Origin of the sequence: Mycobacterium sp. ACS1612 (assembly GCF_001667505.1) — a bacterium.
Classification (GTDB): domain Bacteria; phylum Actinomycetota; class Actinomycetes; order Mycobacteriales; family Mycobacteriaceae; genus Mycobacterium.
Genome location: NZ_LZHZ01000067.1, coordinates 173,015 through 288,357, shown reverse-complemented (window position 1 = coordinate 288,357; position 115,343 = coordinate 173,015). Strand labels below are relative to the sequence as shown.

The window sequence follows — 115,343 nt, the reverse complement described above, 5'->3', positions numbered from 1 at the left end:
GAGTTCACCGATACCATCCCCAAGTCCGCGGCAGGCAAGATTCTTCGCAAGAATCTCAGGGCGCACTAATCGCGCTCAGGAACGGATCCGCGCCGTGACAGGAAAGCCGGACACGGTCTATGCGCGAAGTGGGGATGTGCACCTGGCCTATCAGGTCGTCGGCGACCGTGGACCTGATCTGCTCTTCATCCCGACTGCGTGCCATCCGATCGACCTACTCTGGGACGAACCCACCGTCGCCGCCTACTTGGGACGGCTGGCCTCCTTCAGCCGTCTGATCGTGACGGATCTCCTCGGCGTCGGTAGTTCCGACGCAGTGCCGACCAAGGATCTTCCCGCAATGCAATCCTGGACCGACGGCCTGATTGCAGTGCTCGACGCTGTGGATAGTGAGAACGCATCGGTCTTCGCCACAGCCGAATCGGCGCTTCCGACAATGTTGTTGACCGCAAGCCATCCAGAGCGCGTCCGTTCCCTGATCCTGTGGAGCGCCTTCGCCCGCTTTTCCCGCGGGCCCGGCTATCCCTACGGTCTGCGTGAGTGCGCACTGGGCAAGTACGTGGATGCCACCGCCGAGGCCTTCGGCACCGGCGCCATCGCGGACGTACTGGCACCAAGCTGGATCGATGACGGACCGAGGCGCCGATGGTGGTCACGCAGTGAGCGGCTCGCGGGTGGCCCGGGATACTTCAAGCAGATATACGACCTGTACATGCGCAGCGATGTGCGCCCGGTACTCGAAAGCATCCGAGCGCCAACGCTTCTCCTGCACCGAAAGGGCGATCGCCACATTTCGACTGACCATGGCCGTTATCTTGCCGAACGTATCCCCAACGCACGCCTTGTACCACTGGATGGGGAGGATCACGCATGGTTCGCCGGCGACGCCGAAGTTGCGCTCGGCGAGATAGAGGCCTTCGTCACCGGAAACCGAGCAGCACCCACCAATGACCGCGTCCTTGTGACCGTGCTGTTCACCGACATAGTCGAATCAACCACGCTCGCAGCAAGCCTTGGCGATGAAGCCTGGAGCGCAGCGCTGAGCGAACACAACCGCATCGTCGAGGCACATGTCACCAGCACGAGGGGAAACATCATCAAGTTCACCGGCGACGGTGTCTTTGCCACGTTCGATGGACCGGCCCGCGCGATTTCGTGTGCCCGAGCGATTCGCGACGCTTTGGGAGAACTCGGACTCGTCATACGTATCGGCATGCACACCGGTGAGGTGGCGATGGTCGGACAAGACGCACACGGTATTGCCGTGCACATCGCCGCGCGGATCATGGCCGTCGCCGACCCGGGAGAGATCCTGGTGTCCGAAGCTGTTCCGCCGCTAGTGCTCGGATCTGGGATCGCATTCACCGACCGCGGATGGCACGAACTCAAAGGCGTGCCCGGCCGCTGGAATGTGCTTGCCGTGAACGACGAGCGCTGATCCCCTGAATTGCGAACTTGCTGCCGCTTCGATGACTAGGTCCTGTGAGGCGCTGCCCAACTCATGGCAACAGACTTAAAATAATTATCGCTATCCCAAACTTCTCCTGCTGGCGCCCACGTTCGCAGGAGTCGAGCGGCCCGAGCCTTCTTACCCTCTTCGGCTCGGGCCGCGCTAGGGAACCGTCGGGGTGTACATCAATCGCCTTCTCAGGAAGCTTGGCCTCCCGCGCTCCGATGACGATCACCGCCGGGTTCGCGCCGCGATCACCTACCTCGACGCCGGTAAGACCGCCGTCGCCTGGCCACGGCCCGAGCGGTAGGACGCGACACACCCCACGCCTGCCAGAACGGCGAACACACCGAACAACAGCGAACTCGCCGCCGCATCGGTCGCGGCCCGCAGGTTGACCACGACGCCGGCCAGGCCCGCGCCGACCGCACCGCAGATCAGTTGGACGGTGTTGATGGCCGCGGCCGCCGCGGGCCCTTCGGCAGGGTCGTCGACGCGACTCATCGCCCATGCCGACAGGTGCGGCCACGCGATGCCCACGCCGACCCCCGTGATCAACAGCGCCACCGCCCATGTCGCGACCAGCGCGGTCGAGGCGTCGTCGTATTGCGTCAGCGCGGCCAGCGCAAGCCCGGTCGCCATCACCAGCGGTGCGACCGCCACCGTCCGGACGATCACCCGGTTGTTTCGCAGTGACGCGCTGCTGATTTCGCCGACGGTCCATCCGACCGCGAGGCCGGCCCCGAGGAACCCCGCCGCCACCGGCGTGAGTTGCGCGAGGTGCTGACCGAACAGCGGCACGTACATGTCGGCCATCGTCGCCGCCATCAACAATCCGAGCGTCAGGTAGATCCATTTCAACGGCCCGGAACTGAAGGTGCTCGGAGGCAGCACCGCCGCGGATGCCCGCCGATCGACGTAGACGAAGATGACCACCAGCACGGCGCCGAGAGCCAGGAGCGCCGCCGTCGCGCGCCAATCGTGCGGGATGCCTGCGACGCTGACGGCCAGTGCGGCGGCGCCAAGCAGAAGCAGAGACCACACCGGAATCGGGGTGCGCGCCCGTTCCACTTCGGCGCTGGCCCGAGCGGGCAGCGCGATGGGAACCAGCACCGCCATTGCAGCGGTGAGCACCACCAGCATGCCGAAAGCCCAACGCCAGGAACTGAACTGGGAGAACAGACCACCGGCTGCAGGACCGACCAGGGTTCCGACGCCCCACATCGCCGACACCAGCGCCGACGCCTTGGTCCACAGCGAACTCGGCAGCGCGGTGTTGATGACCGCGTAGCCGAGGCCCGCCAACAGGCCGCCCGCAGCGCCCTGGACCCCGCGGCCCGCGAGCAGTATCTCCATGGTGGGAGCCGCCGCGCATGCAAGGCTGCCCGCGCCGAACACGCTGAGCCCCAACAGGTATGCCCACCGCGGGCCCAGCCGCAGCAGTAGTGAATGCACGGTGGTGGCGGCCACCACCGAGGCGACCAGATACACCGTCGTCACCCACGCGTAGTAACGGTGACCACCGATGTCGGCGACCGCGCTGGGCATCAGGCTGATGGTGAGGAACTCGTTGGTGGCGTACAGCGCCACCCCACCGGCCAGCACGGTGGACGCACCGAGGTTCCTCGGGCCGAGCAGCGCACGCCAGGACCCCGTGGCGCCCAAGACGGGATGCGCGGTGTCAGTCACCCCGCTCACGTTAGGAGCTCAACCGCTGTTGAGGTCAACTTATTTGAGACCCGCGGCGTCCATCCCGCGCAGTTCCTTCTTCAAGTCGGCGATCTCATCCCGGAAGCGGGCGGCCAACTCGAACTGCAGGTCCCGCGCGGCGGCCATCATCTGCTCGGTCAGGTCCTTGATCAGGTCGGCCAGCTCAGCCCGCGGCATGTTCGAAGTGTCGCGGCCCTCGACGATGCCCGCGCTGACCGCCCGGCCCGGCTCCCCCTGCGCGCGACGGCCGCGCGAAGCGTTACGGCCGGAGCCGCCCACCTCGACATCGTCGGCCTCGCGGTACACCTGGTCGAGAATGTCGGCGATCTTCTTGCGCAACGGCTTCGGATCGATGCCGTGCTCCTCGTTGTACGCGATCTGCTTGGCGCGGCGGCGCTCCGTCTCATCGATGGCCTCGCGCATCGACTCGGTGACGTTGTCGGCGTACATGTGCACCTCGCCCGATACGTTGCGGGCGGCGCGACCGATGGTCTGGATCAGGCTGCGGGTCGACCGCAGGAACCCTTCCTTGTCGGCGTCGAGGATCGCCACCAGCGACACCTCGGGCAGGTCGAGACCTTCACGCAGCAGGTTGATGCCGACCAGCACGTCGTAGTCACCGAGCCGCAGCTGACGCAGCAACTCGACGCGGCGCAACGTGTCCACTTCCGAATGCAGATACCGCACCCGGATGCCCATCTCGAGCAGGTAGTCGGTCAGGTCTTCGGCCATCTTCTTGGTCAGCGTGGTGACCAGCACCCGCTCGTCGGCGTCGGCGCGCTTGCGGATCTCGCCGATCAGGTCGTCGATCTGGCCCTTGGTCGGTTTGACGACCACCTTCGGGTCGACTAGGCCGGTCGGGCGGATCACCTGCTCGACGAACTCGCCGCCGGCCTGGCTCAGCTCGTACGGCCCTGGCGTCGCCGACAAGTACACGGTCTGCCCGATCCGGTCGGCGAACTCCTCCCACGTCAGCGGGCGGTTGTCGATGGCCGACGGCAGCCGGAAACCGAAGTCCACGAGGTTGCGCTTGCGCGAGATGTCGCCTTCGTACATGCCGCCGATCTGAGGCACGGTCACGTGCGACTCGTCGATGACGAGCAGGAAGTCCTCGGGGAAATAGTCCAGCAGGGTGGCAGGGGCGGAACCCGCCGGCCTGCCGTCGATGTGGCGCGAGTAGTTCTCGATGCCCGAGCAGAAGCCGACTTGGCGCATCATCTCGATGTCATAGTTGGTGCGCATCCGCAGCCGCTGCGCCTCGAGCAGCTTGCCCTGACCTTCGAGTTCGGCCAACCGCTCTTCGAGTTCGGTCTCGATGGTGGAGATCGCCTGCGCCATCCGCTCGGGACCCGCCACGTAGTGGGTGGCCGGGAAAATCCGCAGCGATTCGACCTTGCGGACGATGTCGCCGGTCAGCGGGTGCAGGTAGTACAGCGCCTCGACCTCGTCACCGAAGAACTCGATGCGGACCGCGAGCTCTTCGTAGGACGGGATGATCTCGACGGTGTCGCCCCGGACGCGGAAAGAACCGCGGGTGAACGCCATGTCGTTGCGGGTGTACTGGACGTCGACGAGCAGGCGCAGCAGCGCGTCGCGGGGCACCTCCTGCCCAACTTGCAGTTCGACCGAGCGGTCGAGGTATGACTGCGGGGTACCGAGGCCGTAGATGCACGACACCGATGCGACCACGACCACGTCGCGGCGAGACAGCAGGCTCGACGTCGCCGAGTGCCGGAGCCGCTCGACGTCGTCGTTGATCGAGCTGTCCTTTTCGATGTATGTGTCGGTCTGCGCGATGTATGCCTCGGGCTGGTAGTAGTCGTAGTAGGAGACGAAGTACTCGACAGCGTTGTGTGGCAACATCTCTCGCAGTTCGTTGGCGAGCTGCGCGGCCAGCGTCTTGTTCGGCGCCATCACCAGGGTGGGCCGCTGCAGCCGCTCGATCAGCCACGCCGTGGTGGCCGACTTGCCGGTACCGGTGGCGCCCAGCAGCACCACGTCACGCTCCCCCGCCTTGATCCGGCGCTCCAGGTCGTCGATGGCCGCCGGCTGATCACCCGCGGGTGCATACTGGCTGACCACCTCGAAGCGACCGCCGGTCCGCACGATCTCGTCGACGGCGCGATACTCCGAGTGCGCAAGCACGGGATGTTCGGTAGCGAAGGCCATGTTCACAGGGTAGAACCAGGGACCGACATCGGATGTTCCCGCCGATCAGGCCCCCACGAACCGCGGTTGACGTCGCTCGATGAAGGCCTGCACGCCCTCTGCGCCGTCGGCGGTCCCCAACAGCGCGAGCACATCTTCGGTGAGGCGGTCTTCGGCCGCCTGCTCGCCCTCCCGGTTGGCGCGCTGCGCGGCGGCGAGCGTGGTGCGCACCGCCAGCGGCGCCGACCGCGAGGCGATCCGTCCGGCGAGTTCAACCGCACGGTCGACCTGCTCGCCGGGGGCGACGACTTCCTGCACCAGGCCGATCCGCAGGGCCTCGGCGGCGTCGAATTCGTCTCCGGTCAGCAACCAGCGCATCGCATTGCCCCAGCCGGCATCGCGGGGCAGCCGGGTGGTGGCGCCGCCGAACGGATAGATACCGCGCTGAACCTCGAGTTGGGCGAAGCGGGCGTCGGTGGCCGCGATGCGGATGTCGGCCGCCAGGAGCAGTTCGATACCGAGGGTCATGCACCAGCCGTGCGCGGCGGCCACCACCGGCTTCGCCCACGGCCGGCCGTCGTTGCGCCATGGGTTGCGCGCGTCTTCGGGCCAGTCCAGTGACCCGTTCATCAGGCGGGGCGCCACGTCGGCGAGATCGAGGCCTGCGGTGAAGTTGTCCCCTTCGGCGTACAGCACCCCCGCGCGTAGGTCGTCGTCGCGTTCGAGGCGTTCGTAGGCGCGTCCGAGATCCTCCAACATCTCGACGTTGAATGCGTTTCGCTTTGCCGGCCGGTTCAGCCCCATGTGCAGAACATGGTCTCGGGGTTCGACTATGACAGTTGGCATAGAGCTGACGGTAGACTATGATGATCGTCATATCCAGTGACAGTCGAACCCGAATGATCCACAGTGCCGCTTTGCTGTTCCGAGAGAACGGCTACAGCGGCACGGGTTTTCGAGACGTCATCGAGCACAGCGGCGCGCCGCGCGGCTCGATCTATCACCACTTCCCCGGTGGCAAAGAGCAGTTGGCCGCCGACACGGTGGACTGGGCATCCGGCGTCATCGAGCGCCGAATCGCCCGTGCGGTCGAGCAGGGTGACCCCGTCGTCACGCTCGGCATCTTCGTGGACACGTGGCGAGAGGTGCTCGAGCAGAGCAACTTTCGGGCCGGATGTCCGGTTGTTGCTGTCGCCGCCGAGGCCGACGCGGGGACGACGGCGACGGCGGCGGCTGCTGCGGCGTTCGCGCGTTGGCAGGATCTGATCGCCCACGCGCTGCTCGGCGCGGGCGTCGGCCGCACCGACGCCCGACGGTTAGCCACGCTCGTCGTCGCGGGCATCGAAGGCGCCATCCTGATGTGCCGGGCCCGCCACGACATCCGGCCGCTGCGCGACGTGCATCGCGCGTTGGAGGCGACTCTGCGCACCGCGATCTCCTGGCACGATCGCTGACTCCGTAGCGGCCTATGCTGACCCTATTCACGCACCCAAGCACGAGACATTCGATCTAGCCGCCCGCACCAACACCGATCCGAAGGGCATCGTGCGGGCAGTCGACGTCTACACCGTCGAGCCATGGGGTCTGTACATGGCGCGGCCGACGCCTGGCCGCGCGCAGTTCCACTACATGGAGTCATGGCTGCTGCCGTCGCTGAACCTGCGCGCGACGGTGTTCCACTTCAACCCCGGCTACGAACTCGACCAGGACTACTACCTCGACGTCGGCCGCTATACGGCCGGTCCCGACGCCTGGCACGCCGAGGACCACTACCTCGACCTCATCGTCCGCACCGGCAAAGGCGTGAAGCTGTCTGACGTGGACGAACTGCTGACCGCCGTCCGCCATGGTCTGCTGTCGCCCGAGACCGGCGAGCAGGCCGTGCAGACCGCAGTGTCCGCCATCGACGGGTTGTCCCGGCATGACTACGACTTGAACCGTTGGCTGTCCGACAGCGGAATGTCGCTCACCTGGCGCCCGGCATAGCCCTCTTCCGCGGCGGGTATGCCGTGGAGATGACGCAGAAGGAATACCGCGCACTCGACGAGTTGTCGTGATGGTTCCGGACTGGCAGTCCCCTACCCTTGCGACCCTCACCGACGAGCGGTTCTCCGCCCCCGACTGGATTTTCGAGCGCAAGCTAGATGGCGTGCGTGGGCTTGTCTTCCGGGACCACGGACAAATACGGCTGCTATCGCGAAACCGCCTGTCGCTGAACAAAACCTATCCGGAGATCGTCGAAGCACTTGCCGGGCAGGCGCCGGCTCAATTCGTCATGGATGGCGAAATCGTCGCCTTCGAGGGACGACGGACGAGCTTCGCGCGACTGCAGGGCCGCTCAGGCATCACGGACCCCATCCTGGCCGAGGCGTCGGGCATTCCTGTCTTCTACTACGCGTTCGACCTGCTGAATCTGGACGGTCAAGATATCACTGATCGCCCGCTGTTGTCGCGTAAACGCTTGTTGCGCAACAGCTTCAGGTACGACGGTGCCCTGCGCTTCACCACCCATCGAGTCAGGGACGGTGAATCGGCGTATCGCGCCGCTTGCGAACGCGGCGACGAAGGCGTGATCGCCAAGTTGGCTGAATCGGCGTACGAGGGCGGCCGTTCACGTCACTGGTTGAAGTTCAAGTGCACCCGGGATCAGGAGTTCGTGGTCGTCGGGTACACCGCCCCGAAGGGCGCCAGGGTGGGGCTGGGCGCGCTGTTGCTCGGCTACTACGACGGCCATGAGCTGGTCTATGCGGGCAAGGTCGGCTCCGGGTTCGACGACGTGACCCTGCGCAGCTTGCGCGACCAGTTGGCGGGCACCGAACTTTCGACACCACCGATCACGAGAGGGTCGGTGCGCGAGCCGACAGTGCGCTGGGTGCGACCGCAACTGGTGGCTCAGGTGGCATTCGGCGAATGGACCCGTGACGGCAAGCTGCGCCACCCCCGGTATCTCGGGCTGCGCACGGACAAGAGCCCCGACGACGTGGTGAGGGAGACGCACTGATGGTTTCGAAATCCAGAACCGTCAAGATCACGCATCCGGACCGCGTCGTGTTCCCCGACGACGGCATCACCAAGGGCGACGTGGTCGACTATTACGCCGAAATAGCCGACGTGATGGTGCCGCATCTGAAGGACAGGCCGCTCACGCTCTGGCGGTACCCCCGTGGCATCAGTCAACGCGGCTTCGTGCAACAGGACTTCTCCGAAACGCTGCCCGAGTGGATGGGCTCTGCAGAGGTCACGAAGGAGGGCGGCAGGGTCGTGCACCCCGTCGTCGATCGCCGCGACGCCTTGGTGTGGCTGGCCAATCAGAACTGCCTCATCGTGCATGCGTGGTTGTCGCGGTGCGACCGGCTCGACGAGCCGGATCAGGTCATCTTCGATCTGGATCCGTCAACTGAAGACTTCGCGCCGGTGCGCGCCGCCGCCCAGGCCACTGCAGACGTGCTGCGCGGCCTCGGCCTTGCGGCGTATCTGAAGACCACCGGATCGCGGGGACTGCATATCGTCGCGCCGCTGACCCGCGGACCGGACTTCGACACTGTCAGGCAGTTCGCCCGCGACGTCGCCGAGATCATCGCAGCGGACGATCCCGCGCACCGGACCGTCGAGCAGCGCAAAGACAAGCGCGGCGACCGGATCTACGTTGACGTGATGCGCAATGCGTACGCACAGACCGCCGCGGCCCCGTACAGCGTGCGGGCACGCCGCGGTGCTCCCGTCGCCACTCCACTGGAGTGGGACGAACTCAAGGGGCGTGGACTGCGGTCCGACGGCTTTGGCCTGCGTGATGTCTTGAAACGTGTTGCGACGCAGGGAGACCCGTGGGCGGACATGCGCAAGCACGCCCGCTCGTTGACCCGTCCGGCGGAACGTCTGGTCAAGCTCCGTGCCTGAGTTGCCCGATGTCGAGGGGTTCCGCCGCGCGCTGGCCGATGAGCTGCCTGGGCGTCGGATACAGGCTGTCGACGTACGCGACGCCGGCGTGCTGCGCAACACCACCGCGCGTGCACTGACACGCAATTTGGTGAAGCACACGTTCGGTGAACCAGCACGCCATGGCAAGTGGCTGATCTTGCCGACGGACGGTCCTGTGTTGCTTGTTCACAGCGGGATGACCGGGCAACCGTATTTCGCTGTCGACGGCGCGGACGAGAAGGGCTACGAACGACTCGTGATCAGTTTGGACCGTGGCGAATTGCGGTATGCCGATCTGCGGAAACTGCGCGGGATCTGGCTGGCCCCCGACCGGGACGCGACAGACGAAGTGATGGGCAAGCAGGGACCTGACGCGCTCGGACTCGATCTGGTGTCGTTCCGCAACGCGTTGGAGGGTCGACGCGGAGCGCTGAAACCAACGTTGATGGATCAGTCGGTGATCGCGGGTCTCGGCAATCTGCTTGTCGACGAAATCTGCTGGCGAGTCAAGGTGTACCCCGGGTGTGCTGTCAGCGCCGTCGAGGCGCCACGCCTGCACAAGGCGATGAAGAGCGTGCTGCGGACAGCGGTCCCGCATGGGCGGGTGCCCGGATTGCCCCGGTGGCTCACTCGTGTCCGGGACCACCCGGATCCGGCCTGTCCGCGCTGTCACACCCGATTGCGGCGAAACCGGATCGCGGGCCGGACCACAGTGTGGTGCCCCAACTGTCAGCACCCATAGCAGCGGGGACCTGGGGTAACGCTCGTCCGGTCGTGCGCGATGATCTTGTGATGGCACATAACCGCAGGTCCGCGAGTCGGGATCACGCTGTTCGGCCGTGGTCGACCGGTATCGACGTCGCTGTAAATCAGCCGACGACGGTAAGGTCGGCTGTCATGAGTTCGACCACGCGCGGATGGCGGGTGCTTGCGGCCGCCGCGATCGTCGGCGCCTACTCGCAGTTGGGTCCGGCAACGGCAGTCGCCGATCCGGGTCCTGGGCCTCAGACCGATGCGCCGCCCGCGCCCGTCGACCAGGTGCAACCCGCACCCGGCGACGGGTTGAAGCACAACATCACCTACCGGGCCCGCGCCACCGGGACGTCGCGGGGCGCGGTGGTCGCGTACAAAATGGACGATCACAACGTCAACAGCGAGACGCCGACGCTACTGCCGGGGCAGACGTTCGAGGTGAACACCGTGCTCGACGACCCCAAGCAGGCCGGCATGGAGGTGTCGATCCAATGGCCCTACGGGTCGAATCTGCACTGTGAGATCCTCGTCGACGACCAGATCATCGCCCAGGCCGATCAGTTCATCGCACCGCGGTTGTTCCACCCGAAAGACGATCCCCTGTACGGTGTGCTGCAGTGCGGCGCACCACTCGACATACCGGTAGCCGGCGTCGAATCGGCGGCACCGCAACCGGCTGCTCCGCCTGCCGCGGCTCCCCCGCCTGCTGCCGCCTAGGGCCGCCACCCGGTCGCGTCGGCCCATTGCAAGGCGCGGCCGTACACGTCGGCGAACCATGGTTCCTTGGCCTCGGCGTAGTCAGGGGCCGCCAGCGCGCGGCGCTTGGCGGCCAGATACTCCTGCTGCACGCCGGGGTTGGCGGCCAGCCAGTCCCGGAACACCAGCGCGAACCGTTGTCCGGGCCAGCCGTCGACCCTGATGTGAATGTTGGCGGGCCTGCCGGGATCGGCCGCGCAGTGAATCCGCTTGCGCCACACGGAGTCATCCTCGGTGTGCGGGGTGTCGACGGTGATGTGCTCGATGCGCGGAAAGCCGACCTTCGTCAGCGGGTCGTCGATCTCGTCGGCGACATCGAGCGAGGCGACGGTGATCTGCATGTCGATCACATCCTTGGCGTCCATTCCGGGTACCGCGGTGGAGCCGATGTGATCTATCCGTAACGCCTTTGCGCCACAAGCCATTTCGAGGCGCTTGCCGATCCGTCGGGCGTCGTCGGGCCACGCCGGGTCGTACGGCACCAGTTGGTAGACCCGTGGCGCGCACTGCCGCGTGCGAATGTTGTGTGCCAAGGGCAGCACGCGCTGGTGCCAGAGGTCGCGGGCTCTCTCCACCAATTCGCCCGCGGAACCCGAATTGTCCAGCAGCACATCGGCAATCGCACGCCGCTGCTCCTCGGGGGCCTGGGCTTTGATGCGGGCGCGGGCGTCGGCCTCGTCCATTCCGCGCTTGATCAGCCGCTCGACCCGGGTTTCCTCGTCGGCGCTGACCACCACTACGAGCGGAAACAACGGCGCCAGACCGGTTTCCACCAGCAGCGGGATATCCTCCACGACCACTGCGTCCTCGTGCACTGCGTCGAGGATCTCCTCGCGCCGACGGGCGACCAGCGGATGCACGATGCCGTTCAGCTTCGCGCGCTTCTCGTCGTCGACGAACGCCCTTGCCGCCAGCGCGGGTCGGTTGAGCGCACCGTCCGGCCGCAGGATGTCCTTGCCGAACGCGTCGACCAGTGCGGCCAGCCCCTCGGTGCCGGGTTCGACGACCTCGCGCGCGATGACATCGCCGTCGACGATGATGCCGCCGCATTCCGCGAATGCGGCGGACACCGTCGATTTACCGGCGCCGATACCGCCGGTCAGGCCGATGCGAAGCATCCAGCAGGCCAGTTAGGCGCTGCCGGCCAGCTTCTCCCGCAGCGCCGCCAACTGGGCGTCGCTGGCCAGCGAGCCACCCGCTGCCGGCTCGTCGCCGCGCGAAGCGCCGTTTGCAGACGACGGCCGTGCTGCCTCTTCGGCCTCGGCAGCGGCGAACTTCTCCATCTGCGCGGTGTGCATCTTGTGCCGGCGCTCGGCCTCGGCGTAGCGGGACTCCCACTCTTCACGCTGTTTCTCGAAGCCCTCGAGCCATTCGTTGGTCTCGGCGTCGAAGCCCTCGGGGAAGATGTAGTTGCCCTGCTCGTCGTAGCTGTCGGCCATGCCGTACTTCGACGGGTCGAACTCCTCGGTGTAGTCCTCGTTGGCCTGCTTGAGGCTCAGCGAGATGCGGCGCCGCTCCAGGTCGATGTCGATGACCTTGACCATCGCGTCGTCGCCGACCTGGACCACCTGATCCGGGACCTCGACGTGACGCTCGGACAGCTCCGAGATGTGCACGAGGCCCTCGATGCCCTCCTCGACGCGGACGAACGCGCCGAACGGCACCAGCTTGGTGACCTTGCCGGGCACGATCTGGCCGATCGCGTGGGTGCGGGCGAAGTGGCGCCACGGGTCTTCCTGAGTGGCCTTGAGCGACAACGAAACCCGCTCGCGGTCCATGTCGACGTCGAGCACCTCGACGGTGACCTCGTCGCCCACCTGGACGACCTCGGACGGGTGGTCGATGTGCTTCCAGGACAGCTCGGAGACGTGCACCAGGCCGTCGACGCCGCCGAGATCGACGAACGCGCCGAAGTTGACGATCGAGGACACGACACCCTTGCGGATGGCGCCCTTCTGCAGCTGGTTGAGGAACTCGCTGCGCACCTCGGACTGGGTCTGCTCCAGCCAGGCGCGGCGGGAGAGCACCACGTTGTTGCGGTTCTTGTCCAACTCGATGATCTTGGCCTCGATCTCCTTGCCGATGTACGGCTGCAGATCGCGGACGCGACGCATCTCGACCAGCGACGCGGGCAGGAAGCCGCGCAGGCCGATGTCGAGGATCAGGCCGCCCTTGACGACCTCGATGACGGTGCCCTTGACGGCCTCGTCCTTCTCTTTGAGCTCTTCGATGGTGCCCCAGGCCCGCTCGTACTGAGCGCGCTTCTTGGACAGAATCAGGCGGCCTTCCTTGTCCTCCTTGGTGAGGACCAGAGCTTCGACCTCATCGCCGACGGAGACGACCTCGTTGGGGTCGACGTCGTGCTTGATGGAGAGCTCACGGGAAGGGATGACGCCTTCGGTCTTGTAACCGATGTCGAGTAGGACCTCGTCACGGTCAACCTTGACGATGGTTCCCTCGACGATGTCGCCATCGTTGAAGTATTTGATGGTTTTGTCGATGGCGGCGAGAAAGTCCTCGCTCGAGCCAATGTCGTTGACGGCTACTTGTGGCGAGGTGACGGAGGGACTTGGCATGTGGTGGGTTGCTCCGGACAGGTTTGATCGTAGGGACATAGGACTTTTGTTTTGTGCACCCGCAGCAGAGATCGCAAAACCACAGCCGGGTACCTGTCGAGGTTACTCGACTGTGTACATGCTGGACAAACCCGGTCTCCAGAGTGGGCCAGTCATGATCACCGCACGGCTACGCTGCTCAGGTGTCCTACGCAGGCGCACCGCCCCCACCGCGAGCGTTTCCTCCCCCTTTTCGGCGCAAGATGCGCAAGGTCGGCGCGCCGCTGGCCGTGATCATCCTGCTCGGCACCGTCGCCGGACTGATCGTGATCGGCCTGACCGCGGTCAACCCGGTCGGAACCGCCATCGGGTTCACGCTGTCCAGCATCACGATGACCGTCGTCGTGCTGGCCTACATTTGGCTTGACCGGTGGGAACCCGAGCCGCCGCGGTTGCTCGTCTTTGCGTTTCTGTGGGGGGCATCCGTCGCGGTGGTGCTGGCGTCGGTGATCCAGATCGTCGCCGAGGCGGCGATCAACCCGGGCGATCCCGAGCACATCAGCCCGTTTTCCGTGGTCCTCGGGGCGCCGCTGACCGAGGAGGCGGCCAAGGGGTTGTTCCTGTTGCTCATGATGACCGGCAGGCGCCGCAATGAGTTGAATTCGCTGACCGATTGCCTGGTCTACGCCGGCCTGGTCGGCGCGGGCTTCGCCTGGCTGGAGGACATCCTCTACATCTCGGGCGGTGCCTCGGTCGGTGATTCGCTGCTCACCGCAGCGATACGGCTGATCATGGGTCCGTTCGCGCATTCGTTGTTCACCACGATGTTCGGCATCGGCGTCTACTTCGCGCTGCAGCGGCGCAACACCGTGACCAGAATCGGTTGCATCGCGCTCGGCTACCTCGCGGCGGTGTTCATGCACGGGCTGTGGAACGGGTCGTCGCTGATCGGCGCGGGCGCCTACTTCGGGATCTACCTGTTCTGGATGATGCCGATCTTCGTGCTGGTGATCGTGCTCGGCGTGCAGAGCAGACGCCGCGAGCAGCGGGTCACCGCCGCCAAGCTGCCGGGAATGGTGGCGGCCGGTGTGGTGAGCCCGAACGAGGCCACCTGGCTCGGCTCGCTGCAAGCCCGCAAGGCCGCGGTCGCCGAGGCGACCCGACTGGGCGGAAGGCCCGCGGGTAAGGCGGCCAAACGATTCGCACACCAGGTGGTGGAGCTGGCCTTCGTGCGGGACCGGATCGATCGCGGCTTCGGTGACCAGCGGGTGTTCGAACTGCAGAACGAGGAGGCCTACCGCCTGTACGCGGCCCGGGCGGCGGCGCCGGTCCTGCAGGCGCTCGCCGGGTACGTCAACCGCTGAGAATAAGCGCCGACGTCAGTTACGCTCGATTCGTGGGGGACACGCTCTACGCACCCTGCGGTGACCTCAGTCTGGCGTATCAGATTTTCGGCGACGGGCCGGTCCAGCTCGTGTTCGTCGGGCCATTGGTCGGCCACATCGAGCTGTTCTGGTTGCTGCCCGAATACAAGTCGTTCTTCGAACAGTTGGGCGCGTTTTGTCGAATCGCGGTGTTCGACAAGGCCGGACTGGGGTTATCCGACCCGATTCCGAGGGTCCGGACGCTCGACGAGCGGGCCGACGAGATCGAAGCCGTCATGGACGCCGTCGGCTTCGAATCGGCCGTCGTCTTCGGGATGAGCGAGGGCGGCACCGCATCAGTGGTCTTCGCGGCCAAACGACCCGAGCGGACCCGAGCGCTGGTCGTCTACGGCTCGTATCCGTTCATGGCCACCGAGTGGGACGATCTGCACCGCGACCCGGTCGAGGTGCATCGGCGGCTGATTGCCGCGGCGGACGAAGACCTGAGCAAGGAGTACATCCCGACGGTTGCGCAGATCGCGCGCGTCCAGGAGTTCGGACGCGCGGCCACGTCGAGCTGGGGCGACGGCCGAACCGCAGGCACCGCATTCCCATCGATCAAGTCGGTGCGTCAACTGGCGATGTTCGAGCGGATGAGCGCGAGCCCCGGGATGGTCCGAGCCGCGCTCGAATCCCTGCTTCGCATCGATATTCGACCGATCCTGCCGACGGTGACCGCCCCGTCGCTCATCATTCACGCCACCCACGACCCGGGGGTGCCGGTGCAGTGCGGTCGCTACCTCGCCGATCACATCCCCGGCGCCCGCCTGCTGGAGGTCGAGGGCATTGACCACGCTCCCTGGTTCACCGAGCCCGACCGGATCCTGTCGGCACTCGAGGAGTTCCTGACCGGCACCCATGCCGCTCCGGCGCACGCGCACCGCGCCCTGCGCACCGTGCTGTTCACCGACATGGTCGCCTCGACCCAACATGCCGTCGCGCGCGGCGATGGACGGTGGCGAGCGGTGTTGCAGCGCTTCGACGACATCGCCACTGAACTGGCCGCACGCTTCGGCGGCACAGTGGTGAAAAGCACCGGCGACGGTCACCTCATGACGTTCGATGGTCCGACTCAAGCGATCCACTGCGCCGAGGCGGTGCGCGCCGAGGCCGAGACTCTCGGCATCGAGATCCGCGCGGGCATCCACACCGGCGAATGCGAACTGTTCGAGGGCGACATCGGAGGAATCGCGGTTCATATTGCCGCTCGGATACTGGGCAACGCCGGTGCCAGCGAGATCCTCGTCTCCCGCACGGTTCGCGACCTGGTCGTCGGCTCGGGGACCAGTTTCCGGGATCGCGGCACTGCCGAATTGCGCGGTATCCCCGGCACATGGCAATTGCTGGCCGTTGATCGCAACGATGGCGTACGGGAATCTCCTGAGGCGGAACTGGCGTCGCGGCCCACTCCCAGCGCGCATTCCACGATGCGCCGGTCGGACCGCGCCGTTGCGGCGGTAGCCCGACATACCCCGTGGCTGCTACGCAGCCTCGCTCACTTGGCGCTGGCCGCCGGGCGACGGGAGGCGTCGCTCAGTGCGCCGCCGCATCCCAGCTTCGTCCGAAGCCCACGCTGACCTCGAGCGGCACGTCCAGCGGATAGGCATTGCCCATCTGCTCGCGCACCAGCTTCTCGAGGTCGTCGTGCTCACCCTCGGCGACCTCGAACAGCAGTTCGTCGTGCACCTGCAGCAGCATGCGCGACTTGAGGCCCGACTCCTTGAGCGCCTTGTCGACGTTGATCATCGCGACCTTGATGATGTCGGCGGCGCTGCCCTGAATGGGCGCGTTGAGCGCCGCGCGTTCGGCGGCCTCGCGGACGTTGCGGTTGCTGCTGTCCAGCTCGGGCAGATAACGCCGCCTGCCGAACACCGTCGAGGTGTAGCCGTCCTTGCGCGCCTGGTCGACCACGTCACGCAGATAATCGCGCACCCCACCGAAGCGGTCGAAGTACTGCTCCATCTGCACCTTGGCCTCTTCGGTGGAGATCTTCAGTTGCGCGGCAAGTCCATACGCGCTCAGTCCGTAGGCCAGGCCGTACGACATCGCCTTGACGCGGCGCCGCAGTTCGGCGGTGACCTCGTCGATGGGCACCGAGAAAGCCCTGGAAGCGACGAACGAGTGCAGGTCCTCACCGGTGTTGAACGCCTCGATCAGGCCGGCGTCCTTCGACAGGTGCGCCATGATCCGCATCTCGATCTGGCTGTAGTCGGCCGTCATCAACTCGTGGTAGCCCTTGCCGACCACGAACGCGTCCCGGATGCGGCGGCCCGCCTCGGTGCGGATCGGAATGTTCTGCAGGTTCGGCTCCGTGGAGGACAACCGTCCGGTGGCCGCGATGGTCTGGTTGAACGTGGTGTGGATCCGACCGTCGGAGGCCACTGAGTTGATCAGCCCGTCGACGGTGACCTTGAGCCTGGTGGCGTCGCGATGGGCCAGCAGGTGCTGCAGGAACGGGTGGCCGGTCTTGTCGAACAGCGACTGCAGCGCGTCGGCGTCCGTGGTGTAACCGGTCTTCGTGCGCTTGGTCTTCGGCATCTCCAGCTCGTCGAACAGCACCACCTGCAGCTGCTTCGGCGACCCGAGGTTGATCTGCTTGCCGATCACGGCATACGCCGCCTCCGCCGCGTCACGAATCAGGTCCGCGAACTCGCTCTGCAGCTCACCCAATTGCTTGAGGTCGACGGCGATACCCGCTGATTCCATCTCGGCGAGCGCCCGCTGGACCGGCAATTCCATGTCGCCGAGCAGCGACGAGCACTCCATCCGGGCCAGTTCCTCGTCGAGCGCATCGGCCAGATCCATCACCGCGCTGGCCCGCAGGATGACGGTTTGAACGGCCTGATCGTCGACGCCGTCGCTGTCGTCGAGCAGCGAAAGCTGTTGCTGCTCGGGGTTATCCGCGCGCAGCTCGCGTTTCAGGTAGCGAAGCGACAGATCGTCGAGCGCGAAGCTGCGCTGCCCGGGGCGGACCAGATAAGCCGCCAGCGCGGTGTCGGAGGTGACGCCCGCCAGCTTCCACCCGCGCCCCTCGAGATCGTGCATCGCCAGCTTGGCCTCGTGCAGCGCCTTCGGCTGGTCCGGGTCGGCCAGCCACTTCGCCAGCGCGGCCTCGTCGTCGGGGTGCAGGGTGGCGGTGTCGAGATAGCGGCCGTCGCCGTCCGCGGCGACGATGGCCAGGGCGGTGGCGTCAGCGTCGAAGGCCAGGTGTGTGCCGACGACCGCCATGCCGGACCGCTTGCCTGTGGTGTGTTCGGCAAGCCAGCCCGCAAGTTCGCCGGCCTCCAGCATTCCGCCCTTGACGTCGAAGCCCTGGTCGACCTCCGGATCGGCCGAGGCCAGAGTGTCGAACAGCCGGTCGCGCAGGACCCGGAACTCCAGGTCGTCGAACAGGCGGTGAATCTGGTCGCGGTTCCACGGTTGCATCCGCAGCGTGTCCGGTGTCTGCGCCAACGGCACATCCTTGACCAGGTCGGTGAGCTCACGGTTGAGCACCACGCTGGACAGATGCGCCCGAAGCGCATCGCCGACCTTGCCCTTGACAGTGTCGACCTGGTCGACAAGCGCCTGTAGCGACCCGTACTCGGCGATCCACTTGGTTGCGGTCTTCTCCCCCACGCCCGGGATGCCGGGCAGGTTGTCGCTGGGGTCTCCGCGCAGTGCCGCGAAGTCCGGATACTGCTGCGGGGTCAACCCGTACTTGTCGAGCACCGCCTCCGGGGTGAACCGGGTCAGCTCGCTGACGCCCTTGCGGGGGTACAGCACCGTGACGTCATCGCTGACCAGTTGCAGGGAGTCCCGGTCACCGGTGACGACCAGCACCCGGTAGCCCTCGTCCTGGGCCTGGGTGGCGAGGGTGGCGATGATGTCGTCGGCCTCGAATCCGGGTTCGGCCAGCACGGTGATGCCGAGCGCGACCAGCACCTCTTTGGTGATGTCGATCTGGCCGCGGAACTCGTCGGGAGTGGACGACCGGCCTGCCTTGTACTCCGGGTATTTCTCGACGCGGAAGGTCTGCCGGGAGACATCGAAGGCGGCGGCGACGTGCGATGGCTGCTCGTCGCGCAGCAGATTGATCAGCATCGCGGTGAAGCCGTAGACCGCGTTGGTGGTCAACCCGCCCTGCGTTTTGAAGTTCTCCGCGGGCAGCGCGTAGAAGGCCCGGTACGCCAGCGAATTGCCGTCCAGCAGCATCAAAGTGGGCTTCTGGTCGGCGCCCGCGGACGCCGTCTTCTTGTCGGTGGCGGTACTGGCTGGGCTCACGGCCCTACTCTATGCACCGCCGCCGACAGCGAGCAGCTAGGTGAGTAGAAGCCGCCGCGCCTTCTCCACCAGTACGCGCGCCGCCGGGCTCATCGGACCGCCCGACCGCCATGCCAGCACCAACCGGCCGCGCAGTTCCGGAACGATCGGCAGGGCATGCAGCCCGTCGCGGTCCCGCGGCACCGAGGCGGGCACGATCGCCACACCCAGCCCGCGCTCGGCCAGCTCAGCGAGCGCGAGCGGGGTGCTTGCCTCGAACGCGATCCTCGGCGTCACCCCTGCGTTGGCGCACGCGACGTCGAACTGATGCCGAATGCCCGCCCCGGCGGGCAGCGCGATGAGCTGGCGGTGCGCCAGATCTTTGAGCCGCACGGTCGTGCGTGCCGCCAAATCGTCGGTGTGACACACCGCGGCCACGATCGGCTCGTCGGTGACAACCTCGATGTCCAGCCCTTCCGGCTGTTCGTCGGGACCGACGGAGACGATCGCCGCGTCCAACTGCCCGGTGCGTAAGTTGTCGATCAGTTCGTCGGAACCTGCTGTGCCGAGGGTGATTTCGACGTTCGGATGCTCGGCGTGGAAATCTGCCAGCAGCGACGGCAGGTCGACGTTGTGCGATGTGACGGTGCCGATGGTGACGCTGCCGCGGACCAACCGGGTCACCTCGTCGATGGCGACCCGGATGTCGGTGACGGCCGCAAGCGCCGCCCTGGCGTACGGCAGCGCCGCCTCTCCGGCGGCGGTCAACGTCACCGTGCGCCGCGACCGGTCGAGCAGCGGTTGGCCCAGCTCGCGCTCCATCCGTTGAATCTGGGCGCTGACAGCGGGCTGGGCGACGTGGACGCGTGCGGCGGCGCGGGTGAAGTTGGCTTCGTCAGCGACCGCGACGAGATACTCGAGTTGCCGCAGTTCCATAAGCGATGATTATAGTTTCTGGCTCAGATTGATATTGGACTTATAGAATGGGCGCGGCCAGCCTGGCAGCATGACTGACGTATTGATTGCCGGCGGCGGCATCGGCGGGCTGACCGCCGCGCTGACGCTGCACGCACGCGGAATCCGATCGACGGTCTTCGAACGCGCGTCGCAGTCGCGGCCGCTGGGCGTGGGGATCAACTTGCTGCCGCACGCGGTCAGCGTGCTCAACGGACTCGGCCTCGGCGACGAACTCGAGCGGCGCGCCGTCGCGCCCACCTCGATTACTTACTACGACACCGACGGTGAGCTGTTGTTCCGCGAGCCGCGCGGAATCGACGGCGGGTACGGCTATCCGCAGTACTCGGTGCACCGCGGCTCGTTGCAGATGATGTTGCTGTCGGCGCTGCGAGAACGATTGGGCAACAGTGCAGTTCGCACCGGCGCTGCGGTGAACGGTTTCACGGAAACGGCGGACGGTGTGCGGGTCAGCACGTCGGCGGGTGAATTCACGGCCAGTGCGCTTGTCGGCGCGGATGGCATCCATTCAACGGTGCGCGCACAACTGCACCCCCGGCGGGACCCGCTGTTGTGGTCAGGGACTCGGATGTTTCGGGGCGCGGCGCCAGGTGAATCAAGGACGCCGACGGCGTCGGGCGGCTTGATCAACTGGGTGTTGATGATGCCGCAGAGCAAGCCAGGACCGCTGCCCGGCGACGCGAAGTGGAACCGACCCGGCGACCGTTCCACAATCCTCGAGCACCTCGAACACTGGCGTCTCGGCTTTCTGGACGCCGCCGACCTGGTGCGACGCACAGACCCGGTGCTCGAGTATCCGATGGTCGACCGAGACGTGCTGCCGTGGTGGGGGCAGGGCCAGGTGACCCTTCTCGGTGACGCCGCACATCCGATGTATCCCGTTGGCGCCAATGGTGGTTCGCAGGCGATCGTCGATGCGCGGGTGTTGGCCGACGAGTTGGCCCGCGACTTCGACGGTGGGCTTTTGGCCTACGAGCAGATTCGTCGCACCCAGACCGCCGACGTATTAACGGCCAATCGCGAACTGCACACCACCGACACCACCCAGCGACCGGAGGACCTGGCGCGGGTAACAGGCAAGTACCGCAAGGACACTCGAGCAGATACGGCGCGGACATGACGACCTAGTGATGGTTCCCGGAGCATGTCACGGCGCATGGTGCTTCGATGAGCTGGCCACCGCGCTGCGCTCGCATGGACATCGGGTGCTGGCCATTACGCTCACGGGTATCGCCGAACGGGCCCACCTGCTGCACGCGGGGGTGAACCTCGAGACGCACATCGCCGACGTGCTGGCGGAACTGGCCGTGCACGACGTCACCGACGCGGTGCTCGTGGGACACAGCTATGGCGGCACGGTCATCACCTCGGTAGCGGATCGCGTTCCGCAGCAAGTGAACTCGCTGGTTTATCTGGATGCGTTCGTGCCCCGCGACGGTGAGTCGTGCTGGACGCTCACGACTGACGAGCAGCGGGCGTGGTATGCCGCCGTCGACGACACGGGATACGGCGTGCCGTCGCTGGCGTTCTTCGATTCGCGGGCCACCGCGCATCCGCTCGCGTCGCTGATGCAACCGGTCCGACTCAGCGGCGAGTTGTCTCCGTCTCACCGGCGCGCCTACGTGTACGCCAACCAGTGGGATGGCGAATCGCCGTTCGCCGCAACGCTCGCGCGGGTGCGCACCGGCCCCTCGTGGACGACACACCTGCTCGACGGCGCGCACAACCTGATGCGCGACTGCCCCGACGATCTGCTGCGAATCCTGCTCGACTACAGCTGACCGGTGCGGATCCAGTCGACCGTCATGTCGAAGGGATCCTGCGGATCGACGTACACCGCGAGTGTTACGCCCGGCTGTATTCGGGCCATGTGCATATCCGCGACACGTCGTCGAAGACCGCGCCGTAGGGCGGCGTGCCGTCGGCGCGCTCGACCCGCACCTGCATCCGCACCACCGGCGACGTGTTCAGATACGAGCCGACCTGCCACACGCCGTCGACGGTGACGGTGGCAGGTAGGCCGGCGCCGTTCATCAACTGCGCGTGCCGGATCATCTTGACGCCGAGCTCGCTGGCGTCGGCCGTTTCATGAATCCGGTTGGGAATGTCGGCGATCTGGCCGAGGAACGACGACGGACGACCCTGTGATTCCAGGTACTGCTTGTTGGCGCCGTACATCCGCGCCCAGTCCTTGAACGGGTTGGGCATCGATTCGTCCCCGTCAGTAGCCGAGCAACTTGCGGAACTGCTGACCGACGGCCATCGACTGGCCCATCCGCTGCACCCAGCCGTCGAGCGCGGCCTTGGTGTCCGCGGGGTCCCACCCGCGCTCACGCGCCAGCGTGATCATGTCCGCCTCGTTGTTGATTTTGCGGGCCTGCGCCTGACGGGCCAGATCGGCGTAGTCCTGTAGCGAAATACCGTTGATGGGCCGCCAGATCGGGTCGTCCGTGGCCACCGACTGCGTCGACGGGCCGCCGAACATGGCCGGGTTCATCATTGCGCCTGCACCCTTGACGTGCACCATGCCGTCGCCCTGCTGCGGCTGCGCGAGCGCCTGCTGCGCTGCCTTCTTTGCCTTGTCGAACAGTCCCATCGATGTCTCCGAATCTTTCAGGCGGCCATTTCGGTCGCGGATATGCGGTCAGTACAGACGGTGGCCGGGACTACCGATCCCAAGTCCAGAGAAATCGTCAGCGACGCGGGCTGCCAAGGGTGGGATAGTCGACTACCCCATCTGTCGGAACTGGAACACGTTTCAGTTTTGCGTCGTAACTCGGTACGCTGACCGGGTGTCAGCTTCCACGCAGCCCGCGATCGACGGGTGGTTCGCCACCGACGCGTCTGGCCAGCCATATTTGATTGGCGGCAAGTGTCATCTGTGCGGCACCTACGTCTTTCCGCCACGGGCCAACAACTGTCCCAACCCCGCTTGTGACGGCGACGAGCTTGCGCAGGTGCCGCTCTCGCGGCGCGGCACGCTGTGGAGCTACACCGAGAACCGGTACGCCCCGCCGCCGCCGTATCCGTCGCCGGATCCGTTCGAACCGTTCGCCGTGGCCGCCGTGCAACTGGCCGACGAGGGCCTGATCGTGCTCGGCAAGGTGGTGGAGGGCACGCTCGCGGCCGACCTGAAGGTCGGCATGGAGATGGAACTTGCCACCATGGCGTTGTTCGTCGACGACGACGGGGTCGAACGGGTCGTGCACGCATGGAGGATCGCTGATGCCTGAGCCGCTTTACATCCTCGGCGCGGGCATGCACCCGTGGGGCAAGTGGGGACGCGATTTCACCGAATACGGCGTAGTGGCCGCGCGGGCCGCACTGGCCGAGGCGGGCCTGGACTGGCGACAGATCCAACTGGTCGCCGGCGCGGACACGATCCGCAACGGCTACCCCGGCTTCGTCGCCGGGTCGACGTTCGCGCAGAAGTTGGGCTGGAACGGTGTGCCGGTGTCATCGTCATATGCCGCCTGCGCCAGCGGATCTCAGGCGTTGCAGAGCGCCCGCGCCCAGATCCTGGCCGGCTTCTGTGACGTCGCGTTGGTGATCGGCGCCGACACCACACCGAAGGGATTCTTTGCGCCGGTCGGTGGCGAGCGCAAGAACGATCCCGACTGGCAACGGTTCCATCTGATCGGTGCGACCAACACCGTGTACTTCGCGCTACTGGCCCGTCGCCGGATGGATCTCTACGGCGCGACGCTCGAGGACTTCGCGGCGGTGAAGGTGAAGAACTCGCGGCACGGACTGAACAATCCGAACGCGCGCTACCGCAAGGAAGCCTCCGTCGAGGACGTGCTGGCCAGCCCGGTCGTTTCGGATCCGCTACGGCTGCTTGACATTTGCGCGACGTCGGACGGCGCGGCCGCGTTGATCGTGGCCAGCGCGGAGTTCACCAGGAAACACCTGGGTTCGCTCGAGGGTGTGCCGTCGGTGCGCGCGGTGTCGACGGTGACGCCGAAGTACCCACAGCACCTGCCCGAATTGCCGGATATCGCAACGGATTCCACCGCCGTAGTGGCCGCGCCGGAGCGCGTGTTCAAGGATCAGATCCTCGACGCCGCTTACACCGAGGCAGGCATCGGCCCCGAGGACCTCTCGTTGGCGGAGGTCTACGACCTGTCCACCGCGTTGGAACTCGACTGGTATGAGCACCTCGGCCTGTGTCCCAAGGGCGAGGCCGAACAGTTGTTGCGTAGTGGCGCAACAGCGGTCGGGGGCCGCATCCCAGTCAACGCGTCGGGAGGGTTGGCCTGTTTCGGGGAGGCGATCCCTGCGCAGGCAATCGCCCAGGTGTGCGAGCTGACGTGGCAACTGAAGGGTCAGGCCACCGGTCGCCAGGTCGAGGGCGCCACCGTCGGCGTCACCGCAAATCAGGGTCTGTTCGGGCACGGGTCTTCGGTGATCGTCGCCCGCTAGCCTGCACCCGAAAGTGAACTTCTGATCGAGATTTTCGAGAAATCTGACACGCAAGCTCACGTTCGGCGAGCATGTGAGGCAATGACACACGTCATCGAACCGCTCCCCTTCGTAGACGGAATCGTCTACGGCGAAGGACCTCGATGGCACGACGGGCGGCTTTGGTTCACTGACGGACCGGCGGGAAAGGTGTACTCCGCCGGTGATTCAGGCGATCTGCGCGCCGAGGCCGAGGTACCGCGGGCGTCGGGCCTGGGCTGGCTGCCCGACGGAACGCTGGTGGTGTCAACGCTGTTCGACGCGAAGGTCTACCACGTCGATCCGGACGGCCGGATCGTCGCCACGTACGACCTCAGTGGCGTCGCGGGGATGACCAACGACCTGCTGATCACGCCCGACGGTCGCGGATACGTCGACCTGTACGCGGCGCAGGGCGGTATCGGCCTGCTCGACGCCGGCGGCCAGGTGAGGGTCGTCGCGTCTGGGATGACGGTGCCCAACGGCATCGGGCAGTTGCCCGATGGCGCGACGCTCGTCGTCAGCGAGACGGGCGGCTCACGGATTCTCGCCTTCCCCGTCGAGGCCGACGGCGGCCTCGGCGACCCGGCGGTGTTCGCGGACCTCGGCGCGCAGCGCCATCCTGACGGTCTTTGCGTCGATGTCGAGGGCGCAGTGTGGGTCGGCTGCTACGACTCCGGCGAGTTTCTCCGAATCACCGCCGGCGGCAACATAACTCATCGGGTCGGGATCGCGCGTGGTTGGGCGGTCGCGCCCGCCCTCGGCGGCGCAGACGGGCGCACGCTGTACATGGTGATCGACGACACGACGGTCGAGGGACTCGTGAAGGGTGAGTCCACCGGTTGGATCATGCAGGCGCGCGTCGACGTGCCAGGCGCCTGCTCACCCTGAACGCGATGCTCGCGGCAGGGAAATTCACGGCCTACGGCCCGTCACATTGGGTCGTCATTGCGGTGTTTGTGCTCGGCGTTGTGCTGTTGGTGTGGCTGGGGCGCAGGCAGACCGAGCAGCAGGCGCGCCGACTCGGCCGCGTGCTGGGCGCGGTGACGGCGCTGATCTATGCGGCGATCCTGATCTACGTGCTGAGTCCGCCGACGCTGGACTCGGTGCCGCTGCAGTTGACCGACCTGGCGACCATGGTCGCCGCGTATGCGCTATGGTCACGTAAGCAGTGGGCTTATGTGTTGACCTACTACTGGGGCCTGGTGTTGAGCACCCAGGCGTTGATCTCGCCTGCGCTGCAGAGCCCCGACTTTCCGCACTATCAGTTTCTGGCGTTCTGGGCGATTCACCTGTTGGTGGTCTGGGCGGCCATCTATCTCACCTGGGGCCGCGGGATGCGCCCGGATTGGCACAGCTACCGGTTCGCCGCCGCTGTCACGCTGGTGTGGGCGACGGTGACTTTTGTGTTCAACCGCCTCGCGGGAACCAATTACGGCTTCCTCAACCACAAGCCGTCCACGTCGTCGCTGCTGGACGTGATGGGCCCATGGCCGTGGTACATCTTCGTCGCCGGGACGCTGGTGGCGCTCGTGTGGGCGTTGATGACCTGGCCCTGGGTGCATCGAGTTAGCCTCAGATCATGACGGTCCCCGAGGATTGGGCGCCGGACGCGTGCACGCTGCCGACGAGCGACCGTCCGCTGCGGGTCGCGGAGTTCGATGAGCTGTTCACGTTCGTCGTGCGCGCCGACCGCCGCGCGCCCACGCTTTTGGAGTTGGTCCTGCGGCGCATCGTCGAGGCACCCGCACGAGACCTGGCCCGCCGCGAGAACGAATGCTGCTCCTTCTTCACGTTCCAGTTCGAGCCGCTCGGTGACGATGTGGTCATGCACATCGGCGTGCCGCCCGAGCAAGTCGGTGTGCTGGACGCACTCGAAGCGCGCGCGGCCCGGCAGTGACCGAGACCGTTGTCGTCAGAGTCAAACCCGGCAGCAAGAAGGGCCCGCTCGTCGAAACCGCCCCCGAGGCGCTGACCATCTATGTCCGCGAGCGGGCGGTCGACGGTAAGGCGAACGAGGCCGTGACGAAACTGCTCGCCGAGCATTTCGGCGTTCCGCGCAGAAACGTCGAGCTGGTGTCCGGTGTGACGGGCCGGCTGAAGCGGTTTCGTATCTCCCGGTGAGCGGCTAGGCCACGCCGAGGTACGCCGCGCGAATACTGTCGTCGTCCAGCAAGTCTCGCGCGTTGCCCTCCCTGGTGATCTCGCCGGTCTCCAGAATGTAGGCCCGATCCGACCTACTGAGCGCCTGCTGCGCGTTCTGCTCGACCAACAGCACCGTGGTGCCCTGCGAGTTGATCTCGGCGATGATCTTGAAGATCTGCGATATCACCATCGGCGCCAGGCCCATCGACGGTTCGTCGAGCAGCAGCACCTTCGGTCGGGCCATCAACGCGCGCCCGATCGCCAGCATCTGCTGCTCGCCGCCGGACAGCGTGCCGCCGACCTGATTCTTGCGTTCGGCCAGCCTCGGGAATGTCTCCAGCACCCAGTCGAGCCGCTCATTGTGCTCGGCGCGGGACCCGAATTTGCGCCCGTAGCAACCCATTTCGATGTTCTCAGTGACGGTCATACCGGGAAAGACGCCGCGGCCCTCCGGCGCCTGGATCAGCCCGTCGCTCACCCGCTTGTGCGCCTTGACCCGGCTGATGTCCTGCCCGTCGAACCACACCGAGCCCGAGGTGAGCGGCCGCAGGCCCGAAATGGCCCGCATCATCGTGGTTTTGCCCGCGCCGTTCGAACCGAGCAGCGTGACGAGTTCGCCTTCACGCACCACCAGGGACACGCCGTGCAGCGCCTTGATGCGGCCATAGTGCACCACGACGTCGCGCGCCTCCAGCAGCACCGGGCGGGATGTTTCAGTGGATAGTGTCATCAGGCACCCCCAGGTAGGCGGCGATGACCTTCGGGTCTTCGCGGATCTCGTGCGGTAGGCCGTCGGCGATCTTGCGCCCGAATTCGAGCACCACGATCCGGTCAGTCACCCCCATCACCAACCGCATGTCGTGTTCGATCAGCAGCACGGTGTAGCCATCGTCGCGGATCTTGCGGATCAACTCGATCAGCGCCGCCTTCTCGCTCGGGTTGAACCCGGCGGCCGGTTCGTCGAGGCACAGCAGTTTGGGCTCGGTGGCCAAAGCGCGGGCGATCTCGAGCCTGCGCTGGTCGCCGTACGGCAGGTTCTTGGCTTTCTCCTCGCCGCGATGGGCGATGCCGACAAAGTGCAGTAGCGCCGCGGCGCGTTCGATCGCGGTCTTCTCTTCGCGCCGATGCCGCGGGGTCCGCACGAGCGCGCCGGGCACCGACGTCTTGTGCCGCGCATCGGTTGCAACGACGACGTTTTCGAGCGCGGTCATCTCGCCCCACAACCGGATGTTCTGGAAGGTGCGGGCGATGCCCTTGCGGGTGATCTGGTGACGTTTGATCCGCCCCAGCGGCGCCCCGTCGAAGATCACCGAGCCCGAACTCGGGCGGTACACCCCGGTGATCGCGTTGAAGCAGGTGGTCTTGCCCGCGCCGTTCGGACCGATCAGCCCGAGGATCTCACCGCGTTTGATGTTGAAACTGACCGAATCAAGCGCGACCAGACCGCCGAATTTCACGGTCAACTCCAGTGTCTCCAGGAGTGTTTCGCCTTCGGCGGCGTGAATTTCGCGGTGGACGCCCGCCAGGTCCTCGATCGTCATTGGGCCGGCTCCTTCTCACCGGGCGGGGTTCTCAGCAACTCTCGTGCCGCCTTGCCATACGCCAACAACTGCTGGCGGACGGGGAACAGCCCCTCCGGCCGGAAGATCATCATGACCACCAACGCCAATCCGAAGAACAAATACTTCAAGTCGCCGAGGTTGATGCCGAGGAAGTGCACGCCGAGCAACCGGTTCGGCAGGTACACGATGATGAACGCGCCGAAGATCACGCCCAACTTGTTGCCCTGGCCGCCGAGCACCACCGCACACAGGAACAGCATCGAGTTGATGATGTTGAACGTCGGGGGCGCGACGTACTGCACCTGGCCCGCGTACAGCGCGCCGGACAGCCCGCCAATCGCCGCACCCATCACGAACGCCCACAGTTTGAAGCGGAACGTGTTGACGCCCATCACTTCTGCGGCGTCCTCGTCCTCACGGATCGCCACCCACGCGCGGCCTACCCTGCTGCGTTCCAGGTTGCCGACCAACAGCAGAATCACCACTATCAGCACCAGCCCGAGCCAGAACCACCAGGTTCCGTAGTTGGCGGCGCCCGTGGAGTTGCCGTTGGAGAACACGCCTTCGGGCAGCCTCTCGCTCTCCCCCAACCGCGGGTAGGCAACCTCGTTCAGACCGCGTGGGCCGTTGGTGATGTCGGAAAGGTTGTCGGCCATCAGTCGGATGATCTCGCCGAAGCCCAGCGTCACGATGGCCAGATAGTCACCGCGCAACCGCAGCGTCGGGGTGCCGAGAATCAAACCTGCCAGCGCCGTCATAGCCATCGCCAGCGGCACGCACGCCAACCAGGCCCACGGCGCACTGAACCAACCGTCGGGCCCTACCTTGTTCCACGGGCTGTCCGGGCTGGTGAGCAAGGCGACCGTGTACGCGCCGACCGCGTAGAACCCGACGTAGCCCAAGTCGAGCAGACCAGCCTGGCCGACGACGACATTGAGGCCGATCGCGATGATCGCCACCATCGCGAACTGCGCCATGGTGCCGCCGAAGCTGATGCCCGGTGTGTTGAAGAACGGCGGCGTGTAGAGCGGTAACAGGGCGAGTGCACCGAACAGCAGGGCGCCGAAAATCCACTTCTGCGCCCGCGACAATCCGTCCCACCAGTTGCGCAGGCCGTCGCCCGGGGCCAACACAGACGTAATGCGCGATCCGCCTTCGGCTCCTCGCTTCGCCTTAAAGCGCGATCCGCCTTCGGCTCCTCGCTTCGCCTTAAAGCGCGATCCGCCTTCGGCTCCTCGCTTGCCCTTCATGCGCGTGCCTTCCCGAGGCTCTCACCGAGTATGCCCGTCGGCCGGAACAACAGCACCAGAACCAGCAGCACGAACGCGACGACGTCGCGCCACTGCGTGCCGAACACGGCCTGACCGTAGTTCTCCATGATGCCGAGCAGTAGACCGCCGAGCAGCGCGCCCCGCAGGTTGCCGATGCCGCCGAGCACCGCAGCAGAGAAAGCCTTGATGCCCAATAGGAATCCGCCGGAGTAGATGATGCCCTGCGGCACTTTCAGCGTGTAGAGCAGCGCCGCCGCGCCCGCGAGCAGACCGCCGATCAAAAACGTCGTCATGATGATGCGTTCGCGCGACACCCCCATCAGCGTCGCGGTCGTCGGGTCCTGGGCGACCGCGCGAATACCGCGGCCGAACTTGGTCCGGTTGATCGCGAAATCGGTCAGCACGGCGAAGATCAGCGCAGCGACGATGATCACGATGGTGATGTTGGAAACCGTCGCACCGAAGACGGTGAACTGCGTCTTGGGCTGCACCAGAATGATCGGCTGCTGCGCGTTGCTGCCGCCGTATCCTTTCAGCAGCTTCGGCAAGACGAAGTGGACAAACTCCTGCAGCACGAACGACATACCGATTGCGGTGATCAGGAATGTCAGGGACCGGGCGCCCCGTTTTCGCAGCGGCCGATATGCGATGAACTCCAGCCCTACGGCCGCCGAACCGGAGATGAGCATCGCGAACAACATCGCCACGCCCAGATACAGGATCGTCAGCCCGACGCCCTTGCTGTACGCGTTGCCGCTCGGCGTGAAGCCCACGATCATGTCGAGCGCGAAGTACGCGCCGAACATGCCGAGCATGAAGATCTCGGAATGCGCGAAGTTGATCAGTCGCAGCACGCCGAACACCAGCGTGTATCCGACTGCCACCAACGCATAGATGGCCCCCCAGGACAGACCGTCGATCGTCAACTGCCAGAAGCCGATTCGCAGGCCTTCCAGGTTGAAGTTGATGTTGGCGGCCAGACAGGCGTATTGAGCCCCGTGATCTAGGCACTCGTGGATCATCCGGGGGCAGCTCCTCGCGACAGTGGTCTATCGGATCGGTCGTTTACAACAAACGCATTGCCAGCGAAAACGCGTCCGAGCCATACGGTCTCGGACGCGCTTCGCCTTGGCGACTTACTGAACCTTGAAGATCCAGATGAGGTTGGTGGTGAGCTCACCGGTCGGGGTCCACTGGTACTTACGGGCCACCCCCTGGCCGTTATAGTTCTTGACGAAGTCCAGCAGCGCGGGCCGGGTGATGGCACCCGAGTCGATGCCCTTCACCAGGATGGTGCCGAGATCGTAGCCCTCCGCACTGTAGGTGCCTGCATCGGTGTTGAACTTCTTCTTGTACTCGTCGGCGAACGATCCGGTGGCCGGGCCGCACGGGCAGGACAGGATGGCGCCCTTGGTGGCTTCGCCGCCCTGCTTGACGTATTCGGGATCCTTTGTGCCGTCAGCGGAAACGAACGTTCCGGCGAAGCCGCCGTCCTTGAGCTGCTGGGTCAGCGGAGCCGCCTCGGAGTAGTAGCCGCCGTAGAAAACGGCATCCGGGTTGACGCCCTTGACCTGTGTCACCGCGGCGGAGAAGTCCTTGTCGCCCTTCTTCACTGAGATGTTGCAACCGGAATCGGCCACCGGGCCCAGCGTCTCGCGGACCGCCGAGGCCAGGCCGAGACCGTAGTCGGTGCTGTCGTCGATGACGCAGACCTTCTTGTAGTTCAAGGTGTTCTTCAGGTAGTTGGCGACGGCCGGGCCCTGCACGGCATCGTTGGCGAGGCCGCGGAAGAACGTCTTCCACCCGTTCTGGGACAGCGTCGGGTTGGTCGCCGATGCCGTGGTGGCGACCAGGCCGGCCTGGTCGAACACAGTGCCGGTGGCTTTCGTCTCACCCGAGAACGCCGGGCCGACGAGTCCGATCGTGTACTGGTCGTCGACGATCTGCGGCGCGATCGCGGTGGCCTTCTGCGGATCACCTTCGGTGTCGAACGGCTTCAGCTGCACCTGGCAGCCCTTGTTGGCCGCGTTGTGCTTGTCGATCGCAAGCTGCACACCGTTTTTGATGTTGATGCCCAGCGCAGCGTCCGGCCCGTTGAGAGCCCCGGCCATTGCGATCGACACCGGCGGACAGGTGGCCTTGCCGTCACCGGCGGGATCGGCGGCCGCGGCAGCCTGATCCGCTTTGACTTCCTTGCCCTGCTCGTCGATCTGAACCTGCTCGACGATCTTCAGATCTGCCTGCGCCGTGCCTCCGTTACCACTCGGCTCGGATTGTTGGCACCCGGCAACACCGAGCACGACCAGGACGGCACTACCGAGAGCAAATGCATTCCGTGCCACGCCTCCGCGCACACTTCACCTCCGCGTCAATGTTTTTGTCGGCATCGGGCGCACCAGCCCTCCTCTGCTGGGGCGGCGATGCTTCGGGAAGACCATAGCCAACGCGAACCCATGTCGCGTCATGTTGGAAAACGGGGACTGCTGACCGGCCGTAAATTCGCGGCCGACGGCGCGTCGGAAACGCAGTTTTTACGCTTTCTCGGGCGCGTCGAGAGTTTCGAGCACCACCTCGGCGACCCGCCTCATCGTGGTGCGGCGATCCATGGCCGCGCGCTGGATCCATTTGAACGCCTCGGGCTCTGACAACCCCTGCTTTGTTTGCAGCAAACCCTTCGCCCGTTCGACGAGCTTGCGCGTCTCCAACCGGTCGGACAACGTCGCGACCTCGTTCTCCAGCGCGGTCATCTCGCTGAACCGGCTCACCGCCACCTCGATCGCCGGGATCAGGTCGGTGATGTTGAACGGTTTCACCAGATACGCCATGGCACCTGCGTCGCGCGCCCGTTCCACGAGTTCCCGTTGGCTGAACGCGGTGAGGATGACGATCGGCGCGATGCGCTTGCTGGCGATCTCGGATGCGGCGTCGATGCCATCGCGTCGCGGCATCTTGACGTCCATGATCACCAGATCGGGCCGCAGGCTCTCGGCCAGATCGACCGCCTCCTGGCCGTCGCCGGCCTCCCCCACGATCTCGTAGCCTTCTTCGCGCAGCATTTCGGCCAAGTCCAGTCGGATGAGCGCTTCGTCTTCAGCGACGAGAACGCGGCGCGGCCTATCGGCATTGGTCGGTGACCCGGTCATGGGACACATTGTGGCGGTCCGGCGGGCGATCAGCGACCGGGGGGCATTTCCGGTGCGTCAAACCAGCCCATGCCCAACTTCTGACCAGCGCAGTCGACAGCGCAGCCCGATTTCCATGACCTGCGCCATCGAAGTGCCCGAGGAGGGAGTCGAACCCACACGGTGTTGCCACCAACGGATTTTGAGTCCGCCGCGTCTGCCATTTCGCCACTCGGGCTTGCGAAGAAGCAAGGTTAGGTTACGCGACCATCCCCGTCCAGCCACCGTCGAGGCGGTCAGAGGCGCCGCCGCGATCCGAACCCATAACGAGTGATGGGCGAGTCCCGAAGAACCCGCCCGTCACTCCATGCTGTTGCGCCCGTTCGTCAGCCTCCGTCAGCCTCCGATTCCGAGCAGATGACCGCCCGGCGCCAGCCCGACCAGGCTGCCGCCACCGACGTTGAGAATGCCCTGATTATTGGTGCCGCCGTTGAGCAGGCCCTGGTTCCCCGTCCCTTGATTGCCGATGCCGAAGTTGCGCGTGCCCCCGTTCAGCACGCCGAAGTTCCCCACTCCGCTGTTGACAAGCCCGCCGTTGATCAGACCGGAGTTCAGCACACCGCCGTTGAAGCCGCCACTGTTACCGATGCCGATGTTCGGGCCGAGGGTGTTGCTGTTCAAGATCCCGCTCTGACATACGAGGCCTTGAATCCCCAGCAGGCAATTGTCTGCCGACGACGTGGCGGGAACAGCGAGTGCGATCGCTCCGGCGCTAACTAGCGAACAACCAAGAAGCACAAAAGGACGGCGTGACGCCATAGTTTCCCCCTTAGCCAGGGCCAGTAGTTACCGAAAAGAGATTAACTCATAAACGGCAGCGTGGGAAGCGGTTGGCAAATAAAAGAATCAGCCGGTTCCGCCATGTCTACAGCTAAATCGGGGCCGGAGCGCCCATCACTGGCAAACGCCTATATTAACGTCCGCGGTGAATAGACATACGTTCTGTCGTCCGTTCATACGATTGCTTTCGCATACCGTGGAGAAACCAGCACTAGGGTTCGTGGCAAACTAGCCTGGCTAGGCAGCCGGCGTCGGCACCGGCTCCACATCTTGTCCTCGGCTCCGCCGATCCCACTCGGCGAGCACCTCGGGGTCGGTGGCCTTACTGGTCAGACTGCCGACCACATAGACCACCAGCCCGGTGACCAGCCCGACGTAGATCGGCTCGTTGGCGTAGATGTCGCCCAGGTAGATCATCGTGCCCAGCGTCGCGACGGTGCCGACGGCCATTGCCGCCACTGCCCCGACGTTGGTGCCGCGCCGCCACACCAGACCGCCCAGGATCGGCACCAACAACCCACCGACCAGGATGTCGTAGGCCACGGTCAACGCGGCCACCACGTCCTGCAGCACGCAGGCGATGAGCACCATCAGAAGGCCGAAACCGAACACATAGAGCCGGTTGTTGCGGACGTGGTCGTGCTCGCTGCCCGCCTCGATGTCCTGATGCCGCAGTCGCGCGACGATGTCCTGGCTGAACACCGTCGCGGTGGCGATCAGCGCACCGCTCGACGTCGACATCACCGCGGCGAGCGCGGCCGCCAGCACGAGGCCGGCCAGCACCGGCGGCAACTGCTGCTCGACGAACTGCGCGAACGCGTCGTCCCGGGATTCCAGCGCGGGCAGCAGCACCTTGGCCGCCATCCCGATCACCGCTCCCGCCACCGCGTACAGCAGGCAGTACAGCCCGGACGCCGCACCTGCCCAGCGGGCCACCCCGGGACTGCGCGCGGTGAACACCCGCTGCCAGATGTCCTGGCCGATCAGCAGACCGAAGGTGTAGATGACGAAATAGGTCAGGATGGTCTCGCCGCCGATGGTGGTCAGCGATGTGGCGTCGGCGGGCAGCTTGTCGGCCAGCCCGGAGACGCCTCCGGTCTTGTACAGCGCGACCGGCAGCAGGATGAAGAAGATGCCGATGGTCTTGACCATGAACTGCACGAAGTCGGTCAGCGTGATCGACCACATCCCGCCCAGCGTGGAATAGATGATGACCACGCTGCCGCCGAGTATGATCGCTGGCACCTTGGCGATGTCGAACAACGCGCCGAAGATGGTCGAATACGCGATGGTCGACGTCACCGACAGCATCAGCGTGTAGCCCCACATCACGATTCCCGACAGCACGGAAGAGCCTGGGCCATAACGTAATTCGAGCATCTGGCTGACGGTGTAGACGCGCAGCCGCTGGATCCGGCCCGCGAACAACAGGCTCAGCGCCAGAATCCCGACGCCGATCCAGAACACCAGCCACATGCCCGAGATCCCGTATTTGTACCCGAGGCCGACACCGCCGATCGTCGACGCGCCGCCAAGCACGATCGCGGCCATGGTGCCGGAGTAGAGCAGCGGGCCCAGGCGACGGCCGGCGACCAGGAAGTCGGATTGCGTTTTGGCCCTGCTCTTTCCCCAGAAGCCGAAGGCAATCATGCCCAGCAGGTAGATGACGACGATCGCGATATCCATGATGTCCCCTCAGCGGATGTCGAAGTGGATGACAGTCGGTCCGTGGGCGTCGAGCGCACCGCGAACGAGCTCGGTCAACTCGGCCGTCGAGGTCGTACGCACCCCACGTGCTCCCATCGCCACCGCGAGGGCGGCGAAGTCCGGCGTGCGCAGCTCGACGCCGATCGGCGCAATGCCCCTGGCCGCTTCCTGGTCCCGGATTTCCCGGTAGCCGCCGTTGTCGACGACGACGACAGGTATCGAAAGTTGTTGTTCGACAAGTGTCATCAGTTCCTGCACCGAGAACATCAGCGCACCGTCGCCGAGCAGCACCGCCACCGGTGATCCGGGCAGTCCGATCGCGGCGCCGAGGCCCGCAGGCAGCCCGTAGCCCAGCGTGGCGAACCCGGGCGAATAGCAGAAGCGGCGCGGGGCGGGCATGTCGAAGAAATGCACCGACCCGAAGTAGGTGACCTGCGAACTGTCCCCGGTCAGCACGCCGTCGGCAGGCAGGGCCGCGCGCACTGCGGCATTGATCTCCGCGTAGCCGCCCGCGTCCTTGGCCGCTTCCTCGCGGCACGCCGCCCGCAGCGCCGCGGCGCGGTCGTGGGTGCGCGAGGTCACGGCGGGCAGGGCGGCCCGGAGCGCGGCGACGGTGGCCGCGGCGTCGCCGAGCAGCGCATGGTCGGCCGGGCAGTTCTTCTGCAATTGGGCGCGTTCGATATCGCAACGGATCACCGTCCGCGCACGAATCTGCCCTTCCCATAGGTCCGAATCGCCAAGTTCGGAGCCGACCACAAGCAGTGCATCGCTTTCGGCGGCGGCTTTCTGCACGGCCCGAAGCCGGACGGATGCGCCAACTGACAGCGGATGACCCTCGTCGACGACGCCCTTGCCGTTGACTGTGGTGGCGACCGGTGCGCCGAGCGCCTCGGCCAGTGCGGTCAGCTCCTGCTGCGCGTTGACCGCTCCCCCGCCTGCGATGATCATCGGCTGGGTGGCGGCTGCCAGCGCCTCGGCCGCGGTGCGTACCGCATCGGGATCAGCTTGTGGCGCAGTGTGTTTGGCGGCCGCCCCACGGGGCTCGCCCGTCCACTGGGCCTCGAGGACGTCGACGGGAATCTCGATGTGCACCGGGCGGGGACGGCCCGCGGCGAACGAGTCGAACGCGTCCGAGACGGCGTCGGCGGCGTCGTCGGCGGTGCGTACCCGGCGGCTCCAGCGGATCAGCTGATCCATTGCTCCGCTGGTGTTCTTGGCCTCGTGCAGCTGTCCGAGGTCATGGCCCTCGGCGTCGGTGGGCATCCCGGACGACAGGATCAGCATCGGCTGCGACTCCGCATAGCCGGTGGCCGCCGCCGTCATCGTGTTCGTCAGGCCGGGCCCGCTGGTGGCCACCACCACGCCGGGTCTGCCGGTGACTCGGGCGTAGGCTTCGGCGGCGTATCCAGCTCCCTGCTCATGGCGCGCCGTGATGGCGCGGATTCCGGTCGCCGGAAAATGGCGGTACAGCTCGAGGTTGTGTGTGCCCGGGATGCCGAACACGGCGTCCACCCCTTGTGCGGCAAGGCTTTCTACCACCGCGGCGCCACCGTTGCGATGCGTGGTCACGGCTGTGTCATCCCCCGGGTCGCTTCGCTCCTGCCCGCCGACGCCATCCCCCGGGTCGCTTCGCTCCTGCCCGCCGACGCCGCCAGCACGGACATCAGCTCGTACGCGACGTGAGCGGCCGCGATGCCGGTGATCTCGGCATGGTCGTAGGCGGGTGCCACCTCGACGATGTCGGCTCCGACCACGTTGACGCCCACCAGGCTTCGCAGGCAGTGCAGTAGCTCGCGACTTGTCATGCCGCCGGCTTCCGGGGTTCCGGTGCCCGGCGCGTGGGCGGGGTCGAGCACATCGATGTCGACGGACACGTACACCGGCGCTTCGCCGAGACGTGCCCGCGTCCGCTCGATCACCGCGGCCAGCCCCTCGATCTGAAAATCGTCCGTTCCGATCACCTGGAAGCCGAGCACTTTGTCGTCGGTCAGGTCGGTGGACGCATACAACGGCCCGCGAATCCCCACGTGCAGGCAGTGTTCGGGATCAAGCAGGCCCTCCTCGCTTGCCCGCCGGAACGGCGTGCCATGCGTGAACGGCGCACCGAAGTAGGTGTCCCAGGTGTCGAGGTGGGCGTCGAAGTGCAGTACAGCGACCGGGCCATGGTCGCGGTGCAGCGAGCGAAGCAACGGCAGCGCGATGGTGTGGTCGCCGCCGAGCGTGATCAGCTTCGTCCCGCCGTCACGCAACTCGTCCGACGCGCGCTCGATCGTGGTGATCGCCTCGGCGATGTCGAACGGGTTCACAGCGATGTCACCGGCGTCGGCCACCTGCTGAACCGCGAACGGTTCGACATCCAGCCGCGGGTGATACGGCCGCAGCAGCTTGGACGAGGCCCGAATGTGGCCCGGGCCGAACCGCGCCCCCGGCCGGTAGGACACTCCGGAGTCGAACGGGATGCCGACGACCGCGACGTCGGTGTGGGTCACTTCATCGGTGCGGGGCAGGCGTGCGAAGGTAGCCGGACCCGCGTAGCGCGGCACACGCGTGGCGTCGACCGGTCCGATCGGGGGCGCAGAAGTCATGTCTATAACGCTCCCCGAAACGGCCGCCTGCGGATATAGCCAATTTGTAGAGATTGCGCTTCAGCTGTTCGACGATATGTCCATGCTGACCGTTGCGGAGCTGGTCGCGGACCCCGATCTGGGGCTGCAGTTGGTCGCAGGGCGTAGCGGTGCCGACCGGGAAATCGAGGCCGCCGCGGTTTCTGAGCTGGTGAATCCCGGTCCGTGGCTGCAGGGCGGCGAGTTGCTGTTGACCATCGGCCTGTTGCTGCCGAAGACCCTGGCGGGTTGCCGGTCCTATCTCGCCGACCTGGATGCTGCGGGGGTGCGCGCCGTCGGTATCGGGCTCGGTGCCGAACTGCCTCATCAGAAGGCGCCCGCACGCCTGGTCAGCGCTGCCGACGAGATCGGTGTGCCGTTGTTGACGGTGCCCGATCCGGTGCCGTTCATCGCGGTGACGAAGGCGGTGTTCGCCTACCGGGCGCGCGCCGAACGGCGGGACCTGGAGTGGGCGCTCCGAACTCAGCGGGCCTTGACCGCAGCCGCCGTCACCCCCGGCGGGCTGCTCGGCATCCTTTCCGCTCACCGCGACGCCACCGGCCGCTCGGGCGTGGTTATCGACTTGCTCGGTCGGATAGTCGCCCAATCGGATTCGGACGCAGCCCATTTGGTCGAGCGGCTGTCCGGGTTGCTGGAGTCGGTTCGCGAGCAGGGCCTCAACGCGGCAGCCGCCGACATCAGCGGTGGGCGCAGGCGAGAACTCCATGCGCTCGGCGCGCGCAGACTTCGTGCCTGGCTGCTGATCGACGGGCCCGCTGAATTGCCTGCCGCTCATCAGATTTCGGGTGATCTGGTGTCGCTGCTCTCACTCGAGCTCGAGCGCCGCCACGGGCTCACCACCGCCCAGCGCCGCGGCCGAGCCCAGGTGCTGGACCGGTTGGCTCGCGCCTCCGTCGAGGACGTCGTCGCCGCGCGCTGGCTGGCGTCGGTCGGCTTGCAAGACACCGACTTGCGGGCCGCCGCGGTCGCCGCCCAGCACGATGCCGACGACTTGGCCGCCGACCTGCTCACCAGCCTGCCCGACGCACTGGTGCGCGTAGTGGGAGAAGTGGTCGAACTCGCGGTGCCCATCGACACCGATCTGCCGGGTGCGCTCGGCACGCTGGCGGGCGGTCGGCCTGCGGGTATCGGCATCGCGGTGCGACCCGGCTCGCTGGTCGTTTCCCTGCGCCAGGCCTCCTCGGCGCTGCCGGCGAGCCGCGTCCAGGGCCGCCACATGCACGCCGAAGAAATCGCCAGCAGTCGGCTGCTCCTGAACACGGTTGGGGCGCAACCACTTCAGGCGTACGCCGACGCGGTGCTCGGCCCGCTTGACGCGATGGACCGGTCAGGCGATCTGCTGCGTGGGCTCACCGCTTTTCTCGAGCACAACGGGCACTGGGGCTCGGCTGCCGCCGCGCTGCGCGTTCACCGGCACACGATGCGCAACCGCATCGAGGCGGTGGAACGACTAACCGGGCGGCGCATGGAGTCCGCGCAGGACCGCCACGAGCTGTGGCTGGCCCTGCGGGCTCGTGACGCCGCCCGGATGTCGTCGGACTAACCGGCCGCCGGGGCCGACGCCTCCTCGCTGGCCGCGTGCTTCGGCGTACCCGTCGAAGGTTTCGCAGTGTGGTCGCCGAGCTTGGATTTGATCTCGTCGACCGACTTGCCGTTGGGCACCGCGCCCTTTGCGTGCTTGCCGGTCACCGAGTGGCCGCCCGCACCCTTCTTGTCTCCGCCGGGCTTCTTGTCCTCGTCCTTCTTGGCGTCACCGTCGTCCTTGGCGTCGCCGTCGTCCTTGGCGTCGCCATCCTTGGCGTCGTCGTTCTCCTTCCGGGTGGCCGGAGTCGTCGCCTTCGGATCGTCCGACGACTTGGTGTCATCGGTTGCGGCGGAAGGATTCTCGGATGCCTTCGTGTCCGTTTCGGTAGTGGGCTCCGTCGCGGTCGGCGCAGCAGGCGTCGGTTCGTTGACCGCCTTCGTCTCGTCGGACGTGGTCGACTGCTCTGACTTGTCGGTCGCAGGCTCGTCCGGCGCGGAGATCTTTTCGGTCATGTCGCTGGTCTCCGGTGTCTTCGCGGCCGCCGTTGTTTGGAACGTCTCGGTCACCGCTTGCTGGGCCACCGCCGCGGTGTCGACCGCTTCGATCGCGGCCACGGTGGTCGGCGTCGTCGGTGTCTTCTTGAAGGACGCCGCCCACGCCGCGAGTGCTTGCGCCAACGCGTTCGCAACTGACGAGCCGACCTGCTGCACCGTCTGCTGCACCGCAGGCACCACCTGATTCACGACGGTGTTCTGCAAGGTGGTCGCCACCTGCTGCACCAACTTCTGCAATGAGGCCGCCAAGGCCGCGGCCAGATCGCTGGACTGCCGCTCTCTGATGATGTCCCTGATCCACTCGCCCGCTGGCTTCAACTTCCACTCACCGGACGCCTCGTCGAAGTAATAGAGGCCGAACGAACCCTGCTCAGTGAGTTCCTGACCCAACCGGTCACGCAAGCTGTAGATGAACGCAGGACCGATCCAGTCCTCCCAGTTCTCCGCGATTTCGCGGTACTGTGCCGGCAATTGCGCCATCTGGGCGTCCGTGAGCCCCTCACCCCAAACGGTGAGGAAGTCGCTGATGAATTTGAGCTGGTTCTGGTAGGCCGCTGCCTGATCGGCATTGAGCGATGTCGGCAGACCGTATTCGGTGGCCCAGATCTTCACCAGGTCGTCGCCGTTGTTCAACATGGTCTGCCGCATCTGGAGCAGCATCTGAAGCGGCGAGAGGAATCCCGGGTTCTGTTCCGCGAAAGTCCGTTGGTAGTTGTACGGGTGATATGACAACGCGTCGAAGAAACCCTTCGCACCGTTTGCGTACATCGTTTGTACAAACGTCACCGGGTCCATCGTCAAACCGCCTACCGTGACAACGGCGCCGAGGACACCGGCCACGACAGTCGCATTCGGATCGGCCGCCTTGATCGCCGTATACGCGGCCTTCAACACATTCGTGTAGGCCACCGGATCGACCGCAGGCGACCACGTCTTGTAGGAGTTCGGCTCGTTCCACACTTCGTAGGCCGACACTTCACCTTGGTATCGCTGGGCAACCTCGGCCGCGAAAGCCGCGAAGGCCGTCGGATCAGGCGCGACACCGACACATCCGAGGCATCCGCTGCCGTTCTGCCCTCCGTAATAGGGCGTCGAATTCAACACGCCCAGCACGGAGAAACCGCGGTCGGTGGCCTCCTGGATGATGCGGTCCATTTTCGTCCAGTTCGGCGGGAACAGCTGTTCAAGGGGGGAACCGGGCTGTGCAGGCTTGATCGCCGCCCACGGAATGACCACACGCACCGTGTTGACGCCCAACGCCTGCATCTCGTCGAAGCGGGCTTCAATCTCGTCATCAGTCGCGTTGTACAAATCGGAATCGGCGATGCCGATGGTCTCGGAGTCCTCTTTTATTGCCGCCGTTTCGACGATGTGATAAGCGGCAGCACTGACCGACCGCGGTATCGGGGAGGTAGGCGTGAGCAAATTGGTCACATAGGCGCACAAGATAGCGATCGGCACTACGGCAATCAAAGTGAATATCGAGTAACGCCGCATACGGCGACTCATGGCCCGGCTCATAGCCACTCCCGTTTCAGTTGTCAGTCCGAAGACATGTGTCGACTCAAATTAGCCCATCGGACAGAAAAGCGCGCAGCCAATTGAAAAAGACCTCTGGTCCGAAAAGCGTGGCGGCGCAAGGCATCTTCCCCGCATGGCGTGACGGCGGCCGCGATGCATAAGACAGTCGTGCGCGATTGGACAGTTTCAGCAAAGGCCTTATCACTACTGCCGTTATACGCAGCGGATGGCTGGCATGTGTCCCATAACTGGGAATATCGAGGTGATCACGGTCGCATCACGCGGCAATTCCTCCCCCGCCACGCGGGAATCCTGGCCGAAGACGTTTGCGCCGAGCGCAGCAAGCAAAATTTGGCCCGAAGTCCTTAGCATCCGATCGCGCGGACGGTATGCAGATGCGTTTGATAATCACGTCGCTTAAACCGCCGGGTCTGCGCAGAAACGGCAATCCCGACCCGTTCGAGCGCCATGGCGGGGTCCACCGTGGCGCCACGCGGTCACCGCACATCAGCTACCCGATCGGGGCTACCCGAGCAGCGCAAAGTAATGAACCGCGATTTGAGCGCCGGCAAAATGCGCACTGTTGAACCGGGACGGATACGGGCGCAGCTAGCGCAAAAGGGTCGTGTGCGGGGCCACGTGGAACCGAAACCCGCAGGTGGGAATGCCTTGCGGCGTTACGCTTCGGAGGTGGTGGCCAAGGTTCGACCTGTCTGCGTGCCCGACGTGGCGCTGGAGAACCGGGTGCCTGCCCGCACCCGCCATCAAAACGAAACCGTTGCGCGCCACCTTCGCGTGCTGACCGTCACCACCCGCATCGGCGCGGTCATCAGCATCTTCTTCGGCATTCAAGGCTTGATCGTCGGACAGGACGTGGTGTGGATCGCGATGGTGAACCTGGCCAGCGGTGCCATCTTCCTGCTGATCCCCTTGCTGTACCGGTTCGGCGAGTTGCTCGCGCCGTTGGTGTTCTTCTTCGTGGCGTACGCGTCGATCACCGTGGTGTGCTGGCACCTCGGCACGAGTTCGGGATTACCGTTCTACTACCTGCTCGCCGCGACCCTGATGGTGCTGATCCTCGGCGCCGATCACATGGTGCTGACAGCGGTACTGGCAGCGGGCAACGCCGCGACCGTCATCGCACTCGAGTTACTCATCCCGTATAACACTGGCGTGCAACCAGATTGGGCCTACCAAACGGGCTTCGTCCTCACGGTGATATCGGCTTTTGTGATGGTGATCGCGGTGGCGTGGTACGCGCTGCGAGAGATCCGGCGGGCCCGGCTGGCGATGGAGGCCGAGTACGAGCGGTCCGAAAGACTGCTCACCAACATCCTGCCAGCGACCATCGCCGAGCGCCTGAAAGACCCGTCGCGCAACATCATTGCGGACAAGTACGACGATGCATCGGTCCTGTTCGCCGACATCGCCGGATACACCAAACGCTCGAGTGACACTCCCCCAACAGATTTGGTCCGTTTCCTCGACCGGCTTTACACCGATCTGGATGCTCTCGTAGACCGGCACGGCCTTGAGAAGGTGAAGACGAGCGGCGATTCCTACATGGTGGTCAGCGGCGTTCCTCAACCGCGTGACGATCACATCGAGGCTCTCGCGTGTCTCGCACTCGACATGGCCGAAACCGTCGCGGACCTGAAAGATCCTCAGGGCCGCGAAGTTCCGCTACGCATCGGCCTTGCCGCAGGACCGGTGGTGGCAGGCGTCGTCGGTGCGCGCAAGTTCTTCTACGACGTGTGGGGCGACGCGGTCAACGTTGCAGCGCGGATGGAGACCACCGACGTCGAGGGGCGGATCCAAGTACCCGACGACGTGTACCAGCGCCTCGATCACGCATTCGTGCTCGAAGAGCGCGGCAACGTCGACATCAAGGGCAAGGGCGTCATGCACACCTGGTACCTGGTCGGCCGCCGCGACGACGAAGCCGTCCGCAGTGCGGTCGAACGGCGAACTGCCGTCACACCTTCCGGTTCTCCGACTTGATCAGCCAGGCCAGTTTCTCCAGCCCATCGATCAGCTGGTGCAGGATGTCCGCGGTGCTCGGGTCCTCCGCGTCGACAGCGTCGTGGACGCCTCGGATGGTGCCGACCGCCGCGTAGATGCGACCGGTGATCAGGTCCACAACCTCGGCCGTGCTGCGCTCAAATGCCGGAAACTCCGGCAGCGACGTAGTGCCGGCGACGGTGTCGGACCGGCCGTCGGGCACCGCGTCGAGCGCCCGCATCCGCTCGGCGACGGTGTCACTTGCCTCGCGTGCGAAGTCGACGAGTTCGTCGAGTTGCAGGTGTAGGTCGCGGAAGTTGCTGCCGACGACGTTCCAGTGCGCCTGCTTGCCCTGCAGGTGCAATTCGATCAGATCGACCAGCACCTGCTGCAGGTTCGCGCTGAGAGCCGGCGATGCCTGAAATGCCTGTACTTCTGCTTCTGTGCGACGTGCTGTGGTACCCATGCCTCGCCCAACGCACACTAAACTGGAATCATTCCAGTTTGGCGGAATCCTGCCGTTCAAGCAGGCGCGCGTAGCCGGCCCCCATGCCGAGCAGCACCAGGCCGACCACGATGAACACCGCCACCCGGAAGATCCCGTCTAGGGTGCCCAGGTCGAACAGGAAGAGTTTGACCATCGCCGCGGCGACCAATGTCAGCCCTCCGCCGATCGGCACTGACCGCTCGGCTCTGGTGGCCCGCGCCGCATAGCCGAAGAGGGCGGCGGCCATCGCGATCCAGCAGATCGTGGCGGCCATGTGGCCGGCGAAGAAGCCACCGTTCTCGCCGCCGACCCAAACACCTGCCGTCACGGTGAACGCGGTCACGGCATAGATCACCACGGCGGCGCAGCTCGCCCAGACGACCGGTTCGTCACGCCACGACCAGGCGATGGCGATCGCGGACGCCACCAGCAAGACACTGGCGATCAGGGTGGAAATGCCTTCTGCAGTGGCGATTTCGGTGGCCTCGAGGAATGACGTCGGCGGCGCGTAGACCAGGAAGATGCCACCCCCGACGAACCCGAAGCCGATCGCCACCCACCGCGCGATGGGATCGCGCCGACCGGCGACCGCGACCACGGCGGCCATCGCCAGCAGCACCGGGCCGGCGATGTAACCGTCGAAGGCGACGGTCACCGCAACCAGCGCCGACACCGCCGCCAGCGCCGACCAGATCTGCCGTACCGCGGCGGTCACGCCGGGCGGGCGGGTCAGCACGATCGCGAGCATGACCGCGGCCAGCAACGCCGCCATCAACGCTGCCACCACCCGGTCTACTGCTGGGGGAACGCACAGGACGGGCAGCGCGCCCGCCGCGGTCAGCAGCGCCATCGCGGCTCCATTTGCCGTGCGCGGCAACAGGATCAGCGCCCCTGCCAGTGCCAGCACTGCGGCAACCGCGCACGCGCCCGCCAGCCACAGGTCACGATCGGAACTGAAGGCGACGGCGACCAACGCGATCAACAACGGGACGGTGGGGGCGGCGGTGCGGGCCGCGTGTAACCAGATCCAGTCTTTACCGAGCTGGACGGGCAGCGAGGCGGCGGACAGCGCGAGCATGAAACCGATGAGAAGCAGCGTGACACCATCGGTGATCGCCGGCGCCAGGCAGATCAACGGCACCAGCACCAGCACGCCAAGATGCTGCGAATCCCAGCGCCGCGCCAACGTCATACCACCGCCGCCAACGACAGCCGCGATGACCAGGCCGACAGCGGCGGGCACCCAGTCGTAGATCGTCGTGACGGCGATGACGTCCAAGTACGCGGCGCCGATGCCGGTGGCGGCCAGGGCGACGGCGCCCACCCGGCCGCCGGGTCGCGCACTGAGCCAGCACCCGCAGGCCACCAACCCGGCCGCGAGCACGGCGCCGCCCGCGACCCGCAACTCGGGACGCAGGATGCCCGCCTGCGCCGCCAGCACCAAAAACAGCACGACACCGACGAGCGTGACGGCGACACCGGCGACTGCCAGAGCCCGCCCGATCCAGTTCTCGGAACGTTCCGGCCGCTGCTGCTCGACGGGGGCCGGGTACTGCGGCGGCGGATACTGCGGCCAGTGCGGCACGGGCGGCGGCGCATAGGCCACGGGTTGGGGCTGTGCGGCCAACAGACGGTCGAGCTCGTTCAGATCGGCGGACATTCGCGCTAGATACTGGGAGATCGCAGCGGAGTCCGCGGACAACCGGGAGATGACGGCACGCGGTTCAGTCATGTGAGAAATCGTCGCAGCGCGCCGCCGCATTCGGATGAGTAGGACTACTCGTCCTTGTCCAAGCCGTGTTCGATGGCGTACCGCGCCAGTTCCACCCGGTTGGCCACCTGCAACTTGCGGAACGTGGCCTGCACGTGGTTCTCCACGGTGCGGTGGCTCAGCGACAGCCGGGCCGCGATCTGCTTGGCCGTCAGGCCTTTTGCAACGTAGCGCAACACCTCGGTCTCACGTTCGGTCAGGCTCGGCGTGCTCTCGCCCGCGCCAGGCGCCTGCGCGATGCGGCGGTACTCCCCCAACACCAGGCCCGCCAACCCCGGGGTGAACACCGCACGGCCTTCGGCGGTCGCGCGCACCGCATCACCGAGTTCCTGTTTCGATGCGCTCTTCACCAGATAGCCTGTGGCGCCTGCCTTTACCGCGTCGAGGACGTCGTCGCGCTCGTCGGACGCCGAGAGCACCAGGATTCGGGACGACGGGGACACCGCGAGCACCTCCGCGGTGGCCTGCGCACCGTCGCCATCGGACAGCCTCATGTCCATCACCACCACGTCGGGGTGCACGACCGCGGCGCGCCGACGGGCCGCCGCCACCCCGTCGGCCGTCGCGACCACGGTGAAGCCGTCCTCCGCCAGGTCGCGGGCCACGGCGTCGCGCCAGATCGGATGGTCGTCGACGACCATCACCGTCGGGGTACCGTCAGCTCCCATTCCGCCCCACATCCCGGCCCGGTGGTCAGCTTGGCGCTGCCACCCAGCCACTCCAGCCGTCCCACAATCGATTTGGCGACTCCGATGCGACCCTCCGCGACAGCCGCCTCCAGTCTGCCCTCCGCGATGCCGACGCCGTCGTCGCGGATGCTGATCGTCACCGAGTCGCCGAGATCCTCCAGTAACACGTACGCGCGGGCGTCGGACCCCGCGTGCGCCGCGACATTGTCCAGCGCGTTGGCTGCCGCGGCGTACAACTCGTCGGCGACCGCCGAGTCCAGCAGCACCGGATCTGCGGGCACGCTGACCGACACCCGGTCGGAGGCGCGGCGCCGCAGCAGCGCCCCGATGTCCGCAGTGGCCTCGGCCCGCGGTTCGACGTCCGACGAGCTGACGAGGCGGCGCAGCGCACGTTCCTGTTCACCGGCGAGCTCGGCCAGTTCGGCTGTTTCTCCGCCGATTTCGCGGCCGCGCCGGGAGACCAGCGCCAGCACCTGGATGGCGCCGTCGTGCACCTGACGCGACAGCCGGTCGCGTTCCTCGAGCGAGGCCGCGAGCCTGGTCGCGCGTTCGAGTTCCGCATGCGCACGCCTGGCGGTCTGTGCGGCCATGCCGACAGCGAGGCCCACCGCCAGTTCGATGACGATCGTCGCGTTGCGGCCGAGGTCGTAGTTGATGGAACCCTTGAGAACCGTCGATGCGATCATCACGGCGACGCCGGCCAGCATGCCGGGAATGGCGCCCCCAAGGATGGCCGCCGAGATCGTCGCGTTGGTGGCCCACAACGTCGTCGGCCACGACTGGTTGTCCAGCGCCCATTGTTCGGAGGCGACGAACACGGTGGAGAGGATCAGTGCCACCACGACCACGATCTCGGCGAGCACCCACGCGAGCCTGCGCCCGAACCCCTGCAGATACGCGACCGCGCACGCCGCGCTCCACCCGATGAGCACCGCGAACAACAGCCAGCCGACGGCCGGGTGATCGAGATCGTCGTTTATCGCGATCTGAAACCCCAGCGCGTACAGGCAACTCAACAACCGGAACACCTGCGCGGCCCGCCACAGCGGGGTGGCTGGATCGCGGTCACGCACCGTTAAAGCACCTTGGACAGAAATGCTTTCGTGCGTTCGTGTTGCGGATTGCTGAGCACCTCACGCGGGACCCCGCGTTCGACGACGACACCGCCGTCCATGAACACCAGTTCGTTGGCGACCTCGCGGGCGAAGCCCATTTCGTGCGTCACCACCACCATCGTCATGCCTTCTTGGGCAAGCTTTTTCATCACGCCCAGCACTTCGCCGACCAACTCGGGGTCGAGCGCCGACGTCGGCTCGTCGAACAGCATCAGCTTCGGGTTCATCGCCAGCGCACGGGCGATGGCGACGCGCTGCTGTTGTCCACCCGACAACTGCGCCGGATAGGCGCTCGCCTTGTCCTCCAACCCGACCTGGACAAGGAGGTCGCGGGCCCGGTCGACGGCCTCTTTCTTCTTCACCTTCTTCACGTGCAGCGGTGCCTCGATGATGTTCTCCAGCGCGGTGCGGTGCGGGAAAAGATTGAAGTGCTGAAACACCATTCCGACGTCGCGGCGCTGCCTGGCCACATCGCGCGGCTTCATCTCATGCAGCTTGCCGCCACGTTCGTGATAGCCGACGAGTTCACCGTCGACGTACAACCGGCCCGCGGTCACCGTCTCCAGATGGTTGATGCAGCGCAGGAAGGTCGACTTGCCGGAACCGGACGGACCGACCAGCACCAGCACCTGGCCCTTCCCGACGTCCAGCGTGATGCCCTTGAGCACCTTGAGCGCGCCGAAGTCCTTGCACACGGCCTCGGCCTTCACCATGGGCGCGGTCATGGATGCGGCTCTCCCATCTGCGCTTTGGCCAGCGCCTCAAGCTGTTTGGAGGTCAGCTTCCGGCTCGCACCGCGCGAGTAGTACCGCTCCAGGTAGTACTGGCCGACCATCATGACGCTGGTGATCGCGAGGTACCAGGCCGACGCGACCAGAAGCAACGGCACGGGCTCGAAAGTGCGCGCGGCGATTTCACGGGTGGCGATGCTGTACAGGTCGAACGCGTACGGCACCGCCGTGACCAGCGACGTGGTCTTCAGCATGCTGATGACCTCGTTGCCGGTCGGCGGGATGATCACTCGCATCGCCTGCGGAAGCACCGTGCGCCGCATGGTCAAACCCCACGACATGCCGAGCGCCGTGGATGCCTCCGACTGCCCCTCAGGCACCGAATTGATTCCGGCGCGGATGATCTCGGCCATGTAGGCGGCCTCGTTCAGCGCCAGCCCGAGCGTCGCCAGCAGGAACGGGATAGACAGCGCCTGGAGGTTGAGCTCGAAGAACGTCGGGCCGAACGGGACACCCAGCTGAATCTTCTGGTAGATGGTCGGGATCAGCCCCCAGAACGCCAACTGCACGTAGATCGGCGTGCCGCGGAAGATCCACAAGTACACCCAGGACACCGACTTAAAGACCGGGTTGGGTGACAGCCTCATCACCGAGAGGATCACGCCGAGCACGATCGCCAGCACCATCGAATAGACGGTCAGCTGAAGGGTGTTCGACACGCCCAGCAAGATCCGCTCGTTGAAGAGGTACTCGAAGAAGATCGGCCATCGGTAGGCCGGGTTGGTGGCCACCCCATACAGGAAAAGGCCCAGCAGGATGACGATGACGACCGCCGCCACCCACCGCCACGGATGACGCAGTGGGACGGCATCAATCGCGGCTGGCCCGGTGGATGGCGACGAGTCGACAACGGTCATTTCAGTTCTCCACTGCCAAAATCAGTTGATCGCGCCGTTGATCACCGGCTTGTCGATGATGCCCTTGTCGACGCCCCAGTTCGTGGCGATCTGCTTGTACTGGCCGTTCTCGATCAGATGCTCGAGTGCCTGCTTGAGCGACTGCGCCAACGGCGAGCCCTTCTTCACCGGCCAGCCGTACGGTGCTGCGTCGGCGATCTCGCCTGCGGCTTCGAGCTTGCCGTTGCTCTGCTTGATCGCGTACAGCGTCACCGGCGAGTCGGCCGACATGGCATCGGCCTGGCCCAGCACGACGGCGTTGGTGGCCGCATCCTGACCGTCGAACTTGATGATGTCGATGGCAGGCTTACCCGCGTCAGTGCAGGCCTTGCTCTTGGCAGGCAGTTCCTCGGTCTCCTCGGTCGTCGTGGCCTGCACGGCGACCTTCTTACCGCACGCATTGTTGGGATCGATGCCCGCGCCGGGCTTTTGGGCCCACAGGATGCCGGCCGAGAAGTACGTCACGAAGTCGACGCTCTGCTCACGTTCCTTGGTGTCGGTGAACGACGACATGCCGACGTTGAACGTGTCGCCCTGGATCGACGGGATGATCTTGGCGAAATCGGCTTCGCGATACTCCGCCTGCAAGCCAAGCGTCGCAGCGATCGCGTTCATCAGGTCGACGTCGAAGCCGACGATCTTGCCGCTGGGGTCTTTGAACTCATTGGGCGCGTACGGGATGTTGACGCCGACGATCAGCTTCCCCGACGACTTGATGGCTTCGGGGACGGTGTTCGCGATCGCGTCCACCTTCTCCGCGCTCACCGCGGTCGTGGCCGTCGTAGGCCCGGCCTCTTCGCTTTTACTCGAGCATCCCGACAGCGCGAGGGCGCCGGTCGCAGCAAACACCGCCGCGATACGCCACAACTTCTTGGGTCGGCTTTGACATCCAGCTGACACGGTTGCCTCTACTTTCTGCTTCGTGGATCCGGCGCGCAGCACCGGTAACGGAACAGTAGTAGAGACCTAACGCGCTGGCAGGAGAACGGAAGCCAGCGATCAAGCTGTGACTAACCCCAGGCTTGTGGGCAATAGGTCGGGACCGCCCCCTGGATGAAGGTCTCCGCCTGGGACTCGGTCCAGCCCTGATCGTTCATCAGTCGGTAACCGACCTTCCAGGTCGACCCGCCCTGCCGTCCCATGTCGAGGCAGAACTGCTTGGCGGTCCGAATGATGTCGGTCTTGTTCTCGAACGGCACACCCTTGGCATCGAGGTAATCGAGGAACTTCTCGTCGTACACCGGGTCCGCATTCGCTGGCGCAATAGATACGGCCGCTCCGACCGCAACGAAAAAGGCCGCCACGAGCCCGCATGTGGTGCGGCGAATCGCCGTATTCGTCATCCTCACTCCTTGTTTGCCCATGGGGATTGACCAGCTGTGCTGAACGAAACAGTTCGACTAGTCATCGTAGCGAACCCATATAGCGTTACGGCATTCTCGAAATGACGAACGCACCACACTGAATTTGCGGCCAGGCACTCGCATTCTTTGCACGACACCTGGCAATTGGTGAAACAAGCGTCAATTATCGCGTCGTTGTGCCACACTTCGGCCATGGAAAGTCCTGCTCCTCCCGCGATGCTGCAGCACCTGTGGAAGTCCGCGCTGCTGTCCGGGATCCTCGCCGTGATCCTCGGCGTTCTCGCGCTCATGTGGCCAGGCAAGACGATCGTCGTCGCCGCAATCGTCTTCGGCGCCTACTTGTTGGTCAACGGTATCGCCCAGGTGATATTTGCGTTCGCGTTGCACGTGTCGGCGGGTGGACGAGTTCTGCTGTTCCTCAGTGGCGCGGCGGCACTCATCCTCGCGGTGTTGTGCTTCCGTAGCCTGGCCGATTCGATTCTGTTGCTGGCCATCTGGATCGGCGTCGGCTTCATCTTCCGCGGCGTCGCGACGGCGGTGTCGGCGATCAGTGACCCGACGCTCCCCGGTCGGGCGTGGGAGATCTTCATCGGCGTGATCAGCCTCATTGCGGGCATTGTGATGCTGGCCTCGCCGTTCGAGTCGATCGCGACCCTGACCTTGGTGGTGGGAGTCTGGCTGGTCGTTCTAGGGGTCTTCGAAGTGGTGTCCGCATTCGGCATCCGCAAGGCCAGCAAGAACGCGACGTCGCAGGTCGCGCCGCCAGCCTCGACGGTGAGCTAACACACCTTTCGATCTACTACTCTCCGTCGTAGGCTGGGCCTACAGCCACGGAAGAGGGTCGCATGGACGCGCTGGATGTCTCACGGTGGCAGTTCGGCATCACCACCGTCTACCACTTCATCTTTGTCCCGCTCACGATCGGCCTCGCTCCGCTGATCGCGGCGATGCAGACGGGGTGGGTGATCACCGGCAACACCGGCTGGTACCGCCTGACGCGGTTCTTCGGGAAACTTTTCCTGATCAACTTCGCGATGGGGGTGGCCACCGGGATCGTCCAAGAGTTCCAGTTCGGGATGAACTGGAGCGAGTACTCGCGCTTCGTCGGTGACATCTTCGGTGCGCCGTTGGCGTTCGAGGGACTGGTCGCTTTTTTCTTCGAGTCGACGTTCATCGGGCTGTGGATCTTCGGGTGGAGTCGGCTGCCGCGACTGGTGCACCTCGCCTGCATCTGGGTCGTCGCGATCGCCGTCAACGCCTCGGCGTACTTCATCATCGCGGCAAACTCGTTCATGCAGCATCCGGTCGGCGCTACGTTCAATCCCCAGACCGGGCGCGCAGAACTCGTCGACTTCGGTGCCCTGCTGACCAACAACACCGCGATCTGGGCGTTCCTGCATGCGGTCACCGGGGCGTTTCTCACCGCGGGCGCATTCGTGGCCGGTGTGTCCGCGTGGCTGATGGTGCGCTCACACCGGCGGCCTGCGGAAGTAGGGCAGGCAACCAGCATGTACCGGCCTGCCACCATCGCCGGCTGCCTGGTCGTCTTGGCTGCCGCGGGCGGGCTCTTCTTCACCGGCGACTTCCAAGGCAAGCTGATGTTCGTCCAGCAGCCGATGAAGATGGCGTCGGCGGAGTCGTTGTGCCACACCGAAACCGACCCCGACTTCTCGATCCTGACGATCGGTACGCACAACAACTGTGACAGTGTCTCCCACGTCATCGAGGTGCCGTACGTGCTGCCGTTCCTGGCGGAGAGCAAGTTCGAGGGGGTCACTCTTCAGGGGGTCAAGGACCTACAGCAGTCCTACGAGCAGAAGTTCGGCCCCGGCGATTACCGGCCGAATCTTTTCGTGACGTACTGGGCTTTCCGCGCGATGATCGGATTGCTAGCTGTCCCAGTCGCTTTCGCGCTTCTTGCGCTCTGGCTGACCCGGCGCGGCCGGATTCCCGATCAGCGGTGGTTCGCGTGGTTCGCCATCCTGACCATTCCCGCACCGTTCCTCGCCAACTCGTCCGGCTGGGTGTTCACCGAAATGGGCAGGCAGCCATGGGTTGTCGCCCCGAATCCGACCGGCGACCAGATGGTCCGGTTGACGGTGCAGCAGGGCGTGTCCGACCACGCGGCGGGCACGGTGTTCTTCTCGCTGGCCGTCTTCACGTTGCTCTACGGCGTGCTGGCCGTGATCTGGTTCTGGCTGATGCGTCGCTACGTGGTCGAGGGGCCGCTCGAGCACGACTCCGAACCGGCGCCACCCACCCCGCCGCAGTCCGACGACGTGGCCCCGCTGTCCTTCGCGTACTGAGAGGACGACATCATGGGACTTCAACATCTGTGGTTCTTGCTCATCGCCGCGCTGTTCCTCGGTTTCTTGATCCTGGAAGGTTTCGATTTCGGCGTCGGAATGCTGATGGCACCGCTCGGTGCGGCAGGTGACGATGACCCCGAAACCCGTAGGCGCGCAGTGCTCAACACCATCGGCCCGGTCTGGGACGCCAATGAGGTGTGGCTGATCACCGCGGGCGCGTCGATGTTCGCCGCATTTCCCAACTGGTATGCGACCCTGTTCTCGGCCCTGTATCTGCCGTTGCTTGCGATCCTGTTCGCGATGATCCTGCGCATCGTCGGCATCGAGTGGCGCGGCAAGATCGACGACCCGACCTGGCGGGCGCGGGCCGACGCGGGTATCGCGATCGGCTCGTGGCTGCCCGCCATCCTGTGGGGCGTCGCATTCGCAATTCTGTTGCGGGGCTTGCCGATCGATGGCGACCATCGCGTCAACCTGACCATCGGCGATGTGCTCAACCCGTACACGCTGCTCGGCGGGCTGGCCACCGCCTCGTTGTTCGCCTTCTACGGCGCGGTGTTCATCGCGCTCAAGACCGCCGGTCCGGTGCGCGACGATGCCTTCCGCTTCGCGCGCCTGTTGTCCGCGCCCGTCGTGGTGCTGGCGGGTGGGTTCGGGCTGTGGACGCAACTGGCCCACGGGAAGACGTGGACCTGGTTGCCGCTGGCGGTCGCCGTCGTCGCACTGCTGAGCGCGGTCACGCTGATGTGGTTGCATCGCCGCGAAGGCCTCGCCTTCGTGGCGATGGTCGCGGTGATCGCGGCCGTGGCCGCGCTCGTGTTCGGATCGATGTATCCCGACCTGCTGCCATCCACACTGAATCCCGACTGGAGCGTGACGATCTACAACGGGTCCTCCACCCCGTACACGCTGAAGATCATGTCGTGGGCGTCGCTGACACTGCTGCCGCTGGTGATGATCTACCAGGGCTGGACCTATTGGGTGTTCCGCCGCCGGATCACCGCCGACGCGATACCCGCTTCCATCGGACTTGCGAGGCGATCGATCTGAACCTGACCACGGCGTCGCCCGCGATGCGGCGCTTCCTTGCCGCATCGGTGGCCTGCGGCGTGGTGATCAGCGGCGCCACCATCGCCTCGGCCGTGGTGTTGGCGGACATCGTCGCCGGGGTGGTCACCGACCCGGCCACCCGCACGCTGACGCATTGGGCAGGGCCGCTGTGGATTCTGGCGGCGCTGTGGTCGATCCGCACGGTCGCGCACTGGCTGCAGGGCAGGCTGTCGCAACGCGGTGCGACCGCCGTGATCGCCGACCTGGCAGGCGAAGTGCTGCGTGGTGTCACCGCGCTGCCGCCGCGCGAACTCGCCCTGCACCGCGATGCCGCCGCCACGCTGATCACCCGGGGACTCGACGGGCTGCGCCCGTACTTCACCGCATACCTGCCGTCGCTGTTCTTGGCCGCCATCATGACCCCGGCCGCGGTGGTGGCGATCGCCATCTACGACTGGCGGTCCGCGGTGGTCGTGGTGATCGCGCTGCCGCTGATCCCGATCTTCATGGTGCTCATCGGCATGCTGACCCGCGACAGGTCCGCCGCGGCGCTGGCGGCGATGACCACGCTGCAGTCGCGGCTGATGGATCTGGTGGCGGGCATACCCACACTGCGGGCGCTCGGCAGGGTGAACGGGTCCGCGCAGCGGATCGCCGAACTGGGTGCGGCTCACCGACGCTCGGCGATGTCGACCCTGCGCATCGCGTTCCTGTCCGCGTTGGTGCTCGAACTGCTGGCCACCCTCGGTGTCGCGCTCGTCGCCGTCGGAGTGGGCCTGCGCCTGGTGTTCGGCGACATGACGCTGGCCGCCGGCCTGACCGCACTGCTGCTGGCGCCCGAGGTGTTCTGGCCGCTGCGTCGCGTCGGGATGGAATTCCACGCCGCGCAGGACGGAAAGACCGCCGCCGACAAGGCATTCGAGTTGCTCGACCAGCTGCAGCCACGCCCGGTGCTACCACCATCGCTGGATGTGCAGCTCGAGCCAGGGGTGGTCACGGTGTTGACCGGACCCAATGGCATCGGCAAAACCACGCTGCTGCACAGCATTCTCGCGCTCGATTCACCACAGCAGCAGGCGTGGTGGAGTCAGGTGGCGTGGCTGTCCCACCGTCCCGTCCTCGTCCCCGGCAGCGTGCGCGACAACCTCGAGTTGTTCGGTCCGCTGTCCGACATCGACGCCGCCTGCCGCGCCGCCGGTTTCGACGAGGTGCTGGCGACGCTGCCGGATGGTCTCGACACGGTCATCGGCCGCGACGGAGTCGGCCTGTCGTTGGGTCAACGCCAACGGCTCGGCCTGGCGAGGGTGTTCGGTTCTGCGGCCAAGGTACTGCTGCTCGACGAGCCGACGTCCCATCTGGACGCCCGGATGGAAGCCCGAGTGCTGCAGGCCATCGTCGAGCGCGCACGCGCGGGGGCGAGCGTGCTGGTGGTCGGCCACCGGGATCCTGTGCTGGCGATCGGCGACCGGGTGGTGCACATGGGGAGCCTGGTCGATGTTTGAGTTGTTGCGGCCACGACTGCCCCGGTTACTGCTCGCCGTCGCGCTGGGGGTGCTGTCGCTGGGCAGCGCGCTGGCGCTGGCCGGTGTTGCGGCATGGCTGATCACCCGTGCCTGGCAGATGCCGCCCGTGCTCGACCTCTCGGTGGCGGTGGTGGCGGTGCGTGCGCTCGGGATCTCGCGCGGTGTGCTCGGGTATTGCCAGCGACTGGCGGCCCACGACACCGCGCTGCGGGCCGCGGCCGACACCCGTGAAACGCTGTACCGCAGGCTGGCCGACGCGCCCGCCGAGGTCGTGATGCGGTTGCACAGCGGTGAACTGGTCGCCCGTATCGGCGCATCGGTCGACGAGCTGTCCGATGTGCTGGTGCGCGCCGTGTTGCCGATCGCGGTGGCCGCGGTGCTGTCGGTGGCCGCGGTCGCCGTGATCGCGGTGATCTCGCCCGCCGCGGCGATCGTGCTCGCGGTGTGCCTGCTGATCGCGGGCTTGGCCGCGCCATGGCTGGCCGCCCGCGCCGCCACCGCCGCAGAAGATGTTGCCGCGCAACACCACTCAGACCGTGACGCCGCGGTGATGTTGGCCCTCGAGCACGCGCCTGAGTTGCGGGTGGCGGACCGCCTCGACGAGGTCGTCGCCGAAGCGGAGCGCAGACACACCGCGTGGGGCCGTGCCGCCGACAGGGCCGCCGCGCCAGCTGCGCTGGCCGCCGCCGTACCGACCGCGGCGCTGGGGGTCAGCGTGCTGGGCGCCGTCCTCGCCGCGATCGGAATCGCCGACACCGTGTCGCCGATGAGCGCCGCGATACTGATGCTGCTGCCGCTGTCGGCGTTCGAGGCCACCGCCGCATTGCCCGCCGCGGCAATACAACTCACCCGCTCCCGACTGGCGGCCCGGCGACTGCGCGACATGACCTCAGACGATGGCGGCGGCCGGGCACGACCGCTGGCGACACCGGTTGCCGTGCCGAGTGGTGGCCGGCTCGCGGTCGTCGGGCCGAGCGGTTCCGGCAAGACCACGCTGCTGATGGCGATGGCCGAAAACCCTTCGGAGGAAGCGTTTTTCGCAGAGGATGCCCACGTGTTCTCGACCACCGTACGGGACAATCTGCTTGTCGCCCGCGGTGATGCCGACGATGACGAATTGCGGACCGCGCTGCGCAGGGTCGGGCTCGGCGACTGGCTCGATGCGCTACCCGAGGGCCTGTCGACCGTGCTTGTCGGTGGGGCAGCGGCGGTCTCGGCGGGACAACGTAGGCGCCTGCTGCTGGCCAGGGCCTTGATCTCGACGGCGCCCACCGTGTTGCTCGACGAGCCGACCGAACACCTGGACGCGTCGGACGGCGGCCGCCTGCTGACCGAACTGCTCACCCCCGGCGCACTTTTCCCGGCTGAACGGTCCGTTGTCGTGGCCACCCACCACCTGCCGGACCGGGTTGTCTGTCCCGTCCTGAATCTCAGCCGCGACGGGTAACCTCACCACAATGAGCGAACCGCCGCCGCCACCGCCACCGCAGTGGGGGCCGTATCCCGGCAACTACCCGCCGCCGCCACCCGGCAGCTACCCGCCGCCGCCACCGCAGCCGTACGCCGGTTACATGCCGCCGCCGACGGCGCCGCGCAACGGCCTCGGCATCGCCGCGCTGGTGCTGGCGATCGTCGGTCTGGTGCTGTGCTGGACGGTGGCGGGCGGCGTGATCCTCGGCTTGGTCGCGGTCATCCTCGGCATCGTCGCGCGCGGCAGGGTCAAACGCGGTCAGGCCACCAACGGCGGCGTCGCGACCGCCGGAATCGTGTTGGGCGTCTTGGCAATCGTGCTGGCGCTGGTATTCATCCCGATCTGGTACGGGATGTTCAAAGAGGTCGGCGGCTCCGACTACGTCGACTGCGTCGCCAAGGCCGGCTCCGACGAGCAGGAAATCCAGAAGTGCGCCGACCAATTCCGGGAACGCGTCGAGGACCAGTTCTCGGTGACGCTCACCCCCAGCCCCTAGGCGAGCCGGCGCCGACGGGGGAGAAACTCCAGCGACAGCAGCACGATCAACAGCGGCAAGATCTGGGTCATCGACGCCATCACATATCGGCGGTCCCCGAGAGCATGGAATTTGCGCAGGTAGCGGTACAACGATTCCAGCGCTATCAAGGCGTCGCCGAGATGAATCGCGGTGTAGATCAGGCTGGACATCCTGCCGCGGTTCTTGTCGTCGAAGATCTCCGGGAACGCGGCGAACGCCAACGACAGCCGCTGCCCGCAGTTCTCGCGGGTCCACGCGATCATGTCCACCGACAACCGCTCGTCGATGCCGTTGGGTGCATCGCGGCGTCGCCACGGCACGTCGAGTGAGACTTCGCTGCCCTGTCCGGCCGTCGCGTACCGATGGAAGCCCTGCACCCGCCCGTCACTGTCGCGGGCGACGGCTAATAGCACCCCGGGATACCGGCCCTCGAGCGCACCGTCGAGGCACATCGAGAACCCGCGCTCGACGCGCGCACCCTTCGGCGACGCCAGCAGCACGTCGGTCAACTCGGCGAGCGTGCGGCCATCGAGTCCCTGCTCGGGTAGCACCTCGGTGGTGATGCCGAAGTTGTGCGTGCGCTGCACCGCCTGACGCAGGTTGCGGTACTTGCGCCCGACCATGTCGAAACTCGCCACGTCGATGACCACGTCGCGGCCTATCGGCACCGCCCGCAGCGTCTGGCCGAGCACCGTGCCGTCGGCCCACAGGTCCAGCCGGCGTTGACTGCAGCCGAGCACGACGATCCGCCACCCCCGGGCGTGGCACATCACCGCGAAGTCGGCGACCAGGTCGGCGTACCGGGTCTCGTCGCCGACCGGATCGCCGCTGACCACCGCATAGCCCATCCGGGTGCGGTACGCGATGGCCGCGGTGCCGTCCGCGGTGAAGTGGTAGCACTTCTTCTCCTGCATCGCGAAAGGCGCAAGCGGATCACCGGTCGTCGCATTCACCAGCTTCCAAATATGTTGTCGATCAACGGGATTCGGCTGCGCTGTGGTTGGCCACATCAACAGCGCACCCGCGCAGACAATGAGGAAGTTGCCGAGCAGATCGAACACCAGCACGTGGGCGCCGAGGCCGGCCAACACCGCGGCCAGCGAAAGCCAGGCATGTGCCGCGGTGACCGGTCTGCCGAGAAAGATGCCGCGGGCGATGAGCGCCACCGCGGTGAGCAGGGTCAGCGACCACGCCAACCGGCCGGCGGCATGCCAGTCGCGGTCGTGGTCACGGGTGAGCAGAAGGACCAGCCAGCAGAACAGGCCGAGCACGGCCAGCGCGCCGATCCAGCGGACGGCAGGCGAATCGACATGGACGACGACGCGCTCGCGGGCTCGCAACCGCGGCGCAATATTGACGCGCGAATCGCTCACAGCAAAAAGGTTACGCCCGCTACCTGTTTGCGCCGGGGAAATACTTGACGATGCCTTCCTGCACGACGGTGGCCAACAGGTGGCCCGACCGGTCGAAGAAATGGCCGGTACCGAGGCCACGCGAGTCGGCGGCGACGGGCGACGATGTCGAGTACAGCACCCACTCGTCGAATCGCACCGGGCGGTGGAACCACACCGAGTGGTTCGTGGTCACGGCAAAGATCCGGTCGTAGCCCCAGGACAACCCGTGCGTGGTGATGATCGAGTCGAGCACCGTGGTGTCGGACGAGTAGATGAGCGCCGCGCAGTTCACCACCGGATCGTCGGGCATCGCACCCTCGGTCCTCATCCAGACCCGGTTGTAGGTGAGCTTGTCGCCCTTGTCGCGCATCACCCAGGTCGGGTCGTTGGTGTAGCGCCAGTCGATCGGACGCAGTGCATTGACGAAATGAGGCACGATGTCCTCGTAGCCGCGCAGCAGATCGTCGACGGGCGGCACCGACTCGGGATCGGGCAGCAACGGCGCTTCGATACCGTGCTCGAGGCTGCGCCCGCCGGACAGGTAGGCGATCATCGCGGTGGTCAGCAGTTGGCCGTCCTGCATCACGTCGACCCTGCGGTTGGCGAAGCGGCGCTCGTCACGAAGCCGCGCCACGTGGAACTCGAGGTCCTTGCCCGGATCACCGCCCGCGATGAAGTGCGCCGAAATGCTCGCGGGCGGCAGCTTTTCCGACACGGTGCGGCTGCCCGCGACGAAGGCCTGTGCCAGCATCTGGCCGCCGAAGGTGCGCACCGGGTTCTTGCTCGGGTGCACACCGACGAACAGATTGTCGTCGGTGCGGTTGAGGTCGAGTACCGCCAGCAGCTCTTGGAAATCCGCCGTCGACACTCGACCTCCTCTCAGTTAGACGTCTTCCTCGCCGATCCGGTGCACGTGGATCAGATTGGTGGAGCCTACTGTGCCCGGCGGAGCGCCTGCGACGATGACCACCAGTTCGCCCCGCTTGTAGCGGCCGAGTTCCAGCAGTGACTTGTCCACCTGCCGGATCATCTGATCGGTGCTGGTCATGTGGGGCACGATGAACGTCTCGGTCCCCCAGGTCAGCGCCAACTGGCTGCGCACCTCCGGCAGCGCGGTGAACGCCAGCACGGGAAGCGGGGTGTGCAGTCGAGCGAGCCTGCGCACGGTGTCACCCGACTGGGTGAACGCGACGAGCGCCTTGGCGTCCAGCCGCTCACCGATGTCACGGGCGGCATAGGAGATGACTCCACGTTTGGTGCGCGGCACATGCGCGAGAGGCGGTGCGGCGACGGAGTTTTCCTCGACCGCTGAGATGATGCGCGCCATCGTCTTGACGGCCTCGAGCGGGTACTTGCCCACCGACGTCTCACCGGACAGCATCACCGCGTCGGCGCCGTCGAGCACCGCGTTTGCGACGTCCGAGGCCTCGGCCCGGGTCGGCCGCGAATTCTCGATCATCGACTCCAGCATCTGGGTGGCGACAATGACGGGTTTGGCGTTCTCCCTTGCCATTTGGATCGCGCGCTTCTGCACCAGCGGCACTTCTTCGAGCGGCAACTCGACGCCGAGGTCGCCGCGGGCCACCATGATCGCGTCGAATGCCAGCACGATCGCCTCGAGATTGTCGATGGCTTCCGGCTTTTCGAGTTTGGCGATGACGGGCACCCGCCTGCCGACGCGGTCCATGATCTCGTGCACCAACTCGATGTCGGCGGGTGAGCGGACGAACGAAAGTGCGAGCAGGTCGACGCCGAGTTTCAGTGAGAACTCGAGGTCCTCGATGTCCTTCTCCGACAGCGCGGGCGCGGAGACGTTCATACCGGGCAGCGACATGCCCTTGTTGTTGCTGACCGTGCCGCCCTCGGTGACCGTGCAGACGACGTCGTTGCCGTCGATGCTCTCGACGAGCAGACCCACGTTGCCGTCGTCGACGAGCACCCGGTCGCCCGGCGTGGCGTCCTCGGCCAGTCGCTTGTAGGTGGTGGACACCCGGTCGTGTGTGCCTTCGCAATCATCGACGGTGATGCGCACGGTTTCGCCGTTCGCCCAGAACGTCGGGCCGTCCTTGAACCGGCCGAGCCGGATCTTGGGGCCCTGCAGGTCGGCGAGAATGCCGACCGCGTGCCCTGTCAGATCGGAGGCGGTGCGCACCCGCTTGTAGTTGGCCTCGTGGTCGCTGTAGTCGCCGTGGCTGAAGTTGAGCCGCGCGACATCCATTCCCGCCTCGACCAGCGCCTTCACTGCTTCGTCGGTTGCGGTGGCCGGGCCCAGCGTACAGACGATTTTTCCGCGTCGATTCACGCCGAGAAGCATAGTCGTGAATCGGTTCAGATGACGGCGAGAGGTAGGGCCCCCGGGCGGACAGGCGCGGGGAGATCCGACTCCCCCATCAGGTAGGCGTCGACGGCGTGCGCGGCGCTGCGGCCCTCCGCGATCGCCCAGACGATCAGCGATGCGCCGCGGTGTGCGTCGCCGCAGACAAACACGCCTGGCGCGGCTGTCTGCCAATCCGATCCGCACGGCAAACTGCCGCGCCGGTTCAGTGTCAGCCCGAGGCCGTCCAACAGCGGCATGTGTTCGACACCGTCGAAGCCGATCGCCAGCAGCGCCAACTCACAGGGAATCTCAAGAGACTCCCCAACCGGTGTGATGCGCCGGTGGCCCTCGGGGTCGCGTTCGACTTTCACCTCGGCGATCTCGATGGCCCGCACGTGGCCGCGGTCGTCGCCGACGAAGCGCTGGACCGCAACCTCGTACTTGCGGTGACCGCCTTCGGCATGCGCGGGCGAAAGCCGGGTGCGCAACACGATCGGCCACATCGGCCACGGCGAGCGTGATTCGTCGCGGTACTCCGGCGGTTCGGGGTTGTAGTCCAGTTGGGTCACCGACGCGGCGCCCTGCCGGTGCGCGGTGCCGAGGCAGTCGGCGCCGGTGTCGCCGCCGCCGATGATCACCACATGTTTGCCCTTGGCGGAGATCGCGCTGGGCCCGTCGCCCTCGCACTCCTTGTTGGCGGGCACCAGGTGTTCCATCGCGAGGTGGACGCCCTGCAGGTGCCGACCCTCGACCTCGTTGTCGCGTGCCCGCAGCGCACCGACTGCGAGCACGACGGCGTCGTATTGCTTTCGGAGTTGCTCGACGGTGATGTCGACACCGACCTCGGTCTCGGTGACGAAACGTGTTCCCTCGGCGCGCATCTGAGCGAGCCGCTGGTTGAGCGTGCGCTTCTCCAGCTTGTACTCGGGGATGCCGTAGCGCATCAGGCCGCCGATGCGGTCGTCGCGCTCGTAGACGGTGACGTCGTGGCCGGCGCGGGTGAGTTGTTGCGCGGCAGCCAGTCCGGCGGGGCCGGAGCCGACGACGGCGACCTTCTTGCCGGTCGAGATGGCCGCGGGCTGGGGTTCGACGATGCCGTCCAACCACGCCTGGTCGGCGATGGTCTGCTCGATGCGTTTGATCGTCACGCTGCCGCCGGTCTGCTCTTCGGCGATGGACAGCACGCAGGCGGCCTCACACGGCGCCGGACACAACCGCCCGGTGAACTCCGGGAAGTTGTTGGTGGCGTGCAACCGGTCGCTGGCCGCATCCCAGCGCCCCCTTCGGACCAGGTCGTTCCATTCGGGGATCAGGTTGCCGAGCGGGCAGCCCGCGGAACCCGAGTGGCAGAACGGGATTCCGCAGTCCATGCAGCGGCGGGCCTGTTGGGACACCTCGCCTGCCCGCTCGTGCGGGTTCTGCAGTTCGTACACCTCGCGCCAGTCGCCGACGCGTTCGTCGACGGGCCGCTTGGCGGCCTCGACCTTGGGCACCTCGAGAAATCCGTGCGGATCAGCCACGGCTGGCCTCCATGATCGCGGTGTCGACGTCGCGGCCCTCGGCCTTGGCCATCCGCGTCGCCTGCAGCACACGTTGGTAATCGGTGGGCATGACCTTGGTGAATTGCGCACTGCGCCTAGGCCAGTCGGACAGCACCGATTTGGCGACCGTGCTGCCGGTGTAGCCGGCGTGCTTGGCGATGACGCCGTGCAGCCAGGTCAGGTCCTCGGGTTCGAGGCGCTGCAATTCGACCATCTCGGTGTTGACGCGGGCGGGGTCAAGGCCCAGCACGAACGCGATGCCGCCGGACATGCCCGCGGCCATGTTGCGGCCCGTCTTGCCGAGCACGACGACACGGCCACCGGTCATGTACTCGCAGGCGTGGTCGCCGACTCCTTCGACGACGGTCAGTGCGCCGGAGTTGCGTGCGGCGAACCGCTCACCCACCCTGCCGCGCAGATACAGTTCACCGGAGGTGGCGCCGAACAGCAGGGTATTGCCTGCGATCACGTTGTCCTCGGGCAGGAACAGCACGTCGTCGGGCGGCCGGACGATCACCCGGCCACCTGAGAGGCCCTTGCCGACATAGTCGTTGGCGTCCCCGATGAGCTCGAGCGTGATGCCGGGCGGGAGGAAGGCGCCGATGGATTGGCCGGCCGATCCGGTGAGCGTGACGTGGATGGTGCCCTCGGGCAACCCCTGCGCGCCGTAGCGCCGGGTGACCTCGGAGCCGAGCAGGGTGCCGACGGTGCGGTTGACGTTGCGCACCGGCAGTTCCAGGTGCACGGGATGCGCGTCTTCCAATGCGCCCTCGGCGAGCTGGATCAGCGTGCGGTCCAGCGCCTGGTCGAGGCCGTGGTCCTGGTCGCGGGTGCGACGGCGTTGGGTCGCGTTCTCGGGCACGACGAACACCTTCGTCAGGTCCAGGCCCTTGGCTTTCCAGTGCGAGATACCTGCTGCGGTGTCGAGCAGTTCGGCGTGCCCAATGGCTTCGTCGAGGCTGCGGAAGCCAAGCTCGGCAAGGTAGCGGCGGATGTCCTCGGCGATGAAGCGGAAGAAGTTCTCGACGAACTCCGGCTTGCCGTTGAATCGCGCTCGTAGTTCCGGGTTCTGGGTGGCGACGCCGACCGGGCAGGTGTCGAGGTGGCAGACCCGCATCATGATGCAGCCGGACACCACCAGCGGCGCGGTGGCGAAACCGTACTCTTCGGCACCGAGCAGGGCGGCGACGATGACGTCGCGGGCGGTGCGCATACCGCCGTCGCACTGCACGGTGATGCGGTCCCGAAGCCCGTTGAGCACCAGGGTCTGCTGGGTGTCGGCGAGGCCGATTTCCCACGGCACGCCCGCATGTTTGAGGCTGGTCAGCGGCGCCGCGCCGGTGCCGCCGTCGTGGCCGGAAATCAGCACGACGTCGGCGTGTGCCTTGGACACCCCGGCTGCGACGGTGCCGACCCCGATGGAACTGACGAGCTTGACGTGGACGCGGGCCCGGTCGTTGGCGTTCTTGAGGTCGTGGATCAGCTGGGCGAGATCCTCGATGGAGTAGATGTCGTGGTGCGGCGGCGGGCTGATGAGCCCGACGCCGGGCGTCGAGTGCCGCGTCTTGGCAATGTTCGGGTACACCTTGAAGCCCGGAAGCTGGCCGCCTTCACCGGGTTTGGCGCCCTGCGCCATCTTGATCTGAATGTCGGTGGCGTTGACAAGGTAGTCGCTGGTGACGCCGAAGCGGCCGGACGCGACCTGCTTGACGGCGCTGCGCCGTTTCGGGTCGTAGAGGCGTTCGGTGTCCTCGCCGCCCTCACCGGAGTTGGACCGGCCGCCGAGGTTGTTCATCGCGATCGCCATGGTTTCGTGTGCTTCGGCGGAGATGGACCCGTAGCTCATCGCGCCGGTGTTGAAGCGGGTGACGATCGACTCGACGGGTTCCACTTCGTCCAGTGGCACGGGGGGCCTGGTCTTCTTGAAGTCGAACAGCCCGCGAAGGGTGCCGCCTTCCTTGGAGAGGCGGTTGACCTCGTCGGAGTACTGCTGGAAGATGCCGTGTCTGCCGGTGCGGGTCGAATGCTGAAGCAGGAAAACCACTTCCGGTGTGAACAGGTGCAGTTCGCCTTCGCGACGGAAGGCGTACTCACCGCCGACTTCGAGCCTGCGGTGTACGCGTTCGGTGGGGTTCTCCGGATATGCGCGGCGGTGCCGTTGCTTGACCTCTTCGGCGAGCACGTCGAGTCCCGCACCGCCCAATTGGCTTGGAGTGCCGGTGAAGTACTCGTCGATGACGTCCTTGTCGATACCGACCGCCTCGAACACCTGGGCCGAGGTGTAGGAGGCGACGGTGGAGATGCCCATCTTGCTCATCACCTTCATCACGCCCTTGCCGAGCGCTTTGAGGTAGTTGCGCACGGCGGCGGCAGGTTCGATGCCGGTGAGTTCGCCCTCGCGGATCAGGTCTTCGATGGACTCGAACGCGAGGTACGGGTTGACCGCCGCGGCACCGAAGCCGATGAGCATAGCGATGTGGTGCACTTCGCGGGCGTCGCCGCTTTCCACCACCAGCGCGACGTTGGTGCGTTCTTTGGTGCGGACCAGGTGGTGGTGAACGGTGGAGACAGCGAGCAGCGACGGGATGGGGGCCCTGGTGTGGTCGGAGTCACGATCCGAGATGACCAGTGTGCGTGCCCCTTTGGCGATCGCGTCGCAGGCGCGATGCCGCAGTTCGTCGAGGGCGTCAGCCAGGCCTTCCCCGCCGCGTTCGACGTCGTAGAGCGCCTTGAGCACGGTGGTCTTCAGGCCCGGATGCTCATGGTCGTCGTTGATGTGGACGATCTTGTTGAGCTCGTCGTTGTCGAGAACGGGCCACTTGAGCACGATCTGGCGGACCGATGCAGCACTGGGCTCGAGCAGGTTGTGCTCAGGACCCATGACGCGGGCCATCGAGGTGACGATCTCTTCGCGGATGGCGTCCAGTGGCGGGTTGGTCACTTGTGCGAAGAGTTCGACGAAGTAGTCGTAGAGCAGCCGGGACCGTTGGGACAGCACGGCGGTCGGCGTGTCGGTGCCCATCGAGCCGAGTGGCTCGGCGCCGGATGCGGCCATCGGGGTGAGCAGGATGCGGAGATCCTCTTCGGTGTAGCCGAAGGCGATCTGGCGTCGCACCACGGAGTCGTGGTTGGGGGTGATGCGCACACGGTCGGGCAGCGTCTTGAGATCGAGCAGGCCCGCGTGCAGCCATTCACCGTAGGGTTCCTGCTTGCTGAGGTTCTCTTTGATCTCGTCGTCGGGAATGATGCGGCCCTGCGCGGTGTCGATCAAGAACATCTTGCCGGGCTGAAGGCGCCCCTTGGCGACGATCTCGGCGGACGGCACGTCGAGCACACCGCTCTCGCTGGCGAGGATGACGCGGTCGTCGATGGTGCGCCACCACCGGCCGGGCCGTAATCCGTTGCGGTCCAACACCGCTCCGACGAGAGTGCCGTCGGTGAAGGTGACGCAGGCGGGCCCGTCCCATGGCTCCATCACAGAGGCGTGGAACTGCCAGAACGCGCGTTCGTCGGCGTCCATGGTGATGGCGTTCTCCCACGCCTCGGGGATCATCATCAGCACCGCGTGCGGCAGACTGCGGCCGCCGAGGTGCAGGAGTTCGAGTACCTCGTCGAAGGAGGCGGAGTCGGAGGCCTCGGGGGTGCAGATTGGCGAGAGCCTGCTGAGATCGCCGGGGATCTTCGAACTGGCGAGCATGGCCTCGCGGGCGTGCATGCGGTTGCGGTTGCCGCGCACCGTGTTGATCTCGCCGTTGTGGGCGACGAAGCGGAACGGGTGGGCCAACGGCCAGGAGGGGAAGGTGTTGGTGGAGAACCGGCTGTGCACGACCGCGATGGCGCTGCGGCACCGTTCGTCGCGCAGGTCCGGAAAGTATTGCGGCAGCTGCATTGTGGTGAGCATGCCCTTGTAAACCATGGTGCGACTGGACAGCGACGGGAAGTACACGCCATCGCGTTCGGCGCGCTTGCGCAGCGGGTAGACGCGGCGGTCGAGGTCGATGCCGCCGATGCCGCCTTCCGGGGTGGTGACGAAAAGCTGTGCCATGTACGGCATACAGCCGAGCGCGGTGACGCCGACTTCGGCACCGTCGGGATCGACGGGTACCGGGCGCCAGCCCACGATCTCCAGGCCCTCGTCTTTGGCGATGCCTTCGACATGTTCGATGGCAGCTGCGCGGGCATGGGGATCCTGCGGCAGGAAGCACAGCCCGGCGGCGAAGGTATTGCAGCCGTCGTCGGTGGCCGCGGGCAACTCGAAGTCCACGACGGCACTCAGAAGTTCGATTGGCAACTGGATGAGGATTCCTGCGCCGTCGCCGCTGTTGGGTTCGGCGCCCGCGGCGCCGCGATGTTCGAGGTGCTCGAGGGCGATGAGGCCGTCAATGACGATCGCGTGCGAGCGACGGCCCTGAATGTCGGCGACCATGGCGACACCGCAGGAATCCGATTCGTTCTCAGGGTCATACAAGCCCTGAGGTTCAGGAAATGCCGAATACAGCATCGGAGGCTACCTTCGCAGTCCGGAAAAGCGTGGTCCGGGACTGCACCGGCCCGGTTGTCGATTGTATCAGCGGGTTGCGGAGCTAACCGGTTATCAGCGTCGGGACCAGCGGGAACCCGGGCAGGTTTCGTACCACCGTCCAGGTAAATGCGGCGACGACGAGCACGACGACAGCAGGCTTCGGCATCAACGATTCGCCGCGCCGCCAGCGAACGAGCAGCCAGGCCGCCAGCAACGGCAGACCGACCAGGAGGAAGGCGTTGTCCATGACGGCGGCGGCAAAGTCACCGTGCAGCACGTCGTGCGTCATGCGCAGACCGCCGCAACCCGGGCAGTTCCACCCGGTCAGCGCCTTGAACGGACACGGCGGAAAGCCGAAGTCCGAGCGGTGCGGATCACCGAGACCGATGTAGGCCAGCGCGCCGGTGAGGGCGGCCCCGGCGCCGATTGCCCCGTAGACCTGCCGTCGGCTGATAGTGCTAGGTGCCATCGCGCAGCGGACGCCCCTGCGGATCGCGGACCTTGTCGGTGAGGATCAGAATCGCGTCGATGATGCCCCACACCACTGCGCCGATGCCGCATGTGACGATCCCGACGATCAACTGTGCGACCCCGAGCGCCGTGTGGCCCAAGTAAATACGGCCGATGCCGACCAGCCCGAATAGCCCGAGCAGCTGCAGCAGCCCCGCGATCATCTTCGACTTCTCCGAGAGCGGTTCGCCGGTCAGCGGATGCCTGCCATAGGGGGCAGCGGGATCCAAGTACGCCGGCGGGTAGGTGCCGACCGGCGGCGGGTACTGACCCGGGGGCGGCGGGTACTGCCCGGGAGGTGGCGGGTACTGGTCCGATTGCGGCGGCAGGTAGCCCGGCTGCTGCGGGGGCGGCGGGAACGGGCCGCCGCTTTCACTGCCACTGAACTGCGGCTCGGTCATGGCACCCAGCATGCCAGAGCAACACGGCTGGTCGTAAGTAAGGAAAACCCGCCAACTATCGGGCGTGCCTCTAGAACGGTGGGGGTTTGTTGCGTTCGGCGACATAGGGGTCGTTGAGGCAGCGTTCGGCTTCGATGCTGTGTTGGCGTTGCTGTTCGCGGGTGTGTGTGCGCCGCGGCATAGTCAGCCCGGTGGCCTTGGGCGGCGCGACCGTGGGTGTTCTGACGGGCGCGGTCGGTGCGCACAGTTGCGGGAAGAGCAACCGGGCACCCGGATAGGTGGTGTAGGTCCGCCCGTTGGGCGCGGACCAGACGAGGGTGCCGTCGGCCAGTTGCCGCGCCGACCAACCCCAAAAAGTCTTGAGTAGATGATGTTTTCGACACAGACACGTCAGATTCGACGCGCACGTCGGCCCGCCCGGGTAGGCGATCGTGTGGTCCAAATCGCAGCGGTAGGCCGGTTCATCGCAGCCCGGGAAACGACACGTCATATCGCGACACCGGACGAAATCGGCCAGCGCGCGCGACGGGGTGTAGCGCGGTTCAGGCGGCGCGTCACCGGGATGAATCAGCGGCCGAATGACCGCTTTGGCCGCCAGTTTGGCCGCCAACAACGGCGCGGGCAGGATCCCACCGCCGATGATCGCCGCCGGGTTGGTGTGCGCCGGCCCTGGCATCGGTTCCGGGGCGCTCAGCTCGGCAATCGTGTGTTCGCGCAACGGTTTATCCGATTTGAACGATGGCGGTGCTTCACCGTCGAGGTGCACCGGTGTGTCATCGGCCATGCTGGATTGCTCGGCGATCACATGAATCACCGCTCCACCAGACGCCGACCCGGCCGCCGCGGTCGAGGCCGGGCAGTGCGGATCACCACACTCACAGCCCAGCTTCTCGGCATAAGTGGCCATCGCCCCCATCGCATCGGCACGCAACTGATCGATGGTGCGCGGATCATTGCGGCACACCGAGCCGATCAGCGTGCGCAGCCGCTCGTTGAGCGCGGCGCTGTGCGGGGCCAGCAGTGTGCCCTCGATGCTGTCCAGGCCGCTGCCGTCGTCGCCGGCCACGATGTCCAGATGCCGGCCACGCGCGCTGCGCTCGGTGCGCCGCAACGCGCCCGGATCGATCCGATCGATCAGCGCGTCGATGGCGGTCTCGGTTTTGGCCGCCGACAATCTGGTCCAGCTTTGCGCCTCGGCGGCGATCGCGGCATCCAGCGCCGCGCGGGCCTGCGGATCACGTACCAACCGGGTGCGTGACACGATCGCGGCCACCAGCCGATAGGACAGCGCCCCGGTGGCGAACACCTCGGCCACCCGCGGCAGCCGCTCACGCAGTGATATCGCCACCAACAACTGATGGGAGGCCACTCCGTGGGAGACGTTCTGCTCGGCGGCCACCTCGGCACTGACGGCGTCCCAGTTGTCCAGACACCACTGGTCGCGCTCGGCGGACCCAACGGCCGACAACCGCGCCTCCAGGATGTCGGCGCTGGCTGCCAGACGTCGCGCGCAGGCGGCGTTTTCCACCCGCGCCCACGCCCCCACCGCGCCGGCACCCGAGGCACCCACCGCAGCCGCAACCAAAGATTCGAACATACTTTCGACAATATTCAGCCACCCCGACCAGTCGCCACCACATCTGTGCAGGCTGTGGATGAATTCGTGCCTGGGGATCACTTCGTCGGTGAGCCGCAGCTTCTGGTATAGGACGTCCGTCAGCGATTGCGACGGAACAAGCGGCTCAGTCGCCCAGCAGCAGGCCCGGGCTGTTTCGGAGGCTCGGGGTTCGCCTGCTCCAAAACACCGGTCTTGGGTTCGTCGTCAGCGGCGGAGGCGGCTTCGTCGACAACCGCTTCCTTCTCTTCCTCGGAGGGCTCGCTTTCAGTCTCTTCGACTGCGGCCTCGGCGGCCTCGGTCTCGTGTTCGTCCGGCTCGGAGTCGTCGGATTCGACCGCATCGGCTTCGGAGAACGCGGCGGCGAACTCGGCTGCCGCCTCGATTTCCTCGTCAGGCGCCTCGATAACTTCCTCGGCGAGTTCCTCGGCTTCGGCCGCCGCCTCCGACAAAGGTTCGTCGTCGGCTGCGGGTTCTGCCGCGGCTACCTGATCCGCGACGGCCTCTACCTCGTCAGCAGCTTCTACCTCGGCGTCGTGAACCTCGGGCGCAGCATCCACCGCATCGGCGATTTCCTGACCCTCGACCGCACCAAGGCCTGCAGCGGGCTCGTCGGCGGCAGCCACAGTCTCATCGGCGGCTTCGACCTCTTCGGGCTCCGCCTCGGGGTCTGCCGAGGCTTCATCACCGACAGCCTCGGCCTGATCGGCGGCCTCTACCTCGCCCTCGTCGCTCGGCGCTTCGGGCTCCACTTCGGCTTCCGCGGCAGCTTCATCGGCGACAGCCTCGGCCTCTTCGTCTTCGGCTCCCGCGGCAGCTTCATCAGCGACAGCCTCGGCCTCATCGGCGGCTTCTACCTCGGCCTCATTCACCTCCGGCGCGGCGTCGACGGCGTCGGCGACGTCCTCGCCCTCGACCGCACCCAGGCCCGCCGCGGGCTCCTCGTCCTCGCCCTCCGCCGCGAACTTCTCGGCGTCCTCGACGGAGTCTGCGGGCACACCTGCCACGTCGGCCCCAAGGGCTTCGGCGTCTACTGTCTCGGGCTCAGCGGCAGCCTTCGCGTCTTCGGCCTCGACGTCACCCGCAGCCTTGGCGGCAGCCACCACGCCCGTCGTCGCTGCGACAGTCGTCAGCTCTTTCGCCAGCACCGCATGATCGTCTTCCGGTTTACCCACAAGCGACGCCGGATCTTCTCTGCCCTTCGGCGCGACCATGATGTACACCACCGCGCCGATGAACACGAACGTCGATGTGAACGAATTGATCCGGATACCTGCGATGTGCGTGGCCACGTCGCTGCGCATCAACTCGACCCAGAACCGGCCGACACAGTAGCCCGCCACATACATCGCGAACAGCCGGCCGTGGCCGATCTTGAACCGTTTATCGATCCACAGCAACGCTGCGAAAACCAAGAGGTTCCACAACAATTCGTACAAGAACGTCGGGTGGACGACCTCGATCAGCTGACCGGTCGATACCCCGTTCAGGGTGTCCAGCGCTCCACTGGCGTCGCGGCGCTCGTAGATCTCCAGCCCCCACGGCAGCGTTGTCGGCCTGCCATACAACTCTTGGTTGAAGTAGTTACCCAGTCGTCCGATGGCCTGGGCCAGAACGATTCCTGGCGCGATCGCGTCACCGAACGCGGAAAGCGGAATCTCCTTCTGCCTGCAACCGATCCACGCACCGACCGCCCCCAGTGCGACCGCACCCCAGATGCCGAGACCGCCGTCCCAGATCCGCAGGGCACCCGCCACTCCCGCGCCGTCTTCACCGAAGTACGTCCGCCAGTCGGTCATCACGTGATACAGCCGGCCACCGATCAGACCGAACGGCACTGCCCACAATGCGATGTCGTAGATGACGCCCTGTTGGCCGCCGCGGGCCACCCATCGCCGATCACCAAGCACCAACGCCGCGATGATCCCGACGATGATGAACAACGCGTACGCCCGAAGTGGCACTGGGCCGATATGCCAGACGCCTTGCGAAGGACTTGGTATGTAGGCCAGGTAAGTCGTCGTCACGCAGTGATCCTCTGCCGCACTCCATCGGCGAGTTCTTCGGTCAAGGCACGCACCGCCGGAACTCCGTCCTTGAGCGCCGATACCAATGCCGACCCCACGATGACCCCGTCCGCGTATGCGCCGATCTCCGCTGCCTGTTCACGCGATCGCACACCCAGGCCGACCCCAACGGGAATGTCCGACAACGCTTTCACCCTGCGCACCAGTTCCGGCGCCGCCACCGACACCGCATCGCGCGCACCCGTGACACCCATCGTCGACGCGGCGTAGACGAACCCGCGTGAAGCGTCGATCGTCGCCGCCAACCGCTCCGGCGTCGACGACGGTGCCACCAGGAAGATCCGGTCCAAATCGTGCGCTTCGGAAACCTCGAGCCATTCCGACGCTTCATCGGGGATCAAATCCGGCGTGATCATCCCGAGCCCGCCCGCAGACGCCAGGTCACGCGCAAACGCCTCAACGCCCCACCGCAGCACCGGATTCCAATACGTCATTACCACGGCCCGGCCGCCGGCATTGCTGATCGCGTCCACCGCGGCCAGTGCGTCGCGCACCCGAACCCCGCCTCGCAACGCCACCTCTGTCGCGGCCGCGATCACCGGGCCATCCATTCCGGGATCCGAATATGCGATGCCTACTTCGATGATGTCGCAACCGGATTCGACCATCGCCGTCATCGCCGAGATCGACGTCGGCACATCGGGGAAGCCCGTGGGCAGATACCCGATCAGCGCCGACCGGCCTTCCTCCCGACAAGCGGAGAACAATGGACCAAGCCGGCTCACGACGCACCGTCCAACAACCCGAACCACTTCGCCGCGGTCTCGACATCCTTGTCGCCGCGGCCCGACAGGTTCACCAACACGATTGACCCGCGGCCCAACTCGGCGCCCAGCTTCAGCGCACCGGCGACCGCGTGCGCGGATTCGATCGCAGGGATGATGCCCTCGGTGCGGCACAGCAGCGAGAACGCGTCCATCGCCTCGGTGTCGGTGATCGGCCGATAGTCCGCCCGACCGGTGTCCTTCAGGTAAGCATGTTCTGGGCCCACGCCCGGGTAATCCAATCCGGCTGAGATCGAATGCGATTCGATCGTCTGTCCGTCCTCGTCCTGTAACAGGTAAGAGAACGACCCTTGGAACGCACCAGGTGACCCGCCTGTGAATGTCGCGGCGTGACGCCCTGTCTCGACCCCATCGCCGGCGGCCTCGAAGCCGACCAGGCGCACGCCGGGATCGTCGATGAAGGCGTGGAAGATGCCGATCGCATTCGACCCGCCACCGACACACGCGGTCACCGCATCCGGCAGGCGCCCCGCCTGATCGACGATCTGCGCACGGGCTTCCAGTCCGATCACCCGTTGAAAATCGCGCACCATGGTCGGGAAGGGGTGCGGACCCGCCGCGGTGCCGAAGCAGTAATAGGTGTTGTCCGCGTTGGTCACCCAATCGCGGAACGCCTCGTTGATCGCGTCCTTCAGCGTCTTCGAACCGGCCTCGACCGACACCACCGTCGCGCCGAGCAACCGCATCCTCGCCACATTCAGCGCCTGCCGTGCGGTGTCGACCGCCCCCATGTAGATCACGCACTCGAGACCCAACAGCGCGCACGCCGTCGCCGTCGCCACGCCGTGCTGGCCGGCACCGGTCTCGGCGATCACCCGGGTCTTGCCCATCTGGCGCGCCAGCAACGCCTGTCCCAACACGTTGTTGATCTTGTGAGATCCGGTGTGGTTGAGGTCTTCTCGCTTCAGGAAGATCCGCGCCCCACCGGCGTGGTCCGACAGCCGCTCCGCCTCGTACAGCGGTGACGGCCGGCCGCTGTAGTGGCGCTGTAACCGGTCCAACTCATCGAGGAAAGCCTGGTCACCACGAGCCTTTTCGTATGCGGCGGTGACTTCCTCGATCACCGCCATCAACGCTTCTGCGACGAAACGCCCGCCGTAGACGCCGAAATGACCACGTTCGTCAGGGTCGTGGGCGGTGGGTTCGGCCACCGCCGCGCTGGAACGCGGCAGCTCGGGGCCGGCGATGTCCGCCACTTCTCAGCGCGCGGGTTTCGGGCAGGACGGGTGGGTACCTGCAGTGACCAAATCGGCAACGGCGCTGCGAGGGTCGCCGCTGGTGACAAGTCCCTCGCCGACGAGCACCGCGTCGGCGCCCGCTCCCGCATAGGCGAGCAGATCGGCGGTGCCACGGATCCCCGACTCGGCAACCCGAATCACATTGCTCGGCAACCCGGGTGCGATGCGCGCAAAGCAATCACGGTCGACCTCAAGCGTCTTGAGGTTGCGGGCGTTGACACCGATCACCTTCGCGCCAGCCTGCAGCGCGCGGTCGGCCTCCTCCTCGGTATGCACCTCGACGAGCGCCGTCATGCCGAGCGACTCCGTTCGGTCCAGCATCGGCTCCAACACCGACTGCTCCAGCGCCGCGACGATCAGCAGCAGCATGTCCGCGCCGTGCGCGCGGGCCTCGTGAATCTGGTAGGGCCCGACGATGAAGTCCTTGCGCAACACCGGGATTGACACCGCCGCACGGACCGCGTCGAGATCGTCCAGCGAGCCGTTGAACCGGCGCTGTTCGGTCAGCACGCTGATGACGCGTGCCCCGCCGTCCTCGTATGCGCGAGCCAGTTCGGCCGGATCCGAAATCGACGCCAGCGCACCGCGCGACGGGCTCGCCCGCTTCACCTCCGCGATCACGCCGATGCCCGGTGCACGCAACGCCGCGAGCACATCCAGCGGCGGCGGCGCATCCTTGGCCATCGCTTTGATCTCGACGAGGGGAACGGCGGCCTCGCGGGCGGCAACGTCGACACGAACTCCCTCGATGATGGAGTCGAGCACAGTCGCCGAACTCATCCCCGCTGCGGTCCTTCCTAGGAGCATGTTTGATCTTCAGGGAAGGGTAGTCGCCACCACAGCACCATCGATCACCGACCCTTGTTGTCCGGATCGGTCGGGTCGCGACCCTCGTCGAGGGCGTCCCAGATCGCCCGCTCCGACGGCGCGGCGGCCTCCTGCGGCGACGACGTGACGCGACGCTCGTAGCGTGCGGCTTCCGGTCTGGCCCTGGCCGCCGACCGGACGAGCAGCACGGCGCCGGCCAGCGTCACCACCGCCGCCACCAGCGCGACGATGGCACCGCCGTAGTGCCGCTGGGTGTTGACCAGGTTCGTGATCGGCACGTCTGCGATATGCGCGGCCCGCACCGCGACGTCGCGGACCACCCACAGGCTGATCGCCAGGTAGGCCATCAGCGCGCTGGCGGCGGCGACCAGCACCGCGAACAGCCGCAACGGCCAACCTCGCACCGCCAGCGCCGCCACCGCAGCAGCCACCAGGAGCACCGCGAGCGGCACCAGCGCCGTCGACCATGCCGCGCCGTTCAGCGCGGTCGTCTTGGGCTGGCCCAGCCCGTCGAACGACTGCACGTCAACCCACACCATCCGCGACGCCGCCCACAGCGCCCCCGCGGACACCAGGAGCAGCACCTGGGCCAGGCGGATCACGGTTCGGTCAGCGTTTCCGCCGCCGCGATCGCATTCAGCACGGCCTTGGCCTTGTTCGACGCCTCGTTGTACTCGTACGGGCCATTGGAGTCGGCCACGACTCCCCCGCCTGCTTGCACATACGCCGTGCCGTTGCGCATCAGCGCGGTACGGATCGCAATCGCGAAGTCGGCATTTCCCGCGAAGTCCAGATAGCCGAGCACACCGCCGTACAGCCCGCGGCGCGTCTTCTCGACCTCCTCGATCAGCTCCATCGCCCGCACCTTGGGCGCGCCCGACAAGGTGCCCGCCGGGAAGCAGGCGGTGACCGCGTCCAATGCGGTCTTGTCCTCGGCCAGCTCGCCGCGCACCGTCGACACGATGTGCATGACGTGGCTGTAGCGCTCTATGTGGCTGTAGTCCTCGACCCGCACCGTGCCGGGGCGGCAGACGCGGCCCAGGTCGTTGCGGCCGAGGTCGACCAGCATCAGGTGCTCGGCGCGCTCCTTGTCGTCGTGCAGCAACTCCTTTTCGAGCAGCACGTCTTCTTCCTCGGTGGCGCCACGCCAACGCGTGCCTGCGATCGGATGCGTCGACGCCCTGCCGTTCTTGACCGTCACCAGCGCCTCCGGGCTGGATCCGACGATCGAAAAGTCCAGTCCGCCAACGCTATTTGGGACATTCAGCAGATACATGTACGGGCTGGGGTTGGTCACCCGCAGCATGCGGTACACGTCGAGGGGATCGGCGTCGGTGTTCATCTCGAAGCGCTGCGACGGCACCACCTGGAACGCCTCACCGGCCTCGATGTCGCCGACGAGCTTCTCGACGATGGCCGTGTACTCCTCCACCGTGCGCTGTGAGCGGTGCAGCGGCTCCGGGCGGCTGAACGTCGCCACGGTCGACGGCAACGGCTCCGACAGCGCCGCGGTCATCACGTCGAGCCGCTCGACCGCGTCGTCGTACGCCCAATCCACCCGCTCGTCGGTGCCGTTCCAGTTCACCGCGTTGGCGATCAGCGTGATGGTGCCCTCGTGGTGGTCGACTGCGGCGATGTCGGTGGCCAGCAGCAACAGCATGTCCGGCAACCCGAGGTCGTCTACCGCCAGCGACGGCAGCCGTTCGAGGCGGCGCACCATGTCGTAGGCGAAGAACCCGACCAGCCCGCTGGACAACGGCGGCAAGCCCGGCACCGGTTCGGTTTTCAGCAATTCGAGCGTCGCGCGCAGTGCCCGGATCGGATCGCCCTCTTTCGGGGCGTCCTTCGGGGTGATGCCCAGCCATACCGCCTCGCCGTCGCGCACCGTCAGCGCCGACGGCGCGCCCGCACCGATGAACGACCATCGTGACCACGACCGACCGTTCTCGGCCGACTCCAACAGGAACGTCCCCGGCCGGTTGGCGGCTAGCTTCCGGTACGCCGACAGCGGGGTCTCACTGTCGGCGAGCACCTTGCGGGTGACCGGCACCACTCGGTGCCCGGCGGCCAGCGCCCGGAAGTCCTCGCGTGACGTGGTGCTCATGCCCGATGTCGCCGCCGGTGCGGCTCCGACGAGGTTGGCGGTCGTCTGCACTCAGCAATTCTCCCAGACGCGCGCCAACGGCGACGACGACGTCGGTGTTAGCGGGCTGGTCAGCAGGACGGGTGCCTGCGCCATGAACCGCGGCCTGCTGCCGCGGTGTTCGTCGGCGGCATGCGCGGTGAACGGATGCAGCAGATACATGTCCCCGGGTTCACCGGTGGCGTACGCCACGGCGCGTTCGGCGCCGACGGCGTCGACGAGGCGGCCCATCTCGGCCAGTTCCAGCGGGTCCGGTCCCAACACGCGGGCCACGTCGCGATGTGACCCCACCCGGATCCGGGTCGGCGCATCGTCGCGGCCGACTTCCGACAGCAGCGTCAGCAGCAGCACCGTGTGCGGACGTCCCGTCACCGCCCATGTCCCGTCGGCCTGGGGCGTGTTGGCGTCGATGTGCCATCCGCGATCCTCGGCGGGCGGTGACACCGAGAACCGGACTGCAATATTGCCCAGCGAGGCGCGCGGGAGCCAACCGCCGCGGCCGCAGACGGTGTCGAGCGCCGTTGCCAACGCGGAACTGGTGACGAGTTCACCGAAGGGACCGTGGCCCATCACATCTGAGGCCCAGAGCACCGGTTGCGACCAACCGTCGCGGTTGTCCGGTGAAAGACCCAGCTGCCGCCACAACGCTGATCGCGCGGCATCCGCGACGCTACGGGCAGCGGCCCCCTCGATCCTGACGAAGCCGTCGGCCATGAAGGCGTCGATATCGGGCACACACAGCATCTGTTGCACGCTTTCACAGGAACGACGCCGCGCTCCAACGATTTTCGGTGGGCGTAGCGTGGGGGGCTATGAAACGTGGTGACCGGGTTGCCGAGTTCGAATTGCCGGACCAGACAGGCACCGTGCGAAGCCTGACCGAATTGCTCGCCGACGGCCCTATCGTGCTGTTCTTCTACCCTGCCGCGATGACGCCGGGATGCACCAAGGAAGCCTGCCACTTCCGCGATCTCGCCCCCGAATTCGCCGCTGTCGGCGCAAGCCCTGTTGGCATCAGCGCGGATGCGGTCGAAAAGCAGGCCCAGTTCGCCGACAAGGAGAAATTCGACTACCCGCTGCTCTCCGACGCCGACGGTACGGTCGCCACGCAGTTCGGCGTCAAGCGCGGCCTGCTGGGCAAGTTCATGCCGGTCAAGCGCACCACCTTCGTGATCGACACCGACCGCACCGTGCTCGACGTGATCGCCAGCGAGTTCAGCATGGACAGCCACGCGGACAAGGCGCTGGAAACCTTGCGGCAACGGCAATCAGCGTGACCCCGGTCCTCGAGCTCGCCGATGTGACGTTCCGCCGCGACGGCAAGCAGATCATCGACGGCATCTCGTTGACTGTGCAAGAGGGCGAGCACTGGGCGCTGCTCGGCCCCAACGGCGCCGGCAAGAGCACACTGCTGGGCTTCTGCGCGGCGGTCACCTTCCCGACGTCGGGCACCGTGCGCATCCTCGGCGAGCAGATGGGCCGTGTCGACCTGTCGCGGCTGCGGCATTCGATCGGCCACGTGAATCCGCGGCACCGCCTGCAGTATCCGCTGACGGTTCGTGACGTGGTGCTCACCGGCATCACCGCGACGATCGACATCCCGAACCGGTGGACGCCAAGCGACGACGAACTCCGTCACGCCGAGGACATGATCGCGACGGTGGGCCTGTCGCGGAAGGCCGATGACATCTGGCCCACCCTGTCTCAGGGCGAACGAGGCCGCACTCTCATTGCGCGCGCACTGATTTCAGAGCCGCGGTTGCTGCTGCTCGACGAACCCACGACCGGTCTCGACGTGGCCGCCCGCGAGCAACTCCTGGAAACCATCGACACACTCGACGAGACGCACCCCCAGGTGGCCTCGATTCTGGTCACGCATCATCTCGAGGAACTGCCGACGACGACCACGCATGCGCTGTTGATCGCGGAGGGTCGCACGGTGGCCACCGGGCCCGCTCGTGACACCGTGACGACCGAAAACGTCACGGCCGCTTTCTCGCATCCCGTCGAGGTGCGCTACGACGACGGCCGCTGGTCGGCGCGCGCGAAGGCCACCCGCATCGACGTTTAACCGCCCAGGGTGCCGGCGGTGAAACACGATGTGCGCCCGCCGTCGACGACGAGGTTCGCTCCGGTGACGTAACGCGCCTCGTCCGACAGCAGGAACGCAACCGCCGCCGCGATGTCCCCCGGTTGACCGAATCTGCCGAGCGGGATCGTCGACTCGTTCTCGGCGCGCTCTCTATCCGGATCGAGTGCAGCGGCGAATTCCGCTAGCAACATTGGGGTTTCGGTGGTGCCCGGCGAGATGCTGTTGACGCGGATGCCGTGCACCGCCAGTTCCGCGGCGAACGCGCGCGTCATCGCCAGCACGCCGCCTTTGGTCGCGGTGTAGCCGACATATCCAGCCTGGCCGAGCAATCCGAGTTCTGACCCGGTGACGACGATCGCGCCACCGCCGCGCGGAATCATCCGGCGGGCGGCCTCTCGCACCACGTAGAAGCTGCCCGACAGGTTGACGTGCAGTTGGCGCAGCCAGTCGTCGTCGGCCAATTCGATTGCGGGACCGACAATCGAGATACCGGCATTGCTGAACACCGCCGATACGGCGCCCAGCGTCTCGGCGCGGTCGAACGCCGCGGCCACCTGCCCGGGATCCGCGACGTCGGCCGGGATGGCCAGCGCACCCGATCCGAGAGCCCGGCATTCCTCGGCGGTCTCGTGGAGGTCGTCGCCAGGCAGCGCGACCAACGCCACGGCCGCGCCGTCACCGGCCAGTCGAAGCGCGGTGGCGCGGCCGATTCCGGAACTGGCGCCGGTGATCAGGACAACGGAGGTCACCGTGACAGTCTGCTGGACGATCGCGCTCACGGCAGTCTGGCACCGCAAACTTACCGCCGTTAGGCTTCGGGGTCCAGCAACAGGCCCGCATCGAAGCAGGTGTGATCACCGGTGTGGCAGGCCGCGCCGACCTGATCCACCTCGAGCAGCACGGTGTCGCCGTCGCAGTCCAACCGCACCGAATGCACGTACTGGGTGTGCCCCGACGTCTCCCCTTTGATCCAGTGCTGTTGTCGCGAACGCGAGTAGTACGTCGCCCTGCGGGTCTGAAGCGTGCGCGCCAATGCTTCGTCGTCCATCCAGGCCACCATCAGCACCTTGCCGGTGCCGCGTTCCTGCGCCACCGCCGCGAACAGCCCGTTGGCGTCGCGTTTCAGTCGCGACGCGATGCCTTCGTCCAGCGTCGTCACCGCACCACGATCCCTTCAGCTGCCATCGCCGCCTTCACCTGGCCGATGGTCAGCTCGCCGAAGTGGAACACGCTGGCCGCCAGTACGGCATCGGCTCCTGCAACAACGGCGGCCGCGAAATGTTCCACTGCGCCCGCGCCGCCGCTGGCGATCACCGGCACGGACACCGCGCCGCGCACCGCGCGCAGCATCTTCAGGTCGAACCCGGCCTTGGTGCCGTCGTAGTCCATGGAGTTGAGCAGGATCTCTCCCACCCCGAGTTCGGCTCCGCGGCCAGCCCATTCGATGGCGTCGATGCCCGTACCGCGCCTGCCGCCGTGCGTGGTGACTTCCCAGCCCGACACGGTCGGCTGATTGCCATCGGGCACGGTGCGCGCGTCGACCGACAGCACGATGCACTGGGACCCGAATTGGCGCGACAACTCGGCCAGCAGTTCTGGCCTCGCGATCGCCGCGGTGTTCACCGACACCTTGTCGGCGCCCGCCCGAAGCAGCGCGTCGACGTCCGCGACCGACCGCACGCCGCCGCCGACGGTCAACGGGATGAACACCTGTTCGGCGGTGTGCTTGACGACCTCCAACATGGTGGCTCGGCCCGAGGACGACGCTGTCACGTCGAGGAACGTCAGCTCGTCAGCGCCCTCCGCGTCGTAGCGGGCCGCCAGCTCCACCGGATCGCCTGCATCCCGGAGGTTCTCGAAGTTGACCCCCTTGACCACCCGGCCTGCGTCAACATCGAGGCACGGAATAATACGCACCGCAAGGTCTTTCGGGTCCATCAGAAGGTCTCCGGATCGCCGACGGAGTTCAGCAATTCCAGCAGTTCGGCATGCACGCCAGGCGCTCCGACCAGCGCCGAGCGCGACTTCGTCGTCCAGTCGCTACCGTCGAGGTTGGTGACGACGCCGCCTGCCGCCCGCACCAGCGCGACACCCGCCGCGTGGTCCCACACGTGCGCGCCGAAACTGATTGTGCCGCCCAGGATTCCGGCTGCGGTGTAGGCGAAGTCAACCCCGGTGGCGCCGTGCATCCGCATCCGTGAGCACTTTCGGCTCAGCGTTTCGATCACCGCGAGCCGGTACCGGCCCGGCACCGGGCCGCGCGAGTCGACGTTGAACGTGCTGACGCCCACGATCGCCTCGGAGAGTTTGGTGGGCTGCAGCCGCGGCTGTTCGACGCCGTTGCTGCGCAGCGGTTTTCCGACCACAGCGGTGAACCGCTCGCCGGTGAACGGCAGCCACGTCAGCCCGGCAACAGGTTCACCATCACGCACCAGGGCGAGCAGGATCGCCGCCATCGGCGAGCCCGCGGCGTAGTTGAAGGTGCCGTCGATCGGGTCGAGCACCCACACCAGCGGCGAATCGACGTCCGCTCCGCCGAATTCCTCGCCGTGCACCTCGATCCCGGTCCTGTCGTTCAGCGCCTGAACTACCTGGCGCTCGATCGCCAGGTCAACCTCGGTGGCGAAATCGTTGCCCTTCTTCTGCACCGCGGAGTCGGCGCGATGCCCGTCGACGAACGGCACTGCGGCCGCGTCCAGAATCGCCGCGGCCTCGGTGACCAGGGTGTCGAGGTCGGTGTCGTCGAGGGCCATCGGGTCCTACTGCGCCACCGCGGCCAGCGCCTGCGGCAGTGTGAATCGCCCGGCGTACAAGGCTTTCCCGACGATGGCACCCTCGACACCGCTGCTGGTCAGCGTGGCGATGGCGCGGAGGTCGTCCAGGCTGGACACCCCGCCGGAGGCGATCACCGGGGCGTCGGTGCGTTCGGCGACTTGGGTGAGCAATTCGAGGTTGGGCCCGTTGAGCGTGCCGTCCTTGGTGACGTCGGTGACGACGAACCGCGAACAGCCTTCGCGGTCAAGACGATCGAGTGTCTCCCACAGGTCGCCGCCGTCGGTCTCCCAGCCGCGGCCGCGGAGTCGGTGCTCCCCGTCGACGATCTTCACGTCCAGGCCAACGGCGATCTTGTCGCCGTGCTCGGCGCACACCTTGGCGCACCACTGTGGGTTCTCCAGCGCCGCGGTGCCGAGATTGACTCGCGCGCAGCCCGTGGCCAGCGCCGCGGTAAGCGATTCGTCGTCGCGGATCCCCCCCGACAACTCCACCGCGACGTCGAGCTTGCCGACCACCTCGGCCAGCAGCTCGCGGTTGGAGCCGCGGCCGAACGCCGCGTCGAGGTCGACGAGGTGGATCCACTCGGCGCCGTCGCGCTGCCAGGTCATCGCGGCATCAAGCGCTGAGCCGTAATCAGTTTCACTGCCCGCCTGGCCCTGCACCAGTCGGACAGCCTTGCCGTCGACGACGTCGACAGCGGGCAACAGAATCAAAGACACGGGCTCAACCTAGTGCTTTCACCCAATTGCTGAGCAATGCGGCACCGGCGTCCCCGCTTTTCTCGGGATGGAACTGGGTGGCCGACAGCGCCCCGTCCTCGACAGCGGCCAGGAACGGCACGTTGTGGGTGGCCCAGGTCAGCAGCGCGTCCGGGTTGCCTTCCCACTGCTGAGCGGCATACGAGTGCACGAAGTAGAACCGAGTGGTGGGGTCGATGCCCCTGAACAGCGTCGTGCCCGCGGGTGCGTCGACGACGTTCCAGCCCATGTGCGGAATCACCGGCGCGTCCAGCCGCACCACGGCGCCCGGCCACCGTCCGCAGCCCGCGGTCTCCTGACCGAACTCGACACCACGGGCGAACATGATCTGCATCCCGACGCACACACCGAGCACGTGTCTGCCTCCCGCCACGCGGTCGGCGATGATCTCGTCGCCGCTGATCTTTCGCAAGCCGGTCATGCAGGCCTCGAATGCGCCGACCCCGGGCACCACCAAACCGTCGGCGTTCATCGCCGCGTCGCGATCGGATGTCACCTCGACGTCGGCGCCGACCCTGGCCAATGCCCGCTGCGCGGACCGGAGGTTGCCCGAGCCGTAGTCAAGGATGACGACACCGCGGCGGGGCCGCGAATGCACTTTGCTTGTCACAGAGTGCCTTTGGTGGATGGCACGCCGCTGACCCGCGGGTCGTACTCGACGGCCTGCCGCAACGCGCGCGCGACGGCCTTGTATTGCGCCTCGGTGATGTGGTGTGGGTCGCGGCCGTACAGGGTGCGGACGTGCAACGCGATTCGGGCGTTGAAGGCCAGCGACTCGAACACGTGTCGGTTGACCACCGTGTGATACGGCGCGCTGGATCCGGCGATGGTGAACTCCACCATGAAGTCCGGTTCCCCGGTGTGCACGAAGTACGGTCTGCCCGATACGTCGACGGCGGCATGCGCGAGCGACTCGTCCATCGGGATCCACGCGTCGCCGAACCGGCGAATGCCCTTCTTGTCACCGAGTGCTTGACCGAGCGCCTGACCGAACACGATGGCGGTGTCCTCGATGGTGTGGTGGCCCTCGATGTCGATGTCGCCGGTGGCCTTGATGCTCAGGTCGAAACTCGCGTGACTGCCCAGCGACGTCAGCATGTGGTCGAAGAACGGCACCCCGGTGCTGACGTCGACGACGCCGGTGCCGTCGAGGTCGAGTTCGAGGACGATGTCGGATTCCTTGGTCTTGCGCTCGACTTTCGCGCGTCGGTTTTCGGTCACTGTGCTCCTATTCGGGCGCTTGCTTCGAGCAGCGCATCGTTCTCGGCGGCCAGTCCCGTGGTGGCCCGCAGATAGCCGGGGATGCCGACGTCGCGGATGAGGATGCCCGCATCGAGGTAGCGCTGCCAGGTGGCGGGGGCGTCGCTGAACTCACCGAACAGCACGAAATTGGCGTCGCTGGGAATGACCCGGAAACCCATGCCGGTCAACGCTTCTGTGACCCGCTCGCGCTCGGCGATCAACTTCGCGACACTGCCAAGCGTGTCGTCGGCGTGCCGCAGGGCGGCGCGCGCGGCGGCCTGCGTTACCGAGGACAGGTGGTACGGCAGTCGCACCAACAACATCGCGTCGATGACGGCAGGCGCGGCGATCAGATAACCGAGGCGGCCTCCTGCGAACGCGAACGCCTTGCTCATGGTGCGGGTCACGACGAGCTTGGTCGGATGGTCGTCGATCAACTTGACCGCACTCGGCTGCGACGAGAACTCGCCGTAGGCCTCGTCGAGGATCAAGATGCCGCCAGCCATGGCGCCGAGCAGACGATCCAGGTCGTCGAGCGAGACACTTTGACCTGACGGGTTGTTCGGGCTGGCCACGAACACGATGTCCGGCGTGTGCTCCTTGATGGCCTGCACCGCGACGTCGGTGTCGAGGCTGAAATCGTCGGCCCGGTTGGCCACCAGCCACGCGGTCTGGGTGCCGTCGGAGATGATCGGGTGCATCGAATACGACGGCACGAATCCGATGGCACTGCGGCCAGGGCCGCCGAACGCCTGCAGCAATTGCTGCAGTATCTCGTTGGAACCATTGGCGGCCCAGAGGTTTTCGACGCTCAGCGGCGTACCGGTCTGCGCCGACATGTAGGCGGCCAGGTCGCTGCGCAGCGCGACCGCGTCACGGTCCGGGTAGCGGTGCAGATCCCCCGCCGCCGCACGCACGGAGGCCGTCACGTCGTCGATCAGTGCCTGCGTCGGTGGATGCGGGTTCTCGTTGGTGTTCAGCCGCACCGGGACGTCGAGTTGCGGTGCGCCGTAGGGCGACTTGCCCCGCAGGTCATCGCGCAGGGGCAGGTCGTCGAGCGTCACGTTCTTGCCGATGGTCACGCCTCGAACCTCCGTCGGACCGCCTCGCCGTGGGCGGGCAGATTCTCGGCCTGCGACAGCGTGATCACGTATCCGGACACGTCTTTGAGCGCGGCTTCGTCGTAGTCGACGACGTGGATGCCTTTGAGGAAGGTCTGCACCGACAGGCCGCTGGAGTGCCTGGCGCAGCCTGCGGTGGGCAGCACATGGTTGGACCCGGCGCAGTAGTCGCCGAGGCTCACCGGCGAGTATGCCCCGACGAATATCGCTCCCGCCGAACGGATCCGGGTGGCTACCTCGCGCGCGTCGACGGTCTGGATCTCCAGATGTTCTGCGGCGTAGGCGTTCACGGTTCGGACACCGGCATCGATGTCGTCGACCAGCACGATGGCGGACTGCTTACCCGTCAACGCGGCGGTCACCCGCTCACGGTGCACGGTGGTCTGCAGTTGGTTCGCCAGTTCCCGGTCGGTGGCGTCGGCCAGCGTCACGCTGTCGGTCACGAGCACGCTGGCGGCCATCTCGTCGTGCTCGGCCTGGCTGATCAGATCCGCGGCGACGTGCACCGGGTCGGCGGTGTGGTCGGCGAGGATCGCGATCTCGGTGGGACCGGCCTCGGCGTCGATGCCCACCTGCGAACGGCAGATCCGCTTGGCTGCGGTGACGTAGATGTTCCCCGGCCCGGTGATCATGTCGACCGGCACCAACTCGCTGCCGTCGGTGTCCGTGCCGCCGTGGGCCAGCAGCGCCACCGACTGTGCGCCGCCGACGGCCCACACCTCGTCGACGCCGAGCAGCCGGGCGGCGGCCAGGATGGTCGGATGCGGCAGGCCGCCGAAGTCCGCCTGCGGCGGGCTGGCGATCACCAGCGAGTCGACGCCCGCCAGCTGTGCCGGCACCACGTTCATCACCACGCTGGACGGGTAGACGGCGTTGCCGCCGGGCACATAGAGGCCCACCCGCTCGACCGGTACCCAGCGTTCGGTGACGGTGGCACCCGGCGCCAGCGTGGTCGTGGTGTCGGTGCGGCGTTGGTCGGCGTGAACGGCGCGGGCCCGGTCGATGGCCACCTGCAGGGCCGCGCGGACGTCGACGTCGAGGGCCTCCAGCGCCGCCTCCAATTGGGAGGTGGGCACCCGGACGGTCGCGGGCCGCACCCCGTCGAACGATTCGCCGTACTCGAGGGCGGCGGCGGCGCCTCGTTCGGCGACCGCGTCGACGATGGGTCGCACCCTGGGCATCACCGCGTCCACGTCCACGCCGCCGCGTGGCAGCGCGGCCCGGAGTTGCGCTGCGCTCAGCGTGCGGTTGCGCAGGTCGACGCGGGTCATCGTGATCGGGGTCATCGGCTCAATTGTCCCTGATCGGCCTACGCGAACAAAAATCCATTACTTTCATGACCATGTCCGCCGTATCTCGTAAAGATCACCCCAATAACGCGCCCGGTGTGCCGATGGTGTTCCCGGTCGCGGTGGAGAACTTCCAGGTCAAGTACTTCAACCCGATCATCAAGCCGGTCGCCCGGTTCCTGCCCGGAATGGCGACGATCAAGCACCGCGGCCGCAAGTCGGGCAAGCCGTACGAGACCATCGTCACCGCGTATCGCAAAGGAAACCTCGTCGCGATCGCACTGGGCCACGGCAAAACCGACTGGGTGAAGAACGTGTTGGCGGCCGGTGAGGCCGACCTGAAGTTCATCCGCCGCGAGGTGCACCTCACCAACCCGCGCATCGTGCCCGCGGGCGGCAGCGCCGACGGGTTGCCGTTCATGGCCCGCGCGCAGGTGAAGAACATGGCCATCTTCGTCGCCGATATCGCTTGACCGTGCTGACAGACTGACCCCATGGCGTGGGAAGTCTGGCTGACGTTCTTCGGTGCGGCGATTGCGATCAGCGTGTCACCGGGCGCGGGCGCCATCCAGTCGATGGCAACCGGCCTGACACACGGTGTGCGGCGCGGCTACTGGAGCATCCTCGGACTCGAGATCGGGTTGATGCTGCAACTCGCGCTCGTCGCGATCGGTCTCGGTGCCGCGGTGGCCAACTCGATTCTCGCGTTCAACATAATCAAGTGGATCGGTGTGGCGTATCTGGTGTATCTGGCTGTGCGCCAATGGCGTACGGCGACCATCGACCTGCGTGAGCAGGTCGGCAAGGCGATGGACGGCGGCCGCGTCGTGCTGCTGGTGCGTGGCTTCCTGGTGAACGCGACCAACCCCAAGGGGCTGGTGTTCTTCCTGGCGGTGCTGCCGCAATTCGTGGTGCCCACCCAACCGCTGCTGCCGCAATACCTCGCGGTCGGCGTGACGATGGTGGCGGTCGATCTCGTGGTGATGGGCTGCTACACCGGGCTGTCGGTGCGCCTGTTGAAGTGGCTGCACACGCCGCGCAAGCAGACGGTCATGAATCGCGTGTTCTCCGGGTTGTTCGCAGGCGCGGCCGTCGTGTTGTCACTGGTGCGCCGCGGGCCGATCACCGCGTGAACACCGTCTTACCCGTCATCGCCGGCCAGGCCGCGGGGGCGTCCTCCCATGCGACGACGCGCTCGACTGCGGGCGCGAGATCACAATGTGCCGTGAGTAATTCGAGGATCTCGGGAATGACCGCGCGCGCGTTCACCCGGCCGGTCACGAAGCGCAGGCCTCTGGTGTACATCGACAGCAGCGGCATCTCGACGCCGCCCTGGTAGTAAATGCCGGTATCGGTGCACACGCCGTCGGGCCAGGTGGCGCGAATCGTCGCCGCCAGCACGGCGGGGTCGGCGGTGGTGTGCACGGTGATCGGATAGGGCTCCCACGACTTGTCGGGCTTGACCCGGTCGTGCGCCGTGGCGCCCAGCTTTTCGGCCATCGCCAGCCGCTGCGGGTTGGTGTCCAGATAGTCGACCTGTGCGCCGTAGGCCGCCGCGAACGCCGCGGCGTACAGGCCGATCGACAGCCTGCCCGCGACCAGCACCCGGCGGTCGGAGGGATCGAGCCCATCCAGCTCACTTCGATACGGCCCGACGGCGCGCCAGCCGTCGGGGATGTTGTCGGACAACGACGCGACGGATACCAGGTCGACGCCGTCGGGAAGCCGCACCAGCATCGCGTCGGCGTACGGCACCAGCAGCAGGTCGGCCATGAAGCCGCCGCCGTCCAGACCGGCCAACGGCGCCATTCCGTACATCGCCATCAGCGGCAACGACGCGCAGGACCCCGTGACGCCGCGCCGGCAGGCGGCGCACATGCCGCAGCTGATCTGGAACGGCACGATCACCCGATCGCCGACTCTCACGTCGCGCACGGCGTCGCCGACCGCGACCACCTCCGCCACGCCTTCATGGCCGACGGCGTGCCCCGGTGGCATCGGCAGCCGGCCCTCTGCGACTGCCACGTCCAAATCGCAACAGGCCACCGCGACCGGTCGGACGATCGCCTGTTCAGCGGCCGTGAGCAGCGGGTCAGGAGCATCTCGCCAGGCGTATTCACCCGCCGCCTCGGACATCAACTGGTGCATGACGGGCCTTTCTTTAGCGACCTTTCAAGTATTGTTGAGCGATCATTCAAGTAAAGTCAAGGGCATGCCTCGTCCGGATCGAAGCCGAGCCGCGCTGCTCGACAGCGCCGCTCTGCTGTTTCGCAGGCAGGGCTACGCCGCCACGGGTGTGAACCAGATCCTGGAATCCGCCGACGTCAAGGCCGGCTCGCTGTATCACCATTTCCCCGAAGGTAAGCAACAGCTCGCCGCGGCAGTGGTGGACATCGTCGGCAGCGGGATCGAGCGACGGCTGCGGTCATTCCTCGACAGCGACCTGCCCGCCGCCGACATCGTCGACGCGTGGATCGACCTGATGAGCGCCGGGCTGTCGTCCGATCACCGCGACGGCTGCCCTATCGAACCCATCGCCACCGAGTCGGTGAACGCCAGCCGGCAAGTGCGCGATGCGTCCGCCAAGGTGTTCGCGGGCTGGTGCGCGGCTGTCGCCGACAGGCTGAAGGCCGACGGGTGGCCGGACGACGACGCGCAGCAGACCGCGCTCGCGGTGATCGCCCTGCTCGAAGGCGCGCTGATACTGTCCCGTATCGCAGGCGACACCGGATCCCTGACCGCGGCGAAAGCCGCGGCGCGCACGCTGCTCAGCCCAGCGCGCGGAGCTCACGACGGGAGCTGACGGACGGTGACCGAAGAGAAGTCAGCTGAGTGTGCCGACGACACCGTATTCACCAGATAGTTAAATTGACGTTGGCGATTGATAAATTGCGATTCTGAACTTCAGTTAATTGTGGAAGCATCATTTGCACAATTGCATGATTGCGGCATTGCTGGCGTCCGCGTCCTTCAGACGTGCGGCTTGTTCGGGCTCCGAATTCTGGGATCCCGCAGTGGCGTTTGCGCCGATGTCCATCAACAGGTTCGCGAACTTCTTTGCCGCGTCGGCGAGCTCCGGCGGCGTGGCCGGATCGATCCTGGCGAGCAAATACTGGCCTCCGTCGTACAGCGAGACGCGTGCGTTGGCCGCCACTGCCAAGGTGCCTGTTACGTCCTCGGGCCCGCCGGGGGGCTGCAGATTGGTGTTCAACGAGACGCCCTTGCGGACCACATCCGCCGCGGCGCAGACCTCTGTCTTGGCGTCAGTCCGTTGTGCGCCTGAGTAATTCGGCGAGTCGGGAGTGCCCTCTTGGCTAAGGCGGTACAGCGCCCAGCCGGCGAGAACGACCGCTGCGACGGCCACGACAAGCGTGATGGGAAGAAGAATCCGGGTCCAGGGCGACCCGCCGGATTCGGGGTAGTCGGCGGTGGACTCGATCGATGATGGCTCCGGCATGAGGCGATAGTAACGGCGCGAGTAGTCGATCAGGCGTCGCGTCGCCCCCTGCGAGTCGCGGCGGGCGGTTTCGCTGCCGAATTTGCAGGCAAATTTCAATTACCACGATGAAAAGCCATTCACCCTTTCCGAATCTGTTACTCAGATTGGTTTAGCGGTCAGCCAATTCATCCGGTAGTGGGGACTTCTGGGGAGGGCGGCGGCGGCGGTTAGACGTCTAGTCCGACATCCAGCACACGCACGGAGTGGGTGAGCGCGCCGACGGCGAGCAAGTCGACGCCCGTGCCCGCGTACTCGGCCGCAGTCTCCAGCGACAGCCCACCGGAGGACTCGAGTTTTGTTGCGGGAGAACGGGAATTGCGACGCTGCACGGCAACCTGGGTCTGCCAGACGCCGAAGTTGTCCAACAGGACCAGCTCGACGTTCTCGGCGAGCACCTCGTCCAGCTGTTCGAGCGAGTCGACCTCCACCTCGCACTCCAGCTCCGGCGCGGCTCCGCGAACGGCGCGCAGCGCCGCCACCACCGAACCCGCTGCGGCCACGTGGTTGTCCTTGATCAACGCGGCGTCTCCGAGCCCCATCCGATGGTTGACGCCGCCGCCGACGCGCACTGCGTATTTCTGCAGCACCCGTAGCCCGGGCAGGGTCTTGCGGGTGTCGCGGATCTTCGCCTTGGTGCCCTCGACGGCGGCGACCCACGCCGCAGTGGTCGTCGCGATGCCCGACAGGTGACACACCAGGTTCAGCATCGTGCGCTCGACTGTCAGCAGACCCTGCGTCGGCGCCTCGACGGCGAGCAGCACCCCGCCCGCATCCAACCGCGACCCGTCGTCGATCCGGTCCTTGATGCGGTAGCCGTCCGGCCCGATCACCTCGTCGAGCACCAGCAGCGCGATATCGACGCCGGCGATGACGCCCGGCTCGCGCGTCACCATCGACGCGGTGGTCGTCGCGTCGGTAGGCACCGTCGACAACGTGGTGACATCCGGCCCGTAGCGCAGGTCCTCCTCGAGCGCGCGTGCGATCACCCTTCGAGCTTCCGTCAGCTCGTCGGCGCTGAGTTCCATCAGCACGCCACCGCAGGAAGCAGACTGTGGGCAAGGATCGGATCGGTGTCCGGGAAGTCGGCGCGGTGGTGGCAGCCGCGGGATTCGGCCCGGGCCATCGCCGCCGTGGCTACCGCCCCGGCCACGGTAGTCAGCGCGATGTCTTCGAAGTCGCTGCGGGACATGATGTTTCGCGGTCGCGCGGTGTCGATCTCCTTGGCGAGCCGCTCCAGACCGTCTGCGTCGCGCACCACGGATGCGTACCGGGTCATCGCGCGCTGCAGGTCGGCTCGCGGCAACGCCCGCCGCTTCGACGGTTCCTGGTACACCGCGCGAGCGGGGCCGGCGGCCAGCGCATGGTCAGCGGCGGCCCTGCCCGCGCGGCCACCGAGAACCAAGCCCTCGAGAAGGCTGTTGGACGCCAGTCGATTCGCGCCGTGCAGGCCGGTGCGGGCCACCTCGCCTGCGGCGAACAATCCGGCGAGTTCGGTACGCCCGTGCAGATCGGTCACCACGCCGCCGCAACTGTAGTGCGCCCCCGGGACGACGGGGATCGGTTCGCGGGTGGGGTCGATACCGGCAGCGCGGCAGGCACTGGTCACGGTGGGGAACCGGGCCGGGAAACCATCGATGCCGCGCGCGTCGAGGTACACACACGGGTCACCGGTCTCCACCAGGCGGGCGTCGATGGCCGCCGCCACCACGTCGCGTGGCGCCAGATCACCCATCGGATGAACACCTGCAGTCACCGAACGTCCTTGGCCGTCAATGAGAACCGCGCCCTCGCCGCGGACCGCCTCGGTGATCAGCGGCCGCCGGCCGCCGGCGTCGCCGTCGTACAGCATGGTCGGGTGGAACTGGATGAACTCCACGTCGCTGACTGGCAGGCCAGCCCACATCGCCAGCGCGACCCCGTCACCGGTGGACCCCTCGGGGTTGGTGGTCGCGGTGTACAGGTGGCCCAGTCCCCCGGTCGCCAGGATCACCGACGACGCATGCACGATGCCTACTCCGTCGTCGTTGAGGACGAGCACCCCAGTCACGGCGCCGTCGGCGTGCAGCAGTTCGAGCGCGACGTGATTGCGCCGGATGTCCAACCGCGCAGCCGCGTTGTCGAGTGCGCGCTGGACTTCGGCGCCCGTCGCGTCGCCGCCCGCGTGGATGATCCGCCGCCGCGAATGTCCACCCTCGCGGGTCAGCGCCCACTTCCCGGGTGCGGCCTCGTCGAAATGCGCTCCGCCATCGACTAATTCGCGGACCGCACGATGGCCGTCGGCCACGATCGAGCGCACTGCCACCGGATCGCATAGTCCGGCGCCCGCTGCCAGCGTGTCGGCCACATGCCGGTCGATCGAATCGCCGTCGTCGCGCAGTGCGTCCGGCAGCACCACGGCGATGCCGCCCTGGGCGTAGAAGGTGGCGGTGTCGCCTGCCTTGCTCAGCACCATGACCTTGCGGCCGCTGCGGTGCGCGGCCAGCGCCGCGACCAGACCGGCGACGCCGGTGCCGACGATGACGACGTCGGCACACTGCTGCCAGTATCCGCGACCTCCGCAGGCGGTCATTCGCCGCCGCCGGGGGTACCGATCTCGATCATCCGCTGGACGCTGGCGCGCGCCAGGCGGGCGGTCTCGGGGTCGACGTCGACCTCGTCGCGGCCTTCCACCAGACAGCGCAGCAACGCTGCGGGGGTGATCATCTTCATGAACTTGCAGGACGCCCGGTCGTTGACAGCGCGGAAGTCGACTTCCGGTGCGGCGCGTCGCAATTGGTGCAGCATGCCGACCTCGGTGGCAACCAGCACCTGGCGCGCGTGCGTTTCGCGCGCAGCGTCCAGCATGCCGCCGGTGGACAGGATCCTGACTCGGTCCTCGGGGAAGGCGCCTTCGCCTGCCAGGTAGAGAGCCGATGTGGCGCAACCACATTCGGGGTGCACGTACAGTTCGGCGTCCGGATGGGTGCGGGCCTGATCGGCCAGTTCGTCGCCGTTGATCCCGGCGTGCACGTGGCATTCGCCCGCCCACACGTGCAGGTTCTTCCGGCCCGTCACGCGACGCACGTGTGCGCCGAGGAACTGGTCAGGGCAGAACAGCACCTCACGGTCTTCGGGGATCGACGCGACGACCTCGACCGCATTCGACGACGTGCAGCAGATGTCGGTCTCGGCCTTCACAGCGGCGGTGGTGTTGACATAGGACACCACGACCGCGCCGGGGTGTTCGGCCTTCCAGGCCCGCAACTCGTCGGCGGTGATCGAGTCGGCCAGCGAGCAGCCTGCGCGCTGATCAGGGATCAACACCTTCTTGTCCGGGCTGAGGATCTTGGCCGTCTCGGCCATGAAGTGCACACCGCAGAACACGATGGTGTCCTCGCCTACGTCCGCGGCGATCCGCGACAGCGCCAAGGAGTCGCCGACATGGTCGGCGACGTCCTGGATGGCCGGCAGTTGGTAGTTGTGCGCGAGCAGCGTCGCACCTCGCAAGTCGGCGAGGCGGCGCACCTCCGCGGCCCATTTCGCGTCGCCGTCCACCCCGGAATATCCGGTCGGACCAGCGACGATTCGGTCCGCGAGATCGTTCGCAGCCATACGGTCGAGAACCGTCATAGCCAACTCTCCAATCCGTCGAGGTTTTCGACTTATAATCGAAAACATGTCACATACTAGCACCGCCCATGAGGTGCTCGCCGTCGTGTTTCAGGTTCGGGACGTCGGCTCCAAGAAACCCGCACTTCACGTGCTGTTGTGGCAGCGTGCACTCGAACCCGAGGCCGGAAAGTGGTCGCTTCCTGGTGGCCGCCTCGGCGTCGACGAGGATCTGACCAGCTCGGTGCGCAGGCAGCTCGCCGAGAAGGTGGACCTGCGTGAACTTGCTCACCTCGAGCAGTTGGCCGTGTTCTCCGACCCGAAGCGCGTGCCCGACGTGCGCACGATCGCGTCGACCTTCCTCGGTCTGGTGCCCTCCCCCGCAACGCCTGAACTCCCGCCGGACACCCGCTGGCATCCGGTCAGCGATCTGCCGCCGATGGCGTTCGACCACGCCCCGATGGTCGAGCACGCCCGCACCCGCCTGGTCGCCAAGCTGTCCTACACGAACATCGGATTCGGTTTGACGCCAACGGAATTCGCGCTGTCCACGCTGCGCGACATCTACAGCGCCGCATTGGGCTACCAGGTGGATGCCACCAACCTGCAACGCGTCCTCGAGCGTCGGCACGTCATCACCCGAACCGGTACCACCGCGCGCTCGGGTCGCAGCGGCGGTCGACCCGCCGCGCTGTACCGCTTCACCGACTCGCACTACCGGGTGACCGACGAGTTCGCCGCGTTGCGCCCTCCCGGGTGAGTCGGCTGGATTCTTAATGGCCTCTTAAGGTAAGAATGACCGGATGGACTTGGGCAGCGCGGCGCGGTCGACCGGCGCCGAATGGATCGGCCAGCCACTCCACGAGGAGCTAGAGCGCAAGGCCCGACCCGTCGTCCCCGCGAAAGACCCGTTCTACCAGCCGCCGGCCGGCTTCGAGCATGCCCGCCCCGGCACGGTGCTGCGCTCCCGCGACGTCGAACTGGCGTTCGTGGGCCTGGTTCCCCAGCGGTTCACCGCCACCCAGTTGCTGTACCGCACGACCGACCTCAACAACCTGCCGCAGGCGACGGCCACCACGGTGATCGTGCCTGCGGAACGCGCGTCAGCGGGTCCGATACCGCTCATCTCCTACCAGTGCGCGATCGACGCGGTGGCGGGCCGCTGTTTCCCGTCGTACGCGATGCGGCGAGGCGCGAAGGCGCTGGGCGCGTTGGCGCAGATCGAGTTCTTCCTGGTGGCCGCTGCGCTGGCGGAAGGCTGGGCGGTGTCGGTGCCCGACCACGAGGGGCCGGGCGGGCTGTGGGGCGCGCCGTATGAGCCCGGCTATCACGTGCTCGACGGTGTCCGCGCCGCGCTGAGCTACGACCGTCTCGGATTGTCCGCGGACGGGCCGGTCGGCCTCTGGGGCTACTCCGGCGGCGGCCTGGCCACCGCATGGGCGGCCGAAGTCAGCGGGTCGTATGCGCCCGAGCTCAACATCGTCGGGGCGGTGCTCGGGTCGCCGGTCGCCGACCTCGGCCATGCGTTCCGGCGCCTGAACGGAAGCATTTACTCCGGGCTGCCCGGCATGGTGGTGGCCGCGCTCACGCATGTCTATCCGGAACTGGACAAGGTCATCCAGGAGCACGCCACCGAACAGGGCAAGGCGATGTTGACCCGGATCGAGAAAATGACGACAGCCCATGCGGTGCTGCGCTTCGTCGGCATGGACATGGGCAAGCTGGTGGATCAACCGCTCGAGCAGATCCTGCAGACGCCAGAGGTCCAGCATGTGTTCGACAGCATCAAGTTGGGCACCGCGGTGCCGACGCCGCCGGTGCTCATCGTGCAGGCCGTGCACGACAGAATCGTCTCCGTCGACGACATCGACGAGCTGACGCACATCTACCAGTCCGGCGGCGCGTCGGTGACCTACCACCGCGACATGTTCAGCGAGCACATGCTGCTGCACCCGATGTCGGCGCCGATGACGTTGCGTTGGCTGACCGACCGCTTCAACGACAAACCGCTCGACGAGCACCTGATGCGGACGACCTGGCCGACGCTGCTGAATCCGATGACCTACGTCGGCATGGCGCGGCTGCTCAAGATCGCCGCGAAGGTGGTCACTGGGCGGACGGTAGAGCGTTCTCCGCTGTAGGAAGCGGAGCCATCACGGGCTCCTCCACGGGCGGCCACGCTCCCAGATCGTCGCGCTGGGTCGAAACTGCCATCAGTGCGTAAACCAGCGCTGCGACAGCGGCAGGAAACAGGATCGTCGCGGCGATCTGCAGCGGCCCGTGGCCGAAGAACACCGCGGGCGCCTCGACGACGTAATGCACGCGATGCTCCGGCGTGACCGGAGCCGCCGCGACGTCGATCGAGCCGTAGCGCCAATGTGCAAGCGCCGCACCGACACCCGCTGCGGCGCCCGCCGCCGCGGCGCAACCGAGCGTCAGCGCGGCGGTCATCACCGGACCTCGGTGGGCCCGCCACTTCCAGACCAGCACCGCGGCGACGACACTCACCGCAGACATCATCCCCACCACCATGAACGCCGCGATGAAGAAATGATCGCCCTCGTTGCCGAGATACGCCGTGACCCGGTTTCCGCTCTTGGTCAGCGCCACGACGCCGTGGATCGGCGGCGCCAGCCACGCCCACAGCGCACCCACCACCGCGCCGAACGCGGTCAGCGCCGCAACCGTGGTCAGCGCGGCTCTGGATCGCGAAATGCGGGGTGCCTCAACGTCGCTCATCTAGGTCCTTCGAATCCTGCTCACCGTGGCGCGAGCACTTCGCCAGCCAGCCGTCTGGACGCACCTGCACCACCATGCGCCTGCCGCACTCCGCGCAGAACCGGGGTGGCTCCAAACCGAGTTGGGCAGCCGTGGGATCGGCTCCGCCCGCGGGCTCGCCAGTGTAGACGTTGAACTTGGCAGCCATCTACAGGCTGGCGTTGAGCGCCTTGATCGGCATCTGCAAATCCTCGAGCAGTTCCAGATCGGCCTCGGCGGGCCTGCCGAGCGTGGTCAGGTAGTTGCCGACGATCACGGCGTTGATGCCGCCGAGGATGCCCTTCTTGGCGCCGAGGTCGCCCAGGGTGATCTCGCGGCCGCCCGCGAAGCGCAGCATGGTGCGCGGCAACGCCAGCCGGAAGGCGGCGACTGCCTTCAGGGCCTCCGACGCGGGCAGCACGTCGAGGTCTCCGAACGGGGTGCCCGGCCGCGGATTGAGGAAGTTCAGCGGCACCTCGTGCGGATCGAGTTCGGCCAGGTTCGCCGCGAATTCGGCGCGCTGCTCCAGGGTTTCGCCCATGCCGAGGATGCCGCCGCAGCACACCTCCATACCCGCCTCTCGGACCATTTGCAGCGTCTCCCAGCGTTCCTCCCACGAATGGGTGGTGACGACGTTCGTGAAGAACGACCGCGCGGTCTCCAAGTTGTGGTTGTAACGGTGTACACCCATCTCTTTGAGGCGGTCCACCTGCTCTTGGGTCAGCATGCCGAGCGAACACGCGATCTGGATGTCGATCTCGTTGCGGATGGCCTCGATGCCGGCGGCGACCTGAGCCAGCAGCCGCTCGTCGGGTCCGCGCACGGCGGCGACGATGCAGAACTCGGTCGCCCCGGTCTTGGCGGTCTGCTTGGCGGCCTCGACCAGACTGGGGATGTCGAGCCAGGCGCTGCGCACCGGCGATGCGAAAAGCCCGGACTGCGAACAGAAGTGGCAGTCCTCGGGGCAGCCGCCGGTCTTGAGGCTGATGATGCCTTCGACCTCGACGTCGGGCCCGCACCAGCGCATCCGGACGTCGTGGGCCAGTTCCAGCAGCTCGTCGAGTTTGTCGTCGGGCAGCTGCAGCACCGCCAGTATCTGCTCCTGGGTCAGGCCCTCGCCGCGCTCCAGTACCTGCTCGCGGGCCTCCGCCAGAATCTCGCTCACCGGTCCTCCTGTGTGACTTGAACGGTGTTCAGGTTAGGGTACCGGTGTGCAGCTCCACAAACGGGACGTGCTCGACGCGGCGACCGCGCTGCTCGACTCCTACGGCATCGCCGACCTGACGATGCGGCGGCTAGCCCGGGAGCTAGCCGTCTCCCCCGGCGCGTTGTATTGGCATTTCGCCAACAAGCAGCAGTTGTTGGGCGCGGTCGCGGACCGGATCCTCGAGTCGGTCGATGACCAGCCCGGCGATTGGCGGCAGCGGGTGACTGGGATCTGCGGACGGTTGCGTGACGCGCTGTTGTCCCACACCGACGGCGCCGAGTTGGTGTCGGCGAGCTTCGCATCAGGACAGTCGACCGCGATGGCGCAGATCCTGCTGCGGCTGACCGATGCGGTCACTGACGCCGGCGTGGAATCCGCGCATGCCGGGCTTGCTGCCCGCACCATCCTCTACTACGTCCTCGGCTTCACTGCTGACGAGCAGTCGCGGCTTCAGTGGGACGCGGCGGGCGCCGAACTGCCGGAGGCGCAGTCGATGTGGTCGGATGACGACACCGATCGCTTCGCGTTCGGCATTGGCCTGCTACTCGCGGGAATCGAAGCGCGGCAAAGCCACCGTCTGTAGGTCATCCCAGTTGCTCGGACATCCACCGGGCCAATTCGGCGCGCGAGTGGATGCTCAGCTTGCGGTAGATGCGAAAGAGGTTGGTGTCGACGGTCTTTGGGCTGATGAACAGTTCGGCGGCGATGGCGCGATTGGTCATGCCCGACGCCGCGAGTTCGGCAACGCGTCGTTCGGACGGAGTCAGCACTGCGACACCGGCATTGACCGTCACCCTGGCGAGATCGGCACGTGCGCGGTGGGCCCACAACGGCGTGCCCAGCCGCTCGAACGTGTCGAGTGCCTCGCGCAGCGACGCCGAAGCCGACTGTTTCTTTCGCAACCTGCGCTGTAACTGCCCGAGCAGCAACTGACTTCGGGCGCGTTCGAACGGCATCGGGACACGGTCGTGCTGCCTCATTGCCGCTTCTGCGGCTTGTATCCCCCCGGCCAGATCACCCCTGGCGGCGAGCAGCATCCCACTGCACCGGCCCGCCACCGCGAGCATCCACGCGCGATCCAATCGGGTGCCGTTGCGCTCCATCAGATCGGTCAGGCGTTGCGCTTCGTCGAGTCGCTTCATCTGGACCATCGACTCGACGGCGTCGCCGACGCAGGACGCCACGATGATCTCGGAGTACTCCGGATCCGCGAGAAGGCCGTCGATGACCGGTTGCATGACCGCAATGGCTTCCGCGTAGCGGCCCAGCGACGTCTCGAGGAAGCCGAGATTGGCCACCATCCAGCCGCCCAATTCGCGGCCCTCGCTGCGGTCGGACGCGTCGAGGGCGACCCTCGCGTCGCGACGGGCAGCCTCGACCTCGCCCGCGAAGGCGGCAAGCGACGAGCGGATTGCGATCGCGCTGAAGAGATGAACATCGCCCTCGAGGTGCGCCGCACGGTCCATCGCGTCGTCCGAGATGCGCCGGGCCTCGTCGAACTCGCCGCTCCAGATCTCGACCATCGCGCGGTGATACGAGATGAAGATCGATTCGCTTTCTTCGCCATTCTCGATCCGCTGCTGGTGTATCGACCGCAACTCTCGGCGCGCGACGGCGAGCTCACCGGTCCAGGCTCGCAGGATCGCGTTCTGCACTTTGGGCCGAAACGCGAGCTGCGCCGGTGATTTGTCGTCCTCCAGCGCCAACGCGCGCTGCAGCTTCGCCTCGTCTACCCCGGCGCCGCACATGAATTGCAACACCACCTGCAGGCCGAGGGCGCGACTGACCAACGTGGGCTGACCGAGCGCCTCGGCGCGCTGGACCGCTTCGTCGATGCGGTCCGCGGAGTCTCGCTTGCGCCCGATGTTCATCAGGACGTACGCGAGCGCCATCAGCATCTGAACCGACAACACCGCGTCGTCAGCGGCTTCCGGCAGGAAACTCTCCAAAAGGATTGCCGCCGAACCGAATCCGTCGGCGTACATGACAATGGTGGCGAGCAGGCTGGCCGCGGCCGCACGGGTTCGACCCGGTTTGAGCCGCTTGATCGCATCGTTGAGAAGCGACCGCGCCGTCTCGGCCGCCCCACTTTCGAAGTGGTGTGTCGCAGACCGAACTTGGCGATCGGGATCGTCGCCGCCGAGCGCGATCGCGAGGTCGAGCAACTCCGCGGCGGCCGAAGGTGCGCCGCGGTTGCGCGCCATCTGGGCGGCGGCGTCAAGAGCCGCGAGCGTCGTCTCGTCGGCGCTCGTTGCCCCGCGAGCGAGGTGGCGCGCACGCAACTCTGGCTGCTCCACCACCTCGGCGATGGCGCGGTGCATTTCTCGGCGTTCCGCGGGCGCGAAGCCCGCGTAGACGCCGTGCGCCAGTAGCGGATGAGAGAACGTGAGGCTGCCGCCGTTGAGGCGAACGATTCCGTCCGACTCGGCGGGTTCGAGCAGTTGCGCGATGCGTTCCGTCGAGGTCCCCATCGCTTCTGCGATGACCTCGGTCGAGGGCGTGGACAGACATGCGGCTGCCAGCAGGGTTCGCCGGGTGTCCGGCTTCAGTCCACGGATGCGCGCCTCGACCACTTCCGAAAGCGAATCCGGAAGCGAAACCTCTTCATTGGACGTCGCGCCGTGGAATACACGGCCCAACTCGAGCGCATAAAACGGGTTGCCACCGGAGATCTCGTGTATGCGCCTGACCTCCGAGCGGGTGAAGTGCCTTCCCAGGCGACCGGTGAGCAGGTCTGACAACTCACCGATCGAGAACGGAGACAACGCGATCTGCCGCATCGCCGTCGGGTCCCTGACCGCAAGCAGTTCCGTCGGCGCCCGCGAACCGGGCTCTGTGCGACGAGTGGCCAGCACGCCAACCCTGCCGGTGAACCGGCGCGCGGCGAAACTCACTGCGAACACCGACGACGGGTCCAGCCACTGCACATCGTCGATGGCAACGAGGACCGGGGTCTCCGCGGCGAGCGCTTCGACGAGGGCCAGGAAGGCCGCGGCGACCGCGCGGGGTTCGGTGACGCCGTCGGTTTCGTCGGCTCGCAGCAGCACCTGGTCGACGGCTCTCATCTGGGGTTGCGGTAGATGCACGAGTACCCGAGCCTCGGTCCCGCCGAGCAGATCGGCCAATGCGCTGTAGGCGACGACGGATTCGGCCTGCGCTGGACGTGTGGTGAGCACCCTCATCTCACGCTTGCGCGCCGCGTCGAGGGCATGCAGGCACAGCGTGGTCTTGCCTATCCCGGCTGCACCCTCCACCAGCAACGCCGCCGGGCCTTTACTCGCCAGGCCCAAGAAGTCGTCAACTGCCCGTTCTTCGTCAGGTCGGCTAACGATCCCCGACACGTACAGAAGAATCGCAGGTTTTGCTGTGGTTGTCAGCGCAACCTCCGCTACCGTCTCGAAACGTGATCACCGTGGACGACGTCCGGCGCCTCACCGCGGGGCTACCCCGGGCGTACGAGGTGGTGGTGCGTGACCGGATCAAATTCCGGGTCGGGCGGATCGTGTTCGTCGCGTTCTCACGCGATGAGACGGTGATGGGCGTCGGCTTCCCCAAGGAGGAACGGGCGGCGATGGTGGCCGCCGAGCCTGACAAGTTCATGCTCCCGCGTCAATCGGACATGCGGTACAACTGGATCGCCGTCCGACTCGACGCCATCGACCTCGACGAGGTGCGCGAACTCGTCATCGATGCATGGCGGATGTGCGTGCCCAAAAAGGTTTCCGCAGAAGTCAACTGATCGGGTATTCGCGTTTAGCGTCGCCGTCCCAGCGGCGAACACCGATCACCTCGCCGACGATCTCCGACGGTCGACCGGCTATCCGCAGCGCCCGCCCGAGTTGGTTTGCGTGCACTCGCCGGGCCAACGTCACGTGCGCGGTCCACTGCCCGGGCAGCGAGTTCGCCATCGGCTGCGGGCGCTGAAACGGCAGACAGCGCCGGCCGACTTCGGCATGCAGGTCGAGCAGCGCGACCGTCGGCACCAGCAAGCGGGTCAGGATGAACTGCGACCGGCCGAACAACAGTGCAGCGCCGATCCGGCACGGCAGGGGAAACCGCGTCGTCAACGACTGCAGCAACGCGTCCACGTCGCTGTCGATGTGCTCAGCGACGGTCAACGTCGAATGCGGTCTGCTCGCGGGCGCCTGGCTGGGAATCCCGGCCTCCCGCAACCCATCCCAGATGTGCCGGACCGCCTCTTCGGTATCCGGATCGAAGACCACCTCGACGGACTGGACCATCAGCCCGCCAGGCTCGTGACCCACTGGGTGTCGAAGGCAGCCGCGCTCATCGACTCGAAGTCGCGGGCGCTCGAGGCTCCGGCACCCGCAGGCAGCACCGCGCGCACCGGAGCCAACCGCGCCAGCGCGTCACGGTTGCCTGTCTCGGCGACGTCCGGATCGCGCGGCCAAGCCCCGATCACCAGGCCGGCGCACGGAATATTCTGCGCGGCAAGCGCTTCCAGTGTGAGCGCAGTGTGGTTGAGCGTGCCGAGACCGGGTGAGACGACGATCAGCACCTGGGCGGCCAGGTCGCGTGCGATGTCGCGCAGCGTCACCCCGCCCTGGCCTAGTTCGACGAGCAGACCGCCCGCGCCCTCGACCAACGTCAGCTTTGCATCGACCGCCGTCACCGACCCCACCAGCTCGTCGCGGGTCGGCAGCGCCATGCCCGCCCGCTCGGCGGCGGCGGCCGGTGCCAGCGGTTCGGGATACCGCCACGTGCCGTAGAGCGCAGTCACGCCCGCCAGTCGGGCGACGTCGGCGAGGTCGTCGTCTCGGGGGCTACCGGTCTGCACGGGTTTGCACACCGCGACATCGACACCGGCCTGTCGGGCCGCACACGCGAGCGCGGCAGTCGCCACCGTCTTGCCGACCCCGGTGTCGGTGCCCGTGACGACAAGCGTGCTCACAGCAGATCTGCGAGCACTTCGGTGAGAACCTCTCGCGCCAAAGCCATTTCGTCGTCGGACAGCGACGCCCGCGCCGTCAGCCGCAGCCGTGACGTCCCCGCAGGGACGGTCGGCGGGCGGAAGCAGCCGACGCGCACCCCACGCTCCAGGCAGGCCGCCGCGGCGGCCAGCGCCACCTCGGGCTCGCCGAGGATCACCGACACCACCGCCGATTCCGGACGCTCGACCACACCGCACATCTCGGCGAGCGCGGCCGCGTGATCGAGCACCGCCGTAGCTCGCCACGGGTCGTCGATCAGCACGCGCAGCGCGGCCCACGCGGCGCCGACCGCGGCGGGCGCCAAACCGGTGTCGAAGATGAAGGGTCGTGCCGCGTCCACCAGATGCGCCCGCACCGCGGCGGGCCCGAGCACCACCCCACCCTGGCTGCCCAGCGCCTTGGACAGCGTCGTCGTCATCACGACATCGGGCGCACCGGCGAGGCCGACCTCGTGCAGCAGGCCTCGCCCTCCGCTGCCACGCACGCCGAGACCGTGCGCCTCGTCGACGATCAGCAATGCGCCGTGCCTGCGGCACGCGTCGTGCAGGGCGCGCAGCGGCGCCAGCACGCCGTCAGCGGAGAACACCGAGTCCGTCACCACGGCGGCGCGCTCTTCATCACGCCCCGCCAGCGCCGCCTCCACCGCCGCGAGGTCGCGGTGCGGCGTCACCACGACGCGGGCCCGCGACAACCGGCAGGCGTCCACCAGCGACGCATGGGTCAGCGCGTCCGATACCAACAGCGACCCCGCCCCGGACAGTGACACCACCGCACCGAGGTTGGCGGTGTAGCCCGACGAGAACAAGAGCGCCGATTCGGCGCCGACGAACCCCGCGAGCGCGGCCTCGAAACCTTCGTGCAGTTCGGTGTTGCCGGTGACCAGTCGCGACCCGGTCGAACCGGCGCCCCAGGTGCGCAGCGCGTCGACGCCGCCGTCGATCACCGCGGGGTGTTGCGACAGCCCGAGGTAGTCGTTGGAGGCCAGGTCGAGGTCGGCGCCGACCGGCGGACGGGTACGCAGGGAGCGACGAAGCCCGGCCGCGCGGCGCTGCTGCTCGACGTCATCGAGCCAGGCCAGCGGGGAAAGACCGACGCGAGTCACCAGGCACCTCCAGCACTTGAACGGTGTTCAGGTTAGGGCACCGGTCCTGGCGGGCACAACTCGCCGATTTATGCGCGCTGACCGCGCGTCGATGCACACAAATCGCCGGTTAGGTGACCGCGCGCGCGACGCCGACCATCGCCGAGGTGATCTGCGCGATCTCGGCATCGGTACAGATGTAGGGCGGCATCACGTAGATCAAATTGCGGAATGGGCGCAGCCAGACGCCGTGCCGCAGCGCCGCAGGCGTCGCGATCCGCAAGTCGACCGGCGCAGTCATCTCGAGCACGCCGACCGCCCCGAGCACCCGCACGTCGGCGACCCCGGGCAGGTCCGCCGCCCCAGCCAGCCCCTGCCGCAACCCGGCCTCGATCGCGGAAACCCTTGCCCGCCAATCCTGTTCGAGGAGCAGCTCAACTGCGGCCACACCGACAGCGCACGCCAACGCGTTGGCCATGAATGTCGGACCGTGCATCAGCGCGCCGGGCTCACGCGTGCTGATCGTGTGCGCGATGTCGCGGGTGCACAGCGTCGCGGCCAGCGTGATGTAGCCGCCGGTGATCGCCTTGCCGACACACATGATGTCGGGCCGCACCCCCGCATGATCGGCCGCGAACAGTTCGCCCGTACGGCCGAAGCCGGTGGCGATCTCGTCGAAGATCAGCAGCACACCGTGGCGGTCGCAGATCGCGCGCATATCGACCAGATACCGGGGGTCGTGAAACCGCATCCCGCCCGCGCCCTGCACGACGGGTTCGACGATCACCGCGGCCAGTTCGTCGGCGTGTTCGGCCAACTGCTGCTCGAACGCCGCGACGTAGTCCTCGTCGTAGTCGGCGGGCACCTGGGGCGCGAACTCTTGGCGGGCCAGAATGTCGGTCCACAGCTGATGCATGCCGCCGTCCGGGTCGCACACGCTCATCGGTGTGAACGTGTCGCCGTGGTAGCCACCGCGCCACGTCATCAGCCGATGTTTGTCGCCACGTCCGATGCTGCGCCAGTACTGCAGCGCCATCTTGACCGCGACTTCCACCGACACCGAACCGGAGTCACTGAAGAACACCGTGTCGAGCCCGTCGGGCGTGATCTGCACCAGCAGCTCGGCCAACCGGGCGGCCGGTTCGTGCGTCAATCCGCCGAACATGACGTGGTTCATCGTCGCCAGTTGGCGGGTGATCGCCTCGTCGAGCGCGGGATGTCCGTGGCCGTGGATCGCGGTCCACCAGGACGCCATCGCGTCGAGCACCTCGATCCGCTCACCGTTGTCGATCAGTGTCAACCAGGCGCCCTTCGCGCCGACCGCCACCACCGGAGCCAGCGCTTCGGCACCGATGGCGCTGTACGGATGCCAGACGTGCGCGGCGTCGATCGCGCTGATCTCCGCGGGGGTCAACGTCATCTGTGGAACCACCCTGATCCTTTGCTCGGTGGCTGCGTCCGGTCGGCTGCGGCATGAGGCGGCAGCCGACCTTGGGTAGATTAACCGTCGACCATGATGACCCTCGCTCCTGCCCGGCCTGCGGCCGTCACCGATCCGGGTTCCGACTCGCGCATCGCCATGGGGACGCGCGAATCGGGTTTCTACCGCCACGATTTGGACGGCCTGCGCGGCATCGCCATCGCGCTCGTCGCGGTGTTCCACGTGTGGTTTGGCCGGGTTTCCGGCGGCGTCGACGTCTTTTTGGCGTTGTCCGGCTTCTTCTTCGGTGGCCGCCTGCTGCGCACCGCGCTGACCCCCGGCACGTCGCTGTCACCCGTCCCGGAGGTGACCCGACTCGTACGCCGGCTGTTGCCCGCCCTCGTCGTGGTGCTCGCCGCCGCGGCGGTGCTCACCATCCTGGTGCAGCCGGAGACGCGCTGGGAGACGTTTGCTGACCAGAGCCTGGCCAGCCTCGGCTACTTCCAGAACTGGGAGCTTGCCAACACCGCTGCGGACTACCTTCGCGCCGGTGAGGCGGTCAGCCCGCTGCAACACATCTGGTCGATGTCGGTGCAGGGGCAGTTCTACATCGGCTTCCTGGCGCTGATCTTCGGGTTCGCCCATCTGTTGCGTCGCAGGCTCGGCAGGTACATGCGGATTTCGTTTGTGCTTCTGCTGAGCGCATTGACCATCGCGTCGTTCGTCTACGCGATATTTGCTCACAACGCCGATCAGGCGACTGCCTATTACAACAGTTTCGCCAGGGCGTGGGAGTTGCTCCTCGGCGCGCTGCTGGGCGCCGTGGTGCCGTATGTGCGCTGGCCGATGTGGCTACGCACGGCGGTCGCCGTGGTGTCGTTGGCGGCGATTCTGTCGTGCGGCGCGCTGATCGACGGGGTGAAGGAGTTCCCCGGTCCGCTGGCGCTGGTGCCCGTCGGCGCCACCATGCTGTTCATCATGTCGGCGGCCAATCGGCAGTCCGATCCGAAGACCGCGGACCGCCTGCCCGCCCCGAACCGGTTGCTGGCCACCGCCCCATTCGTGACGCTCGGCGGCATGGCGTACTCGCTGTACCTGTGGCACTGGCCGCTGCTGATCTTCTGGCTGTCGCACACCGGTGAGCCGAAGGTCGACTTCGTCGAGGGCGCCGCGGTGTTACTGGTCTCCGGTCTGCTCGCGTGGCTGACGCTGCGGTACGTGGAGACTCCGCTGCGGTACCGCGCCTCGGCGAAAGCGGCAAAGCCATCGCCTGCGGTGCCGCTGTGGACCCGGTTGCGCCGCCCGACGATCGTGATGGGTTCGATCGTCGGACTGCTGGGCGTCGCATTGACGGCGACCGCGTTCGGATGGCGCGAACACCTCACCGTGCAACGCGCGAACGGCAAAGAACTCGCGAACCTTTCGCTGCGCGACTATCCCGGCGCCACCGCGTTGATCAACCACGCGAAGGTGCCCAAGCTGCCGATGCGCCCGACAGTGCTCGAGGCCAAGGACGATCTGCCGGAAACCACGCTCGACGGCTGCATCAGCGACTTCGACAACAGTGACGTCGTCGACTGCACCTTCGGCGACAAGGAAGCCACCCGCACCATCGCGCTGGCGGGCAGTTCGCATGCCGAGCACTGGATCACCGCGCTGGACCTGCTCGGTCAGATGCACCACTTCAGAGTCGTCACCTACCTGAAGATGGGTTGCCCGCTGACCACCGAACAGTTGCCGTTGGTGATGGGCGACAACCGCCCGTATCCGGGCTGTCGGGTGTGGAACAACCGGGTGATGCCGAAGTTGATCGCCGATCGTCCCGACTTCGTGTTCACGACGTCCACACGGCCGTGGAACATCAAACCGGGCGACGTGATGCCGTCGTTTTACATCGGCATCTGGCAAGCGTTGTCGGACAACAACATTCCGATCCTGGCCATGCGCGATACGCCGTGGATGGTCCGTAACAACAAGCCGTTCTTCCCGGCCGACTGCCTGGCCCGCGGCGGCAACGCGAACTCCTGCGGCATGAAGCGATCCGACGTACTGTCAGAGCACAACCAGACGTTGGATTTCGTAAGGCGGTTTCCGTTGCTGAAGCCGCTCGACATGAGCGATGCGGTGTGTCGGAAGGACATCTGCCGCGCCGTGGAGGGGAATGTGTTGCTGTATCGCGACTCCCACCACATCTCGACCACCTACATGCGCACCATGTCCAACGAACTGGGACGCCAGATCGGCCTGGCCACCGGCTGGTGGCAGCCCTGATGTCGTCGCCGGGGCCTTCGTCGGTGCCGACCGTTTGGCCGGGTGAGGCCTACCCACTTGGAGCCACCTACGACGGCGCAGGCACCAACTTCTCGTTGTTCTCCGAGGTGGCCGAGCGGGTTGAGCTGTGCCTGATCGCCAAGGACGGCAGCGAGCAGCGCATCAATCTCGACGAGGTCGACGGGTACGTTTGGCACTGCTATCTGCCGACGGTCACTCCCGGCCAGCGCTACGGCTACCGCGTCTACGGCCCGTGGGATCCGTCGGCCGGCCATCGATGCGATCCGAGCAAGCTGCTGCTCGACCCGTACGGCAAGTCATTTCACGGCGACTTCGACTTCAGTCAGGCGCTGTTCTCCTACGACCTGCAGGCCGACGACCTGGCGTCGGGTGGCACGCCGCCGCGGATCGACTCGCTGGGGCACACGATGACCAGCGTGGTGATCAACCCGTTCTTCCAGTGGGGATCGGATCGCGCGCCGCGCACGCCGTATCACGAGACGATCATCTACGAGGCTCACGTCAAGGGCATGACGCAGACCCACCCGGGTATTCCGGAGGAACTCCGCGGTACCTACGCGGGGCTGGGCCATCCGGTGATCATCGACCACCTCAAGTCGTTGAACGTCACCGCGATCGAGCTGATGCCGGTGCACCAGTTCCTGCACGACCACCGGCTGATCGATCTCGGGTTGCGAAATTACTGGGGCTACAACACCTTCGGGTTCTTCGCGCCGCATTACCAGTACGCGGCGAACAAGCACGCAGGCGGTGCGGTGGCCGAGTTCAAGACCATGGTGCGGTCGTTCCACGAAGCGGGCATCGAGGTGATCCTCGATGTCGTCTACAACCACACCGCCGAGGGCAACCACCTCGGCCCCACCATCAACTTCCGGGGCATCGACAACGCCGCCTACTACCGACTCGAGGACGCCGACCCGCGGTTCTACCGGGATTTCACCGGTACCGGCAACAGCCTCAACGCACGCCACCCGCACACGCTGCAGTTGATCATGGACTCACTGCGGTACTGGGTGCTGGAGATGCACGTCGACGGCTTCCGTTTCGACCTCGCGGCGGCGCTCGCCCGCGAGTTCTACGAAGTCGACCGATTGAGCGCGTTCTTCGATCTGGTGCAGCAGGATCCGGTGGTCAGCCAGGTGAAGCTGATCGCAGAACCGTGGGACGTCGGCGAGGGCGGCTATCAAGTCGGCAATTTTCCAGGTTTGTGGACCGAATGGAACGGGAAGTATCGCGACACTGTGCGCGATTATTGGCGGGGCGAGCCCGCAACCCTCGGCGAGTTCGCCTCGCGGCTGACCGGTTCCTCGGATCTCTACGAGGCCACCGGCCGTCGTCCCGGCGCGAGCATCAACTTTGTCACCTGCCACGACGGCTTCACGTTGGCCGATCTGGTGTCCTACAACGAGAAGCACAACGAGGCCAACGGCGAGGACAACCGCGACGGCGAAAGCCACAACCGGTCGTGGAACTGCGGCGTGGAAGGCCCGACCGACGATCCCGAGATTCTGGCGTTGCGCGCCAAGCAGATGCGCAACATCATGGGCACGCTGATGATCTCCCAGGGCACCCCGATGATCTCGCACGGCGACGAGATCGGGCGCACCCAACGGGGCAACAACAACGTCTACTGCCAGGACTCGGAAATTTCCTGGATGGACTGGTCGATGTGCGAGGCGAACGCCGACCTGCTCGACTTCACCCGTCGCGTCACCAAGCTGCGGCACGACCATCCCGTCTTCCGCAGGCGGCGCTTCTTCGAGGGCAAGCCGATCCGCACCGGCGACCAGGTCCGCGACATCGCATGGCTGACACCGGCGGGCAAGGAGATGGCGCCCGAGGACTGGGGCACCGGGTTGGGCAAGTGCGTCGCGGTGTTCCTCAACGGCGAGGCCATCCCGACCCCCAACGCGCGCGGCGAGCGGGTCGTCGACGAGTCATTTCTGTTGTGCTTCAACGCACACGACAAACCGCAGGACTTCGTGACGCCGAAGGGCAATTACGCCAAGGAGTGGACCGCCGTGCTCGACACCGCCGATGCGACGGGATCCACCGAACTTGTCGTCACGGCGGGCAAGAAGATCTCGCTGCACTCGAGGTCCCTGCTTGTGCTGCGTAAGACCGCCTGACGCATGACTTCTCGTGTGCTCTCGACGTACCGCCTCCAGATGCGTGGTGACTGCTTCACCTTTGACGACGCCATCTCCGTGCTCGACTATCTCGACGACCTCGGCGTGTCTCACCTGTACCTGTCGCCGATCCTGACGGCCGCCGAGGGTTCGACACACGGCTACGACGTCACCGACCCCACCACCGTCTCCCCCGCCCTCGGCGGCACGGACGGACTAGCGCGACTCTCCGCCGCGGCGAAGGAACGCGGAATGGGGTTGATCGTAGACATCGTGCCGAACCACGTCGGCGTCGACGATCCGACTCAGAACCGTTGGTGGCTGGACGTTCTCGAAAAGGGCCGCGCGTCGCCGTACGCGTCGTATTTCGACATCGACTGGGACATCGACCCGCAAGGCCGAGTCGTGTTACCCATACTGGGTTCCGACGGCGACGACGCTCCGCCGAACTATCCCGCCGACCAGACGCACTACCGCCCGATCGGGTGGCGCAACGGCATCTGCGGCTACCGGCGGTTCTTCTCCATCACGTCACTGGCGGGACTGCGTCAGGAAGACCGTGCGGTGTTCGACGCCACCCACGTCGAAGTCAAGCGCTGGTTCACCGACGGCCTGGTCGACGGCATCCGAATCGATCACCCCGATGGACTATCCGATCCCGCAGGCTATCTCGAATGGCTGCGGGAACTGGTCGGACCGGATGCGTGGATCGTCATCGAAAAGATCCTGGCCGTCGACGAGCCACTGGAGACAACGCTGCCCGTAGCTGGAACGACCGGCTACGACGCGTTGCGCGAAATCGGTGGGCTGTTTCTCGATCCCGCAGGCGCCGATCCGCTCACCGCGCTGGTCAACTCGACCGGCTTCGACTACGACGAGATGCCGGTGTTGGCCCGCAGGCTCAAGGCGGGCGCGGTCACCGACACGCTCGGAAGCGAATTGGCTCGGCTGCACCGAACGATCAAGTCAGCAACCGGCACCGACCATCCGGAAATCTCTAAGGCGGTCGCCGAGCTGATCAGCCGAGTGCCTGTCTACCGCTGCGACTACCGCTCGCTGTCGTTGGTGTTGTCCGAAGCGCTAGCCGAAACCATCACGGCCATTCCAGATTTGGCGGAACCTTTGACCATCGTGGCGTCGGCGCTGTCGACCAGCGTCGAGTCGGCGGTGCGGCTGCAGCAGTTGTGTGGCGCGGCAACCGCGAAGTCGATGGAGGACTGCCTGTTCTACCGGGACGCCCGGTTGGTGTCGCTTAACGAGGTGGGCGGAGAGCCCGCCCGGTTCGGGGTCAGCATCGCGGAGTTTCACGAGCGCGCTGCGACAAGGGCCAAGCTGTGGCCGCATGCCATGGTGGCGTTGACCACCCACGACACCAAACGTGGTGAAGACGTGCGGGCCCGTATCGGGGTGCTGTCGCAGGTGCCGTCATTGTGGGCGGAACTGGTCGGCAAATGGGTTCTCGAGATACCGCCGCCGGACCCGGCGACCGCGCTTTTCCTGTTGCAGAACATGTTCGGCGTATGGCCGGCCGACGGTGCGGTGACCCAGGGCCTTCGCGACCGGCTGCACGGTTATGCCGAGAAGGCTATCCGGGAAGCCGCGGCACACACGTCGTGGAACGACCCCGACACCGCGTTCGAGAGCGCCGTGCACGAGTGGCTGGACGCCGTCATGGACGGTCAGATCGGGGCCGGACTCACGTCCCTCACCCGCCGACTCGATGAGCACGCACACAACGACAGCCTCGGCCAGAAATTGATCGCACTGACCGCGCCAGGGATACCTGACGTTTATCAGGGCACCGAGTTGTGGGAGGACAGCCTCGTTGACCCCGACAACCGGCGGCCAGTGGATTACCCTGTGCGACAGCAGGCTTCGCAACATCCAAAGCTGACGGTGACGCGCGCCGCCCTGCGGCTCCGCCGCGACCGTCCCGACACATTCGTCGACGGAGGTTATACGCCGCTGCTGCCCAATGGCGCGGGCGCCGAACACCTCGTCGCCTTCCTCCGCGGCGACGACGTGGTGACTGCGGTGACCCGGCATTCGGTGCGACTGGCCGAAACCGGCTGGGGCGATACCACATTGGTGCTGCCCGACGGTGAATGGACCGACCGCATCACCGGCAACCGGTGGTCAGGACGCGTCGCGGCACCCGACCTCTTCGCAGCAGCTCCGGTCGCATTGTTGGAGCGAACCGATGACTGACTTCGCAGTGTGGGCGCCGCGGCCGCAGCGGGTACGCCTCGACGTCGACGGCACCCTGTACCCGATGGACCGGTCCGACGACGACTGGTGGCGAGCCTCCGTCGACGCGGCGCCCGACGCGCGGTACGGCTTCGTCCTCGACGACGACCCGAAGGTGCTACCCGATCCGCGGTCGGCTCGCCAACCCGACGGTGTGCACGAACGGTCGCAGCTGTGGCAGCCCGCCACCGATGCGTGGACCGACGACGACTGGGCAGGCCGCTCGATCGAGGGCCGGGTGATCTACGAGCTACACGTCGGCACCTTCACCCCGCAGGGCACCTTCGACTCGGCCATCGAGAAACTGGACTATCTGGTCGATCTGGGTGTCGACTTCGTCGAGCTGATGCCCGTCAACGCATTCGGCGGGACATACGGCTGGGGCTACGACGGCGTGCTCTGGTACGCGGTGCACGAACCCTACGGGGGCCCCGACGGTCTGGTCCGATTCATCGACGCCTGTCACCGTCGCGGCCTCGGCGTACTTATCGATGCGGTGTTCAACCACCTCGGCCCGTCGGGCAACTATCTGCCGAAGTTCGGGCCATACCTGTCGACGGGCAGCAATCCGTGGGGCGAATCGATCAACATTTCCGATGCCGATGCCGACGAGGTGCGCCGCTACATCATCGACTGCGCACTGCGGTGGATGCGCGACTTCCACGCCGACGGGCTGCGCCTCGACGCAGTGCATGCACTGGTCGACACCACTGCGATCCACATTCTCGAAGAACTGTCCGCCGAAACAGACGCACTGGCAGCCGAACTGGGACGACCGTTGTCGCTGATCGCCGAAAGCGACCTCAACGACCCGCGGTTGATCACTCCGCGTGATCGCGGCGGTTACGGGATGACGGCGCAGTGGGACGACGACATCCACCACGCGATCCACTCGGCGGTCTCCGGCGAACGGCAGGGTTATTACGCGGATTTCGGATCGCTCGAAGCACTGGCGCAGACGTTGAAACACGGATACTTCCATGCGGGCACGTACTCGTCGTTCCGGCACAGGCGACACGGCCGTCCGCTGGATACCGCGAGCATCCCGGCGACGCGACTGCTGGCGTACACGTTGACGCATGACCAGGTCGGCAACCGAGCCATCGGCGATCGGCCGTCGCAAAATCTGAGCTTCGGGCAGCTAGCCGTAAAGGCGGCGCTTGCTCTCGGGTCGCCTTACACCGCAATGCTTTTCATGGGTGAGGAATGGGGCTCCTCCTCGCCGTTCCAGTTCTTCAGCTCCCACCCGGAACCCGAGTTGGCCAGGGCCACGGCCGAGGGTCGCAAGCGTGAGTTCGCCGAGCACGGTTGGGACGCCGACGAGATTCCAGACCCGCAGGACCCGGCGACCTTCGAACGGTCCAAGCTCAACTGGGCCGAGATCGACGACGGCGACCACGGTCGGTTGCGGCAGCTCTACCGGCAACTTATCGCGTTGCGGCACAACGAACCCGATATGGCCGACCCGTGGCTGGACGACATGACCGTCGATTACGACGAGGATGCCCGATGGATCGTGATGCATCGCCGCTCGCTCACGATCGTATGCAACCTCGGACAGCAGACGGTCAGCGTTCCCGTGTCCGGCCAGGTCGTATTCGGTTGGGATGAACCCGTCGCCGATGGGGCGACCACTCGCCTGAAAGCGCAGTCGTTCGCGATCCTGCGCACTGCGAAGTAGCCATCAGGCTGCCGCCCCAGTTGGACGGCTGCGGCTCTCGGGATTCGATGATTGCGGCTGATCGCGCGTCACATTGGGTGCGTTGTCCAGCTCGTCCTCAACGGTTGCTACACCTGCCGCCGCGACATGTGGACGCGCAGAACGGGCTGTTGCGCCACCGCTTCCATCTATACCCGGTCGGCTCGCACGCCGAGGTTTGCGGTGATGCGCTCGGTAACAGCCGGCTGCGGACATGCAGCCCCTGAACCTGCAGCAGCAGGCGGCCCCGTGGGCAAGATCCTCGCCTAATTTGCTAACAGGTCAGTGGCCTACATCGTCGACTGCGGTTGAGATCGGGATTAGGTCGCGTTTGCTAACTTTGGGAAATTTGCTAAATGGGGCGTCAATCGTGTGATCGCGGTGTCAGCCCCGACTTCTGGAGACAGCGGCAACTATTCTCGATCCGAGCGCGGTTCCCGTAGGCGCAGAGGTGCGTCGACCTGGCAACCAGTTTGCGGATCGTGGGTCCGTAACGTCTCTTCAGCAGACCGAATGGCACGATGCGGCACGGGATTGAGACTGATCTCGGGCACTCTCAGCAAGCCGGCACGAATTACCTTAAGGTACCCGGTAGGGAGAGGGGACGACATGGCGACGGCGACAACAGAGCCGGAACGGCTACCGCCGGGGCCGCGGATGCCGAAGATAGTCCCAGCCGTCGTGATCTTGACCGCACTGCAGCATCGGTGGGTGCCCGTTCTGGGTCGACATTACGGCGGCACGTTCACCATGAGTTTGCCGTATTTCGGCAAGACCGTTTTCATCAGCGACCCAATCCTGATCAAAGACATCTGGAGCGCCAGCGACGATCTGCTCGAACGTCCTACTTTCCTCCTCGGCCCGGTATTCGGCCCTGGATCGACATTCAGCCTCACGGGTAAAGAACAGCTGAAGCGCCGCCGATTGGTGCTCCCGGCGTTCCACGGGAAGGCGGTGAGAAGCTACGAGCATATCGTCGAAGAAGAGGTAATGAACGAAACCGCGAACTGGCCCGAGGGCCGCGAGTTCGAAACGCTTCCGACGATGGGCCGCCTGACCCTCAACGCGATTCTGCGTGCCGTGTTCGGCGAAGAGGAAGAAGCACTGGACGAACTTCGCAGCGTGATGCCGGTCCTGGTCACAGTTGGCTCCTACCTACGCTTGATGCCGTCAATAGTGCAGCGCGACTACGGTCGGTGGAGTCCAGGTGGGCGGTTATTGCGGCTGCGGCGCCGGTTTGACACCGTCATCGACTCGCTCATCGCCGAGGCGCGGGCCGACCCGGCCTTCGAAGAGCGCAGCGACGTGCTCGCGGTCTTGTTGCGGGCCCGCTACGAAGACGGTGAGCCGATTCCCGATCGGCATATCGCCGATGAGCTGCTGACCTTGGTCGCCGCCGGTCACGAGACAACCGCCTCGCAATTGGCCTGGACGGTGGAGCGGTTGCGCCGGCATCCAGAGCTGATGTCGCGGCTTGCTGACGAAGTGGACGCCGGGGGATCAGAGTTGCGGCACGCAACGATCTTCGAAGTGCAGCGCACCCGGCCGAATATTTTGGGCTCGATGCGGCGCACGAAGAAGCGAGTTCGCCTGGGCGACTGGGTTCTTCCGGCGGACACCACTGTGCAAATTGATTTCCAACTAGTGCATGAGTCAGCAGAGAACTTCCCCGACGCGGCCTCGTTCAACCCAGACCGATTCGTCGGCGCCAGCCCGAAGCCATTCACGTTTATTCCGTTCGGTGGCGGCGTAAACCGCTGCCTTGGTGCGGGGTTCGCGGCCATGGAGATGGACGTCGCCCTGCGCACGCTGCTACGCGAATTCCGGTTCGCGCCAACCGATGCACCCGGAGAACGGCATAAGAACCGCGGTGTTTCGATCGCGCCGGCACGGGGCGCACGCGCGGTGGTTTACCGCAGAACGGCCGCGGCGAGCAGCTGTGATGGTGTTACGCTTTCGAGTCAAACGGCTGTGCGCGTCGCCAAAAGCAAGCTCCGACCTGATCTATCGGACGTGTTCGGCGCGGCTAACCGCGACGGCCCACCATGACCGCGCCGCGCCCCTCTGCGCGGCGCATCCTCTGGCGTAATCCCGCCATGGCCATGCGCACGGGCTACATCACCGACATCAAGGTCAGGTTCATCAAAGCTTTGATGAACCACTATTGGTATCCCTTTCTGACCCGTCGGCTCAATGAGGAAGACCTCACGTGCCTCAACTACGGCTACGAAGAAGACCCGCCGATGGCCTTGCCGTTGGCGGCGTCCGATGAGCCCAACCGGTGCGGTCTCCAGCTCTACCACCGCGTGGCGACCCAGGCGGATCTCGACGGCAAACAGGTACTGGAGGTCAGCTGCGGCCATGGCGGTGGAGCCTCGTATCTTGTGCGCGCGTTGCGCCCGGCTTCCTACACGGGGCTGGACTTCAACGCAGACGGCATCGCCTTCTGCCGAAGGAGGCATAACCTGGCCGCGCTGGATTTCGTGCACGGTGACGCCGAACGCCTGCCGTTTGCCGACCAATCCTTCGACGCGGTGATCAATATCGAAGCCTCACACGCCTATCCTCGGCTTCCCCGCTTCCTCGCC

Annotated in this window: 106 protein-coding genes and 1 tRNA gene (2 of these 107 running past the window's edge); 41 read left to right on the top strand and 66 right to left on the bottom strand. The window is 66.3% G+C overall.

Annotation, left to right across the window (positions count from 1 at the left end; translation table 11 throughout):
* Together A5724_RS29780 and A5724_RS29775 are read left to right on the top strand one after the other, a co-directional pair.
* Positions 1–69: the 3' end of an AMP-binding protein gene (locus A5724_RS29780; protein WP_067810748.1), read on the top strand. 1,533 nt of this gene lie to the left of the window's left edge; only the last 69 of its 1,602 coding nucleotides appear in the window; the start codon falls outside the window, past its left edge; its stop codon occupies positions 67–69.
* Positions 70–94: 25 nt separating this feature from the next.
* Positions 95–1,438, top strand: coding sequence for an adenylate/guanylate cyclase domain-containing protein (locus tag A5724_RS29775; RefSeq protein WP_067810745.1), 1,344 nt, complete (start codon positions 95–97; stop codon positions 1,436–1,438).
* Positions 1,439–1,708: 270 nt separating this feature from the next.
* Here the strand turns inward: A5724_RS29775 and A5724_RS29770 are convergent, their stop codons facing one another.
* The 3 genes from A5724_RS29770 to A5724_RS29760 are packed head-to-tail and all read right to left on the bottom strand — an operon-like array spanning position 1,709 to position 6,154.
* Positions 1,709–3,139 (bottom strand): MFS transporter, encoded by a 1,431-nt coding sequence (locus tag A5724_RS29770; RefSeq protein WP_067810744.1) that lies wholly within the window; start codon positions 3,137–3,139, stop codon positions 1,709–1,711.
* 39 nt (positions 3,140–3,178) lie between these two features.
* Entirely contained in the window at positions 3,179–5,329 is a 2,151-nt protein-coding gene (gene uvrB, locus A5724_RS29765) for an excinuclease ABC subunit UvrB (protein WP_067810859.1), read from the bottom strand.
* Between the two features lie 45 nt (positions 5,330–5,374).
* Entirely contained in the window at positions 5,375–6,154 is a 780-nt protein-coding gene (locus tag A5724_RS29760; RefSeq protein WP_067810741.1) for a crotonase/enoyl-CoA hydratase family protein, read from the bottom strand.
* Between the two features lie 53 nt (positions 6,155–6,207).
* Here A5724_RS29760 and A5724_RS29755 point away from each other — a divergent pair, with 53 nt between their 5' ends.
* From A5724_RS29755 to A5724_RS29730, 6 genes are all read left to right on the top strand, one after another.
* Positions 6,208–6,762 carry a TetR/AcrR family transcriptional regulator gene (locus A5724_RS29755; protein ID WP_082965351.1) on the top strand — a complete coding sequence of 185 codons (555 nt, stop codon included), beginning with the start codon at positions 6,208–6,210 and terminating at the stop codon, positions 6,760–6,762.
* A gap of 25 nt (positions 6,763–6,787) precedes the next feature.
* The gene (locus tag A5724_RS29750; protein ID WP_082965346.1) at positions 6,788–7,294 is read left to right on the top strand and encodes a DUF402 domain-containing protein; all 507 of its coding nucleotides are present in this window, start codon (positions 6,788–6,790) and stop codon (positions 7,292–7,294) included.
* A 70-nt stretch (positions 7,295–7,364) separates the two neighbouring features.
* Entirely contained in the window at positions 7,365–8,309 is a 945-nt protein-coding gene (gene ligD, locus A5724_RS29745) for a non-homologous end-joining DNA ligase (protein WP_067810735.1), read from the top strand.
* Positions 8,309–9,205, top strand: coding sequence for a non-homologous end-joining DNA ligase (gene ligD / locus A5724_RS29740; protein ID WP_067810733.1), 897 nt, complete (start codon positions 8,309–8,311; stop codon positions 9,203–9,205). Before ligD (A5724_RS29745) ends, ligD (A5724_RS29740) begins: the two co-directional genes overlap by 1 nt.
* Positions 9,198–9,968 (top strand): Fpg/Nei family DNA glycosylase, encoded by a 771-nt coding sequence (locus A5724_RS29735; RefSeq protein ID WP_067810730.1) that lies wholly within the window; start codon positions 9,198–9,200, stop codon positions 9,966–9,968. Before ligD (A5724_RS29740) ends, A5724_RS29735 begins: the two co-directional genes overlap by 8 nt.
* 155 nt (positions 9,969–10,123) lie before the next feature.
* On the top strand, positions 10,124–10,696 hold the full coding sequence (locus A5724_RS29730) for a hypothetical protein (protein WP_067810727.1): 573 nt from the start codon (positions 10,124–10,126) through the stop codon (positions 10,694–10,696).
* Here the strand turns inward: A5724_RS29730 and coaE are convergent.
* Together coaE and rpsA are read right to left on the bottom strand one after the other, a co-directional pair.
* Positions 10,693–11,853 (bottom strand): dephospho-CoA kinase, encoded by a 1,161-nt coding sequence (gene coaE, locus A5724_RS29725; protein WP_067810724.1) that lies wholly within the window; start codon positions 11,851–11,853, stop codon positions 10,693–10,695. The two genes, A5724_RS29730 and coaE, sit on opposite strands and share 4 nt — an antisense overlap.
* 12 nt (positions 11,854–11,865) lie before the next feature.
* Entirely contained in the window at positions 11,866–13,311 is a 1,446-nt protein-coding gene (rpsA, locus tag A5724_RS29720; RefSeq protein ID WP_067810721.1) for a 30S ribosomal protein S1, read from the bottom strand.
* 182 nt (positions 13,312–13,493) lie between these two features.
* Between rpsA and A5724_RS29715 the strand changes: the two genes are divergently transcribed.
* Together A5724_RS29715 and A5724_RS29710 are read left to right on the top strand one after the other, a co-directional pair.
* Complete coding sequence (locus tag A5724_RS29715) at positions 13,494–14,654, top strand: PrsW family intramembrane metalloprotease (RefSeq protein WP_067810719.1); 1,161 nt, start codon at positions 13,494–13,496, stop codon at positions 14,652–14,654.
* Between the two features lie 32 nt (positions 14,655–14,686).
* Entirely contained in the window at positions 14,687–16,291 is a 1,605-nt protein-coding gene (locus A5724_RS29710; protein WP_067810717.1) for an adenylate/guanylate cyclase domain-containing protein, read from the top strand.
* On the opposite strand, the gene polA is transcribed toward A5724_RS29710, so the two are convergent.
* Positions 16,248–18,908 (bottom strand): DNA polymerase I, encoded by a 2,661-nt coding sequence (gene polA / locus A5724_RS29705; protein WP_197518830.1) that lies wholly within the window; start codon positions 18,906–18,908, stop codon positions 16,248–16,250. The genes A5724_RS29710 and polA overlap by 44 nt on opposite strands.
* Positions 18,909–19,013: 105 nt before the next feature.
* The gene (locus tag A5724_RS29700) at positions 19,014–19,892 is read right to left on the bottom strand and encodes a LysR family transcriptional regulator (RefSeq protein WP_067810712.1); all 879 of its coding nucleotides are present in this window, start codon (positions 19,890–19,892) and stop codon (positions 19,014–19,016) included.
* A gap of 70 nt (positions 19,893–19,962) precedes the next feature.
* Here A5724_RS29700 and A5724_RS29695 point away from each other — a divergent pair, with 70 nt between their 5' ends.
* Together A5724_RS29695 and A5724_RS29690 are read left to right on the top strand one after the other, a co-directional pair.
* Positions 19,963–21,051, top strand: a complete 1,089-nt coding sequence (locus tag A5724_RS29695; RefSeq protein ID WP_067810709.1) for an FAD-dependent monooxygenase — start codon at positions 19,963–19,965, stop codon at positions 21,049–21,051.
* A gap of 10 nt (positions 21,052–21,061) precedes the next feature.
* Entirely contained in the window at positions 21,062–21,712 is a 651-nt protein-coding gene (locus A5724_RS29690; protein ID WP_067810705.1) for an alpha/beta fold hydrolase, read from the top strand.
* Positions 21,713–21,776: 64 nt separating this feature from the next.
* Here A5724_RS29690 and A5724_RS29685 read toward each other — a convergent pair whose 3' ends face one another.
* Positions 21,777–22,139 carry a hypothetical protein gene (locus tag A5724_RS29685; protein ID WP_067810702.1) on the bottom strand — a complete coding sequence of 121 codons (363 nt, stop codon included), beginning with the start codon at positions 22,137–22,139 and terminating at the stop codon, positions 21,777–21,779.
* 13 nt (positions 22,140–22,152) lie between these two features.
* Positions 22,153–22,527: a hypothetical protein gene (locus tag A5724_RS29680; RefSeq protein ID WP_067810699.1), complete on the bottom strand. Its 375-nt coding sequence runs from the start codon at positions 22,525–22,527 to the stop codon at positions 22,153–22,155.
* 196 nt (positions 22,528–22,723) lie between these two features.
* Between A5724_RS29680 and A5724_RS29675 the strand changes: the two genes are divergently transcribed.
* From A5724_RS29675 to A5724_RS29650, 6 genes are all read left to right on the top strand, one after another.
* Entirely contained in the window at positions 22,724–23,164 is a 441-nt protein-coding gene (locus A5724_RS29675) for a Zn-ribbon domain-containing OB-fold protein (protein WP_067810695.1), read from the top strand.
* Positions 23,157–24,353, top strand: coding sequence for a lipid-transfer protein (locus tag A5724_RS29670; protein WP_156752508.1), 1,197 nt, complete (start codon positions 23,157–23,159; stop codon positions 24,351–24,353). Before A5724_RS29675 ends, A5724_RS29670 begins: the two co-directional genes overlap by 8 nt.
* Positions 24,354–24,434: 81 nt before the next feature.
* Entirely contained in the window at positions 24,435–25,262 is an 828-nt protein-coding gene (locus A5724_RS29665; protein WP_067810692.1) for an SMP-30/gluconolactonase/LRE family protein, read from the top strand.
* Positions 25,263–25,267: 5 nt separating this feature from the next.
* Positions 25,268–25,957 carry a TIGR02206 family membrane protein gene (locus A5724_RS29660; RefSeq protein WP_067810689.1) on the top strand — a complete coding sequence of 230 codons (690 nt, stop codon included), beginning with the start codon at positions 25,268–25,270 and terminating at the stop codon, positions 25,955–25,957.
* Positions 25,954–26,271 (top strand): hypothetical protein, encoded by a 318-nt coding sequence (locus tag A5724_RS29655; protein WP_067810686.1) that lies wholly within the window; start codon positions 25,954–25,956, stop codon positions 26,269–26,271. Before A5724_RS29660 ends, A5724_RS29655 begins: the two co-directional genes overlap by 4 nt.
* A complete protein-coding gene (locus A5724_RS29650) occupies positions 26,268–26,495 on the top strand; it encodes a DUF167 domain-containing protein (protein WP_067810684.1) in 228 nt (75 codons plus the stop codon). Before A5724_RS29655 ends, A5724_RS29650 begins: the two co-directional genes overlap by 4 nt.
* A 4-nt stretch (positions 26,496–26,499) precedes the next feature.
* Here the strand turns inward: A5724_RS29650 and A5724_RS29645 are convergent, their stop codons facing one another.
* The 11 genes from A5724_RS29645 to speB all read right to left on the bottom strand — a co-directional run bounded on the left by A5724_RS29645 (position 26,500) and on the right by speB (position 37,603).
* On the bottom strand, positions 26,500–27,246 hold the full coding sequence (locus A5724_RS29645; protein ID WP_067810682.1) for an ABC transporter ATP-binding protein: 747 nt from the start codon (positions 27,244–27,246) through the stop codon (positions 26,500–26,502).
* Positions 27,230–28,057 carry an ABC transporter ATP-binding protein gene (locus tag A5724_RS29640; protein WP_067810680.1) on the bottom strand — a complete coding sequence of 276 codons (828 nt, stop codon included), beginning with the start codon at positions 28,055–28,057 and terminating at the stop codon, positions 27,230–27,232. Before A5724_RS29640 ends, A5724_RS29645 begins: the two co-directional genes overlap by 17 nt.
* Positions 28,054–29,220 carry a branched-chain amino acid ABC transporter permease gene (locus tag A5724_RS29635; RefSeq protein WP_067810853.1) on the bottom strand — a complete coding sequence of 389 codons (1,167 nt, stop codon included), beginning with the start codon at positions 29,218–29,220 and terminating at the stop codon, positions 28,054–28,056. Before A5724_RS29635 ends, A5724_RS29640 begins: the two co-directional genes overlap by 4 nt.
* 104 nt (positions 29,221–29,324) lie before the next feature.
* A complete protein-coding gene (locus tag A5724_RS29630; protein WP_067810677.1) occupies positions 29,325–30,371 on the bottom strand; it encodes a branched-chain amino acid ABC transporter permease in 1,047 nt (348 codons plus the stop codon).
* 114 nt (positions 30,372–30,485) lie between these two features.
* Entirely contained in the window at positions 30,486–31,703 is a 1,218-nt protein-coding gene (locus A5724_RS29625) for a branched-chain amino acid ABC transporter substrate-binding protein (RefSeq protein ID WP_067810674.1), read from the bottom strand.
* A 177-nt stretch (positions 31,704–31,880) separates the two neighbouring features.
* A complete protein-coding gene (locus A5724_RS29620; protein WP_067810671.1) occupies positions 31,881–32,492 on the bottom strand; it encodes an ANTAR domain-containing response regulator in 612 nt (203 codons plus the stop codon).
* 134 nt (positions 32,493–32,626) lie between these two features.
* Positions 32,627–32,709, bottom strand: a tRNA-Leu gene (locus tag A5724_RS29615).
* A 158-nt stretch (positions 32,710–32,867) separates the two neighbouring features.
* On the bottom strand, positions 32,868–33,152 hold the full coding sequence (locus tag A5724_RS29610) for a hypothetical protein (protein WP_067810666.1): 285 nt from the start codon (positions 33,150–33,152) through the stop codon (positions 32,868–32,870).
* A gap of 396 nt (positions 33,153–33,548) precedes the next feature.
* Positions 33,549–34,997: a sodium:solute symporter gene (locus A5724_RS29605; protein ID WP_067810664.1), complete on the bottom strand. Its 1,449-nt coding sequence runs from the start codon at positions 34,995–34,997 to the stop codon at positions 33,549–33,551.
* A 9-nt stretch (positions 34,998–35,006) separates the two neighbouring features.
* Entirely contained in the window at positions 35,007–36,587 is a 1,581-nt protein-coding gene (locus A5724_RS29600; protein ID WP_067810661.1) for a 5-guanidino-2-oxopentanoate decarboxylase, read from the bottom strand.
* The gene (gene speB, locus A5724_RS29595) at positions 36,584–37,603 is read right to left on the bottom strand and encodes an agmatinase (protein WP_067810658.1); all 1,020 of its coding nucleotides are present in this window, start codon (positions 37,601–37,603) and stop codon (positions 36,584–36,586) included. The genes A5724_RS29600 and speB overlap by 4 nt, the downstream gene beginning before the upstream one ends.
* 82 nt (positions 37,604–37,685) lie before the next feature.
* On the opposite strand from speB, the gene A5724_RS29590 reads away from it, so the two are divergent.
* Entirely contained in the window at positions 37,686–39,185 is a 1,500-nt protein-coding gene (locus A5724_RS29590) for a PucR family transcriptional regulator (protein WP_067810844.1), read from the top strand.
* Here the strand turns inward: A5724_RS29590 and A5724_RS29585 are convergent.
* Positions 39,182–41,182, bottom strand: coding sequence for a cellulase family glycosylhydrolase (locus A5724_RS29585; protein WP_067810656.1), 2,001 nt, complete (start codon positions 41,180–41,182; stop codon positions 39,182–39,184). The two genes, A5724_RS29590 and A5724_RS29585, sit on opposite strands and share 4 nt — an antisense overlap.
* Positions 41,183–41,932: 750 nt before the next feature.
* On the opposite strand from A5724_RS29585, the gene A5724_RS29580 reads away from it, so the two are divergent.
* Entirely contained in the window at positions 41,933–43,243 is a 1,311-nt protein-coding gene (locus A5724_RS29580; protein ID WP_232005018.1) for an adenylate/guanylate cyclase domain-containing protein, read from the top strand.
* Here the strand turns inward: A5724_RS29580 and A5724_RS29575 are convergent.
* From A5724_RS29575 to A5724_RS29540, 8 genes are all read right to left on the bottom strand, one after another.
* A complete protein-coding gene (locus A5724_RS29575; RefSeq protein WP_067810652.1) occupies positions 43,218–43,709 on the bottom strand; it encodes a Dps family protein in 492 nt (163 codons plus the stop codon). The genes A5724_RS29580 and A5724_RS29575 overlap by 26 nt on opposite strands.
* Positions 43,710–43,737: 28 nt before the next feature.
* On the bottom strand, positions 43,738–45,462 hold the full coding sequence (locus A5724_RS29570) for a DUF2339 domain-containing protein (RefSeq protein ID WP_067810649.1): 1,725 nt from the start codon (positions 45,460–45,462) through the stop codon (positions 43,738–43,740).
* A gap of 44 nt (positions 45,463–45,506) precedes the next feature.
* On the bottom strand, positions 45,507–46,169 hold the full coding sequence (locus tag A5724_RS29565) for a response regulator transcription factor (RefSeq protein ID WP_067810647.1): 663 nt from the start codon (positions 46,167–46,169) through the stop codon (positions 45,507–45,509).
* Positions 46,142–47,263: a MacS family sensor histidine kinase gene (gene macS, locus A5724_RS29560; RefSeq protein WP_197518820.1), complete on the bottom strand. Its 1,122-nt coding sequence runs from the start codon at positions 47,261–47,263 to the stop codon at positions 46,142–46,144. Before macS ends, A5724_RS29565 begins: the two co-directional genes overlap by 28 nt.
* A gap of 2 nt (positions 47,264–47,265) precedes the next feature.
* Positions 47,266–48,018 carry an amino acid ABC transporter ATP-binding protein gene (locus A5724_RS29555; RefSeq protein ID WP_067810838.1) on the bottom strand — a complete coding sequence of 251 codons (753 nt, stop codon included), beginning with the start codon at positions 48,016–48,018 and terminating at the stop codon, positions 47,266–47,268.
* Between the two features lie 8 nt (positions 48,019–48,026).
* Entirely contained in the window at positions 48,027–48,953 is a 927-nt protein-coding gene (locus tag A5724_RS29550; protein WP_067810644.1) for an amino acid ABC transporter permease, read from the bottom strand.
* A 21-nt stretch (positions 48,954–48,974) separates the two neighbouring features.
* Complete coding sequence (locus tag A5724_RS29545; protein WP_197518819.1) at positions 48,975–49,892, bottom strand: ABC transporter substrate-binding protein; 918 nt, start codon at positions 49,890–49,892, stop codon at positions 48,975–48,977.
* Between the two features lie 110 nt (positions 49,893–50,002).
* Complete coding sequence (locus tag A5724_RS29540; protein ID WP_197518817.1) at positions 50,003–50,335, bottom strand: DUF732 domain-containing protein; 333 nt, start codon at positions 50,333–50,335, stop codon at positions 50,003–50,005.
* 213 nt (positions 50,336–50,548) lie between these two features.
* Between A5724_RS29540 and A5724_RS29535 the strand changes: the two genes are divergently transcribed.
* From A5724_RS29535 to A5724_RS29510, 6 genes are all read left to right on the top strand, one after another.
* The gene (locus tag A5724_RS29535; RefSeq protein ID WP_067810637.1) at positions 50,549–51,139 is read left to right on the top strand and encodes an HdeD family acid-resistance protein; all 591 of its coding nucleotides are present in this window, start codon (positions 50,549–50,551) and stop codon (positions 51,137–51,139) included.
* 62 nt (positions 51,140–51,201) lie between these two features.
* Positions 51,202–52,662 (top strand): cytochrome ubiquinol oxidase subunit I, encoded by a 1,461-nt coding sequence (locus tag A5724_RS29530; protein WP_067810630.1) that lies wholly within the window; start codon positions 51,202–51,204, stop codon positions 52,660–52,662.
* Positions 52,663–52,674: 12 nt separating this feature from the next.
* Positions 52,675–53,715: a cytochrome d ubiquinol oxidase subunit II gene (gene cydB / locus A5724_RS29525; protein ID WP_067810625.1), complete on the top strand. Its 1,041-nt coding sequence runs from the start codon at positions 52,675–52,677 to the stop codon at positions 53,713–53,715.
* 23 nt (positions 53,716–53,738) lie between these two features.
* Positions 53,739–55,217 carry an ABC transporter ATP-binding protein/permease gene (locus A5724_RS29520; RefSeq protein ID WP_067810622.1) on the top strand — a complete coding sequence of 493 codons (1,479 nt, stop codon included), beginning with the start codon at positions 53,739–53,741 and terminating at the stop codon, positions 55,215–55,217.
* Entirely contained in the window at positions 55,210–56,685 is a 1,476-nt protein-coding gene (locus tag A5724_RS29515) for an ATP-binding cassette domain-containing protein (protein WP_067810620.1), read from the top strand. Before A5724_RS29520 ends, A5724_RS29515 begins: the two co-directional genes overlap by 8 nt.
* A 10-nt stretch (positions 56,686–56,695) precedes the next feature.
* Complete coding sequence (locus A5724_RS29510) at positions 56,696–57,205, top strand: DUF4190 domain-containing protein (protein WP_067810615.1); 510 nt, start codon at positions 56,696–56,698, stop codon at positions 57,203–57,205.
* On the opposite strand, the gene A5724_RS29505 is transcribed toward A5724_RS29510, so the two are convergent.
* The 15 genes from A5724_RS29505 to A5724_RS29435 all read right to left on the bottom strand — a co-directional run bounded on the left by A5724_RS29505 (position 57,202) and on the right by A5724_RS29435 (position 77,351).
* Positions 57,202–58,599, bottom strand: a complete 1,398-nt coding sequence (locus A5724_RS29505) for a bifunctional lysylphosphatidylglycerol flippase/synthetase MprF (RefSeq protein WP_067810613.1) — start codon at positions 58,597–58,599, stop codon at positions 57,202–57,204. The two genes, A5724_RS29510 and A5724_RS29505, sit on opposite strands and share 4 nt — an antisense overlap.
* A 19-nt stretch (positions 58,600–58,618) precedes the next feature.
* Positions 58,619–59,488, bottom strand: coding sequence for an acyl-CoA thioesterase II (locus A5724_RS29500; RefSeq protein ID WP_067810610.1), 870 nt, complete (start codon positions 59,486–59,488; stop codon positions 58,619–58,621).
* Positions 59,489–59,503: 15 nt separating this feature from the next.
* Positions 59,504–60,922, bottom strand: coding sequence for a pyruvate kinase (gene pyk, locus A5724_RS29495; protein WP_067810836.1), 1,419 nt, complete (start codon positions 60,920–60,922; stop codon positions 59,504–59,506).
* A gap of 26 nt (positions 60,923–60,948) precedes the next feature.
* The gene (locus A5724_RS29490; protein WP_067810608.1) at positions 60,949–62,457 is read right to left on the bottom strand and encodes a glutamate synthase subunit beta; all 1,509 of its coding nucleotides are present in this window, start codon (positions 62,455–62,457) and stop codon (positions 60,949–60,951) included.
* Positions 62,450–66,979 (bottom strand): glutamate synthase large subunit, encoded by a 4,530-nt coding sequence (gltB, locus tag A5724_RS29485; RefSeq protein WP_067810607.1) that lies wholly within the window; start codon positions 66,977–66,979, stop codon positions 62,450–62,452. Before gltB ends, A5724_RS29490 begins: the two co-directional genes overlap by 8 nt.
* An 82-nt stretch (positions 66,980–67,061) precedes the next feature.
* Entirely contained in the window at positions 67,062–67,469 is a 408-nt protein-coding gene (locus A5724_RS29480; protein ID WP_067810606.1) for a DUF2752 domain-containing protein, read from the bottom strand.
* Positions 67,459–67,911: an NINE protein gene (locus A5724_RS29475; RefSeq protein WP_067810835.1), complete on the bottom strand. Its 453-nt coding sequence runs from the start codon at positions 67,909–67,911 to the stop codon at positions 67,459–67,461. Before A5724_RS29475 ends, A5724_RS29480 begins: the two co-directional genes overlap by 11 nt.
* A 70-nt stretch (positions 67,912–67,981) precedes the next feature.
* On the bottom strand, positions 67,982–69,508 hold the full coding sequence (locus tag A5724_RS29470) for an HNH endonuclease signature motif containing protein (protein WP_067810605.1): 1,527 nt from the start codon (positions 69,506–69,508) through the stop codon (positions 67,982–67,984).
* A gap of 119 nt (positions 69,509–69,627) precedes the next feature.
* Positions 69,628–71,553, bottom strand: coding sequence for a prolipoprotein diacylglyceryl transferase (gene lgt / locus A5724_RS29465; RefSeq protein ID WP_067810604.1), 1,926 nt, complete (start codon positions 71,551–71,553; stop codon positions 69,628–69,630).
* Positions 71,550–72,338, bottom strand: a complete 789-nt coding sequence (trpA, locus tag A5724_RS29460) for a tryptophan synthase subunit alpha (RefSeq protein ID WP_067810603.1) — start codon at positions 72,336–72,338, stop codon at positions 71,550–71,552. Before trpA ends, lgt begins: the two co-directional genes overlap by 4 nt.
* The gene (gene trpB / locus A5724_RS29455) at positions 72,335–73,594 is read right to left on the bottom strand and encodes a tryptophan synthase subunit beta (protein WP_067810601.1); all 1,260 of its coding nucleotides are present in this window, start codon (positions 73,592–73,594) and stop codon (positions 72,335–72,337) included. Before trpB ends, trpA begins: the two co-directional genes overlap by 4 nt.
* 3 nt (positions 73,595–73,597) lie before the next feature.
* Positions 73,598–74,416 (bottom strand): indole-3-glycerol phosphate synthase TrpC, encoded by an 819-nt coding sequence (trpC, locus tag A5724_RS29450; RefSeq protein ID WP_067810599.1) that lies wholly within the window; start codon positions 74,414–74,416, stop codon positions 73,598–73,600.
* Between the two features lie 71 nt (positions 74,417–74,487).
* On the bottom strand, positions 74,488–75,066 hold the full coding sequence (locus tag A5724_RS29445; RefSeq protein WP_067810597.1) for a TIGR02234 family membrane protein: 579 nt from the start codon (positions 75,064–75,066) through the stop codon (positions 74,488–74,490).
* The gene (locus A5724_RS29440; RefSeq protein ID WP_156752514.1) at positions 75,063–76,568 is read right to left on the bottom strand and encodes an anthranilate synthase component I; all 1,506 of its coding nucleotides are present in this window, start codon (positions 76,566–76,568) and stop codon (positions 75,063–75,065) included. The genes A5724_RS29445 and A5724_RS29440 overlap by 4 nt, the downstream gene beginning before the upstream one ends.
* Before the next feature lie 51 nt (positions 76,569–76,619).
* Complete coding sequence (locus A5724_RS29435; RefSeq protein WP_067810833.1) at positions 76,620–77,351, bottom strand: mitomycin antibiotics/polyketide fumonisin biosynthesis protein; 732 nt, start codon at positions 77,349–77,351, stop codon at positions 76,620–76,622.
* 68 nt (positions 77,352–77,419) lie between these two features.
* Here A5724_RS29435 and A5724_RS29430 point away from each other — a divergent pair, with 68 nt between their 5' ends.
* Complete coding sequence (locus tag A5724_RS29430) at positions 77,420–77,884, top strand: peroxiredoxin (RefSeq protein WP_067810594.1); 465 nt, start codon at positions 77,420–77,422, stop codon at positions 77,882–77,884.
* Positions 77,881–78,678 carry an ABC transporter ATP-binding protein gene (locus A5724_RS29425; RefSeq protein ID WP_067810593.1) on the top strand — a complete coding sequence of 266 codons (798 nt, stop codon included), beginning with the start codon at positions 77,881–77,883 and terminating at the stop codon, positions 78,676–78,678. Before A5724_RS29430 ends, A5724_RS29425 begins: the two co-directional genes overlap by 4 nt.
* On the opposite strand, the gene A5724_RS29420 is transcribed toward A5724_RS29425, so the two are convergent.
* The 9 genes from A5724_RS29420 to hisD are packed head-to-tail and all read right to left on the bottom strand — an operon-like array spanning position 78,675 to position 85,866.
* A complete protein-coding gene (locus A5724_RS29420) occupies positions 78,675–79,448 on the bottom strand; it encodes an SDR family NAD(P)-dependent oxidoreductase (RefSeq protein WP_067810830.1) in 774 nt (257 codons plus the stop codon). The genes A5724_RS29425 and A5724_RS29420 overlap by 4 nt on opposite strands.
* A 59-nt stretch (positions 79,449–79,507) precedes the next feature.
* Positions 79,508–79,858 (bottom strand): phosphoribosyl-AMP cyclohydrolase, encoded by a 351-nt coding sequence (gene hisI / locus A5724_RS29415; RefSeq protein WP_067810592.1) that lies wholly within the window; start codon positions 79,856–79,858, stop codon positions 79,508–79,510.
* On the bottom strand, positions 79,855–80,637 hold the full coding sequence (hisF, locus tag A5724_RS29410; protein ID WP_067810590.1) for an imidazole glycerol phosphate synthase subunit HisF: 783 nt from the start codon (positions 80,635–80,637) through the stop codon (positions 79,855–79,857). Before hisF ends, hisI begins: the two co-directional genes overlap by 4 nt.
* Positions 80,637–81,452, bottom strand: coding sequence for an inositol monophosphatase (locus A5724_RS29405; RefSeq protein WP_067810588.1), 816 nt, complete (start codon positions 81,450–81,452; stop codon positions 80,637–80,639). The genes hisF and A5724_RS29405 overlap by 1 nt, the downstream gene beginning before the upstream one ends.
* Positions 81,453–81,458: 6 nt before the next feature.
* Positions 81,459–82,193 carry a bifunctional 1-(5-phosphoribosyl)-5-((5-phosphoribosylamino)methylideneamino)imidazole-4-carboxamide isomerase/phosphoribosylanthranilate isomerase PriA gene (gene priA, locus A5724_RS29400; RefSeq protein WP_067810582.1) on the bottom strand — a complete coding sequence of 245 codons (735 nt, stop codon included), beginning with the start codon at positions 82,191–82,193 and terminating at the stop codon, positions 81,459–81,461.
* Positions 82,194–82,197: 4 nt separating this feature from the next.
* Positions 82,198–82,830 carry an imidazole glycerol phosphate synthase subunit HisH gene (gene hisH, locus A5724_RS29395; protein ID WP_067810825.1) on the bottom strand — a complete coding sequence of 211 codons (633 nt, stop codon included), beginning with the start codon at positions 82,828–82,830 and terminating at the stop codon, positions 82,198–82,200.
* An 8-nt stretch (positions 82,831–82,838) separates the two neighbouring features.
* Positions 82,839–83,453 (bottom strand): imidazoleglycerol-phosphate dehydratase HisB, encoded by a 615-nt coding sequence (gene hisB / locus A5724_RS29390; protein ID WP_067810581.1) that lies wholly within the window; start codon positions 83,451–83,453, stop codon positions 82,839–82,841.
* Positions 83,450–84,556, bottom strand: coding sequence for a histidinol-phosphate transaminase (locus A5724_RS29385; RefSeq protein ID WP_067810579.1), 1,107 nt, complete (start codon positions 84,554–84,556; stop codon positions 83,450–83,452). The genes hisB and A5724_RS29385 overlap by 4 nt, the downstream gene beginning before the upstream one ends.
* Entirely contained in the window at positions 84,553–85,866 is a 1,314-nt protein-coding gene (gene hisD, locus A5724_RS29380; RefSeq protein ID WP_197518829.1) for a histidinol dehydrogenase, read from the bottom strand. The genes A5724_RS29385 and hisD overlap by 4 nt, the downstream gene beginning before the upstream one ends.
* 71 nt (positions 85,867–85,937) lie before the next feature.
* Between hisD and A5724_RS29375 the strand changes: the two genes are divergently transcribed.
* The gene (locus A5724_RS29375) at positions 85,938–86,357 is read left to right on the top strand and encodes a nitroreductase family deazaflavin-dependent oxidoreductase (RefSeq protein WP_067810822.1); all 420 of its coding nucleotides are present in this window, start codon (positions 85,938–85,940) and stop codon (positions 86,355–86,357) included.
* Positions 86,358–86,378: 21 nt separating this feature from the next.
* On the top strand, positions 86,379–87,017 hold the full coding sequence (locus A5724_RS29370; RefSeq protein WP_067810574.1) for a LysE family transporter: 639 nt from the start codon (positions 86,379–86,381) through the stop codon (positions 87,015–87,017).
* On the opposite strand, the gene A5724_RS29365 is transcribed toward A5724_RS29370, so the two are convergent.
* Positions 87,007–88,032 carry an alcohol dehydrogenase catalytic domain-containing protein gene (locus tag A5724_RS29365; protein WP_067810573.1) on the bottom strand — a complete coding sequence of 342 codons (1,026 nt, stop codon included), beginning with the start codon at positions 88,030–88,032 and terminating at the stop codon, positions 87,007–87,009. The genes A5724_RS29370 and A5724_RS29365 overlap by 11 nt on opposite strands.
* A gap of 64 nt (positions 88,033–88,096) precedes the next feature.
* On the opposite strand from A5724_RS29365, the gene A5724_RS29360 reads away from it, so the two are divergent.
* The gene (locus tag A5724_RS29360) at positions 88,097–88,687 is read left to right on the top strand and encodes a TetR/AcrR family transcriptional regulator (RefSeq protein WP_067810572.1); all 591 of its coding nucleotides are present in this window, start codon (positions 88,097–88,099) and stop codon (positions 88,685–88,687) included.
* Positions 88,688–88,807: 120 nt separating this feature from the next.
* On the opposite strand, the gene A5724_RS29355 is transcribed toward A5724_RS29360, so the two are convergent.
* From A5724_RS29355 to nadA, 4 genes are all read right to left on the bottom strand, one after another.
* The gene (locus tag A5724_RS29355; protein ID WP_369830678.1) at positions 88,808–89,440 is read right to left on the bottom strand and encodes a hypothetical protein; all 633 of its coding nucleotides are present in this window, start codon (positions 89,438–89,440) and stop codon (positions 88,808–88,810) included.
* 110 nt (positions 89,441–89,550) lie between these two features.
* The gene (nadC, locus tag A5724_RS29350) at positions 89,551–90,408 is read right to left on the bottom strand and encodes a carboxylating nicotinate-nucleotide diphosphorylase (RefSeq protein WP_067810815.1); all 858 of its coding nucleotides are present in this window, start codon (positions 90,406–90,408) and stop codon (positions 89,551–89,553) included.
* Entirely contained in the window at positions 90,408–91,952 is a 1,545-nt protein-coding gene (locus A5724_RS29345) for an L-aspartate oxidase (RefSeq protein WP_067810570.1), read from the bottom strand. Before A5724_RS29345 ends, nadC begins: the two co-directional genes overlap by 1 nt.
* Positions 91,949–92,992, bottom strand: coding sequence for a quinolinate synthase NadA (gene nadA, locus A5724_RS29340; RefSeq protein WP_067810568.1), 1,044 nt, complete (start codon positions 92,990–92,992; stop codon positions 91,949–91,951). Before nadA ends, A5724_RS29345 begins: the two co-directional genes overlap by 4 nt.
* A gap of 46 nt (positions 92,993–93,038) precedes the next feature.
* Between nadA and A5724_RS29335 the strand changes: the two genes are divergently transcribed.
* Together A5724_RS29335 and A5724_RS29330 are read left to right on the top strand one after the other, a co-directional pair.
* Positions 93,039–93,731, top strand: coding sequence for an NUDIX domain-containing protein (locus tag A5724_RS29335; RefSeq protein WP_067810566.1), 693 nt, complete (start codon positions 93,039–93,041; stop codon positions 93,729–93,731).
* A gap of 43 nt (positions 93,732–93,774) precedes the next feature.
* A complete protein-coding gene (locus A5724_RS29330) occupies positions 93,775–95,112 on the top strand; it encodes a lipase family protein (protein ID WP_067810564.1) in 1,338 nt (445 codons plus the stop codon).
* Here A5724_RS29330 and A5724_RS29325 read toward each other — a convergent pair.
* From A5724_RS29325 to bioB, 3 genes are read right to left on the bottom strand one after another with little or no spacing between them, the layout of a single operon-like run.
* Positions 95,078–95,710 carry a DUF2567 domain-containing protein gene (locus tag A5724_RS29325; protein ID WP_067810562.1) on the bottom strand — a complete coding sequence of 211 codons (633 nt, stop codon included), beginning with the start codon at positions 95,708–95,710 and terminating at the stop codon, positions 95,078–95,080. The genes A5724_RS29330 and A5724_RS29325 overlap by 35 nt on opposite strands.
* On the bottom strand, positions 95,697–95,897 hold the full coding sequence (locus A5724_RS29320) for a hypothetical protein (protein WP_067810560.1): 201 nt from the start codon (positions 95,895–95,897) through the stop codon (positions 95,697–95,699). Before A5724_RS29320 ends, A5724_RS29325 begins: the two co-directional genes overlap by 14 nt.
* Entirely contained in the window at positions 95,898–96,893 is a 996-nt protein-coding gene (gene bioB / locus A5724_RS29315) for a biotin synthase BioB (protein ID WP_067810551.1), read from the bottom strand. It lies immediately after the preceding gene.
* Positions 96,894–96,939: 46 nt separating this feature from the next.
* On the opposite strand from bioB, the gene A5724_RS29310 reads away from it, so the two are divergent.
* Positions 96,940–97,518 carry a TetR/AcrR family transcriptional regulator C-terminal domain-containing protein gene (locus A5724_RS29310; protein WP_067810549.1) on the top strand — a complete coding sequence of 193 codons (579 nt, stop codon included), beginning with the start codon at positions 96,940–96,942 and terminating at the stop codon, positions 97,516–97,518.
* Between the two features lies 1 nt (position 97,519).
* Here A5724_RS29310 and A5724_RS29305 read toward each other — a convergent pair whose 3' ends face one another.
* Positions 97,520–100,276 (bottom strand): LuxR family transcriptional regulator, encoded by a 2,757-nt coding sequence (locus A5724_RS29305; protein WP_067810547.1) that lies wholly within the window; start codon positions 100,274–100,276, stop codon positions 97,520–97,522.
* A gap of 62 nt (positions 100,277–100,338) precedes the next feature.
* Here A5724_RS29305 and A5724_RS29300 point away from each other — a divergent pair, with 62 nt between their 5' ends.
* Positions 100,339–100,674, top strand: coding sequence for an MmcQ/YjbR family DNA-binding protein (locus tag A5724_RS29300; protein ID WP_067810545.1), 336 nt, complete (start codon positions 100,339–100,341; stop codon positions 100,672–100,674).
* Here A5724_RS29300 and A5724_RS29295 read toward each other — a convergent pair.
* The 4 genes from A5724_RS29295 to A5724_RS29280 all read right to left on the bottom strand — a co-directional run bounded on the left by A5724_RS29295 (position 100,667) and on the right by A5724_RS29280 (position 104,388).
* Positions 100,667–101,176, bottom strand: a complete 510-nt coding sequence (locus A5724_RS29295) for a 2'-5' RNA ligase family protein (RefSeq protein ID WP_067810543.1) — start codon at positions 101,174–101,176, stop codon at positions 100,667–100,669. The genes A5724_RS29300 and A5724_RS29295 overlap by 8 nt on opposite strands.
* Positions 101,176–101,847 carry a dethiobiotin synthase gene (bioD, locus tag A5724_RS29290; protein WP_067810541.1) on the bottom strand — a complete coding sequence of 224 codons (672 nt, stop codon included), beginning with the start codon at positions 101,845–101,847 and terminating at the stop codon, positions 101,176–101,178. The genes A5724_RS29295 and bioD overlap by 1 nt, the downstream gene beginning before the upstream one ends.
* Entirely contained in the window at positions 101,844–102,989 is a 1,146-nt protein-coding gene (locus A5724_RS29285) for an 8-amino-7-oxononanoate synthase (protein ID WP_067810538.1), read from the bottom strand. Before A5724_RS29285 ends, bioD begins: the two co-directional genes overlap by 4 nt.
* 109 nt (positions 102,990–103,098) lie before the next feature.
* The gene (locus A5724_RS29280) at positions 103,099–104,388 is read right to left on the bottom strand and encodes an adenosylmethionine--8-amino-7-oxononanoate transaminase (protein ID WP_067810537.1); all 1,290 of its coding nucleotides are present in this window, start codon (positions 104,386–104,388) and stop codon (positions 103,099–103,101) included.
* Positions 104,389–104,481: 93 nt separating this feature from the next.
* Here A5724_RS29280 and A5724_RS29275 point away from each other — a divergent pair, with 93 nt between their 5' ends.
* The 6 genes from A5724_RS29275 to A5724_RS29250 form a co-directional block, all read left to right on the top strand.
* Positions 104,482–106,659 carry an acyltransferase family protein gene (locus A5724_RS29275; RefSeq protein ID WP_067810534.1) on the top strand — a complete coding sequence of 726 codons (2,178 nt, stop codon included), beginning with the start codon at positions 104,482–104,484 and terminating at the stop codon, positions 106,657–106,659.
* Positions 106,659–108,809 carry a glycogen debranching protein GlgX gene (gene glgX, locus A5724_RS29270; RefSeq protein ID WP_067810811.1) on the top strand — a complete coding sequence of 717 codons (2,151 nt, stop codon included), beginning with the start codon at positions 106,659–106,661 and terminating at the stop codon, positions 108,807–108,809. The genes A5724_RS29275 and glgX overlap by 1 nt, the downstream gene beginning before the upstream one ends.
* Positions 108,810–108,812: 3 nt before the next feature.
* Positions 108,813–111,017 carry a malto-oligosyltrehalose synthase gene (gene treY, locus A5724_RS29265; protein ID WP_067810532.1) on the top strand — a complete coding sequence of 735 codons (2,205 nt, stop codon included), beginning with the start codon at positions 108,813–108,815 and terminating at the stop codon, positions 111,015–111,017.
* The gene (gene treZ / locus A5724_RS29260) at positions 111,010–112,737 is read left to right on the top strand and encodes a malto-oligosyltrehalose trehalohydrolase (RefSeq protein WP_067810531.1); all 1,728 of its coding nucleotides are present in this window, start codon (positions 111,010–111,012) and stop codon (positions 112,735–112,737) included. Before treY ends, treZ begins: the two co-directional genes overlap by 8 nt.
* A 627-nt stretch (positions 112,738–113,364) precedes the next feature.
* Positions 113,365–114,804 carry a cytochrome P450 gene (locus A5724_RS29255; RefSeq protein WP_082965341.1) on the top strand — a complete coding sequence of 480 codons (1,440 nt, stop codon included), beginning with the start codon at positions 113,365–113,367 and terminating at the stop codon, positions 114,802–114,804.
* A 53-nt stretch (positions 114,805–114,857) separates the two neighbouring features.
* Positions 114,858–115,343, top strand: the 5' portion of a protein-coding gene (locus tag A5724_RS29250; RefSeq protein WP_232005023.1) for a phthiotriol/phenolphthiotriol dimycocerosates methyltransferase. Its footprint extends 312 nt past the window's final position; only the first 486 of its 798 coding nucleotides appear in the window; its start codon is at positions 114,858–114,860; its stop codon lies off the right edge, out of view.

Coding starts and splice junctions, on each gene's coding strand:
- uvrB (WP_067810859.1), bottom strand. CDS start 5,329: ATGGCCTTCGCTACCGAACATCCCGTGCTTGCGCACTCGGAGTATCGC.
- A5724_RS29760 (WP_067810741.1), bottom strand. CDS start 6,154: ATGCCAACTGTCATAGTCGAACCCCGAGACCATGTTCTGCACATGGGG.
- A5724_RS29755 (WP_082965351.1), top strand. CDS start 6,208: ATGATCCACAGTGCCGCTTTGCTGTTCCGAGAGAACGGCTACAGCGGC.
- ligD (WP_067810735.1), top strand. CDS start 7,365: ATGGTTCCGGACTGGCAGTCCCCTACCCTTGCGACCCTCACCGACGAG.
- ligD (WP_067810733.1), top strand. CDS start 8,309: ATGGTTTCGAAATCCAGAACCGTCAAGATCACGCATCCGGACCGCGTC.
- A5724_RS29730 (WP_067810727.1), top strand. CDS start 10,124: ATGAGTTCGACCACGCGCGGATGGCGGGTGCTTGCGGCCGCCGCGATC.
- coaE (WP_067810724.1), bottom strand. CDS start 11,853: ATGCTTCGCATCGGCCTGACCGGCGGTATCGGCGCCGGTAAATCGACG.
- rpsA (WP_067810721.1), bottom strand. CDS start 13,311: ATGCCAAGTCCCTCCGTCACCTCGCCACAAGTAGCCGTCAACGACATT.
- polA (WP_197518830.1), bottom strand. CDS start 18,908: ATGCTGCTGGACGGCAATTCGCTGGCGTACCGGGCCTTCTACGCGCTG.
- A5724_RS29700 (WP_067810712.1), bottom strand. CDS start 19,892: ATGGAACTGCGGCAACTCGAGTATCTCGTCGCGGTCGCTGACGAAGCC.
- A5724_RS29695 (WP_067810709.1), top strand. CDS start 19,963: ATGACTGACGTATTGATTGCCGGCGGCGGCATCGGCGGGCTGACCGCC.
- A5724_RS29690 (WP_067810705.1), top strand. CDS start 21,062: ATGGTTCCCGGAGCATGTCACGGCGCATGGTGCTTCGATGAGCTGGCC.
- A5724_RS29685 (WP_067810702.1), bottom strand. CDS start 22,139: ATGCCCAACCCGTTCAAGGACTGGGCGCGGATGTACGGCGCCAACAAG.
- A5724_RS29680 (WP_067810699.1), bottom strand. CDS start 22,527: ATGGGACTGTTCGACAAGGCAAAGAAGGCAGCGCAGCAGGCGCTCGCG.
- A5724_RS29670 (WP_156752508.1), top strand. CDS start 23,157: ATGCCTGAGCCGCTTTACATCCTCGGCGCGGGCATGCACCCGTGGGGC.
- A5724_RS29665 (WP_067810692.1), top strand. CDS start 24,435: ATGACACACGTCATCGAACCGCTCCCCTTCGTAGACGGAATCGTCTAC.
- A5724_RS29660 (WP_067810689.1), top strand. CDS start 25,268: ATGCTCGCGGCAGGGAAATTCACGGCCTACGGCCCGTCACATTGGGTC.
- A5724_RS29655 (WP_067810686.1), top strand. CDS start 25,954: ATGACGGTCCCCGAGGATTGGGCGCCGGACGCGTGCACGCTGCCGACG.
- A5724_RS29645 (WP_067810682.1), bottom strand. CDS start 27,246: ATGACACTATCCACTGAAACATCCCGCCCGGTGCTGCTGGAGGCGCGC.
- A5724_RS29640 (WP_067810680.1), bottom strand. CDS start 28,057: ATGACGATCGAGGACCTGGCGGGCGTCCACCGCGAAATTCACGCCGCC.
- A5724_RS29630 (WP_067810677.1), bottom strand. CDS start 30,371: ATGATCCACGAGTGCCTAGATCACGGGGCTCAATACGCCTGTCTGGCC.
- A5724_RS29620 (WP_067810671.1), bottom strand. CDS start 32,492: ATGACCGGGTCACCGACCAATGCCGATAGGCCGCGCCGCGTTCTCGTC.
- A5724_RS29605 (WP_067810664.1), bottom strand. CDS start 34,997: ATGGATATCGCGATCGTCGTCATCTACCTGCTGGGCATGATTGCCTTC.
- speB (WP_067810658.1), bottom strand. CDS start 37,603: ATGACTTCTGCGCCCCCGATCGGACCGGTCGACGCCACGCGTGTGCCG.
- A5724_RS29590 (WP_067810844.1), top strand. CDS start 37,686: ATGCTGACCGTTGCGGAGCTGGTCGCGGACCCCGATCTGGGGCTGCAG.
- A5724_RS29575 (WP_067810652.1), bottom strand. CDS start 43,709: ATGGGTACCACAGCACGTCGCACAGAAGCAGAAGTACAGGCATTTCAG.
- A5724_RS29570 (WP_067810649.1), bottom strand. CDS start 45,462: ATGACTGAACCGCGTGCCGTCATCTCCCGGTTGTCCGCGGACTCCGCT.
- A5724_RS29565 (WP_067810647.1), bottom strand. CDS start 46,169: ATGGGAGCTGACGGTACCCCGACGGTGATGGTCGTCGACGACCATCCG.
- A5724_RS29555 (WP_067810838.1), bottom strand. CDS start 48,018: ATGGTGAAGGCCGAGGCCGTGTGCAAGGACTTCGGCGCGCTCAAGGTG.
- A5724_RS29550 (WP_067810644.1), bottom strand. CDS start 48,953: ATGACCGTTGTCGACTCGTCGCCATCCACCGGGCCAGCCGCGATTGAT.
- A5724_RS29540 (WP_197518817.1), bottom strand. CDS start 50,335: ATGACGAATACGGCGATTCGCCGCACCACATGCGGGCTCGTGGCGGCC.
- A5724_RS29535 (WP_067810637.1), top strand. CDS start 50,549: ATGGAAAGTCCTGCTCCTCCCGCGATGCTGCAGCACCTGTGGAAGTCC.
- A5724_RS29530 (WP_067810630.1), top strand. CDS start 51,202: ATGGACGCGCTGGATGTCTCACGGTGGCAGTTCGGCATCACCACCGTC.
- cydB (WP_067810625.1), top strand. CDS start 52,675: ATGGGACTTCAACATCTGTGGTTCTTGCTCATCGCCGCGCTGTTCCTC.
- A5724_RS29520 (WP_067810622.1), top strand. CDS start 53,739: ATGCGGCGCTTCCTTGCCGCATCGGTGGCCTGCGGCGTGGTGATCAGC.
- A5724_RS29515 (WP_067810620.1), top strand. CDS start 55,210: ATGTTTGAGTTGTTGCGGCCACGACTGCCCCGGTTACTGCTCGCCGTC.
- A5724_RS29510 (WP_067810615.1), top strand. CDS start 56,696: ATGAGCGAACCGCCGCCGCCACCGCCACCGCAGTGGGGGCCGTATCCC.
- gltB (WP_067810607.1), bottom strand. CDS start 66,979: ATGCTGTATTCGGCATTTCCTGAACCTCAGGGCTTGTATGACCCTGAG.
- A5724_RS29480 (WP_067810606.1), bottom strand. CDS start 67,469: ATGGCACCTAGCACTATCAGCCGACGGCAGGTCTACGGGGCAATCGGC.
- A5724_RS29475 (WP_067810835.1), bottom strand. CDS start 67,911: ATGACCGAGCCGCAGTTCAGTGGCAGTGAAAGCGGCGGCCCGTTCCCG.
- A5724_RS29470 (WP_067810605.1), bottom strand. CDS start 69,508: ATGTTCGAATCTTTGGTTGCGGCTGCGGTGGGTGCCTCGGGTGCCGGC.
- trpC (WP_067810599.1), bottom strand. CDS start 74,416: ATGAGTTCGGCGACTGTGCTCGACTCCATCATCGAGGGAGTTCGTGTC.
- A5724_RS29440 (WP_156752514.1), bottom strand. CDS start 76,568: ATGAGCACCACGTCACGCGAGGACTTCCGGGCGCTGGCCGCCGGGCAC.
- A5724_RS29435 (WP_067810833.1), bottom strand. CDS start 77,351: ATGCTGTGTGTGCCCGATATCGACGCCTTCATGGCCGACGGCTTCGTC.
- A5724_RS29430 (WP_067810594.1), top strand. CDS start 77,420: ATGAAACGTGGTGACCGGGTTGCCGAGTTCGAATTGCCGGACCAGACA.
- hisF (WP_067810590.1), bottom strand. CDS start 80,637: ATGGACCCGAAAGACCTTGCGGTGCGTATTATTCCGTGCCTCGATGTT.
- A5724_RS29405 (WP_067810588.1), bottom strand. CDS start 81,452: ATGGCCCTCGACGACACCGACCTCGACACCCTGGTCACCGAGGCCGCG.
- hisD (WP_197518829.1), bottom strand. CDS start 85,866: ATGACCCGCGTCGACCTGCGCAACCGCACGCTGAGCGCAGCGCAACTC.
- A5724_RS29375 (WP_067810822.1), top strand. CDS start 85,938: ATGTCCGCCGTATCTCGTAAAGATCACCCCAATAACGCGCCCGGTGTG.
- A5724_RS29370 (WP_067810574.1), top strand. CDS start 86,379: ATGGCGTGGGAAGTCTGGCTGACGTTCTTCGGTGCGGCGATTGCGATC.
- A5724_RS29365 (WP_067810573.1), bottom strand. CDS start 88,032: ATGCACCAGTTGATGTCCGAGGCGGCGGGTGAATACGCCTGGCGAGAT.
- A5724_RS29360 (WP_067810572.1), top strand. CDS start 88,097: ATGCCTCGTCCGGATCGAAGCCGAGCCGCGCTGCTCGACAGCGCCGCT.
- nadC (WP_067810815.1), bottom strand. CDS start 90,408: ATGGAACTCAGCGCCGACGAGCTGACGGAAGCTCGAAGGGTGATCGCA.
- A5724_RS29345 (WP_067810570.1), bottom strand. CDS start 91,952: ATGACCGCCTGCGGAGGTCGCGGATACTGGCAGCAGTGTGCCGACGTC.
- nadA (WP_067810568.1), bottom strand. CDS start 92,992: ATGACGGTTCTCGACCGTATGGCTGCGAACGATCTCGCGGACCGAATC.
- A5724_RS29335 (WP_067810566.1), top strand. CDS start 93,039: ATGTCACATACTAGCACCGCCCATGAGGTGCTCGCCGTCGTGTTTCAG.
- A5724_RS29330 (WP_067810564.1), top strand. CDS start 93,775: ATGGACTTGGGCAGCGCGGCGCGGTCGACCGGCGCCGAATGGATCGGC.
- A5724_RS29325 (WP_067810562.1), bottom strand. CDS start 95,710: ATGAGCGACGTTGAGGCACCCCGCATTTCGCGATCCAGAGCCGCGCTG.
- A5724_RS29320 (WP_067810560.1), bottom strand. CDS start 95,897: ATGGCTGCCAAGTTCAACGTCTACACTGGCGAGCCCGCGGGCGGAGCC.
- A5724_RS29295 (WP_067810543.1), bottom strand. CDS start 101,176: ATGGTCCAGTCCGTCGAGGTGGTCTTCGATCCGGATACCGAAGAGGCG.
- A5724_RS29280 (WP_067810537.1), bottom strand. CDS start 104,388: ATGACGTTGACCCCCGCGGAGATCAGCGCGATCGACGCCGCGCACGTC.
- A5724_RS29275 (WP_067810534.1), top strand. CDS start 104,482: ATGATGACCCTCGCTCCTGCCCGGCCTGCGGCCGTCACCGATCCGGGT.
- glgX (WP_067810811.1), top strand. CDS start 106,659: ATGTCGTCGCCGGGGCCTTCGTCGGTGCCGACCGTTTGGCCGGGTGAG.
- treY (WP_067810532.1), top strand. CDS start 108,813: ATGACTTCTCGTGTGCTCTCGACGTACCGCCTCCAGATGCGTGGTGAC.
- treZ (WP_067810531.1), top strand. CDS start 111,010: ATGACTGACTTCGCAGTGTGGGCGCCGCGGCCGCAGCGGGTACGCCTC.
- A5724_RS29255 (WP_082965341.1), top strand. CDS start 113,365: ATGGCGACGGCGACAACAGAGCCGGAACGGCTACCGCCGGGGCCGCGG.